Origin of the sequence: Dactylosporangium maewongense, from assembly GCF_039531485.1 — a bacterium.
GTDB lineage: Bacteria > Actinomycetota > Actinomycetes > Mycobacteriales > Micromonosporaceae > Dactylosporangium > Dactylosporangium maewongense.
Genome location: NZ_BAAAQD010000002.1, coordinates 1 through 109,425 on the forward strand (window position 1 = coordinate 1; position 109,425 = coordinate 109,425).

Annotated in this window: 104 protein-coding genes and 2 pseudogenes; 73 read left to right on the forward strand and 33 right to left on the reverse strand. The window is 71.4% G+C overall.

Going from position 1 to position 109,425, the window contains the following annotated elements; genetic code table 11:
- Window positions 1-339, forward strand: a 339-nt coding sequence (locus ABD332_RS06855) for a transposase (RefSeq protein WP_425552137.1), incomplete at its 5' end; no start/stop codon positions are given.
- A gap of 51 nt (window positions 340-390) precedes the next feature.
- Here the strand turns inward: ABD332_RS06855 and ABD332_RS06860 are convergent.
- From ABD332_RS06860 to ABD332_RS06890, 7 genes are read right to left on the reverse strand one after another with little or no spacing between them, the layout of a single operon-like run.
- Window positions 391-1,731 (reverse strand): metallophosphoesterase, encoded by a 1,341-nt coding sequence (locus ABD332_RS06860; protein WP_344500768.1) that lies wholly within the window; start codon window positions 1,729-1,731, stop codon window positions 391-393.
- A gap of 3 nt (window positions 1,732-1,734) precedes the next feature.
- Window positions 1,735-1,980 (reverse strand): MoaD/ThiS family protein, encoded by a 246-nt coding sequence (locus ABD332_RS06865; protein ID WP_344500770.1) that lies wholly within the window; start codon window positions 1,978-1,980, stop codon window positions 1,735-1,737.
- Window positions 1,977-3,008 carry a GTP 3',8-cyclase MoaA gene (moaA, locus tag ABD332_RS06870; protein WP_344500772.1) on the reverse strand — a complete coding sequence of 344 codons (1,032 nt, stop codon included), beginning with the start codon at window positions 3,006-3,008 and terminating at the stop codon, window positions 1,977-1,979. The genes ABD332_RS06865 and moaA overlap by 4 nt, the downstream gene beginning before the upstream one ends.
- A 31-nt stretch (window positions 3,009-3,039) precedes the next feature.
- Window positions 3,040-3,906, reverse strand: coding sequence for a fructosamine kinase family protein (locus tag ABD332_RS06875; RefSeq protein WP_344500774.1), 867 nt, complete (start codon window positions 3,904-3,906; stop codon window positions 3,040-3,042).
- The gene (locus ABD332_RS06880; RefSeq protein WP_344500776.1) at window positions 3,906-4,346 is read right to left on the reverse strand and encodes a hypothetical protein; all 441 of its coding nucleotides are present in this window, start codon (window positions 4,344-4,346) and stop codon (window positions 3,906-3,908) included. The genes ABD332_RS06875 and ABD332_RS06880 overlap by 1 nt, the downstream gene beginning before the upstream one ends.
- Complete coding sequence (locus tag ABD332_RS06885; RefSeq protein WP_344500778.1) at window positions 4,318-5,976, reverse strand: GTPase family protein; 1,659 nt, start codon at window positions 5,974-5,976, stop codon at window positions 4,318-4,320. Before ABD332_RS06885 ends, ABD332_RS06880 begins: the two co-directional genes overlap by 29 nt.
- Window positions 5,973-7,796: a dynamin family protein gene (locus ABD332_RS06890; RefSeq protein ID WP_425552138.1), complete on the reverse strand. Its 1,824-nt coding sequence runs from the start codon at window positions 7,794-7,796 to the stop codon at window positions 5,973-5,975. The genes ABD332_RS06885 and ABD332_RS06890 overlap by 4 nt, the downstream gene beginning before the upstream one ends.
- A 238-nt stretch (window positions 7,797-8,034) precedes the next feature.
- Between ABD332_RS06890 and dnaK the strand changes: the two genes are divergently transcribed.
- The 4 genes from dnaK to ABD332_RS06910 are packed head-to-tail and all read left to right on the forward strand — an operon-like array spanning window position 8,035 to window position 12,348.
- Complete coding sequence (gene dnaK, locus ABD332_RS06895; protein ID WP_344500780.1) at window positions 8,035-9,906, forward strand: molecular chaperone DnaK; 1,872 nt, start codon at window positions 8,035-8,037, stop codon at window positions 9,904-9,906.
- The gene (gene grpE, locus ABD332_RS06900) at window positions 9,903-10,643 is read left to right on the forward strand and encodes a nucleotide exchange factor GrpE (protein ID WP_344500782.1); all 741 of its coding nucleotides are present in this window, start codon (window positions 9,903-9,905) and stop codon (window positions 10,641-10,643) included. The genes dnaK and grpE overlap by 4 nt, the downstream gene beginning before the upstream one ends.
- 24 nt (window positions 10,644-10,667) lie before the next feature.
- On the forward strand, window positions 10,668-11,915 hold the full coding sequence (locus ABD332_RS06905; protein WP_344500784.1) for a DnaJ C-terminal domain-containing protein: 1,248 nt from the start codon (window positions 10,668-10,670) through the stop codon (window positions 11,913-11,915).
- Entirely contained in the window at window positions 11,905-12,348 is a 444-nt protein-coding gene (locus ABD332_RS06910) for a heat shock protein transcriptional repressor HspR (RefSeq protein ID WP_344500786.1), read from the forward strand. The genes ABD332_RS06905 and ABD332_RS06910 overlap by 11 nt, the downstream gene beginning before the upstream one ends.
- Window positions 12,349-12,471: 123 nt before the next feature.
- On the opposite strand, the gene ABD332_RS06915 is transcribed toward ABD332_RS06910, so the two are convergent.
- The gene (locus ABD332_RS06915) at window positions 12,472-12,903 is read right to left on the reverse strand and encodes a hypothetical protein (protein WP_344500788.1); all 432 of its coding nucleotides are present in this window, start codon (window positions 12,901-12,903) and stop codon (window positions 12,472-12,474) included.
- 200 nt (window positions 12,904-13,103) lie between these two features.
- Here ABD332_RS06915 and ABD332_RS06920 point away from each other — a divergent pair, with 200 nt between their 5' ends.
- The 10 genes from ABD332_RS06920 to ABD332_RS06965 all read left to right on the forward strand — a co-directional run bounded on the left by ABD332_RS06920 (window position 13,104) and on the right by ABD332_RS06965 (window position 23,294).
- Window positions 13,104-13,658, forward strand: a complete 555-nt coding sequence (locus tag ABD332_RS06920) for a DUF1707 SHOCT-like domain-containing protein (protein ID WP_344500790.1) — start codon at window positions 13,104-13,106, stop codon at window positions 13,656-13,658.
- Window positions 13,646-14,851 carry a sialidase family protein gene (locus tag ABD332_RS06925; RefSeq protein WP_344500792.1) on the forward strand — a complete coding sequence of 402 codons (1,206 nt, stop codon included), beginning with the start codon at window positions 13,646-13,648 and terminating at the stop codon, window positions 14,849-14,851. Before ABD332_RS06920 ends, ABD332_RS06925 begins: the two co-directional genes overlap by 13 nt.
- A 73-nt stretch (window positions 14,852-14,924) precedes the next feature.
- Window positions 14,925-17,519, forward strand: coding sequence for an ATP-dependent chaperone ClpB (clpB, locus tag ABD332_RS06930; RefSeq protein WP_344500794.1), 2,595 nt, complete (start codon window positions 14,925-14,927; stop codon window positions 17,517-17,519).
- A gap of 11 nt (window positions 17,520-17,530) precedes the next feature.
- Window positions 17,531-17,899 carry a hypothetical protein gene (locus tag ABD332_RS06935; protein ID WP_344500796.1) on the forward strand — a complete coding sequence of 123 codons (369 nt, stop codon included), beginning with the start codon at window positions 17,531-17,533 and terminating at the stop codon, window positions 17,897-17,899.
- Between the two features lie 69 nt (window positions 17,900-17,968).
- Window positions 17,969-18,643, forward strand: a complete 675-nt coding sequence (locus ABD332_RS06940) for a hypothetical protein (protein WP_344500798.1) — start codon at window positions 17,969-17,971, stop codon at window positions 18,641-18,643.
- 107 nt (window positions 18,644-18,750) lie between these two features.
- Window positions 18,751-19,545: an SDR family NAD(P)-dependent oxidoreductase gene (locus ABD332_RS06945; protein ID WP_344500800.1), complete on the forward strand. Its 795-nt coding sequence runs from the start codon at window positions 18,751-18,753 to the stop codon at window positions 19,543-19,545.
- A 340-nt stretch (window positions 19,546-19,885) separates the two neighbouring features.
- On the forward strand, window positions 19,886-20,425 hold the full coding sequence (pyrE, locus tag ABD332_RS06950) for an orotate phosphoribosyltransferase (RefSeq protein WP_344500802.1): 540 nt from the start codon (window positions 19,886-19,888) through the stop codon (window positions 20,423-20,425).
- A gap of 63 nt (window positions 20,426-20,488) precedes the next feature.
- Window positions 20,489-20,869, forward strand: coding sequence for an ArsR/SmtB family transcription factor (locus ABD332_RS06955; protein ID WP_203848243.1), 381 nt, complete (start codon window positions 20,489-20,491; stop codon window positions 20,867-20,869).
- A gap of 1 nt (window position 20,870) precedes the next feature.
- Complete coding sequence (locus ABD332_RS06960; RefSeq protein WP_344500806.1) at window positions 20,871-21,509, forward strand: class II aldolase/adducin family protein; 639 nt, start codon at window positions 20,871-20,873, stop codon at window positions 21,507-21,509.
- 138 nt (window positions 21,510-21,647) lie between these two features.
- On the forward strand, window positions 21,648-23,294 hold the full coding sequence (locus ABD332_RS06965; RefSeq protein WP_344500808.1) for a VWA domain-containing protein: 1,647 nt from the start codon (window positions 21,648-21,650) through the stop codon (window positions 23,292-23,294).
- 2 nt (window positions 23,295-23,296) lie between these two features.
- Here ABD332_RS06965 and ABD332_RS06970 read toward each other — a convergent pair whose 3' ends face one another.
- The 3 genes from ABD332_RS06970 to ABD332_RS06980 are packed head-to-tail and all read right to left on the reverse strand — an operon-like array spanning window position 23,297 to window position 27,925.
- Window positions 23,297-24,034 (reverse strand): DedA family protein, encoded by a 738-nt coding sequence (locus ABD332_RS06970; RefSeq protein WP_344500810.1) that lies wholly within the window; start codon window positions 24,032-24,034, stop codon window positions 23,297-23,299.
- A 25-nt stretch (window positions 24,035-24,059) separates the two neighbouring features.
- On the reverse strand, window positions 24,060-26,558 hold the full coding sequence (locus ABD332_RS06975; RefSeq protein ID WP_344500812.1) for a polynucleotide kinase-phosphatase: 2,499 nt from the start codon (window positions 26,556-26,558) through the stop codon (window positions 24,060-24,062).
- A complete protein-coding gene (locus ABD332_RS06980; RefSeq protein WP_344500814.1) occupies window positions 26,555-27,925 on the reverse strand; it encodes a 3' terminal RNA ribose 2'-O-methyltransferase Hen1 in 1,371 nt (456 codons plus the stop codon). The genes ABD332_RS06975 and ABD332_RS06980 overlap by 4 nt, the downstream gene beginning before the upstream one ends.
- 65 nt (window positions 27,926-27,990) lie before the next feature.
- On the opposite strand from ABD332_RS06980, the gene amrS reads away from it, so the two are divergent.
- The 5 genes from amrS (at window position 27,991) to ABD332_RS07005 (ending at window position 32,540) form a co-directional block, all read left to right on the forward strand.
- Window positions 27,991-29,055, forward strand: coding sequence for an AmmeMemoRadiSam system radical SAM enzyme (gene amrS, locus ABD332_RS06985; RefSeq protein WP_344500816.1), 1,065 nt, complete (start codon window positions 27,991-27,993; stop codon window positions 29,053-29,055).
- The gene (gene amrB, locus ABD332_RS06990) at window positions 29,052-29,861 is read left to right on the forward strand and encodes an AmmeMemoRadiSam system protein B (RefSeq protein WP_344500818.1); all 810 of its coding nucleotides are present in this window, start codon (window positions 29,052-29,054) and stop codon (window positions 29,859-29,861) included. Before amrS ends, amrB begins: the two co-directional genes overlap by 4 nt.
- 140 nt (window positions 29,862-30,001) lie before the next feature.
- Window positions 30,002-30,919, forward strand: coding sequence for a phytanoyl-CoA dioxygenase family protein (locus ABD332_RS06995; protein ID WP_344500820.1), 918 nt, complete (start codon window positions 30,002-30,004; stop codon window positions 30,917-30,919).
- Between the two features lie 56 nt (window positions 30,920-30,975).
- Window positions 30,976-31,488 carry a SigE family RNA polymerase sigma factor gene (locus ABD332_RS07000; protein WP_344500822.1) on the forward strand — a complete coding sequence of 171 codons (513 nt, stop codon included), beginning with the start codon at window positions 30,976-30,978 and terminating at the stop codon, window positions 31,486-31,488.
- Complete coding sequence (locus ABD332_RS07005; protein WP_344500824.1) at window positions 31,485-32,540, forward strand: LCP family protein; 1,056 nt, start codon at window positions 31,485-31,487, stop codon at window positions 32,538-32,540. The genes ABD332_RS07000 and ABD332_RS07005 overlap by 4 nt, the downstream gene beginning before the upstream one ends.
- Here the strand turns inward: ABD332_RS07005 and ABD332_RS07010 are convergent.
- Complete coding sequence (locus tag ABD332_RS07010) at window positions 32,537-32,755, reverse strand: hypothetical protein (RefSeq protein ID WP_344500826.1); 219 nt, start codon at window positions 32,753-32,755, stop codon at window positions 32,537-32,539. The genes ABD332_RS07005 and ABD332_RS07010 overlap by 4 nt on opposite strands.
- Before the next feature lie 203 nt (window positions 32,756-32,958).
- Between ABD332_RS07010 and fbaA the strand changes: the two genes are divergently transcribed.
- On the forward strand, window positions 32,959-33,984 hold the full coding sequence (gene fbaA, locus ABD332_RS07015) for a class II fructose-bisphosphate aldolase (protein ID WP_344500828.1): 1,026 nt from the start codon (window positions 32,959-32,961) through the stop codon (window positions 33,982-33,984).
- Window positions 33,985-34,574: 590 nt separating this feature from the next.
- Here fbaA and ABD332_RS07020 read toward each other — a convergent pair.
- Window positions 34,575-35,801 (reverse strand): LOG family protein, encoded by a 1,227-nt coding sequence (locus tag ABD332_RS07020; protein ID WP_344500830.1) that lies wholly within the window; start codon window positions 35,799-35,801, stop codon window positions 34,575-34,577.
- Window positions 35,802-35,979: 178 nt separating this feature from the next.
- On the opposite strand from ABD332_RS07020, the gene ABD332_RS07025 reads away from it, so the two are divergent.
- Entirely contained in the window at window positions 35,980-36,396 is a 417-nt protein-coding gene (locus ABD332_RS07025) for a DUF3151 domain-containing protein (protein WP_344500832.1), read from the forward strand.
- A gap of 4 nt (window positions 36,397-36,400) precedes the next feature.
- On the opposite strand, the gene ABD332_RS07030 is transcribed toward ABD332_RS07025, so the two are convergent.
- Together ABD332_RS07030 and ABD332_RS07035 are read right to left on the reverse strand one after the other, a co-directional pair.
- On the reverse strand, window positions 36,401-38,056 hold the full coding sequence (locus ABD332_RS07030; RefSeq protein WP_344500834.1) for a MinD/ParA family ATP-binding protein: 1,656 nt from the start codon (window positions 38,054-38,056) through the stop codon (window positions 36,401-36,403).
- Window positions 38,057-38,118: 62 nt separating this feature from the next.
- Window positions 38,119-39,003: a diacylglycerol/lipid kinase family protein gene (locus ABD332_RS07035; protein WP_344500836.1), complete on the reverse strand. Its 885-nt coding sequence runs from the start codon at window positions 39,001-39,003 to the stop codon at window positions 38,119-38,121.
- Window positions 39,004-39,092: 89 nt separating this feature from the next.
- Here ABD332_RS07035 and ABD332_RS07040 point away from each other — a divergent pair, with 89 nt between their 5' ends.
- The 5 genes from ABD332_RS07040 to ABD332_RS07060 all read left to right on the forward strand — a co-directional run bounded on the left by ABD332_RS07040 (window position 39,093) and on the right by ABD332_RS07060 (window position 44,364).
- Window positions 39,093-40,379 carry an adenylosuccinate synthase gene (locus tag ABD332_RS07040; RefSeq protein ID WP_344500838.1) on the forward strand — a complete coding sequence of 429 codons (1,287 nt, stop codon included), beginning with the start codon at window positions 39,093-39,095 and terminating at the stop codon, window positions 40,377-40,379.
- A gap of 8 nt (window positions 40,380-40,387) precedes the next feature.
- The gene (gene purD, locus ABD332_RS07045; protein WP_344500840.1) at window positions 40,388-41,635 is read left to right on the forward strand and encodes a phosphoribosylamine--glycine ligase; all 1,248 of its coding nucleotides are present in this window, start codon (window positions 40,388-40,390) and stop codon (window positions 41,633-41,635) included.
- A gap of 175 nt (window positions 41,636-41,810) precedes the next feature.
- The gene (locus ABD332_RS07050; protein WP_425552139.1) at window positions 41,811-42,188 is read left to right on the forward strand and encodes a sigma-70 family RNA polymerase sigma factor; all 378 of its coding nucleotides are present in this window, start codon (window positions 41,811-41,813) and stop codon (window positions 42,186-42,188) included.
- The gene (locus ABD332_RS07055) at window positions 42,179-42,982 is read left to right on the forward strand and encodes a hypothetical protein (protein WP_344500842.1); all 804 of its coding nucleotides are present in this window, start codon (window positions 42,179-42,181) and stop codon (window positions 42,980-42,982) included. The genes ABD332_RS07050 and ABD332_RS07055 overlap by 10 nt, the downstream gene beginning before the upstream one ends.
- A 158-nt stretch (window positions 42,983-43,140) precedes the next feature.
- Window positions 43,141-44,364 carry a hypothetical protein gene (locus ABD332_RS07060; RefSeq protein WP_344500844.1) on the forward strand — a complete coding sequence of 408 codons (1,224 nt, stop codon included), beginning with the start codon at window positions 43,141-43,143 and terminating at the stop codon, window positions 44,362-44,364.
- A 50-nt stretch (window positions 44,365-44,414) separates the two neighbouring features.
- On the opposite strand, the gene ABD332_RS07065 is transcribed toward ABD332_RS07060, so the two are convergent.
- From ABD332_RS07065 to ABD332_RS07075, 3 genes are read right to left on the reverse strand one after another with little or no spacing between them, the layout of a single operon-like run.
- A complete protein-coding gene (locus tag ABD332_RS07065; RefSeq protein WP_344500846.1) occupies window positions 44,415-45,962 on the reverse strand; it encodes an AMP-binding protein in 1,548 nt (515 codons plus the stop codon).
- A 27-nt stretch (window positions 45,963-45,989) separates the two neighbouring features.
- Window positions 45,990-47,204 carry an acyl-CoA dehydrogenase family protein gene (locus tag ABD332_RS07070; RefSeq protein WP_344500848.1) on the reverse strand — a complete coding sequence of 405 codons (1,215 nt, stop codon included), beginning with the start codon at window positions 47,202-47,204 and terminating at the stop codon, window positions 45,990-45,992.
- 11 nt (window positions 47,205-47,215) lie between these two features.
- Window positions 47,216-47,671, reverse strand: a complete 456-nt coding sequence (locus tag ABD332_RS07075; protein WP_344500850.1) for an SCP2 sterol-binding domain-containing protein — start codon at window positions 47,669-47,671, stop codon at window positions 47,216-47,218.
- A gap of 73 nt (window positions 47,672-47,744) precedes the next feature.
- Between ABD332_RS07075 and ABD332_RS07080 the strand changes: the two genes are divergently transcribed.
- Window positions 47,745-48,359, forward strand: coding sequence for a TetR/AcrR family transcriptional regulator (locus tag ABD332_RS07080; protein WP_344500852.1), 615 nt, complete (start codon window positions 47,745-47,747; stop codon window positions 48,357-48,359).
- Here the strand turns inward: ABD332_RS07080 and ABD332_RS07085 are convergent.
- Both ABD332_RS07085 and ABD332_RS07090 read right to left on the reverse strand, forming a co-directional pair.
- Window positions 48,356-49,321 (reverse strand): rhomboid family intramembrane serine protease, encoded by a 966-nt coding sequence (locus tag ABD332_RS07085; RefSeq protein WP_344500854.1) that lies wholly within the window; start codon window positions 49,319-49,321, stop codon window positions 48,356-48,358. The genes ABD332_RS07080 and ABD332_RS07085 overlap by 4 nt on opposite strands.
- Window positions 49,322-49,344: 23 nt before the next feature.
- On the reverse strand, window positions 49,345-49,884 hold the full coding sequence (locus ABD332_RS07090) for a peptidylprolyl isomerase (protein WP_344500856.1): 540 nt from the start codon (window positions 49,882-49,884) through the stop codon (window positions 49,345-49,347).
- Between the two features lie 215 nt (window positions 49,885-50,099).
- On the opposite strand from ABD332_RS07090, the gene ABD332_RS07095 reads away from it, so the two are divergent.
- A complete protein-coding gene (locus ABD332_RS07095; protein ID WP_344500858.1) occupies window positions 50,100-50,684 on the forward strand; it encodes a hypothetical protein in 585 nt (194 codons plus the stop codon).
- Window positions 50,685-50,756: 72 nt separating this feature from the next.
- Here ABD332_RS07095 and ABD332_RS07100 read toward each other — a convergent pair whose 3' ends face one another.
- Window positions 50,757-51,896: a magnesium and cobalt transport protein CorA gene (locus tag ABD332_RS07100; RefSeq protein ID WP_425552140.1), complete on the reverse strand. Its 1,140-nt coding sequence runs from the start codon at window positions 51,894-51,896 to the stop codon at window positions 50,757-50,759.
- A 226-nt stretch (window positions 51,897-52,122) separates the two neighbouring features.
- Window positions 52,123-53,214: an aminotransferase-like domain-containing protein gene (locus ABD332_RS07105; RefSeq protein WP_344500860.1), complete on the reverse strand. Its 1,092-nt coding sequence runs from the start codon at window positions 53,212-53,214 to the stop codon at window positions 52,123-52,125.
- A gap of 99 nt (window positions 53,215-53,313) precedes the next feature.
- On the opposite strand from ABD332_RS07105, the gene ABD332_RS07110 reads away from it, so the two are divergent.
- Window positions 53,314-53,817: a Uma2 family endonuclease gene (locus ABD332_RS07110; protein ID WP_344500862.1), complete on the forward strand. Its 504-nt coding sequence runs from the start codon at window positions 53,314-53,316 to the stop codon at window positions 53,815-53,817.
- Between the two features lie 1,134 nt (window positions 53,818-54,951).
- Here the strand turns inward: ABD332_RS07110 and ABD332_RS07115 are convergent.
- Entirely contained in the window at window positions 54,952-55,344 is a 393-nt protein-coding gene (locus ABD332_RS07115; RefSeq protein ID WP_344500864.1) for a CBS domain-containing protein, read from the reverse strand.
- Between the two features lie 166 nt (window positions 55,345-55,510).
- Between ABD332_RS07115 and ABD332_RS07120 the strand changes: the two genes are divergently transcribed.
- The 4 genes from ABD332_RS07120 to ABD332_RS07135 all read left to right on the forward strand — a co-directional run bounded on the left by ABD332_RS07120 (window position 55,511) and on the right by ABD332_RS07135 (window position 59,799).
- The gene (locus ABD332_RS07120) at window positions 55,511-56,947 is read left to right on the forward strand and encodes a GuaB1 family IMP dehydrogenase-related protein (RefSeq protein WP_344500866.1); all 1,437 of its coding nucleotides are present in this window, start codon (window positions 55,511-55,513) and stop codon (window positions 56,945-56,947) included.
- Between the two features lie 164 nt (window positions 56,948-57,111).
- The gene (locus ABD332_RS07125) at window positions 57,112-58,422 is read left to right on the forward strand and encodes an MATE family efflux transporter (RefSeq protein ID WP_344500868.1); all 1,311 of its coding nucleotides are present in this window, start codon (window positions 57,112-57,114) and stop codon (window positions 58,420-58,422) included.
- Window positions 58,423-58,486: 64 nt separating this feature from the next.
- Window positions 58,487-58,984: a SigE family RNA polymerase sigma factor gene (locus ABD332_RS07130; protein WP_344500870.1), complete on the forward strand. Its 498-nt coding sequence runs from the start codon at window positions 58,487-58,489 to the stop codon at window positions 58,982-58,984.
- Between the two features lie 5 nt (window positions 58,985-58,989).
- Window positions 58,990-59,799, forward strand: coding sequence for a hypothetical protein (locus ABD332_RS07135; RefSeq protein ID WP_344500872.1), 810 nt, complete (start codon window positions 58,990-58,992; stop codon window positions 59,797-59,799).
- Here the strand turns inward: ABD332_RS07135 and ABD332_RS07140 are convergent.
- Together ABD332_RS07140 and ABD332_RS07145 are read right to left on the reverse strand one after the other, a co-directional pair.
- The gene (locus ABD332_RS07140; protein ID WP_344500874.1) at window positions 59,765-61,117 is read right to left on the reverse strand and encodes a hypothetical protein; all 1,353 of its coding nucleotides are present in this window, start codon (window positions 61,115-61,117) and stop codon (window positions 59,765-59,767) included. The genes ABD332_RS07135 and ABD332_RS07140 overlap by 35 nt on opposite strands.
- Window positions 61,114-62,265, reverse strand: coding sequence for a glycosyltransferase family 4 protein (locus tag ABD332_RS07145; protein ID WP_344500876.1), 1,152 nt, complete (start codon window positions 62,263-62,265; stop codon window positions 61,114-61,116). Before ABD332_RS07145 ends, ABD332_RS07140 begins: the two co-directional genes overlap by 4 nt.
- 34 nt (window positions 62,266-62,299) lie before the next feature.
- Between ABD332_RS07145 and ABD332_RS07150 the strand changes: the two genes are divergently transcribed.
- The 24 genes and pseudogenes from ABD332_RS07150 to ABD332_RS07260 all read left to right on the forward strand — a co-directional run bounded on the left by ABD332_RS07150 (window position 62,300) and on the right by ABD332_RS07260 (window position 89,231).
- Window positions 62,300-63,160: an Fpg/Nei family DNA glycosylase gene (locus tag ABD332_RS07150; protein ID WP_344500878.1), complete on the forward strand. Its 861-nt coding sequence runs from the start codon at window positions 62,300-62,302 to the stop codon at window positions 63,158-63,160.
- A 13-nt stretch (window positions 63,161-63,173) separates the two neighbouring features.
- Window positions 63,174-64,592 (forward strand): DUF2142 domain-containing protein, encoded by a 1,419-nt coding sequence (locus ABD332_RS07155; RefSeq protein ID WP_344500880.1) that lies wholly within the window; start codon window positions 63,174-63,176, stop codon window positions 64,590-64,592.
- 198 nt (window positions 64,593-64,790) lie between these two features.
- Window positions 64,791-66,302 (forward strand): sugar transferase, encoded by a 1,512-nt coding sequence (locus ABD332_RS07160; protein ID WP_344500882.1) that lies wholly within the window; start codon window positions 64,791-64,793, stop codon window positions 66,300-66,302.
- Window positions 66,303-66,502: 200 nt separating this feature from the next.
- A complete protein-coding gene (locus ABD332_RS07165; RefSeq protein WP_344500884.1) occupies window positions 66,503-67,690 on the forward strand; it encodes a sensor histidine kinase in 1,188 nt (395 codons plus the stop codon).
- A 20-nt stretch (window positions 67,691-67,710) separates the two neighbouring features.
- Complete coding sequence (locus tag ABD332_RS07170; protein ID WP_344500886.1) at window positions 67,711-68,523, forward strand: LytR/AlgR family response regulator transcription factor; 813 nt, start codon at window positions 67,711-67,713, stop codon at window positions 68,521-68,523.
- A gap of 73 nt (window positions 68,524-68,596) precedes the next feature.
- Window positions 68,597-69,301, forward strand: a complete 705-nt coding sequence (locus ABD332_RS07175; protein ID WP_344500888.1) for a response regulator — start codon at window positions 68,597-68,599, stop codon at window positions 69,299-69,301.
- Window positions 69,298-70,317, forward strand: coding sequence for a HAMP domain-containing sensor histidine kinase (locus ABD332_RS07180; protein ID WP_344500890.1), 1,020 nt, complete (start codon window positions 69,298-69,300; stop codon window positions 70,315-70,317). Before ABD332_RS07175 ends, ABD332_RS07180 begins: the two co-directional genes overlap by 4 nt.
- Before the next feature lie 69 nt (window positions 70,318-70,386).
- Window positions 70,387-72,315, forward strand: a complete 1,929-nt coding sequence (locus ABD332_RS07185; protein ID WP_344500892.1) for a DUF4153 domain-containing protein — start codon at window positions 70,387-70,389, stop codon at window positions 72,313-72,315.
- A gap of 80 nt (window positions 72,316-72,395) precedes the next feature.
- Window positions 72,396-72,782 (forward strand): hypothetical protein, encoded by a 387-nt coding sequence (locus tag ABD332_RS07190; RefSeq protein WP_344500894.1) that lies wholly within the window; start codon window positions 72,396-72,398, stop codon window positions 72,780-72,782.
- A gap of 82 nt (window positions 72,783-72,864) precedes the next feature.
- Window positions 72,865-73,564 (forward strand): annotated as a pseudogene (locus ABD332_RS60010) (sodium:solute symporter family transporter); the annotation flags it as partial.
- Between the two features lie 122 nt (window positions 73,565-73,686).
- Window positions 73,687-74,571 (forward strand): annotated as a pseudogene (locus ABD332_RS60015) (sodium:solute symporter family transporter); the annotation flags it as partial.
- Window positions 74,572-74,612: 41 nt separating this feature from the next.
- On the forward strand, window positions 74,613-75,377 hold the full coding sequence (locus ABD332_RS07200; protein WP_344500898.1) for an ABC transporter ATP-binding protein: 765 nt from the start codon (window positions 74,613-74,615) through the stop codon (window positions 75,375-75,377).
- Complete coding sequence (locus ABD332_RS07205) at window positions 75,368-77,110, forward strand: ABC transporter permease (RefSeq protein ID WP_344500900.1); 1,743 nt, start codon at window positions 75,368-75,370, stop codon at window positions 77,108-77,110. Before ABD332_RS07200 ends, ABD332_RS07205 begins: the two co-directional genes overlap by 10 nt.
- Before the next feature lie 76 nt (window positions 77,111-77,186).
- Window positions 77,187-77,768: a flavin reductase family protein gene (locus ABD332_RS07210; RefSeq protein ID WP_344500902.1), complete on the forward strand. Its 582-nt coding sequence runs from the start codon at window positions 77,187-77,189 to the stop codon at window positions 77,766-77,768.
- 210 nt (window positions 77,769-77,978) lie between these two features.
- The gene (locus tag ABD332_RS07215; RefSeq protein ID WP_344500904.1) at window positions 77,979-78,323 is read left to right on the forward strand and encodes a DUF485 domain-containing protein; all 345 of its coding nucleotides are present in this window, start codon (window positions 77,979-77,981) and stop codon (window positions 78,321-78,323) included.
- Complete coding sequence (locus ABD332_RS07220) at window positions 78,320-80,083, forward strand: solute symporter family protein (protein WP_344500906.1); 1,764 nt, start codon at window positions 78,320-78,322, stop codon at window positions 80,081-80,083. Before ABD332_RS07215 ends, ABD332_RS07220 begins: the two co-directional genes overlap by 4 nt.
- 107 nt (window positions 80,084-80,190) lie before the next feature.
- Complete coding sequence (locus tag ABD332_RS07225) at window positions 80,191-81,162, forward strand: UDP-glucuronic acid decarboxylase family protein (RefSeq protein WP_344500908.1); 972 nt, start codon at window positions 80,191-80,193, stop codon at window positions 81,160-81,162.
- Between the two features lie 71 nt (window positions 81,163-81,233).
- Window positions 81,234-82,514, forward strand: a complete 1,281-nt coding sequence (locus tag ABD332_RS07230) for an LCP family protein (protein ID WP_344500910.1) — start codon at window positions 81,234-81,236, stop codon at window positions 82,512-82,514.
- Between the two features lie 381 nt (window positions 82,515-82,895).
- Window positions 82,896-84,290, forward strand: coding sequence for an LCP family protein (locus ABD332_RS07235; RefSeq protein WP_344500912.1), 1,395 nt, complete (start codon window positions 82,896-82,898; stop codon window positions 84,288-84,290).
- A 20-nt stretch (window positions 84,291-84,310) separates the two neighbouring features.
- Window positions 84,311-84,649 carry a rhodanese-like domain-containing protein gene (locus ABD332_RS07240; protein WP_425552141.1) on the forward strand — a complete coding sequence of 113 codons (339 nt, stop codon included), beginning with the start codon at window positions 84,311-84,313 and terminating at the stop codon, window positions 84,647-84,649.
- 10 nt (window positions 84,650-84,659) lie between these two features.
- On the forward strand, window positions 84,660-85,469 hold the full coding sequence (locus tag ABD332_RS07245) for a glycerophosphodiester phosphodiesterase (protein WP_344500916.1): 810 nt from the start codon (window positions 84,660-84,662) through the stop codon (window positions 85,467-85,469).
- Between the two features lie 117 nt (window positions 85,470-85,586).
- Window positions 85,587-87,098 (forward strand): sensor histidine kinase, encoded by a 1,512-nt coding sequence (locus ABD332_RS07250; RefSeq protein ID WP_344500918.1) that lies wholly within the window; start codon window positions 85,587-85,589, stop codon window positions 87,096-87,098.
- Window positions 87,099-87,102: 4 nt separating this feature from the next.
- Window positions 87,103-87,501 (forward strand): ATP-binding protein, encoded by a 399-nt coding sequence (locus tag ABD332_RS07255; RefSeq protein WP_344500920.1) that lies wholly within the window; start codon window positions 87,103-87,105, stop codon window positions 87,499-87,501.
- 842 nt (window positions 87,502-88,343) lie between these two features.
- Window positions 88,344-89,231 (forward strand): DUF5926 family protein, encoded by an 888-nt coding sequence (locus ABD332_RS07260; RefSeq protein WP_344500922.1) that lies wholly within the window; start codon window positions 88,344-88,346, stop codon window positions 89,229-89,231.
- Window positions 89,232-89,377: 146 nt separating this feature from the next.
- Here ABD332_RS07260 and ABD332_RS07265 read toward each other — a convergent pair whose 3' ends face one another.
- Window positions 89,378-90,580: an arginine deiminase gene (locus tag ABD332_RS07265; protein WP_344500924.1), complete on the reverse strand. Its 1,203-nt coding sequence runs from the start codon at window positions 90,578-90,580 to the stop codon at window positions 89,378-89,380.
- Window positions 90,581-90,870: 290 nt separating this feature from the next.
- Between ABD332_RS07265 and ABD332_RS07270 the strand changes: the two genes are divergently transcribed.
- The 5 genes from ABD332_RS07270 to pheA all read left to right on the forward strand — a co-directional run bounded on the left by ABD332_RS07270 (window position 90,871) and on the right by pheA (window position 94,194).
- Window positions 90,871-91,476 carry a hypothetical protein gene (locus ABD332_RS07270; protein WP_344500926.1) on the forward strand — a complete coding sequence of 202 codons (606 nt, stop codon included), beginning with the start codon at window positions 90,871-90,873 and terminating at the stop codon, window positions 91,474-91,476.
- Window positions 91,477-91,609: 133 nt separating this feature from the next.
- Window positions 91,610-92,104: a transcriptional regulator gene (locus ABD332_RS07275; protein ID WP_344500928.1), complete on the forward strand. Its 495-nt coding sequence runs from the start codon at window positions 91,610-91,612 to the stop codon at window positions 92,102-92,104.
- A 121-nt stretch (window positions 92,105-92,225) separates the two neighbouring features.
- Complete coding sequence (locus ABD332_RS07280; RefSeq protein ID WP_344500930.1) at window positions 92,226-92,630, forward strand: ACT domain-containing protein; 405 nt, start codon at window positions 92,226-92,228, stop codon at window positions 92,628-92,630.
- A gap of 89 nt (window positions 92,631-92,719) precedes the next feature.
- The gene (locus tag ABD332_RS07285; protein WP_344500932.1) at window positions 92,720-93,238 is read left to right on the forward strand and encodes a hypothetical protein; all 519 of its coding nucleotides are present in this window, start codon (window positions 92,720-92,722) and stop codon (window positions 93,236-93,238) included.
- Between the two features lie 17 nt (window positions 93,239-93,255).
- Window positions 93,256-94,194: a prephenate dehydratase gene (gene pheA / locus ABD332_RS07290; protein ID WP_344500934.1), complete on the forward strand. Its 939-nt coding sequence runs from the start codon at window positions 93,256-93,258 to the stop codon at window positions 94,192-94,194.
- An 897-nt stretch (window positions 94,195-95,091) separates the two neighbouring features.
- Here pheA and ABD332_RS07295 read toward each other — a convergent pair.
- From ABD332_RS07295 to ABD332_RS07310, 4 genes are all read right to left on the reverse strand, one after another.
- Entirely contained in the window at window positions 95,092-95,799 is a 708-nt protein-coding gene (locus ABD332_RS07295; RefSeq protein ID WP_344500936.1) for an AIM24 family protein, read from the reverse strand.
- Window positions 95,800-95,868: 69 nt separating this feature from the next.
- Entirely contained in the window at window positions 95,869-96,600 is a 732-nt protein-coding gene (locus tag ABD332_RS07300) for an AIM24 family protein (RefSeq protein ID WP_344500938.1), read from the reverse strand.
- An 11-nt stretch (window positions 96,601-96,611) separates the two neighbouring features.
- Window positions 96,612-96,959 carry a metallopeptidase family protein gene (locus ABD332_RS07305; protein WP_344501451.1) on the reverse strand — a complete coding sequence of 116 codons (348 nt, stop codon included), beginning with the start codon at window positions 96,957-96,959 and terminating at the stop codon, window positions 96,612-96,614.
- Between the two features lie 68 nt (window positions 96,960-97,027).
- A complete protein-coding gene (locus ABD332_RS07310) occupies window positions 97,028-97,453 on the reverse strand; it encodes an OsmC family protein (protein ID WP_344500940.1) in 426 nt (141 codons plus the stop codon).
- 69 nt (window positions 97,454-97,522) lie between these two features.
- Here ABD332_RS07310 and ABD332_RS07315 point away from each other — a divergent pair, with 69 nt between their 5' ends.
- From ABD332_RS07315 to ABD332_RS07335, 5 genes are all read left to right on the forward strand, one after another.
- Window positions 97,523-98,011: a hypothetical protein gene (locus tag ABD332_RS07315; RefSeq protein WP_344500942.1), complete on the forward strand. Its 489-nt coding sequence runs from the start codon at window positions 97,523-97,525 to the stop codon at window positions 98,009-98,011.
- A complete protein-coding gene (locus ABD332_RS07320) occupies window positions 98,004-98,621 on the forward strand; it encodes an NADPH-dependent F420 reductase (RefSeq protein ID WP_344501452.1) in 618 nt (205 codons plus the stop codon). The genes ABD332_RS07315 and ABD332_RS07320 overlap by 8 nt, the downstream gene beginning before the upstream one ends.
- Before the next feature lie 15 nt (window positions 98,622-98,636).
- Window positions 98,637-99,245, forward strand: a complete 609-nt coding sequence (locus ABD332_RS07325) for a hypothetical protein (protein ID WP_344500944.1) — start codon at window positions 98,637-98,639, stop codon at window positions 99,243-99,245.
- 108 nt (window positions 99,246-99,353) lie between these two features.
- Window positions 99,354-100,169 (forward strand): HAD family hydrolase, encoded by an 816-nt coding sequence (locus ABD332_RS07330; RefSeq protein ID WP_344500946.1) that lies wholly within the window; start codon window positions 99,354-99,356, stop codon window positions 100,167-100,169.
- On the forward strand, window positions 100,166-100,978 hold the full coding sequence (locus ABD332_RS07335) for an HAD family hydrolase (RefSeq protein ID WP_344500948.1): 813 nt from the start codon (window positions 100,166-100,168) through the stop codon (window positions 100,976-100,978). Before ABD332_RS07330 ends, ABD332_RS07335 begins: the two co-directional genes overlap by 4 nt.
- 75 nt (window positions 100,979-101,053) lie before the next feature.
- Here ABD332_RS07335 and ABD332_RS07340 read toward each other — a convergent pair whose 3' ends face one another.
- Window positions 101,054-101,590, reverse strand: a complete 537-nt coding sequence (locus ABD332_RS07340; protein WP_344500950.1) for a bacterial proteasome activator family protein — start codon at window positions 101,588-101,590, stop codon at window positions 101,054-101,056.
- Window positions 101,591-101,673: 83 nt separating this feature from the next.
- Between ABD332_RS07340 and ABD332_RS07345 the strand changes: the two genes are divergently transcribed.
- From ABD332_RS07345 to ABD332_RS07355, 3 genes are all read left to right on the forward strand, one after another.
- On the forward strand, window positions 101,674-102,492 hold the full coding sequence (locus ABD332_RS07345; protein ID WP_344500952.1) for an alpha/beta hydrolase family protein: 819 nt from the start codon (window positions 101,674-101,676) through the stop codon (window positions 102,490-102,492).
- Between the two features lie 12 nt (window positions 102,493-102,504).
- Window positions 102,505-103,779 (forward strand): ABC transporter substrate-binding protein, encoded by a 1,275-nt coding sequence (locus tag ABD332_RS07350; protein ID WP_344500954.1) that lies wholly within the window; start codon window positions 102,505-102,507, stop codon window positions 103,777-103,779.
- 225 nt (window positions 103,780-104,004) lie between these two features.
- Window positions 104,005-105,882, forward strand: coding sequence for a peptidase MA family metallohydrolase (locus ABD332_RS07355; protein WP_344500956.1), 1,878 nt, complete (start codon window positions 104,005-104,007; stop codon window positions 105,880-105,882).
- A 51-nt stretch (window positions 105,883-105,933) separates the two neighbouring features.
- On the opposite strand, the gene ABD332_RS07360 is transcribed toward ABD332_RS07355, so the two are convergent.
- Together ABD332_RS07360 and ABD332_RS07365 are read right to left on the reverse strand one after the other, a co-directional pair.
- Complete coding sequence (locus ABD332_RS07360) at window positions 105,934-106,182, reverse strand: hypothetical protein (protein WP_344500958.1); 249 nt, start codon at window positions 106,180-106,182, stop codon at window positions 105,934-105,936.
- Window positions 106,183-106,236: 54 nt separating this feature from the next.
- Complete coding sequence (locus ABD332_RS07365) at window positions 106,237-107,601, reverse strand: ABC transporter substrate-binding protein (RefSeq protein WP_344500960.1); 1,365 nt, start codon at window positions 107,599-107,601, stop codon at window positions 106,237-106,239.
- A gap of 109 nt (window positions 107,602-107,710) precedes the next feature.
- Here ABD332_RS07365 and ABD332_RS07370 point away from each other — a divergent pair, with 109 nt between their 5' ends.
- Together ABD332_RS07370 and ABD332_RS07375 are read left to right on the forward strand one after the other, a co-directional pair.
- Complete coding sequence (locus ABD332_RS07370) at window positions 107,711-108,136, forward strand: hotdog fold thioesterase (RefSeq protein WP_344500962.1); 426 nt, start codon at window positions 107,711-107,713, stop codon at window positions 108,134-108,136.
- 48 nt (window positions 108,137-108,184) lie between these two features.
- Window positions 108,185-108,577, forward strand: a complete 393-nt coding sequence (locus ABD332_RS07375; protein WP_344500964.1) for a hypothetical protein — start codon at window positions 108,185-108,187, stop codon at window positions 108,575-108,577.
- The last annotated feature ends 848 nt before the right edge of the window (window positions 108,578-109,425 follow it).

Below are 109,425 nucleotides of genomic sequence, written 5' to 3' on the forward strand. Positions count from 1 at the left end.
CGACCCAACCGGATCCTGGGCGACAAGGCGTACTCCATCAAGGCGATCCGCACCGACCTGCGTCGCCGCCGGATCGCCGCCACCACCCCTGAACGCGTCGACCAGCAGGCCAACCGCCGCAAACGCGGCGCCGCGGGCGGCCGGCCACCCGCGTTCGACACCGAACGGTACAAGGAACGCAACACCGTCGAACGCGCGGTCAGCAAACTCAAACAGTTCCGCGCCGCCGCCACCCGCTACGACAAACGTGCCTTCATGTACCTGGCCGCCATCGACGTCGCCATCATCAAAATCTGGCTCCGCGACCTCACCACCAGAGATCCAAGAGACACGACCTAGCCTGGCGCTCGCCTAGCCGTCTCGTCTCGGCCCGCCGTTCCGGGCGCAGAGCTAGGCGCGGTGCAGCTCGATGACCGAGATGTCCGGTGGGGCGCCGAAGCGGACCGGGGGGCCCCAGAAGCCGGCGCCGCGGGTGACGTAGACCTGGGTGCCGTCGACGGTGCCGAGGCCGGACACCACGGGGGCCTCCAGGCCCACCAGCAGGTTGAAGGGCACCATCTGGCCGCCGTGGGTGTGGCCCGACAGCTGCAGGTCGACGCCGTGCTTGGCGGCGTCGTGGGCCTGGACCGGCTGGTGGGCGAGCAGCACGACCGGGCGCGAGGCGTCGCGGCCGTCGAGGGCCTTCGCGAAGTCCGGCCCGTCGCCCACGTCGGAGCCCGTCACGTCGTTGACGCCGGCGAGGTCGAGGCCCTGGATGTCGAGGCGCTCGTTGCGCAGCACGCGCACGCCGAGCGAGTTCACCTCGTCGATCCACTCCTGGTAGCCGGAGAAATACTCGTGGTTGCCGGTGACGAAGAAGCTGCCCTGCCGCGACCGCAGGTCCTGCAGCGGCTCCGCCGCGGGGCCCAGCTCGGCCACCGAACCGTCGACCAGGTCCCCCACGATCGCGACGACGTCCGCGTCGACCGAGTTGATGATGCGGACGATCCGCTCGGTGTGCGAGCGGCCCAGCAGCGGGCCGAGGTGGATGTCGGATACCAGGGCGATCTTGAAGCCGGACATGCTCGCCGGCAGCTTCGCCAGCTGGATCGGGACGCGCTTCAGCTGCGGCGCGCTCTTCGCCTGCCACGTGCCGATGCCCACCGCGCCCACGGACAGCACCCCGGCCGTCGCGGCCAGGGACCGCCCGAGCAGCAGCCGCCGTGAGGGGTCGTGCCTGCTGTCCACAGCCTCCGGCAGCGGCTCCGCCGCCGACCGCTCGTCCACGACCTCGGCGAGCTCGCCGTTGTCCACAGCCTGTGCCGGCCCGGCGGCGGCGCCGATATCCACAGCCCGCCCGCCCGCGTCCACAGTCTCCTGCACAGGTCGGGGACTTCTGTCCACAGGCCCGGCAGTGGTTTCCACAGAGTTATCCACAGGGCGGCGGCGGGTCCACGGGCGCAGGGCGAGCCGGGGCAGCTCCAGCAGCGCGAGCGTCACCAGCAGGTAGAACATCAGGGCCAGCCACAGGAATCCGGGCCACGCCAGGATCGGTTGCTGCTTCAGCGGCAGCACCCGCGAGCCGACCAGCGTCACCGGGATCAGGATCCCGAGCAGCACCACCACCAGCGTGCCGATCCTGCGGCCGCGGCGGGTGGTGAAGACGTCCTTGACCAGGCGCTTCCACAGATACCAGTGGATGCCGAAGACGATGAGCAGCACGACCACCAGGAACAGTGCGATGAACAACACGTGTCAGCCGCCCGCGAACGGTGGAAGGACGTCGACCGTCGCCGTCGACGGCAGGGCCGCTTCGCGGTCCCGCCAGGACGTGCCGTCGACGAGGAACGAACAGGCCGTGAGCACCGACGCCAGCCTGGGCCGGTCGTGGGTGAGCACGGCCATGAGCTCGCCGAGCGTCGCCGCCTCGACCTTCTCCTCGGGCACGCCGGCGGCCGCGCGGGCCCCGGCGAAGTAACGCACGAGCAGCACCGCGGTCATCCCCCGATCGCTGACATGGGACGGGCGGGCTGCAGGAACGTCGGGTCGTCGATGCCGTGCCCGGCCGGCTTCGCCCACATCGCCTTGCGCCACAGGTCGGCGAGCTCGCCGTCGGTGGCGCCGCCACGCATCGCGCCGCGCAGGTCGGTCTCCTCCTGGCTGAACAGGCACGAGCGCACCGAGCCGTCGGCGGTCAGGCGGGTGCGGTCGCAGGCGCCGCAGAACGGGCGCGACACGCTCGCGATCACACCGACCCGCGCGGGTCCGCCGCCGACGGCGGTGTGCCCCTCGACCAGCCAGGTCTCGGCGGGAGCGCCGCCGCGCAGGACGGGGTCGGGCCGCAGGTCGAACGACTCCCGCAGCCGGGCGAGGATCTCCTCGCCGGTCACCATCTCCTCGCGCCGCCAGGTGTGCCCGGCGTCCAGCGGCATCTGCTCGATGAACCGCAGCTCATAGCCGCGGTCGAGGGCGAACCGCAGCAGCGGCACCGCCTCGTCGTCGTTGACCCCGCGCAGCAGCACCGCATTCATCTTCACCGGCACCAGGCCGGCCTCCGCCGAGGCGGCGAGCCCGGCGAGCACGTCGGCGTGCCGGTCACGGCGGGTCAGGGTCTGGAACCTGGCGGGGTCGATGGTGTCGAGCGAGACGTTGACCCGGTCGAGGCCCGCCTCGGCGAGCGTGCCGGCGAGGCGGGCCAGGCCGACGCCATTGGTCGTCAGCATGGTGCTCGGGCGCGGCTCCAGCGCGGCGACGGCCCGCACGATCCCCGGCAGCCCGCGGCGCAGCAGCGGCTCGCCGCCGGTGAACCGGACCTCGGTCACGCCGAGCTGGATGACCGCGACCCCGATCAGCCTGATGACCTCGTCGTCGGTGAGCAGGGTCGGGCTCGGCAGCCAGTCGAGGCCCTCGGCGGGCATGCAATAGGTGCAGCGCAGGTTGCACCGGTCGGTCAGCGAGACCCGAAGGTCGGTAGCCACACGGCCATGGCGGTCGGTGAGACCGGCACCAGGTGGCTCCGAAGGCTTCATGCCGGAAACGGTACCCCAGGGGTCTGACAGTTCAGAGTGCCCGCAATGTCGACCGCACCGACTCCCGGTACGCCGCCCCGAACAGCGCCGTGTGCACCAGCAGCAGGTACAGCCGATGCAACGCCACCCGGTCCTGCCAGCCGTCGGCGAGCGGCCACGCCTCGCGGTACGCGGCCATGATCCGGTCATGGTGCGGCGCCCCGCCCCACAGCCCCAGCAGCGCCAGGTCGGTCTCCCGGTGCCCGCCGTGCGCCGCCGGGTCCACCAGCCACCCGGCGCCGGACCGGTCCCACAGCACGTTGCCCGGCCACAGGTCGCCATGGATTCGAGAGGGCGGTTCGTCGCCACCGTACGACGAGATGCCGGCGATCACGCGCTCCACATCGGCCACGTCGGAGCCGGTCAGCGCGCCGTTGTCGATCGACGTCCGCAGGAAGGGCAGCAGCCGCCGCTCCGCGAACCACGGTCCCCACGGCCCGTCGGAGGGGTCGTTGGGCAGCGGCGCCGTGCCGATGAACCCGGGCCAGGCGGCCCCGAACGACGGCGCGCCCGCCCGGTGCATCGCCGCCAGCTGCCGCCCCAGCGAGGAAGCCCCGTCGGGGGTCGCCTCACCGTGCTCGATCCACTCGAGGGCGAGCATGGCCGGGAGCTCGGCGATCACCGACGGCACCTGCACCGTGCCGGCCTCCTGAAGCCACCGCAGACCGGCGGCCTCGGTGGCGAAGAACCCCGCGGGCGGGTCATCGAGGGACTTGCAGAAGATCGAGCTGCCGTCGTCGAGCGTGAGCCGCTGCGCGGTGCAGATCGACCCGCCCGGCACCGGCGTCTCGCGGATCCGCTGGTGCTTGATGAACACGGGCAGCTGCCCGGGGTGTGCGCGCAAGAAGTCCAGATCCATCAGCGCTGCCTTCGCAGAGAAACCAAGTGGGTCGCGGCCAGTGCCGGCGGCACCAGCGCCCCGGCCACCAGGCTCAACAGGCTCAGCACCCGATCCGTCGCGCCCATGTGCCCGGCGTGCAGCGCGTGGAAGCCGAAGTGCAGGGTGCCGAAGACGGCCGTGGCCACCCCGGCGAGCCAGCTGGTGGCGGGCCGGTCGAGCACGGCCGCGCCGCCGCAGAGCACCGCGATCATGAGCATCGTGGCGCCCAGGTCGACGATCAGGTGCTGGTTGTAGGGCGGGTACGCGGCCGTCCAGTGCAGCCCGAAGCCGGGAAACGTGGCGAAGAACCGCTCCGGGAAGACCACGGCCCACGCCCCCCAGGCGACGTTGACCAGGGCGATCACGGAGAAACCGGCGCGGCGGACGAAGTCAGCGGGCGGCGGCGCGTAAAGCGTCACGCGCGTCATCGTACGAGCGCAGCACCCCACGCATCGGCGCGACGATGTGCACGTCCGCGACCTGCGCGATCGCGGCCCGCAGCCGGCGGTCGGCGCGCGCCCTGGCCCGGCGGGCGGCCATCCCCACGACCGGACGGACGACGACCGACAGCAGCACCCCGAACAGGAGCCCGCCGACGAGCAGCGCGGTCGGCACCGGCAGCCGCCCGGCGTGCGGCGCCGCCACGTCCGGCAGCCCGAGGAACGCGAAGACCGCCCGCACCGTCAGCCACAGCAGCCCCACCAGCGCGGTCGCGGCGCCGAGCCACTGCAGCGCCCCCACCAGCCGCCACCAGAACGGTTTGCGGTCCATGCCGAGGTCCGCCGAGGCGACCGCCACGTCCAGCGCGTCGGGCACGTCGTCGAGGCGTGCGCGGGAAGCGGCGGTGACCGCGGCCGGCCACGGCTCCGGCAGCTCCGCGCCCGCCTGCTCGGCGACCTCTCGGGACGCGAGCGCGACCGCGGCCTTCTGCGCGGCGCTCGATTCAGGCAGTGACGATGCGGCAGGTGTACTGCCGGCAGGCTGGTCCAGGTGCAGGCGCCGCAACGGATCCGGTCGCAGCCGGCGGACCCAGCGGGCGACCGGCCAGCCGAGGACGCCGGCGGCCCGGTGCCGGTAGGTGCGCTCGGTCGCCGCGACGACGATCGGCACCCCGGCCGCTGTGGCGAGGGACTCCGCGAGGCGGTCGATCGCGGCGGGTTGGATGCGCTCGCCCCGTACATCGGCGGCCACCAGCGGATCGAGCTCACCGACGGCACCGCTCACGTCGCCGGCGAGCCGCTGCAGGAAGGCCTGGCGCTGCGCGACGGTGCGCTCCAGCGTGGCGCGGAGCGTGTCGAGGCCGGGCTGGCCCTTCGCGGACGTCGGGAACGCCGGCACGCCGCCGAGCCCGTCGGCTTCCAGCAGGCGGCGCAGGTCGGCGACGAGCCGCTCGCTGTCGGTGCGGTTGAGCCGGTCGGCCTGGTTGAGCACCACGACCGTCACGTCCCGGTGCCGCTGGAACTGGGAGAGGTACTGCTGGTGGACCACGCGGTCGGCGTACTTCTGGGGGTCGAGCACCCACACGACGAGGTCGACGAGGCGCAGCAGCCGGTCGACCTCCAGCCGGTGCCGTGCCTCGATGGAGTCGAAGTCGGGCAGGTCGAGCAGCACCAGCCCGCGAAGGCCGGCCTCGTCCTCGCCGTCGAGCGCGCTCTCGCGGGTGAAGCGCCGGTTGGGCGGCACACCGAGCCAGTCGAGCAGCGGCCCGGCGCCCTGCGCGCCCCACACGCAGGCGTGCGCGACGCCGGTCGTCGGGCGGCGCACCCCGACCCGCGACAGCTGAAACCGGCACAGCGCATTGAACAGGCTGGACTTGCCGCTGCCGGTGGCGCCCGCGAGCGCGACGACGGTGTGCGCCCTGGACAGCGCGAGCCGCTCGCCGGCCCGGTCGATGACCGTGCGGGCCGTGACCAGCCTGGCGTCGGGCACGTGGTCCTCGGCCGCCTGCACGAACCGCCGCAGCGCCTCCACCCGGTCGGCGAGCTGGTCGGCGTCCACCGCGCCGCCCTGCCGCGGGATCACCTGCTTGATCTTGTCCACCAAGCTCATTTCTGCGGCTCCAGCCGGACGTCGGCGCGGGCGAGCTGCACCGCGGTGCTGGCGGCGCGCAGGCGGCCGGCGTAGTCGTCGTCGATCCCCGCACCGGCCAGCGCGCTGCGGTAGCGGCCGGCCTCCTCGTCGAAGAGGGCGGTGACCCGCTCCAGCAGGTCCTGTCTGGCCCGGGTGGCGAGTGACCGCACCGCCTGGTCGCCGAAGATCGCCTCGAGCACCTTCTGCGCGGTGACGGTGGTGCCGCCGGCGACCACGATCTCCAGCCCGGTCGGGATGAACGCGGTCGCCGCGAAGACGGAGACCATCACCAGCAGCCCGGTCGCGTTGACCGCATAGGCGCTGGCCCGGGCGAGCACCCGCTTGTCGCCGGCCTCGGAGCGCACCAGGTCGAGGACCGAGCGCTGCCAGTCGCGGATGAGCCGGGCGATCCGCTCGTCGAGGTCGTCGGAGGGGCGGGTCAGGTTGGGCGCGGCGGTCAGCAGCGCGGCGCCCGCGGGGTGGGCCTTCCAGGCGGCGCCGGCCCGCTCGGCGGCGTCGGTCGCGGCGCCCTTGAGCAGGATCGCGAGTCCCGAGCCGATTGCCTCCTGGAAGCGCTCGCCGGGCGCCGGCCGGCCGGTGACGGCGGCGACGACCCGGTCGCGGGCGCGCCCGACCCGGGCCTGCAGCGCGCGCATGATGTCGCCCGTGCCGACGAGCTCCTGCCATCGGGCCAGCACCTCGCCCCGCAGCAGCGCCCCGTCGTGGATGCCCTGCTCGACCGAGGAGGCGGCCGCCCGGTAGGACCCGCGGACCGCGTCGTCGAGCGACTTCGCCGCCGTGACCTGGTCCTCCGCGGCCGAGGCGAGCACGCCGACGTCCATCGTGAGCGCGTCGACGGCGCCGCCGACGGTCTGGCGGACCACGGCAGCGCGCGCCTCCGCGGAGCGGGCCAGCTTGCCGAACCAGTCGCGCAGCGGCGCCACCTGCGCCTCGCTGAGCAGCCCCTGACTGTCGAGCCGGGCCTCGGGCAGGATGAACAGCGGCACCCCGCCGAGGTCCTGCTCCTGCAGCATCCCGGTCAGGTGCGGGCCGATCTCGTCGGCCGCGCCGCCGCCGGGCACCCGGTCGAGCACCAGGGCGATGGCGGTGCCCCGGTTACGGGCGGTGCGCAGCATGCCCCACGGCACCGCGTCGGCATACCGCGCGGCGGTGGTGACGAAGAGCCAGAGGTCGGCGGCGGCGAGCAGTTGCGAGGCGAGCTGCCGGTTGGCGTCGACGACGGAGTCGATGTCGGGCGCGTCGAGCAGGGCCAGCCCGGGGCTGAGCGCCTGGGCGGACACGACCTGCAGCGTCCTGGCATCGCTGCTCGCGCCGCTGGTGCGGGTCAGCGAAGGCAGCACGTTGGCCTTGGCGAACCACGACATGTCGGTGGGGTGGCAGACGAGGACCGGCGCCCGGGTGGTGGGGCGCAGCACGCCCGACGGGCTGACCGGGGTGCGGACCAGGCTGTTGACCAGCGTCGACTTGCCGGCGCCGGTCGAGCCGCCGACGACCACCAGCAGCGGCGCGTCGAGCCGGTCGAGCCTGGGCAGCAGATAGTCGTCGAGCTGGCCGACCATGGCGGCGGCGACCGCGGTGGCGCGCTCGGCGCTGGGCAGCGGCAGCGCGAACCGGGTCTCCTTGCCGAGGTCGCGGAGATCGACGAGCGCCGAGACGAGGTCGGCCAGTCCGGATCGCTCCGGCTCCCGGGCGCGTGGGGGCCGACCGGCGGACGGGCCATCAGCTGAAGGGCTGGCAGCCGCCGACCGGGCGGACACCGACTCGCCCTGTGTGGTCACTGCTAAAGCGTGCACGATGTCGCTGTCGAGCGCCATGCAATGGCCGTAAGCATCGATGTCACCCAGCGCAATCTCACCCATGACGTACCACAGCGGCGGCCCCGGGTGTGACAAGTTGCGTCGATCTCACTCAAGGTTGGACTTGACGATCGTGACTTGCATGGCACTATTGAGTGACAGTCACTCAACTTCGCAGTCGGGGCTCTCGCACCGACTGTCTCTTGGAGGTCAAGCAGCTATGGCACGTGCGGTCGGCATCGACCTCGGAACCACCAACTCGGTGGTCAGTGTCCTGGAGGGCGGCGAGCCCAGCGTCATCGCCAACGCCGAAGGTGCGCGCACGACGCCGTCCATCGTCGCGTTCGCCCGTAACGGTGAGGTGCTGGTGGGCGAGGTCGCCAAGCGCCAGGCGGTCACCAACCCGGACCGGACCATCCGCTCCGTGAAGCGTGAGATGGGCACCAACTGGGCCATCGACATCGACAGCAAGAAGTACACCCCGCAGGAGATCTCCGCGCGGGTGCTCATGAAGCTCAAGCGCGACGCCGAGGCCTACCTCGGCGAGCAGATCACCGACGCGGTCATCACCGTGCCGGCATATTTCAACGACTCGCAGCGCACCGCCACGAAGGAGGCCGGCGAGATCGCCGGTTTCAACGTGCTGCGCATCGTCAACGAGCCGACCGCCGCCGCCCTGGCCTATGGCCTGGACAAGGGCCCGAAGGAGCAGACCGTCCTGGTCTTCGACCTCGGCGGTGGCACGTTCGACGTGTCGGTCCTGGAGCTCGCCGAGGGTGTCGTCGAGGTCAAGTCGACCTCCGGTGACAACCACCTCGGTGGCGACGACTGGGACGAGCGGGTCATCGACCACCTGGTGAAGATGTTCCGCGGCCAGCACGGCATCGACCTGTCCGCCGACAAGATGGCGATGCAGCGTCTGCGCGAGGCCTCCGAGAAGGCCAAGATCGAGCTGTCCGCCGCCACCACCACCTCGATCAACCTGCCCTACATCACCGCCGGCCCCGACGGCCCGCTGCACCTGGACACCCAGCTGTCGCGCGCCGAGTTCCAGCGGATGACGCAGGACCTGCTCGACCGCACCAAGGTCCCGTTCGAGAACGCGATCCGCGACGCGGGCATCAAGGTCGGCCAGCTCGACCACGTCATCCTCGTCGGCGGCTCGACCCGTATGCCCGCGGTGACCGAGCTGGTCAAGCAGCTCACCGGCAAGGACCCCAACAAGGGCGTCAACCCGGACGAGGTCGTCGCCGTCGGCGCCGCCCTCCAGGCCGGTGTCCTCAAGGGTGAGGTCAAGGACGTCCTGCTGCTCGATGTCACCCCGCTGTCGCTGGGCATCGAGACCAAGGGCGGCATCATGCACAAGCTGGTCGAGCGCAACACGACCATCCCGACCAAGCGCTCCGAGGTCTACACCACCGCCGACGACAACCAGCCGTCGGTGCTCATCCAGGTCTTCCAGGGTGAGCGGGAGATGGCGGCCTACAACAAGCGCCTCGGCACCTTCGAGCTGACCGGCCTGCCGCCGGCGCCGCGTGGCGTGCCGCAGATCGAGGTCACCTTCGACATCGACGCCAACGGCATCGTGCACGTGTCCGCCAAGGACCTCGGCACGGGCAAGGAGCAGTCGATGACGATCACCGGCGGCTCGGCGCTGCCGAAGGACGACATCGAGCGGATGATGCGCGACGCGCAGGAGCACGCCGACGACGACAAGCGTCGCCGCGAGGAGGCCGAGACCCGCAACCTGGCCGAGGCCCTGCAGTGGCAGACCGAGAAGTTCCTCGCCGAGTCCGGTGACAAGATCCCGGCCGACGCCCGCGACCAGATGAACGAGGCGCTGGGCGACCTGCGCAGCGCGCTGGGCGGCAACGACACCGAGCGGATCAAGGCGGCGCACGAGAAGCTGGCGCAGGTCTCGCAGCAGGCCGGCAGCGCGCTCTACGAGCAGCAGCGGCAGCAGAGCGCCGGCGGCGAGGCTCCCGGCGCCGGGTTCGGCGGCGGCGACACGGCCGGCACGGCCGGCACCGCCGGAAACGGCCCGGATGACGTTGTCGACGCCGAGATCATCGACGAGGGCGACAAGAAGTGACCGACGAAGCCCGCGCCGCCGGCCCGGAGGGGCCGGCGGAGCGCGTTGTGATCAAGGACAAGCGGAAGGTGTCGGCCGACAGCAAGCCGGTCGAAACACCCGACGCCGGACACACCGCGGAGGAGGTCGAAGTGGCGGTCGAGGAGACCGAAGAGGCAGAGGTGCAAGCGGAAGCGGCCGACGAGACACCGGTCGAGGGCGAGATCGTGGACGAGGCGTTCACGGTGCACGCGCCGCCGGTCAGCGAGCCGGGCGAGGCCGCCGCGCAGGGCACCACGGACGACGCGCACCAGCACGGCCTCGGTGCCGAGCTGGCCGCGCTGCGCACCGACCTCGACGAGCGCACCCGTGACCTGCAGCGGGTCACCGCCGAATACGCCAACTACCGCAAGCGGGTCGACCGCGACCGGGCGCTGGTGGTCGAGCAGTCCACCGGCAACGTGCTCGGCGCGCTGCTGCCCGTGCTCGACGACCTGGACCGGGCCCGCGAGCACGGCGACCTGGTCGGGCCGTTCGGCGCGGTGGCGGAGCAGCTGACGGCGGCGCTGACGAAGTTCGGGCTGACCGTCTTCGGGTCGAAGGGCGATCCGTTCGACCCGACCCGTCACGAGGCGGTGGCCCACCTGACCTCGGCCGAGGTGAGCGAGCCGACCTGCATCGACGTGATGCGGCGCGGCTACCTCCTCGGCGAGCGGCTGCTGCGACCGGCCCTGGTCGCCGTTGCCGACCCGGAGTAAGAGACGCCTGGAGGAGGTGGCGCGATGAGTTCGAAGGACTGGTTGGAAAAGGATTTCTACGCGGTTCTGGGCGTCACCAAATCCGCTACCACCGACGAGGTCAAGAAGGCGTACCGCAAGCTCGCGCGCGAGCTGCACCCCGACCGCAACCCCAACAACGCGGCGGCCGAGGAGCGGTTCAAGGCGGTGTCGGAGGCGTATGACGTGCTCTCCGACCCGGGCCGGCGCAAGGAGTACGACGAGATGCGGTCGCTCTTCGGCGCGGGCGCGTTCCGGCGCAACGCCCGGGCCGGCAACCACGGCCCGGGCGGGCCCGGCTTCGACTTCTCCGACCTGTTCGCCAATGGCGCGCAGGGCAGCGGGGCCGGCCCCGGCGCCGGCGCCGGGGCGGGTGTCGGTGGCGACCGCCGCTTCGGCGGTGCGGGTTTCTCCGACCTGTTCAGCTCGATCTTCTCCGGTGGCGGCGGACCCGGCGCGCCCGGTGGGACGCCCGGCCGCCGCGGACGCGGACGCGACGTCGAGACCGAGGTGGTCCTCAACTTCGCCGACGCGGTCCAGGGCGCGACGCTGCCGATCACGCTGCGCACGCCCGGCACCTGCGAGACCTGCCACGGCAACGGCGCGGCCCCCGGCTCCACGCCGCGGACCTGCCCCAACTGCCGCGGCCAGGGTGTCGTCAGCAGCAACCAGGGCTCGTTCAGCTTCACCGAGCCGTGCCGCGAGTGCCAGGGCGTGGGCACGATCGTCGACGAGAAGTGCCCGGAGTGCGTGGGCAGCGGCGGCGTGACCAAGACCCGCACGATCAACGTGCGCATCCCTCCGGGGGTCGCCGAGGGTCAGCGGATCCGCCTGAGCGGTCGGGGCGAGCCGGGCACGCGTGGTGGCGCGGCCGGCGATCTGTTCGTGTTGATCAGGGTGCGTCCCGACTCGGTCTTCGGCCGGACCGGCGACGATCTGACCCTGACGGTGCCGGTGACCTTCGCGGAGGCGGCGCTCGGCGCCGACCTGCGGGTGCCGACCCTCGACGCGGCCGTGACGCTGCGGGTGCCCCCGGGCACCCCGAGCGGGCGGACGCTGCGGGTGCGCGGCAAGGGGGTCGCCCGGCGCGACGGGAAGGTCGGTGACCTGCTCGTCACGATCGACGTCCACGTGCCGGCGGACCTGAGCGAGGCCGCCCGGCAGGCACTGTCCGACTACGCGGCCGCGGCGCCGCCGGCTCCGAGGGAGCGGCTCGACGCGATCGCACGGGAGCGCAGCAGCTATGAACGATGACGATGACGAGCGTGCGATCTTCATCGGCTTCGAGGCGGTCTCCGACGCCAAGGTGCTGATCATCTCGATCGCTGCCCGGCTGGCCGGGATGCACCCGCAGACCCTGCGGCAGTACGACCGCATGGGGCTGGTGCAGCCCGGCCGCACGTCCGGCGGCGGCCGCCGCTACAGCGAGCGCGACGTGGCGCTGCTGCGCGAGGTGCAGCGGCTCAGCCAGGAGGAAGGCGTCAACCTCGCCGGCATCAAGCGGATCATCGAGCTGGAAGGGTTCGTCGGTGACCTGCGCCAGCGGGTGGCCGACCTGGAGGACGAGCTGATCCGCACCCGGACCAGGCTGGCGCAGCTGGAGGCGGCCGGCTTCCCGCGCCGCGACCTGGTGCCGACCAACCAGCACCCGACGGCGCTGGTGGTGTGGCGGCCTTCGCAGAAATAGCGTGTTTGCCGTTCCCCGCCGCAGGGCATCAGGTGCGCAGGGAATGGTGTGGTCATCCGGAGGGCTGACCGGATGCTCGCAGGGTGTGGTCAATGAGGGGGCGCCGTCGCTGACGGCGCCCTTTCAGCTGATCCTGCGGGGTGCGCGGGTCAGGCCGCCCTCGCACCAGTCGTGATACTCGAACAGCTCCGGCCGGGCCAGCAGCATCCGGGCGTTGTGCGCCCAGGTGGTCAGCAGCTCGTCGCCCTGCTCCTCGGCCTGCTCGACGAACTTGCGCAGCCGCCGCTTCGGGTGGGCCCGGAAGTGCGTGCGGATTCCGTCGGCGGCGTAGATGTACAGGCAGTGCAGTGCGAACCGGCGGGCCGGGCAGGCCGGGTCCATCGCCAGGTCGAACAGCGTGCCGATCAGCCGGTCGCCGGCGACCAGGAGGTCCCAGTCGGGCGGCATCGTCTGCAGCACCGCCGCGTCGGGGTGGTAGGCCCAGGCACGCAGCTCGGCTGGAGTAGGGTCGACCGGATTGGCAAAGCCCCGGAATCCCGCTTGTTGCACGCTCACTGTCAGCTCCCGTGGCCAGCGGGTATGTGATCGCCAGAGGTCCTGGAGTCGGCGACAACTTAGCCCGCCACCTGGCGACTGCGGAAGAGCCGAAGGGACCGGTTACTCTCCGGATACAGCCATACGGGTGGCTTTATGGTGAAAAGTCGCCCCGGTTCAGGGCTATATCAATGGATCTCGCCTGGGTCTACAGTGTCGTCGTGAGCACGGACCATCGCGACATGCGCATCTCAGACGCGGAGCGCGAGCGGGTTGTGGCCCAGCTGAACACGGCGGTGTCCGAGGGTCGGCTCACCCTCGCGGAGTTCGAGGAGCGCGTCGACGGCGTCCTGCGCTCCCGCACGTTCGGCGAGGTCGAGCCGTATGTGATCGACCTTCCCGTGCAGCAGGTGACCGCGCCCAAGCTGGTCGAGATCCGCAACCGGGCGTCGGCGCTGAAGCGGCAGGGCCGCTGGACCGTCCCCCGCCTGCTGTCGATCTCGACCCGGTCCGGGTCGGTGAAGATCGACTTCACCGAGGCGATCTTCAGTGCCACCGCCGTGGACATCGCGCTCGACGCGCAGTCCAGCTCGGTCGAGCTCATCCTGCCCGCCGGCGCCGCCGCCGACCTCGACAGCATCGACGCCGACGCGAGCAACGTGCGGTCGAAGGTCGAGCCGTCCGGGCCGGGCGTCGCGTTCCGCATCAGCGGCCAGGTCAAGCGCAGCAGCGTCAAGGTGCGCTACCAGCGGAGGTTCCTGCGGTGGCGGTGGTGAAACAGGCGGCGGTGGCGAAGCAGGTGGCGGTGGTGAAGCAGGTGGCGTCGGGGAAGCGTCGCGCGCTGGCCGCCGCCCTGGCCGTCACGCTGTTCATGACGCTGACCGCCGGTTCCTGCGGCCCCGGCGAGGAGCAGGCCGACGACCCGGCGCCGGACGTGTCCTACCAGGAGGAGGCGCCGGCCCCGGCCGGCTCGGAAGACCCGCACAACCGGCAGTCGGTGGTCCAGGTGCCGAAGGGCACCTCGCCGCGCGCGGTCGAGTTCGCCGACGCCGACACCGGGTATGCCCTGTTCAGCACGTGCGTCAACGGGCAGGCCTGCCAGGTCGGCCTGGTCATCACGCTCGACGGCGGGCAGTCGTGGGTGCCCCGCAAGGTGCCCTTCGACGACGCCACCGAGGTCGAGATGCGTCTCGGCCGGGGCAACGTGCTGCTGCTGCGCACGGCGCCCGGCGGCTGGTACGTCTCCAAGGACACCGGCCACACGTTCAAGCAGTACCCGCTCAATCCGCCGCCGCCGGAGCTCAACCTCACCGAGCCGCGCTTCAGCGTCGGCTGCCTCGACGGCACGGTCGACTGCGCGGCGCGCCAGCCGATGGAGCTCACCGACGACGGCAAGCGCGTGGCGCTGCCCAGCCACCCGTCGGGCAACCAGCGTTTCACGAGCCTGGTCGCGCAGGCGGACGGCAAGCTGTGGCTGACCGCGCAGTCGGTCGAGACCTCCGGCAGCGTCCCGCCGATGATCACGGTCAGCGTCTGGAGCAGCGCCGACGGCGGCCGCACCTGGCACGCCGAGGGCACCGCCAGGCTGCCGCAGCAGAGCGGCGTGGAGCCGCACGTGGTGGTGGCCCCCGACGGCTCCGACGTATGGCTCGCCGCCAACCAGTTCGCGGCCCGCCGCACCGAGGGCGGGACCTGGGTCGAGGCGAGCGCGATGCGTGAGGTCGCCGAGGTGTACAGCGCGGAGGTCCTGCCCGGCGGCCTGCTGCTGGTCGCCAGCGGTCAGGGCGTCTGGACGGTGGACAGCGAGCGGCGCACCCGCGACCAGGGCGGCCGGCTGGTCTTCCGGCTGCGCCGGCTGTCGGAGACGACGATCCTCGGCTACCCCGCGCAGCAGTCGGGTGAGGTGTGGCTGTGCGAGGTGAGAGACAAGAATTGTGAGTGGTCGAGGGTCGCTGTCGCTGCACGATAAGACTTGAGTGGAATAGACTCAACCTCGCGAGCGTCGTACCTGGTGCACAGGTATGGACCGGAACGAGGAGCCGATGAACGCCGAACGCCTGACCACCAAGAGTCGCGAGGTCATCAAGGCCGCCGTTGACGCGGCGAGCCGGCGCGGACACGCGACAGTCGAACCATGGCACCTGTTGCTGGCGCTGCTGGACACGGGCGGCTCGACCACCGCGGGCCTGCTGCGCGCCGTGGGCGCCAACCCCGCCGACATCCGCCGCGCAGCGCTGCACGCCGTGGACCGGCTACCCAGCGCCAAGGGTTCCAGCGTGGTCGAGCCCAATGTCGCCCGCGAGTTCGCCAACGCGATCGCGGCCGCGGAGCAGATCGCCCGCCCGCTCGGCGACGAATACACCTCGACCGAGCACCTGCTGGCCGGCCTGGCCCGGGTCGGCGGCGCGGTCGCCGCCCGCCTCAAGGAGTCCGGGGCCACCGAGGAGACCCTGGTCGCCGCGTTCCCGCAGGTCCGCGGCGGTGACCGGCGCGTCACCACCGCCGACCCGGAGCAGACCTTCCAGGCCCTGGAGAAGTACGGCGTCGACCTGACCCAGGCCGCCCGCGACGGCAAGATCGATCCGGTCATCGGCCGGGACTCCGAGATCCGCCGGGTGATCCAGGTGCTGTCCCGCCGCACCAAGAACAACCCCGTGCTGATCGGCGAGCCGGGCGTCGGCAAGACCGCGATCGTCGAGGGCCTGGCCCAGCGGATCGTGGCCGGCGACGTGCCCGAGTCCCTGCGCGACAAGCGCCTGGTCAGCCTCGACCTGGCGGCCATGGTCGCCGGCGCGCAATACCGTGGCCAGTTCGAGGAGCGCCTCAAGTCCGTCCTGGAGGAGATCAAGGGCTCCGACGGGCAGGTCATCACGTTCCTCGACGAGCTGCACACAATCGTCGGCGCCGGCAAGGGCGAGGGCTCGATGGACGCCGGCAACATGCTGAAGCCGATGCTGGCCCGCGGCGAGCTGCGGATGGTCGGCGCGACCACCCTGGACGAATACCGCGAGCACATCGAGAAGGACCCCGCGCTGGAGCGCCGGTTCCAGCCGGTCGTGGTCGGCGAGCCGTCGATCGAGGACACCATCGGCATCCTGCGCGGGCTCAAGGAGCGCTACGAGGTGCACCACGGCGTGCGGATCACCGATGCGGCCCTGGTCGCGGCGGCCACGCTCTCCGACCGGTACATCAGCGACCGCTTCCTTCCGGACAAGGCGATCGACCTGGTCGACGAGTCCGCGTCGCGGCTGCGCATGGAGATCGACTCCCGGCCCGTCGAGGTGGACGAGGTCGAGCGGACCGTGCGGCGGCTTGAGATCGAGGAGATGGCGCTGGCCAAGGAGCCCGACGCCGCCTCCGCGGAGCGGCTGGAGCGGCTGCGCGCCGAGCTGGCCGACCGCCGCGAACACCTGACCGCGCTGACCGAGCGCTGGCAGAACGAGAAGCAGCACATCTCCGCCGTCTCCTCGATCAAGGAGCAGCTGGAGCAGCTGCGCGGCGAGGCCGACCGGGCCGAGCGCGACCTCGACCTCGCGAAGGCCTCGGAGCTGCGGTATGGGCGGATCCGCGACCTCGAGCAGGAGCTGCGCACCGCGGAGGTCGAGCTCGAGGAGCTGCAGTCCGCCGGCTCGATGCTGAAGGAGGAGGTCTCCGCCGACGACATCGCGGCGGTGGTCGCCTCGTGGACCGGCATTCCCGCCGGCCGGCTGCTGGAGGGCGAGACCGCCAAGCTGCTGCGGATGGAGGAGGCGCTGCGCAGCCGGGTCATCGGCCAGGAGGCCGCGGTGCAGGCCGTCTCCGACGCGGTGCGCCGCGCCCGCGCCGGGATCGCCGACCCCGACCGCCCCACGGGCAGCTTCCTGTTCCTGGGCCCGACCGGCGTCGGCAAGACCGAGCTGGCGAAGGCGCTCGCGGAGTTCCTCTTCGACGAAGAGCGCGCCATCGTCCGCATCGACATGAGCGAGTACGGCGAGAAGCACACGGTCGCTCGGCTCGTCGGCGCGCCGCCCGGATACGTCGGCTATGAGGAGGGCGGCCAGCTCACCGAGGCGGTCCGCCGCCGGCCCTACTCGGTGGTGCTGCTCGACGAGGTCGAGAAGGCGCACCCCGACGTGTTCGACGTGCTGCTGGCGGTGCTCGACGACGGCCGGCTCACCGACGGGCAGGGCCGCACGGTCGACTTCCGCAACGCGATCCTCATCCTGACCTCCAACCTCGGCTCCGAGGTGCTGGCCGACGACCCGACGCTGACCAGGGAGCAGCGGCGCGACGCCGTGATCGCCGCCGTCCGGCAGCACTTCAAGCCGGAGTTCGTCAACCGGCTCGACGACATGGTCGTGTTCGACGCCCTGTCGCCCGCCGACCTGCGCGAGATCGTCGACATCCAGCTGCGGGCGCTCGGCCGGCGGCTGGCCGACCGGCGGCTGACCCTGGACGTCACCGACGCGGCGCGTGACTGGCTCGCCAGTCTGGGGTATGACTCGGTGTATGGCGCCCGCCCGCTGCGGCGCCTGGTCCAGACGTCCATCGGCGACCAGCTCGCCAAGGCGCTGCTGGCCGGCACGATCCGCGACGGCGACCGCGTCGTGGTGGACCTGGCGGACGACAAGAAGGCGCTCGCAGTCAGCGCCGGATAAGGACGAGGGCGATGCTGTGGAAGAGGAAGGGCGCGTTCGACGATGAGCTGAGCCAGCTCGCCGCCGCCGACACGCTGGCGTTCGGCGGGGTCGGCTTCGCCGGCACGCTCACGCCCGCCACCAAGGCCTATTTCGCGGTCGGGGAGGGTCTCCACCGGCACGGTGCCGAGCTGCGGCCCAAGCTGGAGGCGCTCCTCGACCACGCCACGCCCGCCGGCCGGGTGTACGCGGCGGAGCTGCTGACCCGCATCGACCCGGCGGCCGGCAGGGCCGCGTGGCAGCGCCTGGCGGGGCAGGACGCCGCGGTCAGCACGTTCACCGGCTGCATGATGGGCAGCACCACGCTGGCCCAGTATGCGCAAGATCGCCTCAACAGCTGAGCCTATAACCTGCGCCTGCAGCCCGACATCGATACGGTTGATCCTCAAGGTTTCCTGGGAGGAGATCCGATGGCATTCGCCGACCCAGCGTCTGGGCCGCGAGCCCGACCGTCCACCGTCAACCTGGCCGTCTACCTGCTCTACGCGGCGGCCGGGATCGAACTTATCAATATCATCATCTCGCTCGTCTATGCCGGTGCGCTCGCCGACGGCGCCAAGAAGGCCGTCGCCGGCACGTCGCAGGAGGGCGCCGGGTTCGGCGCCGGTGCCAACGGTGCCGTCACGCTGATCTTCGGCATTCTGATCATCGTCCTGCTGGTCCTGCTCGCCGTCTTCGTCGGCAAGGGCAAGCAGGTCGCCCGCATCCTCACGTGGGTGCTCGGCGGCCTCGCGGCGTGCTGCTCGCTCGGTGGGTTCGCCTTCTCGCTCGCCGGGGAGAGCCTCTGGGAGCAGGCGCGCAAGAACGACCCGAAGCTGCCGACCTGGGACAAGTACAACGAGCTGCTCTACTCCGAGGTGCCGGGCTGGTTCCAGCCGGTGACCACGGTGCTCGGCGTGCTGCTGATCCTGGCGATCCTGGCGGTCATCGTGCTGCTGGCGCTGCCGGCGTCGCACCCGTACTTCCGCAAGGTCGAGGCGCAGTGGGAGCCGCCGGCGCCCGGCACGCCCGGCGACTCCGGCTATCCGGGTGGCTACCCGCCGCCCGCCGACGGCCCGCCGCACCAGCCGCCACCGGCTCCGTAAGGCCGCACCGCCCTCTGTAAGGGCGACACCGCCGAAGCGGCTCAGCAAACACTCGAAGGCCCCGGGATACCGGGGCCTTCGGCGTGCCCGGGACTAGATTGGCGCGCATGACCCAACGGCCAGTCGCCCTCATCACCGGCGCCACCGCGGGCATCGGTGCCGCGTTCGCTCGCGAGCTCGCCAAGACCCACGACCTCGTGCTGGTGGCCCGGGACAAGGCCCGCCTCGAGGCCGTGGCGGCCGAGACGGTGGCGGCCGGGGCGGGCGGCGCCGAGGTGCTGCCGGCGGACCTGTCGACGCCCGAGGGCTGCGACCTGGTCGCGGCCCGGATCACCGCCGCGGACCGGCCCGTGGACCTGCTGGTCAACAACGCCGGGATGAGCCTCAACACGCCGTTCCCGCGCTCCAGCGTGGAGCGGGAGGAGCTGCTGCTGCGGCTCAACGTCCACGCGGTCATGCGGCTGACGCTCGCCGCATTGCCCGGGATGACCGCCCGCGGCCGGGGCGACATCATCAACGTCTCCTCGGTGTCCGGGTTCGCCGCGATGATGCCCGGCTCCACGTACCCGGCGACCAAGGCCTGGGTCACCAACTTCAGCGAGTCGACCGGCCAGCTGGTGCGGGCCGGAGGGGTCCGCGTGATGGCGCTGTGCCCCGGGTTCACCCGCACCGAGTTTCACCAGCGGGCCGGCATCGACGCGGGCAAGACGCCGCCGTGGCTGTGGCTGGACGCCGGCAGCGTGGTCCGCGACGCCCTGCGCGACCTGGGGAAGGGCAAGCTCGTCAGCGTGCCCAGCTGGAAGTACAAGATGGTCGTCTTCGGGGTGCGGCACGCCCCGCAGGCGTTGATGCGGCGTGTCGCCCGCGGCACGAGGAGCCGCATCGGCCGCGATGATCATTGAGTGGGGCCAGCATCGAGCATGATTGACGTCACGATGCCGCCGAACGGTCGGACTTGTGCGGCGAAGGGCTGAGTCCCTGGGACAAGGCCACTCCAGAAGTGGTGTTCGCGCAGGTCAGGGCCGATGTGACGGGGTCCGGCGAGGGGTACGAACCGGTGAAACCAACGCGAATCTCCCTCACGTGCGGTTCGTTGACCCCTGTCACCGTCACCCCTCGCGTCACTCGTGGTGATCGCTGCGATCACCTTCGTATTCCTCCTTGTCCACTTGACGGCCCTATATTTCTGCGAGAGTGCGGGTCATCGATTCGCCGAGCAGATTTAGCGCGTACGCTTCGGTCATGACCGACCGTGACGACCTGCTGAAACTCGTGCTCGACCTGGCTGTGGTCCGAGGCAAGGTGACGCTGTCGTCGGGACAAGTAGCTGACTGGTACGTGGACCTTCGTCGCTTGACGCTGCACCATGCTGGTGCGCCGCTCGTCGGCCGGGTGCTGCTCGATCTGGTCGCCGACTGGGATTTCGACGCTGTGGGAGGGCTGACCCTCGGCGCTGATCCGGTGGCCACCGCGATGCTGCATGCGGCTGCCGCGCGGGGGACGGGACGCGAGCTCGATGCGTTCGTCGTCCGGAAGAGTGACAAGGCTCACGGTCTGCAGCGCCGGGTCGAGGGACCCGACGTGGCGGGCCGGCGGGTGCTGGCGGTCGAGGACACCTCCACGACTGGGGGAAGCGTCCTCACTGCAGTAGAGGCGTTGCGCGAGGCCGGCGCGGAAGTTGTCGGTGTCGCGGTTATCGTCGACCGTGGGGCGGAAAAGGCGGTCCGCGCCGCGGGGCTGAGCTATCGCTCAGCATTTTCGTTGGCCGACCTCGGCCAATAGGGCTGAAAAATTGTCGATTCGGACCTGCGTATATGCAGGCGGGTCGATGGTGTTGGTGGAAGGATGGAATACGTGGGAACTGCGCTGGCTGAGATGACCCTGCCCCAGATCTCGCCACTTGCTGGCGAGCCGATTGACCGCGCCGATGCCGAGCGTCTTGCCGGCGTCCTGAAGGCACTTGCCGACCCTGCCCGACTCCGGCTCCTGAGCCTGATCCAGTCGGCACCGGACGGCGAGGCGTGTGTGTGTGACCTGACGGCCCCGCTCGGGCTCTCGCAGCCTACGGTGAGCCACCACCTGCGAATCCTGACCGAGGCCGGTCTCCTGGAGCGCGAGAAGCGGGGTGTCTGGGCGTTCTACCGCCTGGTGCCCGCCGCTATCGGCACCATCGCCGACCTTCTGACGCCGCCGCGCAAGCGCGCGACCAAGAAGGCACCTCGGTAGGTTGCTCCAGCGGCCCGGCGACCTGCGCGACCAGCTTGCCCTCCTGGGGCGGGCGGTCGTGCGGTCAGGGCTTGTCGTGGGCTCGGGCGGCAACCTGTCCGCCCGGGCGCCCGGCTCCGACGAATGCTGGGTGACGGCTGCCGGCACCTGGCTCGACGGACTGTCGCCAGACTCGTTTGTTCGGGTCCGAATCAGCGATGGCGCGGCGCTTGACAAAGATGCCGCGCCATCATCTGAGCTTGGGCTCCACCTGGCGACCTACCGCGTCCGACCCGACGCGAACGTGATCGTGCACCTCCACCCGCAGACGGTGCTGCTGCTCGACGCGATCGGCGAGCCGATCCGGCTCGTCACCACCGACCATGCCTTCTACCTGCGGCAGGTCGTGACCACCCCGTTCAGCCCGCCCGGCGATCCCCGGGTCGGTGAGCTGGCCGCGGCCGCGTGCGCGGGTGGCGTCAACTGCGTGATCCTCTCCCATCACGGCTGCTCCGTGATCGCCGACTCGGTCGAGCTGGCCCACAAGCGCGCCCTCTATCTGGAGGAAGCCGCGCTGCTGACTTACCGAGCGTTAACCCTGGGTCGCACCCCGCAGCCGGTGCCGACCGACTGGCTGAACCTTCCCTCAGCAACCGCCTGACCTGCGCCTACACTGCTCCGATCGCGTCGACGCGAGCGGAGCACGCGGCAACGCGCGAAGACACGCGGAGACGCGAGCAGAGGCACGCGAAGACCCGTCCAGGGACGCGAGCAGGCGGCGAAGGGCACGGTGAGGCACGTGGCGCGAGGGAAAGCACCGTTGGCGATCGCCGGGATCGTGGCGCTGATCGGCGTCACCGTGGTCGCCGTCCGAGCGGTGGCCGGCGGCTCCGGCGAATGCGACGGCGGGATCAGGCTCGTCGTCGCCGCGGCGCCCGACATCGCGCCCGCGGTCCGCGACGCGGCGGCCCGCTGGAGCGCCACGAAACCCGAGGTCGGCGGCGACTGCGTCCAGGTGCAGGTGCGCGCCGCCGAGCCGGCCGACGTCGCCGGCCAGCTCGCCGCCCGGGCCGGCGGCGCGATCAACGTCGCCGCCACCGCGGTCCCTTCCCCTGCCGACGCCGACGTGCCGACCGTGTGGATCCCCGACTCGACCGCGTGGCTGGTGCGGATGCAGGCGGTCAGCCGCGAGGCGTTCGAGCCCGACGCCCAGTCCGTCGCCACCAGCCCGGTCGCCCTCGCCGTGCCCGATCCGCTCGCCGCCACGCTCGATGCCACCGGCGGCACCGCGGGCGCCCCCCAGGTCGCGGCGCTGCTCGCGAAGGTCGCCAACAAGCAGGTCCAGCTCGCCGCCGTCGACCCGCGCCGCAGCACCGCCGGCCTCGCCGGGGCCGGCCTGCTCTACGACTCGATCCTCACCGACCCCAAGCGACTGGTCGACGTGGTCAAGGCGTACCGGTCGATCGCCGTCGCCGCCGACCAGACCGCTCTGGACAAGAGCACGGGCCCGGCCCAGGTGGCGCCGATGAGCGAGCAGGCCGTCATCGCCCACAACGCGGGCGGACCGGTCATGCCGCTCACCGCCCTGACCGTGGATCCGGCGGTGACGCTCGACTACCCGTACGCCATGATCAACGGCAAACCGAGAGCCAACCTCGAGGCGGCGGGCCGCTTCCGGGCCGCGCTGACGGCGGAGGGCAACCGCGACCTCTTCGCCAGGCTCGGCTTCCGCGCCGCCGACGGCTCGACCAGCGCCGGCTTCCCCGCCGGCCGCGGCGCCGCCACCGCTCCGGTCACGGTGAAGGCGCTCACCGAGGAACGGAAGATCACCGACGTCCTCGGGTACTGGAACGCCACGACCGCCCCGTCGCGCGTCCTCACGCTGGTCGACACGACGTCGTCGATGAACCGGCCGATGGCCGGCGCCGGCTCCCCGTCGCGCCTGCAGGTGCTGCGCAAGACGGCCACCGACGGGCTCGCCCTCTTCACCGACGACAGCGAGCTGGGCCTGTGGGCCTATGCCTCCGGCCATCAGGAGGTCGTGCCGCTCAACCCGCTCAGCCAGGGGCAGCGGGCCAGGCTGAGCACCGCCGTCGCCGGCGCCAAGGCCACCACCGCCGACGTCTGCGGGCTCTACGAGACGGTCCTGGCGGCGTACAAGGCGCTGAAGGAGGGCTACAAGGAGGGCCGCTCCAACACCGTCGTCGTCTTCACCGACGGCACCAACTCCAAGCCGGGGATGAGCCTGGAGACGCTGAAACTGGAGCTGGAACGGGCGACGGACCCGACCCGTCCAGTACGCGTGGTGCTACTGGGGGTCGGGCCCGACGTCAAGCAGCAGGAGCTGGCGGAGATCGCCGCGGCCACCGGCGGCCGGTCGTTCGTCGTCACCGACCCCGAGCAGATCGGCAACATCTTCCTGCAGGCGCTGATCAGGACCAGCTAGTGCTACTCCGCGGCGCGGTGGGCGCCGGCGCGGCCTTCTTCGACGGGGACCGCGGGGGTGCGGCGGCGCTCCCGCCAGCCGCGGAAGATCTCGATGAAGATCGGCAGGGCCGAGATCAGCACGATCAGCAGCACCGCCGGCAGCAGGTACTTGTCGATCTGGCCGTCCGGAATCGCGTCGTTGATCTGCTTCGCGAGGCCCCAGCCGACGAGCAGGATGCCGTCGGTCCACAGGATGCCGCCGATCACGTTCCACAGGAAGAACTGCCGGGCCGGCATGCCGATCGTGCCGGCGACCGGGTTGAGGAACGTCCGGACGATCGGGATGAACCGGGCGAGCACCACGGCCTTCGCCGGGCCGAACTTCACGAAGTAGTGCTCGGCCTTCTCGACGTACTCCTTCTTGAACAGCCGCGAGTTGGGTCGGTCGAACATCCTGCGGCCATACTTGGCACCGAGGAAGTGGCCCAGCTGGGCGCCGGCGATCGCGCACAGCGGCGCGCCGATGAGCAGCTGGGTCAGGCTCAGCCTGGTGCCCAGCAGCTCCTCGGCGACCGATGACGCGCCGACGCCGGCCAAAAACAGCAGTGAGTCTCCGGGGAAGAAGAAGCCCACGAGGAGGCCCGTCTCCACGAACATGATGATCCAGACGCCGATCACGCCGAAGGTGTTGAGCAGGCCCTTCGCGTCGAGCGGGTTGAAGGCGAGCAGCTCGCTGAAAGCGCGAGTCTTTTCTTCCATGGCGCACCAGCGTACGTGAGCCCGGCTACAAACGGGGATCGACCGGCTCGCTTTCACAGGCCAGCAGGGCAAACACCAGCTGGTGCACAGCTCGCGCGGAGCCTCCGGCCGCCAGCAGGTCCAGCGCCGCGAGCCCCAGGCCCTGCTCCCGCAGCGCCAGGTTGCGCTTGCGCTGCAGCCCCCGGGCCCGCAACTGGTCGAGCCGCGTCAGGTAGTCGGGGCCGTAGATGATCCGCAGGTACTCCCGGCCGCGGCACTTCAGCGCCGGCTGGACCCGCGGTCCCGCGTCGATGGCAGGCTTGAGCACCATGCCCTCGCCGCCCGCCGCGGTCAGCTCCAGCCACCAGTCGGTCGCCGCCGCGACGTCCGCGGGCGACGCCGGGTCGACCACCAGCCGCCGGGTCGGGGCGAACAGGTCGTCCGCCGCCACGAGCCGGTCCACCATCGCCAGGTGCCACTCGTGGTCCTGGCGCAGGTACGACGCGCCCTCCCCGGCCAGCACGTGGAACGGCGCCAGCCGGAGCCCGTCGAGGCCGTCCGTCGGCCAGCAGTACTGGCGGTACACCTCCGTGAACGCCGCCATCGACGCCACCCGGCCGGTGAAACGGGCCTGCAACGACGCCACGTCGATGCCCCGCCCGGCGGCCGCGGTCAGGGCCGCGACGGCGGCGGGCAGCGCGGCACCGGCCGCCGCGGCGACGCTCGCGTACTGCTCGCGGATCAGCGGCTCGGCCTTCGCCGACCACGGCAGCACCTCGGCGTCCAGCAGCAGCCAGTCGGTGCCGAGCTCGTCGAAGAGCCCCATGGCAGCGGTCCTGACCCGGTCCAAGATCGCTGATTCCAGCGCCGGGTCCCCGAAGAACGGCCGCCCCGTCCGTGTGTAGATCACCCCGCCGCCGGCGATGCCGAAGCGCCGAAGGCCCGCGGATGGGGTGCGGCACACGACGAGGACCGCCCGCGAGCCCATGTGCTTCTCCTCGCACACGACCCGCGGCACGCCCGCCTTGGCGTAGTCGGCCAGGGCCTCCACCGGGTGCTCCAGGTAGCCCTCGACCGCCGACGTCGACGCGGGCGCCATCGTCGGCGGCAGCCGCACCAGCCAGCGCGGGTCGACCGCGAAGCGGCTCATGACCTCCAGGGCCGCCGCGGCGTTCTCGGCCGCCACCGTCACCCGCCCCCCGGGCGTCTCCAGGGTGCGCCGTCCGGTCACGTCGGCGATGTCCAGTCCGCGCTCCTCCGGCACCGGCGCGACCAGCGGCCGCACCGGCTCGTAGTGCGTGCGGACGGCCGGCACCGAGACCAGCTCCCGGGACGGGTACCGCAGCGCGGTCAGCGCGCCACCGAAGACGCAGCCGGTGTCGACACAGATCGTGTTGTTGACCCACTCGGCGGCCGGGACGGGCGTGTGGCCGTAGACGACGGTCGCCGCGCCCTGGTACTCCTGCGCCCACGGGTAGCGGACCGGCAGCCCGTACTCGTCGGTCTCGCCGGTCGTGTCGCCGTACAGCGCGAACGCCCGCACCCGCCCCGACGCCCGCCCGTGGTAGGCCTCCTTGAGCCCGGCGTGCGCGACCACCAGCCGCCCGCCGTCGAGCACGTAGTGGCTGATGAGCCCGTCGAGGAAGGCGGGCAGCACGGCGTCGAGCTCGGCGTCGGTCTCGAGCTGGTCGAGGGTCTCCTGCAGCCCGTGCGTCCGCTTGACGTTGGCGCCCCGCAGAGCCCGCAGCAGCTTCGCCTCGTGGTTGCCCGACACGCACAGCGCGTGCCCGGCCGCGACCATGCCCATGACCAGCCGTAGGACACCGGGGGAGTCGGGACCGCGGTCGACGAGGTCGCCGACGAACACCGCCGTGCGCCCGTCCGGGTGCCGCGCGTCCGCGGGCCGCCCGGCGGCGTCACGGACCAGGACGTAGCCGAGCCGGTCGAGCAGCAGCTCCAGCTCCTCCCGGCAGCCGTGCACGTCGCCGATGATGTCGAACGGGCCGGTCAGCTCCTTCTTGTCGTTGAAGAGCTTCTCGTACGCCACGACCGCCGACTCCACCTCGGCCACGTCACGCAGGACGTGCACCTGGCGGAAGCCCTCCCGCCCGAGGTGCTTCAGCGAGCGGCGCAGGTCGCGGTGCTGCCGCGACAGCACGGGCCGGCCGAAGTCCCGGTCGGGGCGCAGCTCGGTGCGCGCCCAGCACTCGCTCTCCGGCACGTCCAGGACGATCGCGACGGGCAGCACGTCGTGCGCCCGGGCCAGGTCGACCAGTGCCTTCCGCGCGTGCGCCTGCACGTTGGTCGCGTCGACGACGGTGAGCCGGCCGGCCCGCAGCCGCTTGCCGGCGATGTAGTGCAGCGCGTCGAACGCCTCCGCGGACGCGGACTGGTCGTTCTCGTCGTCGGCGACCAGCGCCCGGAACGCGTCGGACGACAGCACCTGCGTCGGCGCGAACTGCCGCCGCGCGAACGTCGACTTGCCGGAGCCGGAGATGCCGACCAGTGCCACCAGGCACAGCTCGGGGATCGTCACCGTGGTCACTTCTTGAACACCGCCATCTGGGTGGACGTGCCGACTTCAAGGTCTTCCTCGCCGATGCCGTGGCGCGTCACGGTGTACCCGTAGCGGGCCGCGACGTCGTCGCACCACGCGCCGAACTGCGCCCTGTCCCACTCGAACCGGTGGTCGTGGTGGCGCATCCGGCCGTGCTCCAGGCCGGGGTACCGGACGTTGTACTCGACGTTGGGGGTGGTGACGACGACCGTGCGCGGGGCCGCGTGCCCGAAGACGCCGGCCGCGAGCGCCGGCAGCCGCGGCGGGTCGACGTGCTCGACGACCTCCATGAGGACCGCCGCGTCGTAGCCGCGCAGCCGGTCGTCGCGGTAGGTCAGGGCCGTCTGCAGCAGCCGGATCCGCGCCCGCTGCCGGTCGGGGAGGCGGTCCAGGCGCAGCCGGCGGGCGGCCATCTCCAGCGACACGGTCGACACGTCGGCACCGACGATCTCGGTGAACCGCCGGTCCCGGATCAGCTCGCCGAGCAGCGCGCCGGGGCCGCAGCCGAGGTCCAGCACCCGGCTCGCGCCGGCCTCGGCCAGCTGCCGGACGACCGCGGCCCGGCGCAGCGCCGCCAGCGACTCGGGCCGGGGAGCCCGTTCGATCACGGAGTCGGCGTCGGGTTCCACGTCCGACAGCCGGGACAGCGCCTCGTTGGTCAGCGACGTGCGGTGCGCGAGGTACCGGCGGGCGATCACGCCCTTCGCCGGGTGCTCCGCCAGCCACCCGGTCCCCGCCCGGATCAGCTTCTCGACCTCGTCGGAGGAGACCCAGTAGTGCTTGGCGTCGTCGAGCACCGGCAGCAGCACGTACACGTGGTTGAGCGTGTCCGCGAGCCGCATCGTGCCGCGCAGCGTCAGGTCGACGTACCGGCTGGGCCCCCACTCCGGGTGCGCGGCGTCCAGCGGGATCGGCGCCGCCTCGACGGTCCAGCCGAGCGGCTCGAAGAACGTCGCCGCGTCACCCTTGCAGCGCAGCGCCGGGATCCGCAGCTCGAGGGGGATCGGGGTGGCGGCGAGCTCGGGCCGGTCCCGTGAGTCGCCGCGCAGCGCGGTGCGCAGCACCCGGCCGAGCGCCACCGCCAGCAGGCTCGACGCGGCGTAGGGCCGGTCGTTGACGTGCTGGCGCAGCGTGAACGTGTCGGGCCCCTTCCCGGGCCCTTTCGCACCGCGCGCCGCCGCCGGATCCGCGTCCAGCAGCAGGGCGGCCGTGCACCGGTCCTCACCCGCCTCCGGATAGAAGACGTGCGCCGTGCCGCCGCTGACCTCGAACGACTGCAACCTGCCGGGATGCTTCACGAGCAGGTAGCCGAGGTCGGTCGCGGGCCGGTGGGTGGTGGTGATGGTCAGCAGCACCACGCCATGGTCCCGCCGTGATTATCGGTGGGTCAGGCGGTTTTCCCGGGCGTACAGTCGGGCTTATGGCGACGGTGCCGACCGTGCACTGGCACCGGTTGGCTGACGGCCGGGTGCAGTGCGACGTCTGCCCGAGAGCGTGCCGGCTCCATGAGGGCCAGCGCGGATTCTGCTTTGTCCGGCAGTGCTCAGGTGACGAGATCGTCCTCACCACCTATGGCCGTTCGTCCGGTTTCTGCGTCGACCCGATCGAGAAGAAGCCGCTCAACCACTTCCTGCCGGGCTCGCCGGTGCTGTCCTTCGGCACCGCGGGCTGCAACCTCGGCTGCCGCTTCTGCCAGAACTGGGACATCTCCAAGAGCCGCGAGATCGACACCCTCGCCGCCTCCGCCGACCCTTCGGAGCTCGCCGCGGCCGCTGTACGGCTGGGCTGCCGGTCGATCGCGTTCACCTACAACGATCCGGTGATCTTCATGGAGTACGCGATGGACGTCGCCGACGCCTGTCGCGAGGCCGGGATCAAGGCGGTCGCGGTGTCCGCCGGCTACATGAACCCGGCGCCGCGGGAGGAGTTCTACCGGCACATCGACGCGGCCAACATCGACCTGAAGGGGTTCACCGAGCGGTTCTACGAGAAGGTGACCTTCGCCCGCCTCGACGCGGTGCTGTCCACATTGGAGTACCTGCGCGGCACCGACGTGTGGTTCGAGATCACGACGCTGCTCATCCCGGGGCAGAACGACGGCGACGACGAGCTGCGCCGCGAGTGCGACTGGCTGCTGGAGCACCTCGGCACCGACGTGCCGCTGCACTTCACCGCGTTCCACCCCGACTTCAAGATGCGCGACATCCCGCACACGCCACCGGAGACGCTGCGCCGGGCCCGCCGCATCGCGCTCGACGCCGGCCTGCGGTTCGTCTACACCGGCAACGTCCACGACCCCGACGGCCAGACCACGCACTGCCCGGGCTGCGACCGGCCGGTCGTCGTCCGCGACTGGTACGACCTGCGCGCCTACCACCTGACCGACGACGGCCTCTGCGTCCACTGCGGACATCGGCTGCCCGGCGTCTACGACGGCCCGGCCGGGACCTGGGGCCAGCGCCGCCTGCCAGTAGTTTTGTCATGACGCGCCCGGCGGCAGTCGCTGGCACGTTCTACCCGGCCGATCCGGTGGAGCTCGCGACCCTGATCGACGCGATGCTCGACGCCGCGGCCCCGGCACAGACGGTGGTCACTACCACGGCCGTCGATGGGCTGGTGGCCTACATCGTGCCGCACGCGGGCTACCAGTTCTCCGGCCCGACCGCCGCCCACGTCTACCGCGAGCTGCGCGACCGCCCGGCGCCCTTCGAGCGGGCCGTCGTCCTCGGGCCCGCCCATCACGTGCCGCTGCGGGGTGCCGCCGTGTCCACCGCCACCGCGTGGGCGACCCCCCTCGGCGAGATCGCGATCGACACGGACGGCGCCCGGCTGCTGGTCGACCGCAGGCTCGCCGTCGCCGACGACCGCCCGCACGCCCCTGAGCACTCGATCGAGGTGCAGGTGCCGCTGCTGCTTCGCGTACACCTGCCGAAACTGCTGCCAGTGCTCATCGGGCCCGACGATCCGGACGCGGTCGCCGCGCTGCTCGACGCCGTCGCCGGACCGGGCACGGTGGTGCTGTGCAGCACCGACCTGTCGCACTACCTGACCGAGGAGGAGGCCCGGCGGCGCGACGCGGCCACCGCGGCGGCCATCGACGACCTGGCGCCGGAGCGGATCGGCGCGGGCGACGCCTGCGGCCGGCACGCGCTGCGCGGCCTGCTCACCTGGGGCCGGCGGCACGCGCTGCGCGTGGACCGGCTCGCGCTCGCCACGTCCGCGGACACCGGCGGGCCGAAGGACCGGGTCGTCGGCTACCCGGCGGTGCGCCTGTCCCACGCGCCTTACTAGGTAGACGTCGCGGACGGGTTCATCCGTTGCACGCGAAATGTCCAGAAATTGCCGCACGAACGGGCGACCACGGTCGTGGAGCCCGTGCCCGTCTGGTGCGGTGAGGGCGCCTGCGGACGGCGCCGGAACTGGAGACGGGGATGTCAGCGATAGCGGCAGCGCCGGACAACGGCACCGCGACCTGGACGCCGATGACCCGCGAGCAGCGCGAGCAGTTCGACGCGGACGGTTACCTCGTGATCAAGGGCGTGCTGAGCCCGGACGAGGTGCGCCATTACGCGTCGGTGCTGGAGACCGCGCACCAGCAGCACCCCCGCGCCGCGGACGGCTCGTTGCACCTGCTCAGCCCGGTCACCCACCACCCCGACCTGGTCGACCTGATCGACCACCCGGCGACGTTCCCGCTGGTCTGGTCGATCCTCGGGTGGAACGTGCACATCTACCACTCGCATCTTGACGTACACCCGCCGCTGGCGGCGCCGAAGCCCGACTGGTGGCACTGGCACCAGGACGGCGGCCGGCAGAACCGCGAGCTGGAGACCGACCCGCGCCCCCGGCTGTCGGTGAAGCTCGCCTACTGGCTGTCCGACGTGTCGGAGACCGGCCGCGGCAATCTGACCCTGATCCCGGGCAGCCACCGGACCAACTGGCTGCCCGGCCCGCCGACCCGCGACGTGCCGTGGCCGACGCCGGACGGTGCGCGGCAGGTCGCGGTCGACGCCGGTGACGTCGTGTTCTTCGACCGGCGGATCTGGCACGCGCGGTCGGACAACCTCTCCGACATCACGCGCAAGTGCGTGTTCCTCGGTTACACGTACCGGTGGATCGCCATCCGCGACGACGTCACCGGCCTGCCGCAGCGCCCCTGGTGGTCGGGCCTGAACCCGGTCCAGCAGCAGCTGCTCGGCGGCGTCGGGAACACCGGCGGCGGGCACGGCCACGACAACGGCACCGACGGCGACCACCACTGGGGCCACTACCCGCAGACCACGCCGCTCTACGAGGCGCTGCGCGACCGCGGGCTGTTGGACCCCGGTTACCCTCCGCTGATTCCCTGACATTCGCAACAGATCCTCCCCTTGACCCGTCATAGGGTCAGGGGGAGGGGGTCGGGTTGACGTTCGAGGAGTTCGTGGAGGCGCGGCTGCAGGCGCTGCTGCGCTACGCGGTCATGCTCACCGGCGATCCGCACACCGCGCAGGACCTCGTGCAGGAGACGATGATCCGGGCGCAGCTGAAGTGGCGCCGGATCGCCGCCGCCAGCGTGCCTGAGCACTACGTCAAGCGCATGCTCACGAATGCCTATATCGACCTGCACCGCGGCTCGTGGCTGCGCCGGGTGGTGCTGCGGGCGGAGCTGCCCTCCGAGGCGGCCAACCGTGATCTCGTGGTGGCCGATCACGCCGGGGCGTCCGCCGACCGCGACCAGATGTGGATCTGGCTCGCCCGGCTGCCCCGGCGGCAGCGGGCCGCGCTCGTGCTGCGGTACTACGAGAGCCTCAGCGACGTGGAGATCGCCGAGGTCCTCGGCTGCGCGATCGGCACCGTCCGCTCGCTGATCTCCAGGGCGCTCGCGACGCTGCGCACCGAGGTCGTGCCGGAGCTGATCGGCGGCGACGTCCGATGAACGACGCCGTGACCTCGTCCCTCACCGACGCCCTCACCGACGCCTTCGCCCGGCACGAGGACGACGTGCCGGACGCCATGGCGCTGCGCCCGGCGATCGCCGCCGGTGCCAGCAAGCGCCGCGCGCGTCGCCGCCGCCGCTGGGCGGTCTCCTCCGGCGCGCTGGTGCTGGCGCTCGCCGCGTCCCTGGTCTTCACCCTGCGCGACCCGTCGCCGCCCGCGCCCCAGGTCGAGTCGCTGGTGGACGCGGGCACTCCCGACATCAGCAACTTCCTGCTGCTGGGCACCGACCGGCGGCCGCAGTCGGCGGGCGACACAGTGCGCGCCGACGCGATCCTCCTGTTACACGTCGACCCGGACACCCGCACCGTCTACCAGCTGTCCATCCCGCGCGACCTGGTCGTGGACGTGCCCAACTTCGGCCGCCAGCAGGCCAACAACGCGTACGTCTTCGGCGGTTACGAGCTGACCGCCCGCATCCTCGGCGACCTGCTCGGGGTCGGGATCGCCGGTGGCGCGGTCGTCGACTTCGACGGCATGCAGCGGGTCACGGACGCCGTCGGCGGTGTCGACCTCTGCGTCGACCAGCGGACCGTCTCCATCCACCTCGGCGTCGACGACGCCACGGGCCGCGCCGCGCCGCTCCATCCTGGCATGCGCCCCGTCGTGTACGAGCCGGGCTGCCGCCACTTCGCCGGATGGGAGGCGCTGGACTTCGTCCGGCAGCGCCAGTCGCTCACGAACGGTGGCGACGACCGCGACACGCACCTGCGGCAGCTCCTCTCCGCGCTCGCCCGGAAGCTCGGCGACCCGGTGAAGCTGGCCAAGGCGATGCCGGTCGCGGGCGGCGCCCTCGACCTGCACCTCGGCGACATGTCACTGCCGACGCTGGCCGGCATGCTGGCCCGCTACGACGCCGCGCACGTGCCGGGCCTGAAGCTGCCGCTCAGGGCGGACCGCACGATCGTGCCGGGCGGCGACGGCCTGTTCGCCGCGCTGCGCAACGGCACCGTGCCGGAGTGGGCCGCCGCGCATCCGCAGTTCGTGTCCTAGCGGTATTCGTCGTCCTGGCCGGCGTCGCGGTCCTGTTCGACGGCGTCGTACTCGTTCGCGTCCCAGGGGTGCGCGCTCTTGAACACCGTCCCGCGCTCCGTCGGGTCGGCGGGGAGTGCCTGCTCGGCGGCGTCGGCGGGCGATGCCTCCGGGTCGCGCACATCGGGGTCGAGCCGGTCGTCGACGGTCAACAGATCTTCATCGGGCTGAGCCATGTGTCCTCCCTCAGGTTTCTCCAACCGTACGACCGAATCGGCGGTAACGCGGCCTAGCCGGGCAATTCACCTTGTCCCCACCCTCCCGCCGTACATGAGCCAATGCCACTGCGAGATACTCCGTTGCAGGACAGCGCGGTCCTCGACGAGCCGCGCACGCCCGGCTCCAACACCGCACGATCCAACAGCCAAGGAGCGCCGTCATGCCCATCGCCTCTCCCGATGTCTACGCCGAGATGCTCGACCGCGCCAAGGCAGGCGCGTTCGCCTACCCGGCGATCAACGTGTCGTCGTCGCAGACGCTGAACGCGGCGCTGCGCGGCTTCGCCGATGCGGAGAGTGACGGCATCATCCAGGTCTCCACCGGCGGTGCCGAGTACCTCTCCGGCCCGACGGTCAAGGACATGGTCACCGGCTCGGTCGCCTTCGCCGCGTTCGCCCGCGAGGTCGCGAAGAAGTACTCGATCAACGTGGCGCTGCACACCGACCACTGCCCGAAGAACAACCTCGACAAGTTCGTCCGGCCGCTGCTCGCCATCTCGGCCGAGCGCGTCGCCAAGGGCGAGGAGCCGCTGTTCCAGTCCCACATGTGGGACGGCTCGGCGGTGCCCCTGACCGAGAACCTGCAGATCGCCGAGGAGCTGCTGGCGCTGACCGCCGCGGCCAAGGTCGTCCTGGAGATCGAGGTCGGCGTCGTCGGCGGCGAGGAGGACGGTGTCGTCGGCGCGATCGACGAGAAGCTCTACACCACCGTCGAGGACGGCTTGGCCATGGTCGACGCCCTCGGCCTCGGCGAGAAGGGCCGCTACATGGCCGCCCTGACCTTCGGCAACGTCCACGGCGTCTACAAGCCGGGCAACGTGAAGCTCAAGCCCGAGATCCTCAAGACCATCCAGGACGCGGTCGGCGCCAAGTTCGGCAAGGACAAGCCGCTCTCCCTGGTCTTCCACGGCGGCTCGGGCTCGCTGCTCGAGGAGATCCGCGAGGCCCTCGACTACGGCGTCGTGAAGATGAACATCGACACCGACACGCAGTACGCCTTCACCCGCCCGGTCGCCGCCCACATGTTCACCAACTACGACGGCGTCCTGAAGGTCGACGGCGAGGTCGGCAACAAGAAGGCCTACGACCCGCGCGCCTGGGGCAAGGTCGCCGAGGCCGGCCTGGCCGCCCGCGTCGTCGAGGCCTGCGAGCACCTCCGCTCGACCGGCACCACGCTGTCCAAGTAGTTCTTCCGCGGTTCCCGAGGCCCGGCGCCCTCCATCGTGAGGACGCCGGGCCTTCGCGTGCGCCCCACCCGCACAGACGTTGGTCAATGCCAGCCTTTGCACCCTTTGCGCCATAGACGCTGCGCGATCCACCCCCAATTCAGAGATCATCTTGTACGTGGATCGCGCAACCTCGATGCCGAAAAGCCACATTCCTGGGCATTGACCAATGTCTGTGCCTGTCGGAGTCGCGGAAGCGAGGTGGGGCTGGACAGTGTTTCAAGGGACTACAGGCGGTCATGATCTGACCCGTGGTCCGTCGCTTTCGGCGAGGATGTGGTCCGGGCGCAGGCGGGCCCGGCCGGGTCCGTGCCGGGCGACCCTGATCGTGCCCATCACGTTGGTGAACCGGGTGCAGTCGTTGACATTGCCACCGGTTTTTCAGACGTTGGTCAATGCCCCGAGATGCCCCTTTCGACCTGCTGGCGATGCCTGTGCCGGGCCGGGTTGAGCCGGGGTGGCCGTCCGTACGCGGCAGGCGGCAGTGGCTCCGGATCGCCTGCTCGCGATCCGTCAGGTCGAGACGCTGCTGGGTGGCGAAAGCTGCCGGATTATGAGGTGGCGGTCAGGATCTCGGCGGCCTCGGCGACGTCGTCGGTGATGTGGAGCAGGTGGCGCAGGTCGCCGACGGGGGACGCGGCCAGCAGGGGCTCCAGCAGGCTGCGGACCGGCAGACGCTCGGTCCAGTGCTTGCCGTCGAGGAAGACGAACGGGCCGCTCACGCCGTCAGTGGCGTAGAACGTCTTCGTCGCGGCCTGGAAGATCTCCTGCACCGTGCCGGCCATGCCGGGGGCGAAGACGATGCCGCCGCGGGACAGGCGCAGGATGGTGTCCTCGCGGATCGCGTTGGAGAAGTACTTCGCGATCTTGGCGGCGAAGAGGTTGGCGGGCTCGTGGCCGTAGAGCCACGTCGGGATCGCCAGGCCGCCGCGGCGGGCCCAGGTCACCGGGTCGACGGCCACCTGGTCGGCGGGCTCGACCGAGTCGGGCGTCGGCGGGACCGGTCGCGCATACGCCGCTCGTACGTCCAGCGCCGCCCTCGTGAAGGGGTCGTGGTCGTGGAAGTCGGGCGCCGCGGACAGGCGGTCGATCGCGTCGGCGAGCGCGCTCAGCGGCTGGTCGGCGAGGAACGCGCCCAGGTTGGCGGCCTCCATCACGCCCGGGCCGCCGCCGGTGACCACCAGCCGGTCCGCGCCGGCGAGACGCCAGGCCAGCTCGGCGGCGTTGCGGTAGTCGGAAGCGCCGCGCGGGACGGCGTGGCCGCCCATGATGCCGATCGCGGCGGCGGGGCCGCGCGCGCCGATCCAGCCGGCGGTGACGTTGGCCAGCGCGTTGTCGATCCCGGAGTCGTGCATCCGCTGCGCGATCGCCTCGCGGATCTCCGGCGTCGCGCCGCCGGTCGCCCGGAAGTGCTCGTAGACCAGCGTGTCGAACATGCCGTCGAACCCGTCGGAGGCGAACCCGGCGGCGAGGTCGTCCGGCACGTACAGCTGCGAGGGGTGCGTCGGGTAGGGCAGCCCGGCGAACTCGGGCACCACCACCGCCCGCCGCCGCAGCAGGTCGACGACGGCCTCGGTGGCCGCGAAGCGGCAGCCGACGAAGAGCGTGTCCTGCACGTCGACGCCGGAGAGGTCCACGGCGGCGAGGTCGAGACCCTGGACGACCTTCGTGGCGAGCGAGCCGTTGTCCAGATGGAACAGCAGCTCCTCCGGCGACTCGATCTCGTCGGGCGAGTGGTCGTGCAGCGCGACCACGTCTGGCGGGGGCGGAGTGGGCACGACGCCATCTTGCCAGGTGGTGCAAAGGGCGATGGCCCGACCGTCGAGATCGGGCCACCGCGTAACCGGGTCCTGGGGAGGCTCCGGACCTCCCTTTCTAGTACTCGCCCGAACCGGGCACACCCCCCGCTCGCGGGACGCAGCCTCCACCGTTCAGCCAACCTGGTTGAATGGCTGGATGCAGAACCTGCTGCCCCAGCCTTCACCGACGCTGCTTCCCGACGAGCCTGAGGCCGCCGCGCAGCTCGCCGCCGCCGCCGGTTCCGAGAAGGACGTCAAGGACGTCGCAGCGGCCCACCCGGCGTTCAGCGCCGCCTGGGCCGAGCTCGCCGAGCTCGCCCTCGCCGACGGCGAGCCGGTCACCGCCTATGCCTACGCCCGCACCGGCTACCACCGCGGCCTCGACCAGCTGCGCCGCAGCGGCTGGCGCGGCGCCGGCCCCGTGCCGTGGTCGCACGAGCCCAACCGGGGCTTCCTGCGCGCGCTGAACGCGCTCGGCCTCGCCGCCGGGTCGATCGGCGAGGCCGACGAGGCGGAGCGCTGCGCGAAGTTCCTCGATGACAGCGACCCGGCGGCCACGGCCGCCCTGCGGTAACCCGTCACAGCCCTTCGGAGATGGCCGCGGCGACCTTCAACCAGGCGTCGCGGCTCGCCGAGGTCAGCCCCCCGTAGCGGATCGGCTCTCCCGAGTCGATGAAGCGTTCGTACGGCGCGAGCAGCACCGTCCTGGTCCGCGCCGCGAAGTGGCGGGTGATCGCCGGGATGTCGAGGTGCCGGCGGCTCGGCGGCATCGACACGACGGTCACCGCCTGCCGGACCAGCCGCTGCCGGCCGTGCTGCTCCAGGTGGTCGAGCATCCTCGACGCCGTCTCGGCCGAGTCGTTGCGGGCCGACATCGTGACCACCAGCTGGTCGGTGGCGTCGATCGCGGCCTGCCAGTTCTCCGCGCGGACGTTGTTGCCGGTGTCCACCACGATCAGTTTGTAGAACCGGCTGACCACGTCGCGGATCTCGCCGAACGACTGCGCCGTGAGCATCTCGCCGGCGGTCGCGGACTCGTCGCTGGCGAGCACGTCGAACATGCCCTCGCCCTGCGCCCTGACGTACTGCGACAGGTCGCCGACCCGGCCCTGCGCGCCCTGGAAGTGGTCCAGGTCGCGGAGCAGGTCACGGACGGTCCTGTTGTGGAAGTCCTGCTGCGCCCGCATGCCGAGCGTGCCCTGGGTCTCGTTGTTGTCCCAGGCCAGCACGTACCCGCCGCGCTTCTGCCCGAACGTCATCGCCAGCAGCAGCACCGCGACCGTCTTGCCGGCGCCACCTTTCGGGTTGACCACGGTCACCTGCCGCAGCCCGCCGAAGTTGCGCCGGACGAGGTCGACGTCGCGCCGGAACTCCAGCTCCCGCCGTCCGGGGCTGAGCGACAGCACGCCGAGCGTGCCCTTGGACACCGCCCCGCGCACCCCGCGGGCCGCGACCGGGTCGGCGGGCCGCGCCTGCCTGCGCCGCGCGAACTCGTCCGCCGTCGGCGTGCTCCCGTCCGACCAGCTCGCGGGCGGCGGCGCCTCACTCGGCGGCCGGTGCGCCACCGACGGCGCCGGGTGACCGGGCGGCACCTGATGGGCCGCAGGCCCTTGGTGTGGCGGCGGCGGCTGATGTACGGGCGGCGCCGGCGGCTGATCCGTCGGGGGAGCTTGATACGCGGGCGGCGCCGGCGGCTGATCGGTGGGGGGCGCCTGGTAGGTGGGCGGCGGCTGATACGTGGCGGGCGCCCGGTAGGTGGGCGGTGCGGGCGGTGGCGGCGCCGCCCGCGGGTGGGACAGGACCGGGGGCCGCGGCACCGGCACGCCGTTGACCGGCACCGCGCCGTTGCCAGGTGGCGCGCCGCCGCCCGGCATGGAGACCGCTCCCGCGCCCGAGACCGGGATCCCACCGGCCCCGGAGACCGGGATCGCGCCCGCGCCCGAGACCGGCACATGCGGGACCGGCTGCCCGTGCTGAATCTCACTGCCGCGGTCGTCGGCGTCCGGTGCGGGCTCGAGCCACGGCCCCGGATCGCCGGCGTCGACGTCACCCCGCTCGCTCGCCTGCGTCAACCGCGTCCGGGTCGGCGGCTGTGACCAGGGCGACCCGACGTGCTCCGGCTCCTCCTGCGGAGCGTCGTCCTCCTGCGGAGCGCCGCCGGCTTCCCGGCCGGCGTGAGCTTCGGTGCGCCGGCCCGAGACGAACTCGTCGGGCGGCCAGAGTGCGTCGTTCACAGCTGTTCCCCTCCCGCGCTCCCCCACCGTATGCGAGTCGGCACCGTATGCGAAGGAGACGCTTAGGGGACGTACACGGCCCAGGCCGCGCGCTCCATCCACCACGAGCGCTTCCGCGTGAGGGTGCCCTCGGCGCCGTCGTCGACGAAGGGGATCTCGGTGCGGGGGGTGATGGCGACCGCCCGGCCGTGCGCGCGGCGGACCTCGATCTCGACGCGGGGCCGGCGGAAGAGCGACCGGGACGCCCGCGGCACCGCCACCGCCACGTCCAGGACGCCGTCGTCCACGGAGGGCGAGAGGACCAGCGGGAGGCCGTCGACCGTCGCATACCGCGAAGCGTTGGCCACCACCGACATGAGCACGGGCTCGGTGCCGTCGGCGAGGACGGCGTCGTCGACCTCGACCCGGGCGAGGAACGTGCTGGCCGAGCCGCTCGCGTCGACCCCGCCGACCAGGACGCCGTCGAGGGTGACCCCGCCGCCGTCGTTGCGCAGCAGGTCCAGGCGGCGGGTGTTGCCCCCGAGGACGGCGGCGGCCACGTCGGCGGGGTTGCGGGGCAGGCCGAGGCGGGTCACGAGGTCCGTGGAGTCGGGGCCGAGCGGCAGGATGCCGACCGGCGGCAGGTCCGGCAGCGTCCGGTCGTCGGGGATGGCCTCCTCCGACAGTGCCCGCTTGCTGGGTGCCGGGGCGTACATCCGGACCAGCCGCCGCATGACCGCGCGGAGCTGGCCGTCGGCGGCGGTCGCCACGACGAGCCGCACGTCCGGCAGGGCCTTCAGCGCCGCGTCGATCTCCGCGTCGGTGTGTGCGACGACCGTCTCGACCTGGGCGCTTGCTGTGCGCAGCGCGTCGCGGCAGGCAAGAATAGGAGTACGCGTGCCGCACGCGCCGCCATCGCAGCCGCAGGAGCTGCCTTCGCCCAGCGCGAGCACCACCACGTCGACCACCGTTGTCAACCTGCCTTTCACGCGGTTGTTAGCCTGGCACCCCGGGCGACCCGCTGGGGCGCCCGACCCTTTGGAGAGGGCAACAGACGATGCCAGCGATCGTGCTCATCGGCGCTCAGTGGGGCGACGAGGGCAAGGGCAAGGTTACCGACATGATTGGCGGCGACGTCGACTACGTCGTGCGCTACTCCGGCGGCAACAACGCGGGTCACACCGTGGTGACGCCGGACGGGCAGAAATTCGCCCTGCACCTCATGCCGTCAGGGGCACTGTGGCCCAACGCGGCGATCGTCATCGGCAACGGGGTGGTCATCGACCCGAAGGTGCTGCTGGTCGAGATCGACGGTCTCGCCGAGCGCGGCGTCGATGTGTCCCGCCTGATGATATCGGGTGACGCACACCTCATCATGCCGCATCACCGGGCCCTGGACCGGGTCGTGGAGCGCTACCTCGGCTCGTCCCGGATCGGCACGACCGGCCGCGGCATCGGCCCGGCGTATGGCGACAAGGTCGCCCGCATGGGCATCCGCGTCCAGGACCTGCTCGACCCGGGCATCCTGCGCAAGAAGCTCGAGATCGTGCTGCGCGAGCGCAACCAGGTCCTCTTCAAGGTGTACAACCGCAAGGAGATCGACGTCGACGCGACGGTCGAGGAGTACCTGACCTACGCGGAGCGCCTGCGGCCCTACATCACCGACACCCGTCAGGTGCTCTGGAAGGGCCTGGAGGAGGGCCGGACCGTCCTGCTCGAGGGCGCCCAGGCGACGATGCTCGACATGGACCACGGCACGTATCCGTTCGTGACGTCGTCCAACCCGACCGCGGGCGGCGCCTGCGTCGGCGCGGGTGTGCCGCCGACCGCGATCACGCAGGTCATCGGCGTGACCAAGGCCTACACGACGCGGGTCGGCTCCGGCCCGTTCCCGACCGAGCTGTTCGACGACTTCGGCGTGCACCTGCGCAAGATCGGCCGGGAGTACGGCACGACGACCGGCCGGGAGCGCCGCACCGGCTGGTACGACGCGGTCGTCGCCAAGTACGCCACCAGGCTCAACGGCATCACCGACCTGGTCGTCACCAAGCTCGACGTGCTCTCCGGCCTGGAGAAGGTCCCGCTCTGCGTGGCCTACGAGGTGGACGGCAAGCGCACCGACGAGATGCCGATGACGCAGACCGAGTTCCACCACGCCACCCCGGTCTACGAGGAGCTCCCCGGCTGGTGGGAGGACATCTCGAAGGCGCGCGAGTTCGCCGACCTGCCGGTCAACGCGCAGCGCTACATCGAGCGGATCGAGGAGCTCGCCGGCACCCGGGTGTCGATCGTCGGGGTGGGTCCCGGGCGTGACGAGAACGTGGTGCGTCACAGCCTGCTTTAATCTGTCGCGTGCGCGTACTCCTGCTCGGCTCCGGTGGTCGTGAACACGCCATCGCCGCTGCCCTGGTTGCCGACCCGGCCGTGACCGACCTGATCGTCGCCCCGGGCAACCCCGGCACCGCCGCGATCGCGACGAACGTGGGGGTCGACGCGCTCGACCCGGACGCGGTCGCGGCCCTCGCCGTCGAGCGCGGCGTCGACCTGGTCGTCGTCGGCCCGGAGGCGCCGCTCGTGGCGGGGGTCGCCGACGCGGTCCGGGCGAAGGGCGTCGCCTGCTTCGGCCCGTCGCAGGCGGCCGCGCAGCTGGAGGGCTCGAAGGCGTTCGCGAAGGACGTGATGCGGGCGGCGGGCGTGCCCACCGCCCGCTCGTTCGTCTGCACCTCGCCCGAGGAGCTGGCGGAGGCGCTCGACGCGTTCGGCGCGCCCTACGTGGTGAAGGACGACGGTCTCGCCGCCGGCAAGGGTGTCGTCGTCACCGAGAGCCGCGACGAGGCCCTCGCGCACGGCGCCGCCTGCGGGCGGGTCGTCGTCGAGGAGTACCTGGCCGGCCCCGAGGTCTCCCTCTTCGTCGTCACCGACGGCACCGCTGCCGTGCCGTTGCAGCCGGCCCAGGACTTCAAGCGCATCGGCGACGGCGACACCGGGCCCAACACCGGCGGGATGGGCGCGTATTCGCCGCTGCCCTGGGCCCCCGCGGGCCTGGTCGACGAGGTCATGGCGGCGGTGGTGCAGCCCACGCTGGCCGAGATGCGCAAGCGCGGCACGCCCTTCACGGGGGTGCTCTACGTGGGGCTGGCGCTGACCGCCCAGGGCCCGAAGGTCATCGAGTACAACTGCCGCTTCGGCGACCCGGAGACCCAGGTGGTCCTGGCCCGCCTCGAAACCCCGCTCGCCGGCGTCCTGCACGCCGCCGCCGTCGGCCGGCTCGCCGAGGACCCGCCGCTGGCGTGGCGCCCCGGCTCGGCCGTCTGCGTGGTCATGGCCAGCGCCGGCTACCCGGAGTCGGCCCGCAAGGGCGACGTCATCACCGGCGCCGACGGCGTCCCCGGCGTCATCCACGCCGGCACCGCCCGTTCGGAGGACGGCGCGCTGGTCACCGCCGGCGGGCGGGTCCTCACCTGCACCGCGACCGGCGACACCCTGGCCGACGCCCGCGCGGCCGCCTACCGGCTCGTCGACGCGATCAGCTTCGACGGCGCCCAGCACCGCACCGACATCGCCCTCGCCGCCCTCGAGGACAGGATCTCGATCCCCTAGGCAACCCCGCACGCGCCGGCCTCCGTTCTCCCGGTGAACCCGAACGGAGAGGGAGCACGGATGCCGACCGAGCAGGCCTACCGCGACTACGTCGCGGGCAACCTGGACCGCCTGCGCCGCACCGCATACCTGCTGTGCGCCGACTGGCACCTGGCCGACGACCCTGACGTCGACCGTGCTGGTCAAGCTGCTGCGGCACTGGAAACGCGCGTCGAGGATGGAGCATCCCGACGCGTACGTGCGGCGCATGCTCATGTCCGCCTGGCTCGACGAGCGCCGCCGACCCTGGCGGCGCGAGTCGTCCACCGACCGCCTGCCGGACCGCCCGGCCTCCGGTCCGGACGCCGACCAGCGGCTGGACGTGCTCTCCCTCCTCGCCGGGCTGCCCCCGCGCCGCCGGGCCGTGCTCGTCCTGCGGTACTTCTGCGACCTGTCCGTCGAGGAGACCGCGCAGGCACTCGGCTGCAGCGAGGGCACCGTCAAGAGCCAGGCCGCCCGCGCGCTGGAGTCGCTCCGGGCGCGCCTCACGGAGGGAGACCCGCAGTGGATCTGACCGATGCCATGCACGCCGCCACCCAGGACCCGCCACCGACCGCCATCGACGTCGACCAGCTCATCACCGGCGAGCACCGCCGGGTCCGCCGCATGCGGGCCGTCACCGGTCTCGGGATCGCCGCCGTCCTCGCCGCCGGCGTGGTCGTGCTGCCGCAGTATCTGGCCCAGCCGACCGGCCAGAGCCCCGGCGCCCCGCCCTCGACGGTGACGGGCGCGCCGGCGCCGTGCGCCCTGCCGTCTTCCACGGTGGACGTACCGACGGCGGAGGTCACCAAGCAGCAGAACCAGGCGAAGCCGCTGGTGCCGCTCACCGAGTCCTGCGGCGACGCGCAGGCCCGCCTCAGCGTTGAGTTCACCGCGCTGCTGCGCCGCCTCCTGCCCGGCGCCACGATCGTCAACGCCGAAGATCAGCCGACCCCGCTGCCCGCCAGGTTCCTCAGGGTGGCGGACGACGAGTTCGGCGGCTACTCCAGCACCGTCCTGGTGCCGGGCGGCATCGTGTGGGTGCGGCTCGACGCGTCCGAACTGACCCCCGCGCAGTACCACGCGCACATGCAGGAGGAGTGCGCTTCGCCGAAGGCCAGGTGCCGGACCCTGACGATCGGCAGCACCGAGCTGATGATCCGCAGCGACGTGCCCGACGGCTTCGGCATCGACGTCTGGGCGGTCCGCCCGGACGGGACGAGGTTGCTGGCCCGTGCCCGCCCCACGAAGACCGGCGAGCCGACCCCGCTCACCGAGCAGCAGCTCATCGGCATCGTCATGACGCCGGCGCTGACGCTGTACCCCTAACTCCCCGAAAGGGCCGGCTCCGGCTGGCAATGGCCGAGAGTCCGCAGCAGCGGAGATCGTTGGGTCGGAAAGATTCTCTCCCGGAGGTGCAACCTCCCGCCGCGGCCGGCGTGTCAGTGGTGCGCGCCGATGCGGGCGTGCCTGACGGGGAGGAACCCATGACGAAACACCCGCTGCTGCGGGCGGCCGTGCTCGGCGCCGGACTGGTGCTGGCACAGGCCCTGCTCACCCCCGCCGCCGGGGCCGCGACGGTCCCGCCGGCCGCGCCCACCGTGACGGCGGTCAGCAGCTCGTTCACCGTCGGCGTGAAGGGGAAGTTCAGCTTCGCCGAGCCGGCCGGCAGCCCGGTCCCGACGGCGTTCGTGTATCAGCTCAACTCCGGTGCGCCCACGCGGGTCGCCGCCGGCAGGCGCACGGTCACCGTCCAGGTCGTGCCGACCCGCTTCACCAACACGCTCGCGGTCACGGCCGTCGAGCCGGACGGCACGTTCACCGACACGACCACGATCACCTTCAACGCCGTGTACCCGCCGCCGTTCGCCGACCAGGACCTGACCGGCGACGGGCAGCCGGACCTGCTGACCGCCGGGCCGGCGACCGGGCTGCCGCAGGGCGTGTGGCTCGCCGCCGGCCGGGCGCAGCGCGGTGGCCTGCGCACCCCGGCGGCGGGCATCGCGGGCCTGTCCTCCTGGCCCGCGCCGGACTTCGACGGCGCGCAGGTCATCGCCGGCCGGTTCACCGGCACGAGCTTCAACGACGTGCTCGTGTTCTACCCGACCGGTCTCAACGCGGGGCTGGCCATGATCGTGCCGAGCCTCGACAACGGCGGCCCGCTCGACGTCACCGGGGCCACGGTGCTGCCCGCCGGCACCATGTCGGACCTCGACGGCAACAACCCGATCGCGGTCGCCAACGCCTACGACAGCGCCGGCGCGGGCCTCGCCTACCCCGACCTGTTCGGCATCGTCGGCGCCCCCGGCTCGGGCTACACCCTCGACTACTACCCCAACTTCAACGGCACCGGCGCGTACTACATGCCCAGCCCGACGCCGCTGGCCACGCCGGCGGGCGGCACCGACTGGGAGTCGTGGCGGATCGCGTCGAAGCTGCTGCCCAGCGGCACCGCGCTGCTGCTGTGGAACGGGTCCACGGGCGCGGTGCACCTGTGGACGTCGGTCACCTACGACGGCACGACCCTGCACTACACGGACCACCGGCTGGCCACGGACTGGCACCCGGGGGCCGCGTCGGTGCAGCTGACCCAGGACGCGGACGGCAACCCGGTCATCTGGACGGTGTCCACGGCCGGGGTCGCGACCGCGTACCTGGTCAAGAACCTGTCGGCGCTGAAGGCCCAGCCGGCCCAGCCGCTCCTGCCGTGAACCCGCGCCCGGGTGCGGTCGACAAACGGGGGACCGCACCCGGGCGCGGTTCAGTCGCCGAAGAGGCGGCGGCGGACGACCTTGCCGGTGGCGTTGCGGGGCAGGGCGGCGACGAAGTACACGTCGCGCGGGACCGAGAAGCGGGCGAGGCGGTGCCGGACGTACTCGCGCACCGCCTCCGGGTCGACGTACTCGCCGTCGTGCAGGGCGATCCACGCGGCGAGCCGCTGGCCGAACTCCTCGTCCGGTACGCCGGCGACGGCGACCTCGCGGACCTGCGGCAACTCGGCGATGACGTCCTCGACGGAGCCCGGGTAGACGTTCTCGCCGCCGGAGATGACCATGTCGTCCTCGCGGCCGTCGACGAAGAGCAGGCCGTCGGCGTTGAGGTGGCCGAGGTCGCCGGTGGCCAGCAGGTCGCCGTGGGACTCGCGGCCGGTGCCGTTGGTGTAGCCCTCGAAGAGCATGTCGTTGCCGACGAAGATCCGCCCGATGACGCCGGTCGGCAGCTCGGTGCCGCTGTCGGAGAGGATCGCGACCCGGGTGCCGCGCGGTGGGCGGCCCGCGGTGCCGGGGGCGTCCCGCAGCTCGTCCGGGGTGGCGATCGACGCCCAGGAGGCCTCGGTGGAGCCGTACAGGTTGTACAGCACCGGCCCGTACACCTCCATGAAACGCGACGCGAGGGGGCCGGTCAGCGCCGAGCCCGAGGTGGCCACGACCCGCAGCGTCGGCATGGGTGCGGGCGCCTCCAGCAGGCGTTGCAGCATCACCGGCACGGCGAAGAGCGAGGTGCACCCGGTGGCGCCGACCGCGGCCACCGTCGACTGCGGGGTGAAGCGGCGCGCGATCACGATCGTGCCGCGCAGCGCCAGGCACAGCTGCAGCGCGGCCAGCCCCCAGGTGTGGAACAGCGGCGCGGCGACGAAGATGCGCTCGCCGGCGTAGAGCGGGATCCGTGACACCACCGACGCGAGCGGCCCGAGGCCCGACGGGTTGCGGCGCCGCGCGCCCTTCGGCGCGCCGGTCGTGCCGGACGTCAGCACCACCACGGAGCCGGCGGCCGCGGGCGGCTCCAGCTCGGCGGAGGGTGCCCGGTGGATGAGCCCGGCGGTCTTGGACATCGCCAGTCGCGGCAGGTTCGGCGGCACCGCGGCGAGCATCCCCAGCAGGTCGTCGTCGTGGATCAGCAGGGCCAGCGACTGGTCGTGCGCGACGGCCTCCAGCTGGCCGTCGCCGAGGCCGGTGTTGACCAGGACGGCCTGCGCGCCGAGCGCGATCAGGGCGAGCATCGCCTCGACCATGCCGGCGGAGTTGTTGCACAGCAGGCCGATCCGGTCGCCGGCGCGCACCCCGTGCTCGGCGCGCAGGGCGTTGGCGAGGCGGCGGACCCGCAGGTCGAGCTCGGTGTACGTGAGCTGCCGGTCCTCGTCGACGACCGCGACCCGGTCGGGGTCGCGGGCCGCGGTCGAACGCATCTCGCCGTACAGCCCGAAGCCCCAGCGGCGCAGGGCGTTGAGCTGCCGGACGATCCGCGTGGGCCGGCCGGGGTTGAGCAGTTTCCGGCCGGCCATCGTGCGGAGGATGAAGGGGGTGTCCATGGCTCCTCCGGCCTGTCGAGGGGGGAGTTACCGGATGTAGGTGCCCGAGATCGCGCGGGCGACGACCAGGCGCTGGATCTCGCTGGTCCCCTCGAAGATCGTGTAGATCTTCGCGTCGCGGAACCAGCGCTCGACCGGGTGCTCCCGCAGGAAGCCGGCCCCGCCGAGGATCTGCACGGCCTTCTCGGTCGTCGCGACGGCGACCTCGCCGGCCTTGAGCTTGCTCATCGAGCCCTCGCCGGCCTCGAACGGGCGGTTGTTGCGCCCCATCCAGGCGGCCCGCCACACCAGCAGGCGGGCGGCGTCGATCTCCATGCGCATGTCGGCGAGGGTGAACGCGATCGCCTGGTTCTCGATGATCGGCCGGCCGAACTGCACCCGCCCCTTGGCATACTCCAGCGCGTACTCGTACGCGGCGCGGGCCACACCGAGCGCCTGCGCCCCGACCGCCGGCCGGGACAGCTCGAACGTGCGCATCGCGGCCTGCCCCTGCGCCTTGCGGCCCTCGCGGGCGCGGGCGAGCCGGGCGTCAAGAGCGTCCTTGCCGCCGAGCAGGCACCGGCCGGGCACCCGCACGTCGTCGAGGAACACGTCGGCGGTGTGTGAGGCGCGCAGGCCGAGCTTCTTGAGCTTCTTGCTGCCGTTCAATCCCACTGTACCGGGGGGCACGACGAACGCCGCCTGCCCGCGGGACCCCAGCTCGGGCTCCACGCTGGCCGTCACGACGTGGACATTGGCGATGCCGCCGTTGGTCGCGTAGGCCTTCTGCCCGCTGATGACCCACTCGTCCGTCGCTTCGTCGTACCGCGCGCGGCTCTTCATCGAGCCGACGTCGGATCCGGCCTCCGGCTCGGTGGTGCAGAACGCCGCGACCTTCGGGTCGGCGGCATCGCCGAAGCACTGCGGCACCCACTCGAGCATCTGGTCGGGCGTGCCGGAGGCGTAGATCGCGGCGACCGCCAGGCTGGTGCCGAAGATCGCCATGCCGATGCCGGCGTCGCCCCAGAAGAGCTCCTCGGACGCCAGGCACAACGACAGGCCGGTCGGGTCGCCCCAGGTGTTGGCGAGGAACTCGAAGCCATACAGGCCGATCTTCGCCGCCTCCTGGATCACCGGCCAGGGGGTCTCCTCGCGGGCATCCCACTCCGCGGCGGCCGGGCGCACGACGTCGGCTGCGAAGCCGTGCACCCAGTCGCGGAGATCCCGCTGCTCCTCGTTCAGGTCGAGCGAGAACTCGGGCATGGGGCGCTGCCTCAGGCCTTCGGGATGTCGAACAGGTTCGCGATGTTGGCGGCCAGGCCCAGGTCGCCCTTGGCCTTGAGCTTGCCGGTCATGAACATCATCATGGGGTTGCCGGCACCGGAGACGACCTTGAGAAAGTCGACCGGGCCGACGGTGATCGCGAGCTTCGGCTCCTGGTCGGCGCTCGGCGAGAGCACGCAGGTGCCGTCGGCGATGACCAGCTCGTAGGTCTCGGCGCCGTCGTCGGGCGCGCCGGTGATCGTCCAGTGGATGATCGCGTTGGTCGCGCCGGCCCGGTCGGCGCGGAAGAGCTCGGGGAAGCGGGAGAAGATGGTGTCGAGGATCGCCTTGCGCTGCGGGCCCGCCATGAGCTCGCCGAGCTGGGCGTCGGAGGCGCCCTTCACCAGCTGCGCGAACTGCTTGGGGTCGACGGAGTTGAAGTCGCCCAGGGCGTCGAGGTCGGCCATGTCGGTGTGCCCTTCGTCCTTTGAAATAAGCTACTGATGCGTAACCTTACGCACGAGTAGGTAAGGTGACAAGATGCTGAAACGACTTCCGCGCGTGGTGCGTGAGCAGCAGATGCTCGACGCCGCGGTGCAGGTCTTCTCCAAGCATGGCTTCCACGCCGCGTCGATGGACGAGATCGCGGAGGTCGCCGGCATCTCCAAGCCGATGGTCTACGCATACCTCGGCACGAAGGACGAGCTGTTCGTCGCGTGCCTGCACCGGGAGGCGACCAGGCTCATGGAGGCGGTGGCGGCAGGTGTACTGCCCGCGGCCCGCCCCGACGAGCAGCTGTGGCACGGGTTGCGGGCGTTCTTCACCTTCGTCGGGGCGCACCGGGACGGCTGGCGGGTGCTCTACCGGCAGGCCCGCAGCGAGCCGCACTTCGCGGGCGAGCTCGCCGGGATGCGGGCGAGGATCGTCGAGGTCGTCGCCGGGCTGCTGGAGAGCGCCGCCACGGCCGCGGAGGTGCCGGGCCGCCCAGGCGACTTCACCGCGATGGCCTACGCCTACGTCGGCGCCGCCGAGTCCCTCGCCGACTGGCTCGCCGACCACGAGGAGGAGGACCCCGACCACACCGCGACGCGCATGATGAACTTCGTCTGGGTCGGGGCCGACTCGCTCCTGCAGGGCCGCGTCTGGCGCGCCTAGTTGCCGCCGTTCAGCTGGGTGACGTAGTCGCCCGTGGGCATCAGCCCGGCGGTGTGCACCACGGTCAGGACCGCCAGCACGGCCACGACGGCGACCAGCGCCCCCGACTGGATCAGGGTGCGGTGCTGCCGCGGCGCATACGCCAGCCCGGCGGCCGCGGCCGCGCCGGCCACCATGCCACCGAGGTGCCCGGCGATCGAGATGCCGTCGATGCTGAACGTCAGGACCAGGTTGAGCACCAGCACCGGCACGATCCCGGCGACGCTGCGCCGCATCTTGCGCAGCACGATGATCAGCGCGGCGAACAGTCCGAAGATCGCGCCCGACGCACCCGCGGTCTGCGCCAGCGGGTCGGAGAACAGGTAGACCGCGACGCTGCCGCCGAACCCCGCCACCAGGTAGAGCGCGGCGAACCGGGCCCGGCCGAGCATCGCCTCCAGGGGCCGGCCGAGCACCCACAGCGCCCACATGTTCATCAGCAGGTGGAAGACGCCGTAGTGCAGGAACATCGAGGTGAAGAGGCGGTAGTAGTCGCCGTCGATCATGCCGCCGGGGATGATCTGCGCCTCGGTGGCGCTGATCTGCCGCGAGTTGTAGGTGACCAGCGAGCCCCACTCGTGCAGCGGCGTGCCGCCACCGAGCAGCCCGCCCATGCCGCCGCCCGCGATCGACTGGGCGCTGCCGGAGCTGATCACACCGGCGAGGAACACCAGCACGTTGATCACGATCAGCGTGATCGTGACCGCGCCGACGGCACCTTCCGTGCCGCCGCCGAACGCGGTCCGGGCGGGACGCTGCGTCCTGGCACCCTCGCGGACGCACTCCGGGCACTGGAAACCGACCGACGCCTCATTCATGCAATTCGGGCAGATCGGCCGGTCGCAGCGGGTGCACCGGACGTACGTCTCGCGGTCAGGGTGCCGGTAGCAGTGAGGGACCACGTTCGCCGGCGGCTGAGTCATGCAGACAAGATTAGCCAGGCCTCCTATGAGACCCGTTCGATGTCCACCCGCTCGATCACGATGTCCTGGCGGGGCCGGTCCATCTGGCCGGTCTGCGTGCTGCCGATCTGCTGCACGACCTTCTTCGAGTCGTCGTCGACGACCTCACCGAAGATCGTGTGCTTGCCGTTGAGGTGCGGCGTCGGGCCGAGGGTGATGAAGAACTGCGAGCCGTTGGTGCCCTGGCCGAAGCGGATGCCCGCGTTGGCCATGGCCAGCAGGAACGGCCGGTTGAAGTGCAGCTCGGGGTGGATCTCGTCGTTGAAGTTGTAGCCCGGACCGCCGGTGCCGGTGCCCGTCGGGTCACCACCCTGGATCATGAAGCCGTCGATCACGCGGTGGAAGATGACGCCGTTGTAGTACGGGCCCTTGCCGGGCTCGCCCGTGCGCGGGTCGGTGTATTCCTTGCTGCCCTCGGCGAGCTCCACGAAGTTGCGAACCGTCTTCGGGGCGTGGTTGGGGAACAGCTCCAGCCGGATGGCGCCGACGTTGGTGTGCAGCGTCGCGAACAGTTGCTCGGCCACCAGTTCTCCCTTTCTTTGGTGACATTCCGTCATCACGGTATCGGATGCGGATTCTGGCGGATCCGGGTGTGCGGGCCGCTCGCACGCGGCAGGATGGCCAACAGCGGACCGGTTCGGAATGTTCTGCCTGGGTAACCCGGGGAGGACGAGGTTTCGCGGCCATGGAGGTGGAGCAAGTGTTTGGACGTCGTGAGGTCAAGACGCACCGTCGTCTCATGCAGGATGAGCTCGGCGAGAGCCTGGGCCACCTGCGGATGGCCGCAGCGCACGCAGCCGATGGCGCTTCGGGTGCCTTGGCGCCGCGCGTCGAATACGCCCGCAAGGCGGTCAAGCCGGGCCTCGCGAAGGCCAGCGGCGCGGCGGGGACCGTCCTCGTCATCGCCCGCGAACGTTCGCTCCAGGCGAGCAAGCAGGCCGAGAAGATGGGGCGCAAGGGGAAAAAGAAGATGATGAAGAAGGAGAGCCGCACCGGCCGCCGCTGGCCGATGACCATCGGTGGCCTGCTGATGGCGGGCGCGGCGGTCGGCGCCGCCACCGCCCTGATGCGGCGTCGCCGGGCCAACCAGGCCTGGGACGAATACGGCTCGACCCGGACCGCCAGCGACACCGGCTCGATGCTCGACTCGGCGAAGTCCACGATGGATGCGGGGATCGACAAGGCCAAGACGATGGGCGAGGCGGCCAAGGACCGCGCCTCGGACCTGATCGGCAGCAAGGGCACCAACACGGGCCCCGCGGGCAGTGGCGAGTACGAGAAGCACCCGATGCCGCAGGCGGCGTCGAAGAACAGCCGGTCCTGACGTGAGCGCGCGGACGGGCCCTCCCCAGCCACGGGGGACGGCCCGTCCGCGTTTTCGCTGCTCCCTACGTTTCTACAACCAGCCCGACTTGCGGAACGCGCGGTAGAGCAGAGCCGAGGCGACGACCATCAGCGTCATGACGCCCGGATAGCCGAAGACCCATTTCGTCTCCGGCATGAAGTCGAAGTTCATGCCGTACACGCCGGCGACCGACGTCCACACGGCGGCGATACCGGCCCAGGCGGCGATCTTGCGCATGTCGTTGTTCTGGTCGACGCTCACCTGCGCCAGCCGCGCCTGCAGCACCGAGTTGATCACGTCGTCGAGGTAGAGCACCTGCTCGACCGTGCGCACCAGGTGGTCGTTGACGTCGCGGAAGTAGCGGCGGATCTCCTCGGGCACCTCGGCGAGCTGGCCGCTGACCACCCCGGCCAGCGGGCGCTGCAGCGGCAGGACCGCCCGCTTGAACTCCATCAGCTCGCGCTTCAGCTGGTACACCCGCTGAATCCGATCGGTGCCGGTCTTGCCCTTGCTCCGCTTCGCCGGGCTGAACACCTGGTCCTCGATGATCGCGACGTCCTCCTCGATGGCCGCGACGACCTCGACCATCACGTCGACGATGGTGTCCGCGACGGCGTACGCGACCGCCCACGGCCCGCGCGCCAGCACCTCCCGGCGCCGCTCCAGGTCCGCGCGCACCGGCGTCAGCCGGCACGCGTCGCCGTGCCGGACGGTGATGATGAAGTGCTCACCGATGAACATCAGCACGTCGCCGGTCTCCACGACCTCGCTGCTCTCGGTCAGCTCGTCGTGCTCGACGTACCGGGCGGTGCGCATCGTCATGAACGTCATGTCGCCGTACCGCTCGACCTTCGGCCGCTGCGACGAGGTCACGGCGTCCTCGACGGCCAGCTCGTGCAGCTGGAACGTCTCCGCGATGGCGGCCATCTCCTGCGCGCCCGGCTCCTTCAGCCCGACCCAGACGAACCCGTGCCGTTGCCGCCGGGCGGCCGTGAGCGCCTCCGCGTAGTGCCAGCTGCCGGGTTGCCGTACACCATCCACATACAGCGCACAGTCGACGATCGAGCTCGCCGTGGTCGGTGGCTCGGCCGTCGCCGGGACCGGTGTCGCGGGGCTCAGGATGCGTGACATCGCCCGCACCGGCCTGGCCAGTGCCCTGGACAGGGAGCCGGCCAGCTGCTCGTCGGTCATCGCGACCTCCGCCCTGTTGTTCTCGCACCAAAGTAGGCACCGGGTGAGTCGACCGCAGGTGGGGGGTGGGGGCGCGGTCGACCCACCCGGTGCCGTTGGGGGGCGGGGGGTGATGTCTGCAGCGCGATTCAGCAAAGCGCGCCGGGCTGGATTTTGGGCCATCCGGAGCCGCCTGCGGAACCCACCCCGCCATCACGGTTTGGTGTCGCTTTGGTTCAGCTGCGTTTCAGCCCTTGCGGACGGCCTCGATCGCCGCCGCCAGGCGGCTGACACCCTCGTCGACCTGGTCCGTCAGTACCGCCGAGAACGCCAGCCGCACCGAGTGCTTCCCGCCCTCCAGGAGGAAGTCGCTGCCCTTGACCACGGCCACCCCGAAGTCCCGGGCCGCCACGGTCTCCAGCTCCGTCGTGTCGACGTCCTCGGGCAGCTCCACCCACAGGAAGTAGCCGCCGTCGGGCTCCACGAACGTCGCGTCCGGCACGTGCTTGCGCAGCCCCTCGGCCAGCAGGCGGGCCCGCTCGCCCAGCGTCGCCGACACCTTGGCGATCGACCGCTCGATGTCCCCGCTGACGCAGAACTGGTGCGTGATCGCCTCGGCGACCATGCTCGGGGAGATGTACAGGTTGGTGGCCCGCTTCGCGATCGCCGCGATCGTCGCCTTCGGCCCGACCAGGTAACCCACCCGCAGCCCGGGCGCGATCGTCTTGGTGAACGAGCTCGCGTGCACGACCACGCCGGTCGTGTCCTGCGACAGCATCGTGGGCAGCTTCTCGCCGCGCCAGCGGATGTCCGCGTACGGGTCGTCCTCGAAGATCGTGAACCCGAACTCCTGCGCGAGCGCGACGAGCGTCGCCCTTCTCTCCGCGCTCAGGGTGACCCCGGCGGGGTTCTGGAAGTTCGGGATGATGTGCGCCAGCGTCGGGCGCACCCCTGTTTCGAGCAACGCGCGCAGCTCGTCGGTGTCGATGCCGTCGGCGTCGACCGTCACCGGGTGCACCGTGGCGCCCAGGTTGCGCAGGTTGAGCAGCGTCCGGTCATACGTGGGCTTCTCCACGATCACCGCGTCGCCCGGCTTCACCAGGTGCTCGAAGAGCAGCGCGTCGGCCTGCAGCGAGCCGTTGGTCACGATGACCTGCTCCGCGTCGACGCCGTGCTTGGCCGCGATCCACGACCGCAGCGGAAGGTAGCCGACCGACGTGCCATACGCGGTGATGCCGGCCGGGTCGGCCTCAAAGGCCCGCACCGCAGCGGCCTTCAGCCCGTCGATGTCGATGATGTCGAGACTGGGTGCGCCACGGGCAAAAGAGATGAGCTGCATGCCGCCAGCCTACGAGAGCGTGCCGGTGCCCCTCAGCCGAGTTCCGCGCGCTCCACCTGGTGGAAAAAATATGTCGTACCCCAGTGGCAGCATGGGGGCATGACGATGGTTGGTGTTCTGGCTGACTCGGCTCAGTCCCTGCTCACGCTGCCGCCGGCGGTCTCCCACCGCCGCGCGAGCCACCGCCTCGAGACGCTGCTGCGCAAGGCCTGCCCGCCCGACTTCGCCGTCCTGGCCGTCGGCCTCGGCGTCGACTGTGGCGAGGGTCGCACCTATGTTCCCGACCTGCTGGTCACCCGCCCCGAGGCCACCGACGACGACGGCGACGTGGTCCCCGCGACCGACGTCCTGATCGCCGTCGAGGTGATGTCCCTCAGCAACCCGCTGCCCGGCCTGGTCCTGCGCCGCCATGACTACGGCGCCGCGGGCATCCCGCAGTACTGGATCCTCGACGCCCGCAACCAGACCCTGACCGTCCACACCAACCCCATGCCCAGCCCCCACCCCGACGGCTACGAGACCACCATCACCGCGACACCCACCACCCCGTTCACCACCACCATCCCCTTCCCCATGACCATCGACACATCCCTGATCCGCTGACGACCCGCCACCGGCCCACACTGAGCACGGCGTCCTCGAGCCGGGCCGGTCCGGCTCCCTGACGCTCGGCGGGCGCGCTTCTCCACGCGGGGGCACGAGGCGGCGCCGCCGGCGCACGAGTCCCCGCGTGGACCCGGCCGTTCCGCTCCTTCCAGTCGCCTCCGGTGCTGCTCGTCGCCGACCGTCGGCCGCCGCGGCCTCGGCCTGCCCGCCGTCCTTGGCTCCTGACGTCCGTCCTGACCTGCCCGGCCGGTTCCGCACGCCCAGCCGGGTCCAGTGGCTGTTCGGGTCCCCTCGTGTCGGCCGAGTCCTGCGCCTGTTCGGCTCCGTCGTGCCGGTCGGCTGCGACGACCGGTCTCGGGTGCCGCATCTGCCCGGCTGTGCGCCTGGCCGTGTGCCTGGCCGTGTGCCTGGCCGTGTGCCTGGCCGTGTGCCTGGCCGTGTGCCTGGCGGGGCGGCCGGCGGGGTGCCGCGTGGGGCTGATTGGTCCTCGCGTGCCCGTCGGGGTCCGCGTGGAGGTCAAGCGCCGCAGGGTGGCCGGTCGCCCCGCCGCGGCCGGGTCGAGCCCGACACGACCTGAGTTGTCGTGTGCCCGGCAAGCCCGATCGAGCGCCGCGGCCTGTCGGGCTCCCCGCGGCGCCTCCCTGCCAGTGCGACCTGACCACGGTCCATCGCCCTCAGCACCGGCGAACCCCGAAAGGCGGTACGACCGTCGTCCTGACAGGCTTCACCCGACAACCTCCACGCCGCTGGACCGCCAGCGATGCACCTGCCCCTGATGGACACACCCCCGCAGCCCCCGACGGATGATCGAAGGACGGTTCTGGTCGCGATGACGGCCGGTTTCGTCCTTTGATCATTGTGCTGCGGAAGGTGGTGGCGACGAGGCCTGCCCTGGTGGGGGCGGCAGGGCGCCGACTGATGATCGAAGGACGGATCCGGTCGCGATGACGGCCGGATCGGTCCTTGGATCTTCGCGTTGGTGGGCATGGTGGCGCCGGCGTCGGTGATTGGCCGGGGGCGGCGGGTGGCGGGGGTGGTTGCCGGGCGTGATCGAAGGACGGTTCCGGTTGTTGGGGCCGGAACCGTTCTTGGATCACGTTGGGGCGGCAGCGGTGGAAGAGGGAAACAGCGTCAGGCGGCTACGGGGGAGTTCTGGTGGACCCAGACGCGGAGGATGTCGCGGACTGAGATGACGCCCAGGACGTCGTCGTTGTCGAGGACGACGAGGTGGCGGAAGCCGCCGCGGACCATGGCGGAGGCGGCCTCTTCGATGGTCCAGGTGGGGCTGGCGTAGACGACTTCCCAGGTGATGTGCTCGGCGGTGCGTTCGACGTCGGGGTCGAGGTCGGCGCCGATGGCTTTGAGGATGTCGCGTTCGGTGATGATGCCGACGCCCGCGCCGTCGGGGTCGAGGACGATGGCGGAGCCGACGCGGTGGCGGGACATCAGCTGGGCGGCCTGGCGGAGCGTGTGGTCGGGGCCGAGCTGGACGACGGCGGTGGACATGGCCTCGTGGACCTGCATCAGGCATCACTCCTCGCAACCGGCACTTCACGCAATTCTCCCTGCTCAGGAGGGCGCGCTCAAGGGTTGACCACCCTCGCGGAGGTGGCAGGAACAGGGGCATGACGCGAGAAGGAGCGCGAGAAGGCCCGATACCGCGCCGGAACGCGCGTTAGAGTTCCGAGACGTGCGCTTCCTCAACGATCAGCAGCCGGGCTACGACCTGACGTATGACGACGTGTTCATGGTGCCGAGCCGCAGCGCCGTCGAGTCACGCATGGCGGTCGACCTGAACTCGCGGGACGGCAGCGGCACGACGATCCCGATCGTGGTGGCGAACATGACCGCGGTCGCGGGGCGGCGGATGGCGGAGACGGTGGCGCGGCGGGGGAGCCTGGCGGTCATCCCGCAGGACATCCCGATCGACGTGGTCGCGGAGGCGGTGTCGTGGGTGAAGCAGCGGCACCTGGTGCACGACACGCCGATCACGCTGGGGCCGACGGAGACGGTGTCGCTGGCGCTGGACCTGCTGCCGAAGCGGGCGCACGGCGCGGTGATCGTCGTGCAGGACGGCCGGCCGGTGGGTGTGGTGACCGAGAGCGACTGCCACGACGTCGACCGGTTCAGCCAGCTGCAGAGCGTGATGTCGCGCAACCTGCAGACGCTGCCGGAGGACATCAGCCCTGAGGACGCGTTCGTGCAGCTGACCGCCGGGCATCACAAGCTCGCCCCGGTCATCAATGCCGAAGGTCGGCTTGTCGGAATTCTGACGCGGAACGCCGCGCTGCGCGCCACGCTGTACCAGCCGGCGGTGGACAAGCACCAGCAGCTGCGCATCGGCGCCGCGATCGGCATCACGGGCGACGCGGCGGGACGGGCCGACAAGCTGCTCGCCGCCGGCGTGGACGTGCTCGTCGTCGACACCGCGCACGGGCACCAGGAGCGGATGATCTCCACGCTGCGGGCCGTCAGGGCGCTGGACCCGGGCGTGCCGGTGGTCGCCGGCAACGTCGTGACCAGGGACGGTGTCGCGGACCTCATCGAGGCGGGCGCCGACATCATCAAGGTCGGCGTCGGGCCGGGCGCGATGTGCACCACGCGGATGATGACCGGGGTGGGCCGGCCGCAGTTCTCCGCGGTGCTCGAGTGCGCGGCGGAGGCGAAGCGGCGCGACAGGCACGTGTGGGCCGACGGCGGCGTGCGTCACCCGCGCGACGTGGCGCTGGCGCTCGCCGCGGGGGCGTCCAACGTGATGATCGGCTCATGGCTGGCCGGCACCCACGAGTCGCCGGGCGACCCGCGGCGCGACCAGAGCGGCCGGCTCTACAAGGAGAACTTCGGCATGGCGTCGGCGCGCGCGGTGAGCCGCCGGACCGCCGACGACAGCGTGTACGAGCGCGCCCGCAAGGCCCTGTTCGAAGAGGGCATCTCATCGTCGCGGATGTACCTGGACCCGCGCCGTCCGGGGGTGGAGGACATCCTCGACGCGATCGTCGCCGGGGTCCGCAGCGCCTGCACGTACGCCGGAGCGGGCAACCTGGAGGAGTTCGCGGAGCGTTCCACAGTGGGCGTGCAGAGCGCCGCCGGGTACGCGGAGGGAAAACCGCTGGATGTCAGTTGGTGAAGGGGCCGACGGGATAGTCTCGTCACCCGCAGGTCACGTATGGTGCGTGTCGTGAAGCTCGTTCGCGACCATGGCTGTCGAGGGTGACCGACCAGCAGCCTCCAGAGGTTACCGGCCAGCAGCCGCCAGAGGTTGCCGGCCAGCAGCCCTCCCGCAGCCGCCGTATGCAGGCGATACGCGTCGCGTCCCGTTTCGTCGGTGCCGGCCTGCTCGACCAGGTCGTCATCGCGACCGCGAACGCGGCCAACACGCTGCTCGGCGGCATCCTGCTGCCCAAGGACCAGTTCGGCGCGCTGGCGCTCGCGCTGAGCGTCGGCTACTTCTCGATGTACCTCAACCGGGCGTTCGTCGGCGACGTGCTGCTCGCCCTCGCGTCGCGGTTCGAGGGTGAGCACCGGGGCCGGCTCATCCGCAACGGGCTGACGACCGCGCTCTGCTCCGGCATAACGACGATGGTCGTCTTCACCGTGCTGTGGCTCGTCTGGCCGCACGACGGCAACATCGACCTCGACGAGCTCATCTGGCTGGTGCCGTTCATGGTGCCGCTGATGCTGCACGACACGGCCCGGTGCGACTACCTCGCCGACCGCAGGCCCGACAAGGCGCTCGGCATCGACCTCGTGTGGGCCGGCACCCAGGGCGTCGTGATCATCCTGATGATCCTGACGGGCAACGAGAGCCCGGGCGGGTTCCTCGCCGCGTGGGGGATCGGCGCGACCGCCGGCGCCACCGTCTACCTGCTGCGCGAGCAGCGCGTGCCGTGGCGCGGCAACCCGAAGGCGTGGCTCGCCGAGACCCGGCACCTGTCCGGCTGGTTCACCGCCACCGCGATCGTCGCCCAGGTACAGGTCCTCGCGATCAGTTTCCTCGTCGCCGGCAAGCTGTCGAAGATCGAGCTCGGCAACCTGCGCTTCGTGCAGACCGTGCAGCTGCAGCCGGTACAGAACCTGGTGGCGGCGATCCAGGGGCTGCTGGTGCCGCGGGCGTCCCGTGCCGCCGCCGACGCCGCGAAGCCCGGCGCCGAGGGGGCCGATGCCGCCGCGACCCTGCGCCGCCAGACCAGACAGCTCGCGCTCGCGTTCGCGGTGCTCGGCACGCTGATGGTCGTCATCGTGTGGCCGTTGGTGTCGTGGGTACTGACGACGACGGACAAGTTCGCCGAGGCCGCGCCGCTCGCCCTGCCGATCGCGCTGCAGGGCGCCGTGTACCTGCTCCAGGTGCCGTTCACCGCCGCGATGCGCGGCATGCACCGCGCCAGGATGCTGTTCGTGCAGTACGTCGTGTTCGCGACCGTGTCGCTGACCGGCCTGTCCGTCGGCGCCAGCCAGGGCCTGCAGGGCGCCGCGTGGGGCCTGCTCACCGGCTCCACCACCGGACTCATCTGCATGGTCGTCCTGTACGGGTACGCGCTGAAGTCCGTCGGCCCGCCGGCACCCACGCCGGCGCCGCGACTGGACGCGACCCAGAAGGCCTGAACACAGAAAGCCTGAGACGCAGAAAGCCGAGCAACCTTTCGGGCCCCCCGGACGTGCAAGGGCCGTGGAAGACACCGACGCCACCTACGTGGCCTTCGTGGAGGCCGCCTGGCAGCGGCACCTGCGGCTGGCCATCCTGCTGACCGGCGACCGGCACCGCGGGGAGGACCTGCTCCAGGACTGCCTGGTCAGGATCTACGAGCGGTGGCGGCGGCTGGCCCGCGCCGACGACCCGCACGCCTACCTGCGGCGCATGCTCGTCAACAACAACGTGTCGCTGTGGCGGCGGCTGCGCCGCGAGCGGCTCGTCGCCGACCCGCCCGACGCCGCCGACCGCTCCGCCGACCGGCACCCAGACACCGAGCTGCTCCGCGAGGCCCTGCGGGCGCTGGCGCCCCGGCAGCGCGCGGTCGTCGTCCTGCGCCACTACGAGGACCTGCCCGAGACGGAGATCGCGGCCATCCTCGGCTGCTCCGTCGGCACGGTCAAGAGCCAGAACGCGCGGGCGCTCGCCAAGCTGCGGGCCGCCCTGCGCACACCGATCTTCGAACAGAACAGGTGACGCTCATGCCCATCGACCAGCACCTTTCGGACCAGTTGCACGACCTGGTGGACCGCGAGCCCGGCTCGCCCGCGCCGACCCGGCTGCTGCTGGAGCGCGGCCGCCGCCGCGCCCGCCGGCGCCGCACCGCGGCCCTGGCCGGGGTCACCGCCGCCGCTGTCCTCGGGGTCACCGCCGGCGCCGTCGCGCTCCAGCAGTCGCCGGCGAACGGCCCGGCCGCGACCGCGCAGAAGAGCGCGCAGGGAAGCGCGCAGGAGGGCACGCAGCAGGGGACGCCGCAGATCAGGCTGGCCGCCGCGGTCGCCGCCAGCGGGTCGACCAGCTACGCGTTCACGATCACGATGGTGGCGGGCCCCGAGACCCGCACCGCCAGGGGTGAGTTCGACCCGGCCGCCACCACCGGCGTGCTGCACTACGGCGACGGCAGCGAGCAGCGCCTCGTCGACGGGCAACGGTTCATCGGCGACGGCAAGGGTCACTGGAAGTTCCAGAACGACGGGCGGCACGACTCGCTCACGTTCAGCGGCCTCGGCGACGACCCGTTCCCGGTATCGGGGGACCCCGCTCAGCTGCTGCAGAACCTCGCGAAGGTCGGCACGGTCACCGAGGCGTCCCCCGGCGTCTACCGGTTCACGATTCCGGCCGGTCCGACCGAGGGCGAGGCGACCGTCGCGGACGGCAAGGTCAAGAAGGTCACCTACAACACGCCGTTCTACGGGCTGGTGGACCAGAAGCTGGTCGCCACGGTCACCGTCGAGTTCGCCGACTACGGCAGGACGGTCAAGGTCGAGAAGCCGGAGCGCTGGGTGGACTGACCGGGCCGAGCAGCAGGGCGGCCTCCCCGGCGAGCAGCAGCAGCCACAGCGTGCCGCCCGTGCCACCGATCAGCCACTCGTTCGTGATCATCGTGAACAGCGCGCCCGGGAGCAGCACCACCAGCCAGGGGTCGGCGTCCCGGCGGCGCCGCCACACGTTCCACAGCAGCAGGCCGAGACCGGCGAGGAAGGCGGCGACGCCGGCCACGCCGGCCTTGCGCAGCGCCGCGATCGGCGCGTTGTCGACGGTCAGCTTGATGTCGGCGCCGCTGCTCGCCCGGTACACGGTGGCCCGGGCGTCGCGGGTGTTGCCGAGCAGCTGCTCGGTGCGGCTGTCGTGCCGCCAGTCGGTTCCGACCTGCCGCCACGTCTCGACCCGGCCGCTGCTGACCCCGGCGTCGTCGCCGTACCGCTCCTTGACCAGGAACGACGGGCCGTTGACGAGCAGCACGAGCCCGAGTGCGGCGGCGGGGACGAGGGTGAGGCGGCGGCCGTACCAGATGAACGCCAGCGTCGCGATCGCCATGAGCAGGAAGCCGGTGCGGGAGTCGCTGGCGCACAGGACCAGGGCGGCGGTCGCGACCGATCCGATGCGCTGCCAGGCGGCGACGCCGGTGTCGGCGCCGATGCGGATCGCGGCGAGCACGGCGATGCACGCCATCGCGTTGGGGTGGTCCAGCAGCCAGGACGCGCCCCAGAACCGGTACTCGAAGCCGCGCCCCCACGGCGTGTCCGGCACGACGTGCGGCGACGTGAACAGGTTGCCCGACCCGGCCGCCAGCAGCACCGCGACCGTGCCGAGGAACGCGACCGCGATCCCGAGCGTAAGCCGCGCGAACGACCCCCGGAACGCGAACACCGCCAGCACGACAAGTCCGAAATATCCGGCGTACAGCGTGCGCTGCACCGCGATCTCCGGCTTGAACACCAGTGCTGCACCGAGCGCGCCGATGATCAGGTACGACACGCCGAGCCACGCCGCGCCGGACCGCACGGCAAGGAACGAGACCGGCCGGAACCAGAAGAGCAGCAGCAGGCCCGACAGCAGCAGCAGGCCCCATACGACGGCGCCGGTGTTGGTGTACGTCCAGCTCAGCACCCCCTGCACGGCGAACACCGCACCGAGGACCAGCCCGCGCAGGTCCGAGCCCGGCACCAGCGACACGGTGAGCGCCCCGACCGCCCCCGCGATCAGGCCGGCGACCAGCGCGAGCGCGGCGTCGCGGTAGCTGTCGTCGACGACCAGCTCGACCGCGCCGGCGATGAGGCCGACGGCCACGATCCCGGCGACGGTCCAACCGGCCCGCCGGGGGGTCACCGCACGACGCTGCGGTAGACGTCGATCAGCCGCTGGGTGAGCACATCAGGGGAGAAGTGCCCCTCGAAGCGCGCCCGCGCCACCGGCGCCAGGGCCGCGGCGCCCGCGTGCGCCACGATCAGCCCGCCGGCGAGCGCGGCGGGCTCGGGCTCGACGACCCACCCGGCGTCGCCGGCGAGGAACGGCAGCCCGCCCCGGTCCGTGACCAGGACCGGCCGCCCCGCGCACAGCGCCTCCAGCACGATCGTGGGCAGCACGTCGTGCCACGTGGACGCCGCGATCACACACGACGCGGCGCCGATCTGCGCCCGCACCTCGGCGTTCGGCAGCACCCCCAGATACGTGATGTCCGAGCGTTCCGCGGCGGCCGCCTCGGCCAGCGGGCGCAGCGGGCCGTCGCCGATGATCCGCAGCGGCCCCAGCGCCCCGTCCGGGTGCCGCCGCCACGCGTCCAGCACCAGCGACAGGCCCTTCTCGGGGGTCAGCCGCGCCGCGTACAGGAACCCCTCGCCGCGACCGGGGGCCGCTCCCGTGTCCGGGATGCCGTTCGGCTTGACCGTGATCCGCTCGTCCGGGATGCCGAAGTCGCGCAGGTGCTCCGCGATCCGGTCGGTGAGCGCGACGAACCGGTCCACCCCGCGCCAGGTGCCGCGGTGCACGGCGAGCGTCGTCGCCATCACCGCGGACTGCGCCTTCGAGTCCCGGTAGCACGAGTGCCGGATCGCCGGCAGCGCGAACGACTTGCCCCGGCACTCGGTGCAGATGTGCCCGTCGCGGAAATAGAGTCCCGGCGCGCAGACCTGGCGGTAGTTGTGGACGGTGTGCACCACCGGTACACCTGCCGAATGCGCCGTCCGGACCACCCAGGGCGACAGGAGCGGATAGGCGTTGTGCAAATGCAACACGTCCGGCTTTTCCGCTTTTATCAGCTTTTCCAGGGCGCGCTGCGAGTCGCCGTTGCGGATCGGTGACAGCGGCAGCAGCACCTTCCGCGCCGTGGAGAACGTGCCGATCTCGTCGGAACTGCGCAGAAACGGCAGCACCGACACCCCGGCCTTGGACAGTTGCGCGATCTCGGCATCGACGATGACATTCTCACCGGACGGTGCGCCGGACGCGTAGCGATTGTGCGCGACAACGACCTTCATGACGGGAAAAGACTAACTGAGGCAGACTGTACGAGTGCCCGAGCTTCCCGAGGTCGAAGCGCTCGCCGCGTTCCTCCGCGAGCGCGCCGTCGGCCACACCATCGACCGCATCGAGGTCCCGTCGCTGAGCGCGTTGAAGACCTTCGACCCGCCGGTGACCGCCGCGGCCGGCCAGGCCCTGACCGGCGCGTCCCGGCACGGCAAGTTCCTCGACATCCACGTCGGCGACGACCTGCACCTTGTCACCCACCTGGCCCGCGCCGGCTGGCTGCACTACCGCGAGACGTTCAACGCCAAGACCCCGCTCAAGCCGGGCTCCGGCCCGATCGCCGTCCGGGTGCGACTCGACGACGACTCCGGCTTCGACCTCACCGAGGCCGGCACGAAGAAGAGCCTCGCCGCCTACTTCGTCACCGACCCGCGGCTCGTGCCCGGCATCGCCCGGCTCGGCCCCGACGTCCTCGCGGTCACCACCGACGAGTTCGCCGCCGCGATCCGCAGCCGCAAGGGCCAGATCAAAGGCGTCCTCACCGACCAGACCGTGATCGCCGGCGTCGGCAACGCCTACTCCGACGAGATCCTGCACGCCGCGAAGATGTCCCCGTTCGCGCTGACCAACCGCATCACCGACGAGACGATGGCCGTGCTGCACGCCGCCACCCGCGCCGTGCTGACCGACGCCGTCTCCCGCTCGGTCGGGCAGAAGGCCGCGACGCTGAAGTCCGAGAAGCGCTCCGGCCTCGCCGTGCACGCCCGCACCGGCCTGCCCTGCCCCGTCTGCGGCGACACCGTCCGCGAGGTCTCCTTCGCCGACACGTCGCTGCAGTACTGCCCCACCTGCCAGACCAACGGCAAACCCTTGGCCGACCGGCGGCTGTCGAAGCTCGTGCGCTGACTACGCTGGCCCGGTGCGCCGTGCCTTCCTGATCGCGTTCATCGGCTTCTTCCTCCTCGGCGCGGCATGGGCGCTCGCGCTGCCGTCCAACGGCACCTACGACGAGAAGCAGCACCTCGTCAGGGCCTGGGCCGTGTGGACCGGCCAGTGGCTGCCGCACGACCGGGCCGTGGACGACAGCGGCATCGAGACCAACGCGTTCACCGGCCCGCGCAGCCTGCTGCCGCTCAACGCCGACTGCACCCGGCTGGGCCGGCCCTCGTACCAGCCGGCGTCTTGCCTCACCTTCACCGACGACCGGTCCGACGTGCTCCAGCCCAGCGCCGCCGCCCGGTACAGCCCGGTCTACTACGCCCTCGTCGGCCTGCCGTTGCGGATCTCCCCGACGAACGCCGGCCTGATCTGGGCGCGGCTGCTGTCCGCCCTGCTGTCGGCCCTGCTGCTCGCCGTGGCGTTCGCCCTCGCCGGCACGGCGCTGCTCCGGGCCTCGGTCGTGCTCGCCGCGACCCCGATGCTGCTGAACCTCGCCGGCGCGCTCAACCCCAACGGCCTGGAGATCAGCGCCGCCGTCCTGCTCTACGTCGCCGCGCTGCGCAAACACTGGCCCGCGGCGGGGGTCGCCGCGGCGCTGCTGCTGACCACCAGGGACCTCGGTCCGTTCTTCGCGGCGTCGGTACTGGCGGTGTCGCTGTTCGTGACGAAGACGTGGGTCCGGTCGCGGGCATTCTGGCTGCCGGCCGCCGGCGGCCTCGCGTTCGCTGTCTTCTGGACACTGGTCGCGTCCCGGGGCGATGCCGTCGACCCCGGCCGGCCGATCGCGGCCACCACCAGCGGGGCGATCCTGCGCGACATCGCCGACAACCGCGCCGAGTTCTGGATCCGCCAGATCGTCGGCCAGTTCGGCTACGGCGAGACCACCGTCTCACTCGGCATGATCGGACTCTGGTACCTGCTGATCCTCGCCGTGGTCGTTCCCGCCCTCTGGTTCGGACCGTGGCGGCTGCGCATCGGGATCCTCGCTGTCAGCCTGGCGTCTCTGGTGTTGTTGGTCGCCCTGGAGCTCTACTTCGCCCCGAAGGTCGGCCACTTCGCCCACGGCCGCTACGTCATGCCGCTCGCCGTCGGCGCGGTCCTCCTCGCCGGGTCCACCGACCGTTACGCAACGTGGCCCCCCTCTCGCTGGCTCGTGCCGGCGATCGTCGCCGTGACGATCCCGCTCCACCTGTACGCGCTGGCCCGCGTCATGACCCGCTTCCAGCACGGAATCAACGAACGGCTGAACCCGTTCGGTGGAACCTGGCAGCCGCCGCTCGGCAGTGTTGTGCCCCTTCTGGCGTGTTTGGTAGGTGGTGCGCTACTCGCGGTGATTGTCACGCGGAGTTCTGTCCGGCCCACGCCAGTGCACTCGACAGCCAACACGTTCAGCAACTAGTCTCGGCCGGTCGTCGTCAGTAGCCCGAACCAACATGGGACACTTCTCGCGTGCGATCGGGTGTTCTTGCGTCGGCGACCACATCCCACCCGGTCGAGCAGTTGAGCGCCCTGATCCCCGGATCGTGGTGCGAGAGGACACACTCAGGTGACCGCTAGTCTCCAACGTCCGGCCACCCCGCCGAGCCGGAGATCTATCTTGGGTGAGCTTGACAGCTTCGAGATCCTTCCCGAACACGCGCTCACTCCGCTCGGCCCCAACGGCGTGCCCCGCTCCGGCTGGCAGCGCGCCCGGCGGGTCTCCCGGTGGCACCGCCCCTACGCGGCGATCCTCCTGCTGCTCGACACCCTCGCCTGTGTCATGGCCAGCGTCACCGCGAGGACCTTCCTCGACACCAAGACCAACGAGATCTTCGAGCAGGCCCCCGGCCTGTGGACCTCGATCACGTTCGGGATCCTGCCCGCCGTCTGGCTGCTCGTCCTCTGGGGCCACGGCGCCTACGACCGCCGCTACCTCGGCACCGGCACCGACGAGTTCAAGCGCGTCGTGCGCGCCTCCTGGACCGTCGTCGCGATCGTCGCCTTCGCCGCGTTCGCGACCAAGACCGCGGTCTCCCGGACCTCGGTCGGCGCCGCGCTCGTCGGCGGCCTGCTCTACGTGCTCGTCCTGCGCTACTTCGCCAGACGCGCCCTGCAGTACGTGCGGACCAAGTTCAACCTCGCGACCCACCGGCTGCTGCTCATCGGCACGCTCCAGGAGGCGCTCGAGGTCCATCAGGCGATCGCCCGCGACCCCGCCGCAGGCCTCGTCCCCGTCGGCATCCACCTGATCGAGGGCTACGCGCCACGGCCGAGCACCGTCACCCCGGTGCCCGTCCACGCCGGCCGCGACATCCTCTCCCTGGTCCGCGAGCTCAACGCCGACACGATCGCCGTCTGCGGCTCCGCCAGCGCCGAGCCCGTCGAGCTGCGGCGCCTCGCCTGGCAGCTGGAAGGCACCGGCATCGACCTCGCCGTCGCCCCGCAGCTCACCGACATCGCCGGCCCGCGCGTCCACATCCGGCCGATCGAGGGCATCCCGCTGCTCTACGTCGAGGAGCCCAAGCTCTCCGGCATCGGCTGGCTCTTCAAGAACGTCATCGACCGGGTCCTGGCGCTCGTCGCCCTGCTCATCGTCCTGCCGTTCTTCCCGATCGTCGCCCTCGCCATCAGGCTCTCCGACCCGGGTCCGATCTTCTTCCGCCAGCCCCGCATCGGCCGCGAAGGCAAGATGTTCAAGGTCTGGAAGCTGCGGACCATGTACGTCGACGCCGAAGAACGCCAGGCCACCCTCGACGAGCACAACGAGAGCGACGGCCTGCTCTTCAAGATGAAGAACGACCCGCGGGTCTTCAAGGTCGGCAAGTGGCTGCGCGCCACCTCGATCGACGAGCTCCCGCAGATCCTCAACGTCCTCGCCGGCGAGATGTCGCTGGTCGGCCCCCGCCCCCTCCCCGCCGACGACGGCGACTTCCTCGGCGACGTGCGCCGCCGCCTCCTCGTCCGCCCCGGCATCACGGGCCTGTGGCAGGTCAGCGGCCGCAGCGACCTCTCCTGGGACGACGCGGTCCGCCTCGACCTCTACTACGTCGACAACTGGTCCCTCGTCCTGGACCTGCACACCCTCTGGCGCACCATCGGCGTCGTCGTCTTCCGCAAGGGCGCCTACTGACCCGGCGGGCACCGATTGGGTAGGGGCTTCGGGATCCGGCCGGCATCGCGTTGGTGCGCACGCGCCTGAGCCGGCCCTCCGCGCCCGCCCTGCCATTCTCCGCTCCTCACCCGCCATCTCGTCACCCTCCCGCTGGGCTGCGGTGTCTCGCCGGGGATTTCGGTCTGTCGTGGGCTGCTCGGGTGGTCCAGGATGGGCGCGTGGGTGGGAACCTGGCCGCTGGGATCGCGGTCGTCGGGCTGGCGGTGGCGCTCGGCGTCGCGGTGTGGGCCGTGGTCCGGCTGCGGTCGCGGCGGGCGATCGCGACGGCGGCGCAGCGGGCGACGTACGACGTGCTGCACATCGCGGCGCTCGCGGCCGAGCCGTTGCGCAACGGGCTGACCGACGTCGCGGCGGGCAAGGCGGTCCGGCATCTGCGGACGCTCACCGGGGCCGCCGGGATCGCGGTCACCGATGCGGCGCGGGTGCTGGCGTTCGACGGGGCGGGGGAGCACCACCGGGAGCAGGTGGCGGCGGCCGGGGCGAAGGCGGTCACCGCCGGGCGGTCCACCGTGCTCGGCAGCGACGAACTGCCGTGCGACCTCGTCGACTGCCCGGTCCGCGGGGCCGTCGTCGTCCCCCTCGCGCAGCGGGAGGGGGCGCTCGTCGCGCTGTCGGACGGGCCGCCGGCGCCGGGGCTCGTGCAGGCCACGGCGGAGACCGCGCGCTGGGTGGGGACGCAGCTGGCGCTCGCCGAGCTCGACACGTCGCGGGCGCGGCTGGCCAGGGCGGAGGTCCGGGCGCTGCGGGCGCAGATCAGCCCGCACTTCATCTACAACGCGTTGACGGCAATTGCGAGTTTTGTCCGGACCGATCCCGAGCTGGCGCGGGAGTTGATTCTCGAGTTCGCGGAGTTCACGCGGTACTCGTTCCGGGCGCACGGGGAGTTCACCACACTCGCCGAGGAGCTGCGGTCCATCGACCGGTACCTGACGATCGAGCGGGCGCGGTTCGGTGAGCGGCTGCAGGTGCGGCTCCAGATCGCGCCGGAGGTCCTGCCCGTGACGCTGCCGTTCCTGTGCCTGCAGCCGCTGGTCGAGAACGCGGTGCGGCACGGGTTGTCGCGGAAGCCCGGGATGGGCACGATCAGCATCGTGGCGCGGGACGCGGGCGCGGAATGTCACATCACCGTCGAGGACGACGGGGTGGGGATGGAGCCTGCCGCGCTGCTCAGCGCCGACGACACCACCGACGCCGGGCAGCACGTCGGGTTGCGCAACGTCGATGAGCGGCTACGGTCGGTCTTTGGTGACGGGTTCGGCGTCGTGGTCGAGACGGCCCCCGACGCGGGCACGAAGGTCAGCATGCGGGTCCCGAAGTTCCACCCCGGAGTGCGGAGCAGCCAATGAACCGGAGTGCGGAGCAGCCGATGAGCTCGAGCGCGGGCAGGAGCCTCACCGGCCAGGTCGTGCACGAGCACCAGCAGCAGCCCGGCTTCCTGCGGGTCCTCGCCGTCGACGACGAGGTGCCCGCGCTCGACGAGCTCGCGTACCTGCTGCGCGCCGACCCCCGCGTCGGCCGGCTCCACACGGCCGGCGACGCGACCGAGGCGCTGCGGGTCCTGCGGGACATCGACGTCGACGCCGTCTTCCTCGACATCCGCATGCCCGGGCTCGACGGCATGGAGCTCGCCCGGGTCCTCGGCCGGTTCGCCAAGCCGCCCGCCGTGGTGTTCGTGACCGCGTACGACGACCGCGCCGCCGAGGCGTTCGACCTGGGCGTCGCCGACTACGTGCGCAAACCGGTCCGCGCCGACCGGATCGCGGAGTCGCTGCGCCGCGTGCTGGCCGCCAGGCTCGTGCCCACGCACCCGTCCGTGGCCGGCCGCCGCGACCGGCAGGACGACCCGACGATCCCCGTCGAACTCGCCGGCACGACGAGGATGCTGCCCCGCTCGTCGGTCCGCTGGGTCGAGGCCCAGGGCGACTACGCCAGGCTCCACACCGCAGACGCGTCCCACCTGGTCAGAGTGTCTCTGGCGACCCTCGCGGAGCGTTGGGCGGACGCGGGTTTCGTACGGGTGCACCGCTCCTTCCTGGTGCAGCTGAAGCTCATCACCGAGCTGCGGATGACCAACACCGGCTACGTGGTGGTCATCGACGACCACGAGCTGCCGGTGAGCCGGCGGCACACCAGAGAGCTGAAGGACAGACTGGTCCGCGCCGCGAAGTCGTGGTCATAACAAAGGACAGGTCTTCACGACTTCCACACATCACGCACCGTTGCCCCTCGCATCTACCCAATACGCTGCTGGCATGACCGCAGGTGGGGCAGGGGAACGGCGCAGGGTGCTCGTCGTCGACGACGAGCGGATGATCGCGGAATCGATCGCCGTCCGGCTCCGCGCCGAAGGGTTCGCCGTCGACCAGGCGCACGACGGGCCGTCCGCGGTCGCCGCGGCCCGCCTGCTGCGCCCCGACCTGGTCGTGCTCGACGTGATGCTGCCCGGGTTCGACGGCCTCGAGGTGTGCCGGCGCATCCAGGCGGAGCGGCCCGTCGCCGTGCTCATGCTCACCGCCCGTGACGACGAGACGGACCTGCTCGTCGGGCTCGCGGTCGGCGCCGACGACTACCTCACCAAACCGTTCTCGATGCGGGAGCTCGCCGCCCGCGTCCACGTGCTGCTGCGGCGCCTGGAGCGGCTGGCGCAGTCCCAGCCGGACCCGGACGCCACCCCGATCGTCCTCGGCGACCTGGAGATCAACCGGGCGCAGCGGCGGGTCAGCCGCGGCGGCGTCGAGGCGCACCTGACGCCGACCGAGTTCGACCTGCTGGTGAACCTCGCGACCCGCCCCCGCACGGTCCTGCCCCGGGAGCGGCTGCTCGCGGAGGTGTGGGGCTGGGCGGACGCGTCAGGCACCCGGACCGTCGACAGCCACATCAAGGCGCTGCGCCGCAAGCTCGGGTCCGACCTGATCCGGACCGTCCACGGAGTCGGGTACGCGCTGGAGACCACATGAAGCACTTCCTGGACCTGCTGCCCCGGCCGCTCGACCCGCTGCGCTCGATCAAGCTGAAGCTCGCGGTGCTGCTCGTCGCGTCCGCCGGCGCGGGCCTCGGCGTGTTCTGGATCGGCATCGGCTGGATCCCGCCGACGACGACGGAGATCGCGCTGACGGTCGGGCTGCTCACCTCGCAGGTCCTGGCCCGCGGGGTGACGTCGCCGCTGCGCGACATGACCGCCGCGGCGCAGGCGATGGCCCGCGGCGACTACTCCGCCCGGGTCAGGGCGACGTCGAAGGACGAGGTCGGCCAGCTCGCCGTCGCGTTCAACCAGATGGCCGCCGAGCTCGCCGCCGCCGACCAGCAGCGCCGCGAGCTGATCGCCAACGTCTCGCACGAGCTGCGGACCCCGATCTCGGCGGTTCAGGCTGTACTGGAGAACGTCGTCGACGGTGTCGTCCAGCCCGACCAGGCGACGCTGCGTACCGCGCTCGCCCAGACCGAACGCCTCGGGCGGCTCGTCACCGAGCTGCTCGACCTGTCCCGCCTCGACGCCGGCGTGGTCCCGCTGGACCGGGAGGACTTCCGGATCGAGGACCTGCTCATCGAGGTGGTGGCCGAGGCCGAGGTGAAGGCCACCGCCGCCGGCTACAAGGTCGAGTACCTGTCCTGCGCCTTCCCGGAGAACGCCCTGGTCAGTGCCGACCGGGCGCGGCTGCACCACGTCCTGACCAACCTGGTCGACAACGCGACCCGGCACAGCTCCGACGGCGGGACCGTCACGATCATCGGCCGGCGCGACGGCGACCGGGTGATGATCGAGGTCGCCGACGAAGGGCCCGGCATCCCGTACACGGAGCGGGAGCGGGTCTTCGAACGCTTCACCCGCGGCGCCCGCGCCTCCGGTGGCGGCACGGGTCTGGGGCTGGCGATCGCCCAGTGGCTCATCGAGCTGCACAACGGCACGATCGCGGTCATCGAGCAACCGGATGGCATGGCGGGTTGCCGCATCCGGGTCACCCTGCCCGTCTGATCCAAGCGTCTTCAGTACGTGTCCGGCGACAGCCGGACGCGCGGATCCTCATACCCTCCGGAGTCCGACATGTCGTCCCCGACGGAACCATCCGACGGTCCGCACCGCCCCACCGTCCCCGCCCAGCCGACGCCGACCGAGCAGCCCGCGCCGGCCGAGCAGCCCGCGCCGGCCGAGCAGCCCGCGACGGACAAGCAGTCAACACCGGTCGAGCCGACCCCGGCGGAAAAGCCGCAGTATCCGGTACCGCGCCCGCTGGAACGGCACGATCCCGCCGCCGCGCAACCACCCCGGCCGCCGTCGCCGCCCGGCGGGGTGGCACCCGGCCTGCGAAAGGCCCCGCCGCAACCACCACGCCCCGGGCCGCACCCCGTACACCAGGAGCAGCGGCAACAGGGGCACGGCGGGCCGCAAGGAGCGGTCGCCACGCTCGCCCCGCCGACCCGTCCGCCACACCCGGCACCGAACCCGCCGCCGAACCCACCGAACCCGGCGTTGATCAGCCCGGTCCGGCTCGGCCCGCCGCACCCGACCCTGTTCCAGCGGCACTGGCCGGTCCGCAGTGTCGCCGCGGGGCCCACCGTGCTCATCGGCGGCCTGGTCACCGCGGTCGTCGCGGCCGCCGCCCTGCCGCTGGACCGGCCCGGCATCGGCTGGCCCGTCGCCGGCCTCGCGCTCGTCGTCGCCCTGCTGGTCGTGCTGCTGCGGATGGACCCGAAGCAGCGCGGCACCAGCGCGGTCGAGGCCACGTGCTGGAGCGCCGCCGCCGTCGCGCTGCTGTCCGTCGGGGTGTTCCGGGCCGCGGGCTGGCTGTTCTTCCTGTGTGTCCTGGCCGCGTTCGGCAGCGTCGCGCTCGCCGTCGGCGCCGGCCGGAGGGTCCCGGCGGTCTTCGCGGCGCTGGTCAACCTGCCGATGGCCGGGTTCCGGTCGCTGCCGTGGGTCCGGTACGGCATGAGCCGGGCCCGGGCGAAGGAAGGCGCGTCCGGCGCGACACGGCTGCTCGGCTCGATCGGGCTCGGCGTGCTGCTGCTCGTCGTCTTCGGGGCGCTGTTCGCCAGCGCCGACGCCGCGTTCGACCAGATCGTGCAGACGATCCTGCCCGACCTGTCGCTCAGCACGCCGTTGCGGTGGCTGTTCGTCGGCGCCGTCGCCGCCTGGCTCACGTTCGGCGGGGCGTTCCTGCTGCACAACCCGTCGACGCTCGGCGACGGCAGGCCACGACGGGGGCGGGTGGTCCGCTGGTACGAGTGGGTCGTCCCGGTCGGCGCCGTCCTCGCCGTCTTCGGGATCTTCGTCGGCGTGCAGGTCGCGGTCCTGTTCGGCGACCGCGACTACGTGATGCGCACCGCCGGTCTCACGTTCGCCGACTACGCGCGGAAGGGCTTCTGGCAGCTGCTCGTCGTCACGCTGCTCACGCTCGTCGTGATCGCGGTGACGGTCCGCAAGGCGTCCCGGGAGACGGCCCGCGAGCGGGCGCTGCTGCGGGTGGTCCTGGGGCTGCTGTCCCTGGGCGCGCTCGTCGTCGTGGTGTCCGCGCTGTGGCGGATGGACGTCTACGAGCAGGCGTACGGCTTCAGCCGCCTCCGCGTCCTGGTCAGCGCGTTCGAGCTGTGGCTCGGCGGCCTTCTCGTCCTGATCATGGTGGCGGGGGTCGTGCCGGCGACGCGCTGGCTGCCGCGGGCCGCGGTCGCCCTGTGGGTCGTCACGCTGCTGGGGCTCGCGGTGCTGAACCCGGACCGGTTCATCGCCGAGCAGAACGTCGCCCGGTACGCCTACAAGAACGCCGACCTCTGGTACCTGTCGACGCTGTCCGCCGACGCCGCGCCGGCGCTGGACAAGCTGCCGCCCGGCGCCCGCGAGTGCACGCTCAGCGGCATCTCCGCCGACGTGCACGACGGCGACGACTGGCGCGGCTGGAACCTGGGCCGAGCCGAGGCCCGCCGGATCGTGCCCGAGGTGGTGTCCGCCGACGACTATCCCTGCTCCCGGCGGTACTAGCGAAGGACGGGGGCCGACGCTCAAACGGGGGGTGTCGGCCCCCTTGCACTTGATTCACGCTCGTTGCGAGACTGCGGGACATGGAGCCACCCACCCCGCGGGTCCGCGTGGTGCTCGGTGACGTCGCCCGCGCCCCCATCGACCCCGCCCGCACCCGCGCGGAGCTGGAGGAGCAGAGCCCGGTCGGGGCCGCCCTCGCCCGCGGGCTCGTGCGCGCCCAGCTGGCCGTCGCGGTGCGGCTCGCGGCGGTCGTCGCGGTCGGGCTCGGCGGGCTGCCGCTGCTGTTCGCGGCCGCGCCCGCGCTCGGCAGGGCGCACCTGTTCGGGATCTCGGTGCCGTGGCTGCTGCTCGGGGTCGCCGCCTACCCGTTCCTGTTCGCCATCGGGTACGCCTACGTCCGCCTCGCCGAACGCAACGAGGCCGAGTTCGTCGCGCTGGTCGAGGACAGGTCCCACCAGCAGCCATGAGCGGGCAGCGGAGCGGCTCGGCCCGCTCATCATGGGATCAGGTCGGCTCAGGCCGACGCTGGAGCGCAGCGGAAGCGGCGGCATGAGTGCTTTTGGGCTGCCTTCGGTCATCGCGGTCATCGCGGTCACCCTCGTCACCGTCGCCATCGGTCTCTACGGGCTGCGGTTCGCCCGCACGACCTCCGACTTCCTCGTGGCGTCCCGCATGGTCAGCCCGACCTGGAACGCGGCCGCGATCAGCGGCGAGTACCTGTCGGCCGCCAGCTTCCTCGGCGTCGCCGGCCTCATCCTCAAGCACGGCGTCGACGTCCTCTGGTACCCGGTCGGGTTCGCCGCCGGCTACCTGGCGCTGCTGCTCTTCGTCGCCGCCCCGCTGCGCCGCTCGGGCGCGTTCACCCTCCCCGACTTCTGCGAGGTCAGGCTCCGCTCGAAGCGGCTGCGCAAGCTCGCGACCGCGTTCGTCATGTTCATCGGCTGGCTCTACCTCGTGCCGCAGCTGCAGGGCGCCGGTCTGACCCTGCAGACGGTGACCGGCGCCCCGTACGCGCTGGGGGCGCTGCTCGTCGGCGTCGTCGTCACCCTGAACGTCGCGCTCGGCGGGATGCGGTCCATCACGTTCGTGCAGGCGTTCCAGTACTGGCTGAAGCTCACCGCCCTCGCCGTGCCGTTCGTGTTCCTGCTCATGCAGTGGCAGTCCGACGGCCGGCCCGCCCTCACCGCGCCGGACGGCCCGACGTTCCCGGCCGTGACGACCGTCACCGTCGACCACCCGACCCGGTTGATCGTCACCGTCCAGACGCCGGTCACCGCGCACGGCCGGATCGACGGGGCCGCCGTCGACGGCGCCGTGCTGCTCACGGTCGGCGAGCACGACGCGGACCCGGACACCGCCATCGAATTCCCGGCGGCCGCGTCGGTACCGAAGGTCGCCGCCGTCTCCGCCGAGTCGCCGACGGACTGGCTGCTGCCCGGCGACCACTCGCAGGGGCTGTTCGCGACGTACTCGCTGATCCTCGCCACGTTCCTCGGCACGATGGGCCTACCGCACGTGCTGGTCCGCTTCTACACCAACGCCGACGGCGCCGCCGCCCGCCGCACCACACTCGTCGTCCTCGGGCTCGTCGGCGTCTTCTACCTGACCCCGACCCTGTACGGGGTGCTCGGCCGCGTATACACGCCGCAGCTGCTGATGACCGGCAACACCGACGCGGTGGTGCTGCTCCTGCCGTCGGCGGCGCTCGGCGGCGGCCTCACCGGCCAGCTGCTCAGCGCGCTCGTCGCTGCGGGCGCGTTCGCGGCGTTCCTGTCGGCGTCGTCGGGGCTGCTCACGAGCGTCGCCGGGGTCCTGTCCACCGACGTGCTCGGCCACGGCTCGGTCCGCGACTTCCGCCGCTCCGCGCTCGTCGCCGGGGTCGTGCCGCTGCTGCTCGCCCTGTTCGTCGCGAGCCTCGACGTGTCGCAGGTCGTCGGCCTCGCGTTCGCCGTCGCCGCGTCCAGCTTCTGCCCGCTGCTCGTCCTCGGCATCTGGTGGCGCGGCCTGACCGGGATCGGCGCGGCCGCCGGGATCGTCGCCGGCGGGGGCGCCGCGGCCGGCGCGGTGCTGCTCACGGTGCTCGGCGGGCCGCTGCCGGGCTGGGCGGGCGTGCTGACCACCCAGCCGGCCGCGTGGAGCGTGCCGCTCGCCTTCCTGGTCATGATCACCGTCTCGCTGCTCACCCGGCAGCGCCTGCCCAAGGACCTCGGCGCGATCATGCTCCGCCTGCATGCGCCGGACGCGCTGCGGATGTGACCACCCTGGCGGGCGGTGCTGGCGTGACATACGGTCATGTTGTGACAGATCGCGAGCCTTCCTCGGCTCTCGCGCTGCGGGGGCTGTCCAAACGATTCGACCAGAAGGTCGCGGTCGCCGGCGTCGACCTCGACGTGCCGACCGGGTCGTTCTTCGGCCTGCTGGGGCCCAACGGCGCCGGCAAGACGACGTCGCTGTCGATGGCGGTCGGGCTGCTGCGCCCCGACGCCGGCCACGCGTATGTCCTCGGCCACGACGTCTGGTCCGACCCCGTCGAGGCGAAACGCCGCCTCGGCGCGCTGACCGACTCGGCCCGCATGTTCGACCGGCTCACCGGCAGCGAGCTGCTCGCCTACACGGGCCTGCTGCGCGGCCTGCCGCAGGACGTCATCGACGGCCGCGCCGCCGAGCTGCTCGACGTCCTCGGCCTCGCCGACGCCGGCCGCACCCTCGTCGTCGACTACTCCGCCGGCATGAAGAAGAAGATCGGCCTGGCCTGCGCGCTGCTGCACGCGCCGCGGCTGCTGGTCCTCGACGAGCCCTTCGAAGCCGTCGACCCGGTCTCCGCCGCTCTCATCCGCGACATCCTCATCCGGTACGTGCGAAACGGCGGCACCGTGATCTTCTCCAGCCACGTGATGGAGGTCGTGGAGCGGCTCTGCACCCACATCGCCATCCTCGCCGACGGCCAGATCAAGGTCGTCGGCACCACCGAGCAGGTGAAGGGCGGCCGGGAGCTCGAGGACGTGTTCGTCGACGTCGTCGGCGGCCGGGTCGCGACGGGCGCGGAGCTGTCGTGGCTGTGACCCCCGAGCCGCACGTCCCCCAGCCACGTGCGGCACCTGACGACGGGGTGCTCGCGGCGCGGCCCGAGCCGATCCGCGGCGGCGCCCCGAAGGTCACCGACTTCGTCCGGCTGAAGCTGCGCATCCTGCGCAACACGATGCGGGGCAAGAAGTCCCGCGTCTGGCTGTTCGTCCTCGGCATCATCTTCGGGCTGTGGGCCGCGTTCGTCGGGGTGAGCATGTTCGCCGCCAGCAGCCTCACCGACGACAACCTGCGCCCGACCCTCGCCGCGTTCGCCGGCACCGGACTCGTCCTCGCCTGGATCCTGGTGCCGCTGCTGTTCTTCGGCGTCGACGAGACCCTCGACCCGGCAAGGTTCGCGTTGCTGCCCGTGCCCCGCCGCACCCTCGCGCTCGGCATGCTCGGCGCCGCGTTCGTCGGCATCCCACCCGTCGTCACCCTGCTCGCCGCGCTCGGCGCCACCGTCGGCGCGGTCTTCGACGGCGGCGTCGCCGCGGGTGCCGTCGCCGTCCTCGGCGCCGCCCTCGGCCTCGCCGTGTGCGTCGCCGCGAGCCGCGCCGTCACCAGCGCGTTCGCGGGCATGCTCCGCTCGCGGAAGGTCCGGGACCTGGCGGCGCTGCTGATCGCCCTCGCCGGCATCTCCTGCAACCCGGTCTTCCAGCTGATCTTCGCCCTGGTCGAGAACGGCGAGTCCAAGCAGGCCACCACGATCGGCGGCGTCCTGTCGTGGACGCCCCTCGCGGCGCCGTTCGTCGCCTACGTCGACGCGATCGAGGGCGACTGGGCGCTCGTCGCGGCCCGCCTCGCGATCGGGGTCGCCGGGGTCGCCGCGCTGCTGTGGTGGTGGCTGCAGACGATCGAGTCCGCGATGCTCGGCACCGCCTCGACCGGCGCGGCGAAGAAGGTCAAGGCCATCGACAAGCTGCCCGTCCGGGCGTTCCTGCCGGGCGTCCTGCGGTCCTGGCCCGCCGGCCGGTTCACCGGCCTCGTCGCCCGGGAGATCCGCTACTGGTTCCGCGACCCGCGCCGCCGCGCCAGCCTGATCTCGCTGCTCGCCGCGTCCATCGTCGTGCCGTTCGCGTTCACGTTCGGCTTCGGCGGCGGCTCCGACGAGCAGGAAGCGGCCCGGCAGAGCGCCGGCATGAGCGGCGGCGCCCTCGTGTTCTCCCTGCTGTTCGCCGGCGCGTTCGTCGGTCTGGTACTGGTGAACCAGTTCGGCAACGACGGCACCGCCTACGCGCTGCACATGCTCACGAACGTCCCCGGCCAGGTCGAGCTCGCGGCCCGCGCCGCCGGCGTCGGCATCCTCGCGTTCCCGCTGCTGGCCGCCGGCACCGTCGTCGTGTCGGTGATCGCCGGCCACACCGACCAGCTGCCCGCGGCGCTCGGCGTCGGCCTGTGCGCGTTCGGCATCTCCGTCGGCGCCGCCGGCATCACGTCGGTGCTCGCGCCCTACCCGATGCCCGACACCACCAACCCGTTCGCGATGAACACCGGCCAGGGCAGCGCGAAGAGCATGCTGTCCTTCGTCTGCATGCTCGCCACCTGGGCGCTGACGGCGCCGCTGATCGTCGCGTTCTTCCTGCTCCCCGACGCGTTCGCGTGGGTGCTGCTGCCGGTCGGGCTGCTGTGGGGGTCCGGGCTCGCCTGGACCGGCACCCGCCTCGCCGGGAGCCTGCTGGAGCGGCGCGCCCCGGAGGTCCTCGTCGCCGTCACCCCGAAGCGGGCGTAGCCCCCCACGTGAGGCCCGTCGCCGATCACCCCTGAGCGGGCGCCTGCGGGGGCGGTCACACCGCGCGGCGCCGGCCATGCCGGGGCGGGCGCCGGCCGTACGGAGGGTTCCTCCGGGTCCGTGTCCGGAGACAGCGGACAATGAGCCGGTGAGCATCCACGCCTCGGATCCGTTCGCCACACCGGACGACCAGCGCTCGCCGCTGCGGCGGCTCCGCGGGCGCCTCCCGGCCGCGGTGACGCTGTGGACCTCGGCCGGCGCCGGCGCGCCCGCCGGGCTGACCGTGTCGTCGATGCTGGTCTCCGACGGCGACCCGGGCCGGGTCGCCGGGCTGGTCGACGACGAGAGCGACCTGTGGACGGCGATCGAGGCGTCCGGCCGGTTCGCGGTCGTGCCGCTCGCCGAGGGCGACAACCAGCTCGCCGAGCGGTTCGCGGGGCTCATGCCCGCGCCCGGCGGGCTCTTCTCGACCGGCGACTGGGAGTCCACGGAGTTCGGGCCGGTCCCGCGCGGCTACCCGTGGGCCGGCTGCGGGCTCGACGGTGCCCGGGCGTTCGGCTGGTCGCTGCTCGTCGAGGCGACCATCCGCCACGTCGACCTGAGCGACACCGCGGCGAAGCCCCTGCTCCACCACCGGGGTCGGTACACCTCGATATAGACGCTCTTGCCAACCGCCCCACCCCACCGACCCCCAGGCGCCGCCGCGACGCATTCAAGCCGTTAAACGGTGTGACCGCTGTCACTCGGCGCACCGAACCCGCCGTTGGGCGCAGCGGGCCGCCGGGCCCGCCCAGGGATCTATCACCGCCGCGCGGCGGGTTCCTACCGTGCGCGTACCCACACCCCAATGGCAGGTGGTGATCCCCCCATGAGCACCGAAACGCCGGTGCCGGCCGGCACGGACGACAACCGGTACGTCGCCGTCGCCAACACCCCGGAGTTCGACGCGTTGCGCCGCGCCCTGCGTCGCTTCGTCTTCCCCGTCTCCGCCGCGTTCCTCGTCTGGTACGCGCTCTACGTGCTGCTCTCCGCGTACGCCCGCGACTTCATGAGCACGAAGGTCGTCGGGCACATCAATATCGCGTTGATCTTCGGGCTGCTGCAGTTCGTGTCGACGTTCCTCATCGCCTGGCTGTACACCCGCTACGCCGACCGTCGCGTCGACCCCCTCGCCGACGAGCTGCGTGCCAAGATCGAAGGGAGCCCCGAATGAACGACGTCACCCTCGCGGTAGGGGCGACCACCACCCGGACGCTGACGCTCACGCTGTTCGTCGTCCTGGTCGCGGCCACCCTCGCGATCACCATCTGGGCCAGCCGGCAGACGAAGAGCGCCGCCGACTTCTACGCCGGCGGCCGGTCCTTCACCGGCTTCCAGAACGGCATGGCGATCGGCGGCGACTACATGTCGGCGGCGAGCTTCCTCGGCATCGCCGGCATCATCGCCCTCAACGGCTACGACGGCTTCCTGTACTCGATCGGCTTCCTCGTCGCCTGGCTCGTCGCGCTGCTGCTGGTCGCCGAGCTCATGCGCAACTCGGGCCGCTACACGATGGCCGACGTCCTCGCGTTCCGGATGCGGCAGGCACCCGTCCGCACCGCCGGCTCGATCTCCACGATCATCGTGTCGATCTTCTACCTGCTGGCGCAGATGGTCGGCGCCGGCGCCCTCGTCGCCCTCCTGCTCGGCATCAAGGCCGGCGACACGTTCATGGGCATGACCGCGGAGACCGCGAAGATCGTCACCATCGCCCTCATCGGCGTGCTGATGATCGTCTACGTGACCGTCGGCGGCATGAAGGGCACCACCTACGTCCAGATCGTCAAGGCGTTCATGCTCATGCTCGGCGCCCTGCTGCTGACGCTGATGGTGTTCGCCGCGTACAAGTTCAACCTGTCGACGCTGCTCGGCGACGCCGCCGCCAAGTCCGGCCGGACCCCGCCGGAGTCGTTCCTGCAGCCCGGCCTGCGCTACGGCCGCGACATCGCCGGCAACGCCGCCGCCACCCTCGCCAGCAAGCTCGACCTGATCTCGCTGGGCCTCGCGCTCGTGCTCGGCACTGCCGGCCTGCCGCACATCCTGATCCGCTTCTACACGGTGCCCAACGCCAAGGCCGCCCGCAAGAGCGTCGTCTGGGCCATCGGCATCATCGGCGTCTTCTACCTGATGACGCTCGCCCTCGGCTTCGGCGCCGCCGCGCTCGTCGGCCGCCAGGCGATCCTCGCCCAGGACCCCGGCGGCAACACCGCCGCACCGCAGCTCGCCGAAGTCCTCGGCAAGCGGTACCTCGGCGGCGACTTCGGCGGCTCGCTGCTGCTCGCCATCATCGCCGCGGTCGCCTTCGCCACCATCCTCGCCGTCGTCGCCGGGCTCACCCTCGCGTCGTCGTCGTCGCTGGCGCACGACCTGTACGCCAACGTGATCAAGCGCGGGCAGACCACCGAACGGCAGGAGGTCGTCGTCGCGCGGTACTCCGCGTTCGTCATCGGCGCCGTCGCGATCGTCCTCGGCATCTTCGCCCGCAACCTCAACGTCGCGTTCCTCGTGGCGCTCGCATTCGCCATCGCGGCGTCGGCGAACCTGCCGGCGATCCTCTTCTCCCTCTTCTGGAAGAAGTTCAACACCCGCGGCGCGACCTGGGGCATCTACGCCGGCCTCATCTCCGCCGTCGGCATCGTGCTCATGAGCCCCATCGCGTGGGGCGGCGTCAGCGACGCCCGCACCCCGGCGACCCTCAACGCCGCGCAGGCCAAGACCTGCGGCGTCGACGTGAAGTCGAAAGAGGTCTCCAACGCGACGGCCCTGTTCAGCTGCACCACCCCGGCGCCCATCCCGCTGGAGAACCCGGGCCTGATCTCGATCCCGATCGGGTTCATCTTCGCCGCGCTCGGCGCCCTCACCAGCAAGGAACGCGACCCGGACAAGTTCGCCGAGCTGGAGGCCCGCTCCCTCACCGGAGCCGGCGCCCACTAGTCGCAGGCGCCGGCTCTCCCGGGAGCCGGCGCCCACCGGATGTAGTGCGCCGGGGTCGGGGTACCGCCGATTCCCTGACCCCGGCGCACTGCCGCTAGGCTGGTCTCATGGTCGTTGTTGCGCAGCGTTACGGCGAGGGACACCGCATCCTCCTCACCGGTGGTGCCGGGTTCGTCGGCTCGCACCTCGCTGACGCCTTGATCGCCCGCGGGGCGCACGTCGTCGTGCTCGACAACTTCGTCACGGGCAGTAAGGACAACGTCGCCCACCTGGTCGACCACCCTCGATTCACGCTCGTCGAGGCCGACGTCAGCGAGCCGCTGCCGGCCGTCGACGCCCTCAGCGCCAGGTTCGACGCGATCATGCACTTCGCGTCGCCGGCCAGCCCCACCGACTTCCAACTGCTGCCCGTCGAGATCCTCCGGGTCGGCTCGATCGCCACCCTCCAGCTGCTCGAGCGTGCCGTCGCCGACGGCGCCCGCTTCGTGATGGCGTCCACGTCCGAGGCGTATGGCGACCCGCTCGTCCACCCGCAGCCGGAGACCTACTGGGGCAACGTCAACCCGATCGGCATCCGCAGCGTGTACGACGAGGCCAAGCGCTTCTCCGAGGCCGCCACCATGGGCTACCAGCGCGGCCGGGGCGCCGACGTCGGCATCGTGCGGATCTTCAACACGTACGGGGAACGCATGCGCCCCGACGACGGCCGCGCCATCCCCACGTTCATCTCGCAGGCGCTGCGCGGCGAGCCGATCACCGTCCACGGCTCCGGCACCCAGACCCGGTCCATCTGCCACGTGTCGGACCTGGTCCGCGGCATCCTCCTCCTGCTCGACTCCGGCGAGACCGGCCCCGTCAACTGCGGCACCGAGCACGAGATGACCATGCTGGAGCTCGCCGACACGATCGTGCGGCTATCCGACAGCACGTCGACCGTGTCCCTGCTGCCCCGCACCGCCGACGACCCCGAGCGCCGCCGCCCCGACCTCACCAAGGCGCGTGAGCTGCTCGGATACGAGCCGTCCGTCAGCCCCGAGGAGGGCCTGCGGCGCACCGTGGAGTACTTCCGCAGCCGCTGACTCTCCCCGCTTCGTGCCGCGCCCGCCCGAGTTGCGTGGCGGAGCGGCCGGAGGTTCGTATCGTGGTTTTCATGTCCACCACGCCTGCCTCGAACGGCTCGTCGGGTCGCGCCTCAGTGCCCAACTCGCTCCCGCCCAGCGCGGGAGCGCGTGCGCGCGTCACCGGCGCCTCCACACCGACCAGCCCGGCGTCGTCGTCAGGCGTCTACGGCCGGCCCGCCTCAGGGTCCACCTCCCGCTCCGGCGGCGGTGGCGGCGGTGGCGGGGCCGTCCCGCCCCGGCGGCCCGGCGGCAACGAATACCCCGGCCGCAAGAAGATCCGTCCCCGCTGGGGGCGCATCGCGCTCGTCTCCGGCGCCGCGATCATGGTCCTCGCGCTGCTCGCCGGCGTCGGCGCCTACGCCTACTACCGCTACGTCGACGCGGGGCTGCAGCGCGACGACCCGTTCTCGGAGATCACCAACGGCCGGCCCGCCAAGGTCGCCGACGGCGCGCTCAACATCCTGTTGCTCGGCAGCGACTCCCGCGACCCCGACAACAAGGGCAAGGCCGGCGAGTGGCGGACCGACACCATGATCGTGATGCACATCCCGGCGAGCCACGACAAGGCGTACCTGGTCTCCATGCCCCGCGACCTGTACGTGTACGTCCCCAAGAGCAAGTCGACGCCGTACGGCGACACCAACGCCAAGCTCAACGCGTCGTTCTCCTGGGGTGGCACGCCGCTGACCGTCGAGACGATCGAGAAGTACACCAACGTCCGCCTGGACCACGTGCTGCTCATCGACTTCGGCGGCTTCAAGCAGGTCATCGACGCCCTCGGTGGCATCGACATGAACATCGAGTCCGACATCACCTCCGTCCACCCGCCGAAGCGCAAGTTCAAGAAGGGCATGAACCACCTCAACGGCGACGAGGCCCTCGACTACGCCCGGCAGCGCTACCAGTTCCCCGACGGCGACTTCGCCCGCATGCGCCACCAGCAGCAGATGATGAAGGCGATCCTCGACAAGGCGGTCAGCTCCGGCACCGTCAGCAACCCGTCGAAGCTCAACTCCTTCCTCAAGGCGATCACCAAGGCGATGACCGTCGACAAGGACTTCTCGCTCGCCGACATGGCCCTGCAGTTCCGCAACCTGCGCAGCGACGACCTGACGTTCCTGGTCAGCCCGCACGACGGCAGCAAGAAGATCAACGGTGAGGACGTGGTCGTGCCCAACAAGGCGAAGGCCGAGGCGCTCTACACCGCGATCCGCACCGACAAGATGGCGGACTGGGCCGCCACCAACGCCCCGAAGCCCGCCGCGAGCGGCTCGGCGCCCCCGTCAACGAAGGCGACCACCAAGAAGTGATTATTCCGGCATCCCGGGCATGTCTCCCCACCTGTGGGGTTGCATGCCCGGGCTGTCGTAAAGATCTCATTGCAGGAGTCGCCCTTGACCGAGTAGAAAACGCCTGATTGGTGGGATCTCTTCGGATCTTGTGCAGTGACGCTGGTCGGCACGATCCCCGCCGCGAACGTAGACTCGGATAAATCCCCGCCGCCGTGCGGGCACGCAGTCGGGGGCGACATGCAGCAGGACCAGGATCCGCCGGTGAAGCCTGAGGAAGGGCCGGCGGCGTCGGTTGACGCGACTTCGAGTGACACGTCCTCGCGCGCGGCCGACGAAGTTCCCCCCGCCGTTACCTCCGCGGGTCCGGATATGTCGGATTCTTCCGGCGAACCTGCCTCCGTGTCCGGCGATTCAGGCGAGGCCGCCGCCTCTGCATCCGCGCCCGCTTCAGAGAAGGCCGCCGCCTCTGGTGATGCCGAGGAAGGCGCCGCTGAGGAGACCGCCGCCTCCGGCGCTTCCGAGACCGCTGCTTCCGAGACCGCTGCTTCCGAGACCGCCGCCTCCGGCTCCTCCGAGGAGACCGCCTCCGGTGAAGCGGACGGTGACGCCGGCGATGCCGGTACACCTGCCGAAAACGCCGACAGTGCGGCACCGGACGTCGCCGCCGCCGCGAAGCCCCTCACCCGCAGGCAGAAGCGCAAGGCCCGCAAGGCCGCCCTGCCCGGACGCGACCCCATCTGGGCCAAGCTCCTCGTCGTCGTCGGCGCGATCCTCGTCCTCGTCTCCGCCACCGCCGTCACCGGCTCGCAGGTCCTCGCCAGCCGGTACAGCAACAGCGTCCACCAGGAGAAGCTCCTCGGCGCCAACTCCCGCGCCGGCAACGACGACAAGAAGGAAGAGCGCCGCAGCGCCATCACCGGCCCGCTCAACTTCCTGCTCCTCGGCTCCGACCTGCGGGCCAAGGACCCCGAGGACGGGCAGCGCTCCGACTCGATCATCATCGTGCACATCCCGGCCAGCCTCGACCGGGCGTACCTGCTGTCGATCCCCCGCGACCTGCGCGTGAAGATCCCCGCGTTCGAGCCCACCGGGTTCCGCGGCGCCAGCCACGAGAAGATCAACGGCGCGTTCCAGTACGGCGGCGGCGGCACGGGCGGCGTCCAGCTCCTCGCCGAAACCCTCACCGAACTGCTCGGCATCCACTTCGACGGCGCCGCCATCGTCAACTTCGACGGCTTCAAGGCCGCCGTCGACATCCTCGGCGGCGTCGACATGTGCATCGACCAGAAGGTCACCTCGATCCACCTCGGCTACGACGACAAGGGCAACTACCTGTCACCCGAGCACGGCGGCCGCCCGGCGGTGTACAACGTCGGCTGCCACCACCTCGAGTCGTGGCAGGCCCTCGACCTGGTCCGGCAGCGCAAGAGCCTCGCCAACGGCGACTACGACCGGCAGAAGAACCAGCAGAAGTTCATTCGCGCCATCCTCGCCAAGGCCCAGCAGCAGAACCTGACCACCAACCCGATCGCCCTCGACAAGTTCATCCGGGCCATCGGCAGCGCCCTCACTGTCGACACCAACGGCGTCGCCCTCGAGGAGCTCATGTTCGGGCTGCGCAACGTCCGCCCCAGCAGCCTGGTCGGCCTCACCGTGCCGTCCGAGCCGCAGGACATCGGCGGCATCTCCTACGTCGTCGCACTGGAAGAGGCGCAGACGCTGTACAGCGCGATGACGAACGACTCGCTCGACTCGTGGGCGGTGGAGAACCCCACCTGGGTCAACCCGATCTGAGCCTCTTATAGGCTGGGACCGTGTTCAGGGGATCCGCTGTGCCGACCATCACGGTCGACGAAGTCGCTGCCGACGCCTACCTCCTCGACGTCCGTGAGGACGACGAGTGGACCGCCGGCCACGCACCCGACGCCCACCACCTGCCGATGATGCAGATCCCGACGCGGATCGAGGAGATCCCCGCCGACCGCGACGTCATCGTCGTCTGCCGGGTCGGCGGCCGCTCCGCGCAGGTCGTCGCCTACCTGCAGCAGCAGGGGCTCACCCGCGCCACCAACCTCGACGGCGGCATGTCCGACTGGGCGGCCGCCGGCCGGCCCATGGTGAGCGAGGACGGCGGTGCTCCCCGGGTCGCCTGAGCGGCCGTGGGTGTTCGCGCACCGGGGCTCGTCATACCGGCACGCGGAACACACCCTCGACGCCTACCTCCTCGCCATCGAGGAAGGCGCCGACGGCCTCGAATGCGACGTCCGGCTGACCCGCGACGGCCACCTCGTCTGCCTCCACGACTCCCGCATCGACCGCACCAGCGACGGCCGCGGACGCGTCAGCGTGCAGACCCTCGCCGACCTCGACCGCTTCGACTTCGGCTCGTGGCGCACCGACCTGCCCGAGTCACCCGACGAGCTCATCACCGAACGCAAACTCGCCGACGACCAGTGGCGCGGCCGGGTCCTCACCCTCGACCGGCTCCTCGGCCTCGCCGTCGACGCCAGCCGGCCCATGCGGCTGCTCATCGAGACGAAACACCCCACCCGCCACGGCGCCGCCGTCGAAACCGCGCTGCTGAAGCTCCTCCGCCGGTACGGACTGGACCGCCCCAGGGAGGAACAGCCCGTCCACGTCACGATGATGTCGTTCTCCGCCAACGCCGTGCGCCGGGTCCGGCAGCTCGCACCCGCCCTACCCACCGTCATGCTCATCGACGTCTGGTCCGTGCCGAGCCGCATCGGCTGGCTCCCGCCCGGCAGCAGCATCGGCGGCCCCGGGGTCTCGCTCCTGCGCGCCTCCCCCGAGCTCGTCGAACGCCTCCACCGGCGGGGGTTCCCCGTGTACGTGTGGACCGTCAACGAACCCGACGACGTCGACCTGGTGGTAAAACTCAAGGTCAACGGCATCATCTCCGACCGGCCCGCATTCGTGATCGAACGGCTCAAGGAAATGGGTCTGCGCGACTGACCCGCGACTGACCACTGCGGAATCCGTCGTCACGCCTATCAAGGTCGCCGGAATCGCACGTCGAGAAGTTTGGGCGTTGGGCTTTCAAAGCGAAGCGTGGGGAGGCAGACTCGCATCATGGTCGATGCTCGCGGTCCGGTCGACGCCACCGCCGTGTTCGGCGGCCTGGCCGAGATCGCCGAGCAGCTCTCGACCGGTGACGGCGGGCTCCCCGCACTCCAGCGCACCGTCGACGTCACCGTCGACGCGACCGGCGCGGCAGGGGCGGCCTTCGTCGAATACGGCCACGACAGCGGCCGCGTCGTCGCCGCCGCGGGAGCGCTCGACTGGTCCCTCGGCCGCCCGGTCGACCTCATCCACCCGACGCTGCGCGGTCTGCTGCAGTACGGGTCCAGGGTCCGCGAGTTCCCCGTCGACCTGCTCGGCACCGTCGGCGGCGAACACCTCCGCGGGCGCGGCCTGCACCGCTTCGTCGCCGCCGAGGTCACCGCCGGCAAGACCGCCGTCGGGGTGCTCGTCGGCGGCTACCGCGACACCGAAGGCACCGCCGGCGCCGGCGAGCGCGCCGCCCTCGCCTTTCTCGCGGGGCTCGTCGGACTCCAGTACTCCCTGGGGCGGGGCCTGCCGATCCACGAGGGCGGACCGGTGCTCGACCCCGTGGGGGAGCCGTTCGCCCTGCTCGACGCCGACCATCTCGTGCGCACCTGGAACCCCGCCGCCGCCCTGCTCACCGCGCGCTCACCCGAGGCCGCGATCGGTGAGCCGTGGCCCTTCCCGTTGCCTTTGACCAGCGGCGGTTCGGTCGCCGGCGCCGAGATCGTCGAGCATCAGATGGCCTGCGGCACGTGGATTCAGATCCGCGCCGCCACCGTGCCGGGCTCCGCCGACATCGCGGTGTCGTTCCGCGCCCGGGCCGACCAGCCCTCCGACGGCAGGGACCTGTTCATCGCCCTCACCGGGCACGAGCTGCGGACCCCGATCACCGTCATCCGCGGGTACGCCGACACGCTCGTCGAGCACTGGGAGTCCCTCGACGAGGGCTCCCGCCGCGAGGCGGTGTACGTCGTCGGCCAGCGCGCCCGCGAGCTCAGCAGGCTCGTCGACCGCCTCCTGAACGCCGTCGGCGACGAGGCCACCCCGGGCGACGCCTCGGCGCTGCTGCCGTTCGACCTGATCGACACCCTCACCACCGCGGTCGACGATCTGAGCCCGGAGCAGCGCCGCACGCTGGCCGTTTCACTGCCGCAGTCCTTGCCGAAGGCCCTGGGTGAGCGCGCCACCCTCGCTACGATCCTTACGGAATTCGTCACGAATGCGGGTAAATACTCACTGAATTGGGTACAAGCGGATCTGACCGCGGGTGCAGACGAGCAGTCAGTCTGGTTCAGGATCGCCGACCGAGGCATCGGCATTCGCCCGGAGCACGTCGAGCGGGCGTTCGAGCGTTTCTGGCAACTGGAGACCGGCGACCAACGCACCCGCGGCGGCGTCGGACTGGGGCTGTATCTGGTGCGTAGGATCGTTGAGCGTCAACATGGATGGGTATCGTTGCGTCCACGCCAAGGCGGCGGGACCGTCGCCGAGGTGCGACTGCCTCGCGCCGACGCAGATGCCCTCGGGGAGGCTTGAGATCGTGTCCACAACCATCGCGGAGCGCGCCTGGTGCGTCGTGGTGCCCCACCACGCCCGGGGCGCCCACCTTGCCCGCCACCGCCTGGCCCACGAGCTCGACACCCTCGTCACCGCTGACCGCCTCGACGACGCCGTCGCCATCGCCGCCGAACTCGTCGGCAACGCCGTCCGCCACGCCGCCCCCCTCCCCGGCGACGTCATCCGCGTAGCGTGGCGCCTGCTCCCCGACGACACGCTAGAGATCCGCGTGACTGACGGCGGTTCCCCCGCAGGCCCCGAGCTCCGCGTAGCCGCCCCCGACGCCGTCGACGGCCGCGGCCTGACCATCGTCGCCGCCCTGGCCACCCACTGGGGCGTCGAACGCGACGGCCTAGGCCAATGCGTCTGGGCCACCCTGTAACTCCCCCCACCGCTTCGCGGCGGGGCCCCGGCGGGGGTTCCCACCCGCACCCCCATGCTCGCTGCGCTCGCACTGCCAGCGCTGTCGCGCGGCAGCCTCACGCGCGTGCGCGCGGCATGACGGCGCCAGCCTGACCCCGGTCCCCGGACTGGGCGACTCCGTGGGCTCGAAACCCGCGATGCCTCCCGGACTGGTCGACTCCTAGGGTTTCGACGCCCGCGATGCCTCCCGGACTGGCCGGCCCCTGGGCCCCGACGTTCGCGATCCGGCCGCGGGACCGTCCAGCCGCCGGACCGCCGCGGGACCGTCCAGCCGCCGGACCGCCAGCGCGGGCGCGCCTGGACGGTGACCCGCTGCACGTGCCCCGGCCCGGCCGACCAGTGGGTTGTCGGTGCTGGGTCGAGATTCCCGCACGCGTCGCGTTTCCACCTTCGCGCGTTCCCGCACAAGCGCGGAAGCCGCCGTGCGCGCGGAAGGTCGTCGAAGTTCGCGCGGGTGTGAGAGGTCGTCGAACTGGGCGCCGCTGGCAGGGGTGGTGGCCGAATGGCGGCCGAGTGAAGCGGATGCGGGCCGGTTGGTCGCTGCCTGGCCGATCTACAGCAACCTTACACCCGCCGAACTAATTGACCTTTCGCATGTGACCGTCTGCGACTGGTCGGTGCGTCTGCGTGGGGGTGTGGCGCTGTACAGAGTCCAACCGAGATTACCGTCGTCGAGTGGCAGGTGCGACTGGGCGACATTTCCGACTTGTCGGTCAGGTGGTGGCGCTGGTGGGTGAGTGACGCGCCCGGGGTGGTGGGTCTTTGCCCGTGGGGGTTTCGGACCGCCTAGGCTGGGTCGCCGTGAGCAAGCGAGCGAAAACCCCCCGTGGCCGGTCCGCCGAGGGCGAGAAGCGCCAGAAGATCCGTGACGTGTACGTCGGACGGCCGTTCGAGGGGCTGGCCGACGAGCCGGAGTGGATCGCGCTGCGTGAGCTGGTGCCGGCCGCCTCGGCGCCGCTGAAGCTGGCGCCTGAGCTGGCCGAGAAGTACGGCGACCGGCCCGTCATTCTCGCCACCGTGCTGCCGATGGCGTGGCCGGCGATGACGAAGCCCGACGGGCGGGTGTTCATCGGGCTGCAGCGGCACGTGCAGTCCGGGGACGTGTCCCGCGATCTGGCCGTGGCGCTGCAGTGCGCGCTGGACACGCCGACCGGGCAGACGGTCAACATCCCGGCGCTGCCGGGGGTCGGGCCGCGGCTGCAGGACGTGATCGTCAACGCGCCGCTGGACATCACCGTGCACACGGGCTTCGAGTTCTGGCTCGAGGACAACGCCACCGACGACCCGAACGTGCGGGCGTCGCTGGAGCGGGCCAACGCGAGCATCTTCCCGACGGTGCGCCTGTCGGCGGCGCCGGCGACGTACTGGTGCCGCGTCACCGACCGGTCCCACGTCCGGCTCGTCCTCGGCGACGACGAGGACCGGGCGCTCGACGCGCTGTCGCGGCTGTCGGCGGGTGGCGGGCTGCTGCTCGGCGACAACACCAAGTTCGCCGGCATGTTCCGCGCGCACGGGCTCCTCGCGCCCGTGTGGGACCTGCCGCTCGAGGTGGATGCCGAGGAGTGGGAGGCGCCGGTCGCCGAGTTCACGAAGCGGTACGCCGAGGCCCTCGCCGTCAGCGAGCCGCTGACCGCCGCCGAGCGGCGCAGCAAGCAGGGGCTGCTCGGCCGCCTCCAGCCGCTGCGCTGATCAAGCGTCAAGCGTCAAGCGGGCGAAGCGGACGACGCCCGCACGCGGGCGAAGCGGACGACGCCCGCACGCGGGCGAAGCGGACGACGCCCGCACGCGGGCGAAGCTCGCACCACCGGCGTTGATCAAGCGTCAAGCGTCGAGCATCAAGCGGACGAAGCCCGCACGATCGGTGCGGACATGCAACGCGGACCTCCCCGGCCCGAGCCCAACTCGGAGCCGGGGATCCGGATCACCTCGATCCCGTGCCGCTCCAGCTGGGCGTTCGTCTCGGTGTTTCGCTCGTACGCGACGCAGAGCCGCGGACCGATCGCCAAGGTGTTGTTGCCGTCGTCCCACTGCTCACGCTCGGCGGTGACCGGGTCGAGGCCGGTGTCGATGATCCGCAGGGTGTCGATCCGCATGGCCTTCGCGGCGGCGACGATGAACGGCTCCGGCCCGCTGACGACGAGCTCGTCGAGCTGCAGGTCGGTGCTGGTGACGGTCCACGCCCGCAGGGTGCTGGCGACGTTCGGGTACATGACGACCGCGTCGACGTCGACCATGGTGCACACCGTGTCGAGGTGCATGGTGGCCCGCTCCTGCGCGATCGGCACGACCAGGACCGTGTGGGCGAGGCCGCGCTCGAAGCAGCGCCTGGCGAGCCGCTCGGCACCGGCCGGCCGGGTGCGCTCGCCGACGCCGACCGCGAGCACGCCCGGCGCCAGCAGCAGCACGTCGCCGCCCTCCAGGTGCTCCAGCCCAGGCTCGTACACCAGCGGCGTCCCGGAGAAGCGAGGATGGTGCCGATAGATCGCGTGGGTGAGGGTGGTCTCCCGGCGGCGGGCGTGCATCGCCAGGCTCGTCACCGCGACCTGACCCCCGATCCAGACCGATGAATCGCGCGTGAACAGCAGATTCGGCAGCGGGTCGATGACGAAATCGGTCCGGTCCATCAGCGTGTGTACGAGACCACCGCCCGCCCGCAGCTCCGCCCGCGACAGCCCGGCGATGAGCGTGGTCGCGAGGCCGGCCGGGTCGAGCGCGGCCAGGTGCGCGGCGACGTGGCCGCGCAGGGTGTCGCCGAGCCGGACGTCGTCGAGGACGGCCCGTGTGACCTCCTGGCGGGCGGCCGGCAGGGTCAGGGTCTCGGCGAGCAGCTCCGAGACGTACAGCACCTCGACGCCATGAGTGCGCAGCGCTTGTGCGAACGTGTCATGCTCTTCCTGGGCTCTTCCGACCCACGGGATTCCGTCGAAGAGCAGCGAGTCGTTGTTTCGCGGGGTCAGCCGGGCGAGCTCGGCGCCCGGGCGGTGCAGCAGCACCGTGCCGAGCCGGCCGACCTCGCTGTCGACGTGATGAAAGCTCACCGATTCAGACTAACGGCTGACCCGATATCCGCCGGTTGGGCGCCATCTGCAAATTCATGAGACGTCGTGAATGTGGCATTCATCCCAGTCATTCCGAGTCTTTCACCCATCCAAGTATGCTGGTTCGGCCCACAAACACGTACGGTGTTTGAACACACACGCAACCGAGCGGCGACTTGGAGGTGTGCGAGATGACCGAGCTGCTGCACCGTAGTGGCAAGGATTCGCAGCCCGAAGGGTTTGACGATCGCATCATTGTTGATGCCGGCCGGACTTCCCCCATCGACTGGATGCGCGAGCGACGCGCCGAGCGCGGCGCCCGCCGGGAAGAGGCAGGGCACAACCGTCTGTACCGCAGAATGGGCAGCCTCATCGGCCGCCTCGGCGAGGACTGGCACGTCCTGGACCTGCGCGAGCTGACCGGCGCCGAGCGCCGCTCGTTCCTCGCCATGGGGCCCGGCGGCGTGTTCGCGGTGACGGTCAAGGACCACGGCCGCAGCCGCGTCTCGTTCGCGGGTGACATCGTGCAGATCGACGGCAAGCGCCCCAAGTACGTCGAGGAGACCCGCGCGGAGGCCAAGGCCGCCGCGGAGGCGCTCTCCCGCAGTGCCGGGGTGTCGATCCCGGTCATGCCGATCCTGGCGTTCGCCGGCACCGGCAAGATCAGCTTCTACGGGGTGCCGAAGGGTTGTCTCGTCACCGCGTACCACGAGCTGCCGCGCGTCCTGAACGCCCGGGGAATGCGGCTCGCCGGCGACACCGTCGACAAGGTGTTCTCGCTCGCGCTGCACCCGGCGACGTGGTCCTCGCAGTCCTACGCCGCCTTCGCCGACAGTTACCGCTGGTACAAGGACGGTGAACGCGTGGGCACTGACAAGCGGGGTGACGCGGAGTAGCCTCTGCGGCGTGGAGCCGCTCGACATGAAGCGCCGTATTGAGCAATCGCTGGGGACCGATCAGCCGCTGAATGATGCGATGATGTCTTCGCTGCGCGGACGCGTCCGCCGCACCGGTGCCTGAGGAGGCGCTGTGGCGCATGTCGAGCTGTCCATCTCCGACCCACACCTGACCCGCTCGCCCGACGGGCGCGCGTCCGACTTCGGTGAGGTCGAGTCCGACGCTGTCGATGCGGGTCTGGCCGAGCCGTCCATCGAGTCGTCCCTCGACCGCTGGGCGGCGACCGTCGCCGAAGCGGCCGAGCCGAGCCTCGTGATCGACGACAAGGCGGTCATCGTCGCTGTGTCCGCGTCGTTCGAGGACCTGCTGGGGCTCACCGAGTCCGCCATCGACCGCCCACTGGTCGACGGCGTCCTGCAGCTGCTCGACTTCGGCGACGGCGGCGCGCTCGACGCGTCCGAGATCAACAAGACGCCGCCGCTGCTCGCCCTGTCCTCCGGCCGGCTCGCCCGCGGGCTGCTCCGGGTGCGCTGCGCGACCGGGCCGCGCACGTTCGACGCGATCGCGACCCCGCTGCTGCAGGACGGCCAGGTCGTCGGCTCGCTGACGTTCTTCAGCGCCGTCTAGAGCGCCGTCCAGGCGGCTCCGGTCGAGCGTCGTTCACGAATACGACCTCGTCCGGGGGGAAGCACGTGGCCTGGCTCACGGCTACCGCCACGCAACGCGTTCGCACCGTACGCTCCTTGTCATGTTGGACCTCGAGGTGCTGCCAGGTGACTACGCGATCGCGCGGTTGCCGGCCGGGTCGCCCCTGCCGGCTGGCTTCACCGAGGCCGCCGCGGCGGGCCAGGACGTCATCTCCGTGACATGGACACCCGACGAGGTCTCCATCCTGTGCCCCGCCGACCAGGTCCCCGAGGGCGCCTCAGTGGAGACGCCGTGGCGCTGCCTGCGCGTCGCCGGGCCGGTCCAACTCGCCCTCACGGGCATCCTCGCCTCGATCGTCACGCCGCTCGCCGACGCCCGGGTCAACATCTTCGCGTTCTCCACCTTCGACACCGACTACGTGCTGGTGCCGTCGGTCCGGCTCGGCGAGGCACTCGCCGCCCTCGATGCCGCCGGCCACCGGGTGTCCACCGCCGGCACCGTCTGACGCGCTTCGAGGAGGGCGGGCGGGCCGGGACGTTCGACGGCTCCGGCGCCGCATGAACGGCGGGAAACCGGCACCCTACGATGTCCTGCATGCGCACTGCGGCCGCTGTGCTTACGATCGTCAGCCTTGGATGCCTGCTGTCCGGCTGCACGCGGTCGGACGATGACGCCGGGCCGCTGCTGCCGCCCGTGTCGCACCAGCCGGCACGCACCGCCAGCCCCACGCCGGTCAGCACGCCCAACGTGCCGCCTGGGCGCACCGCCACGGCCGGCACCCCGTCCGCCCGGCCCAGCTCGAGCGTGACGCCGTTTTCCGAGGCGTACGTGTCGCAGTGCAACGGCCGTCCGAGCGGCGAGCAGGTCATCGCGGCGGTCCGCCGGGCGCGGCCCGGGCTTCCCGCCGGGAGCGGGCTGACCGTGAAGAGCGGGCCGCTGTGTGCGGGGGTCTGGCAGTACACCATCCTCACCGTCGCAAACGCCGAGCCGCTGCAGATCATGTCCAAGGGCGCACCGGCCGCGCTCACCATCGTCACCGCCGGCACCGACCCGTGCAGCGTCGAGGTGAAAGCGACCGCGCCACCGGCGCTGCTGAGCGCCGCGAGTTGCTGAGCGACTAGGCTTGACACATGCCTGGTGTGCCGCCGACGCGGTTCGTGTACCTGGGGCCTGAAGGCACGTTCTCGGAGCAGGCGCTCAAGACCGTCCCGGCCGCCGACCGCGGGGTGCTCACCCCGGCCCGCAGCGTCCCGGAAGCCCTCGACGCGCTGCGCGCCGGTGAGGCCGACGCCGCGCTCGTCCCGTTGGAGAACTCGATCGGCGGCCAGGTCGGCGTCACGCTCGACGAGCTGGCCAACGGCGAGCCGCTGATCATCACGCGCGAGGTCGTGCTCCCGGTGCAGTTCGTCCTCGCCGCCGCGGAGGACCGGCCGCTGGACACCGTCAGGTCGGTCGCGGCCCACCCGCAGGCGAGCGCCCAGTGCCGCAAGTGGCTGCGCGACCACGTCCCGCAGGCGGCGGTCGTCGATGTACTGTCCAACGCCACCGCCGCGATCGGCGCCGGCAGCGGCGAGTTCGACGCCGCGATCTGCGCCGCCATCGGCGCGAGCCGGTACAAGCTGCACGTCCTGGCGAAGGACATCGCCGACAACGCCGGCGCGATGACCCGCTTCGCGCTCGTGTCGCGACCCGGTCCGCCACCCCCGCCGACCGGCGACGATCTGACGACGCTCGCCGTCTACATCGCCCACGACCGGGTCGGCGCGCTGCTCGCCGTGCTGACCGAGCTGTCGGTCCGCGGGATCAACATGACCAGGATCGAGTCACGCCCGACGGGCGAGCGCCTCGGCCGCTACGTGTTCTTCCTCGACTGCGGCGGCCACGTCGCCGAGGCCCCGATGGGCGAGGCGCTGCAGGGGCTGCGCCGCGTCTGCGCCGACGTGCGGTTCCTCGGCTCGTACCCGCGCGCCTCCCACGGCGACCCGCCACCCCGCCGTGCCCCAGGCCTGTCCGGCGACGACTTCACCGCCGCCGCCCGCTGGCTCTCCGAGATCCGCAACGGCGCCTGACCCGCCGCCGGACTGATTGTGGCCGTCGCGATCGCGGAGGGTGACAACGGGGGGTTCGGTTTTTTCGATGGGTGTACGGTTTGAAAGCGGTCACCGTTCACCGGGGTGCGTCCGCCGTAGCAGCCGCTCGCCCCACCACGACCCGTCGTCCGGCCCAGCCGTGATCGCAGTCCGCCTACGTCCCGCCCGCGCGACGTAGCAGCAGCTCACTGTTCTGCCACGAGCCGGTCAGGTCAGTGCGGCTGTGAGGACGAGGCGCCGCGCCCGCTCGGCAGCGGGTCGGGCTGCTACAGCAGAGGTCGGGCCGGCAGCGCATCCGGTCGGCAGCGGCCCGGGTCGACGACCGGTCCGGCTGGCAGCGCATCGGGCGTGTGCCTGGCTGTCCTCGCGGAGGCGGACGCGGGCATCGGGGTTGATCGTGCACGAGATGGCGGGCAACGCGTCAACCTGGCAGCGGGTCCGGCAGGCAGCGAGTCGGCCGGTAGTGGGGCCGGCCCGTGGGCAGCAGTCGGCTGTGCGGCGGCGGTCGAACAGCGGCGCGCGCCCCTGCAACCCGCGCGTGGCGGTCCGGGCCAGCAGCGGCTGGCGGCGGGTCAGGCCAACGGCGAGTTAGGCCCAACGGCGGATCAAGCCCAACGGCGGATCAAGCCCAACGGCGGATCAAGCCCAACGGCGGATCAAGGCCAACGGCGGATCAAGCCCAACGGCGGATCAGGGCCAACGGCGGATCAAGCCCAACGGCGGGTCAGGGCCAATGGCGGATCAGGCTGGCAGTGGGTGGGGCTGGCGGCATGGTCGTGCGCCGGCGGAGAACGCCGGAGGGGTGGGCAGAAGCGGGGTCGAAGGATGGGCGGGGTGGCCCACCCTTCGACCGTGGCTGGTTGGGCTGGTTGGCGGTCAGCCGCCGAGGCTGCCGAGGAGGCCGCCGCTGCTCGCCTGCTGGGCGGACGGCTTGCCCTCGCTGGGCTGGACGATGACGAAGCCCTGGCCCTGCAGCATCAGCTGGAAGAGCTCACCCGAGCCGCCGCGCAGCATCGACTTGAGGCTCTGGTTCTTCTGGATGCTGGTCTGCAGGCTGCTCGACCAGCCGACAACCGCGTCGGTGTCGACCAGGACGGGGGCCTGCGGGCTCACCGGGATGATGATCGGGGCGCCCTGGGTGAGGATCGCGAGCCTGCCCTGGCCGGTGAAGACGCTGTTGAAGAGGCCGCCGCCGAACATGCCGGCGCCCTTCACCATCTGGATGTCGTACCGCAACGAGGGGTCGAAGCAGAGGACGTTCTTGCCGTTGATGGACAACGCGTCATTGGGCTCGATGTCGAGGATGTGGCAGTCGGAGGCGGCGTCGGCGAACCACACCTCGCCCTGTCCACGCACGGCCATGAGGGACAGGCCCTCACCGGTGACCGCGCGCTTGAGGAAGTTTCCGACGCCCTGGCTCTTCACCTCGAACTGGAGGTTGCCGCGGAAGGCGACCATGGCACCCTGACGGGCCAGGACCTCGCCGTTCACGGCGTACTTGACGCACTTGGAGTGCTGCAGGCTCATGCCTGCCTGGGTTGGGGGCTGGGCCATGTTCTCGGCCTTGAAGATGTCACCGCGCACGCTGCGCAGCGTAACCGGTCCCCCAAGGGCTCGCGGAGCTGCCGTTACAAAAGCGCGACCCAACTGCACTCAACTGCCGAGCAGGTTGCCCAGGACCCCGCCCTGCCCCTGTTGTCCCTGGCCACCGGCGAGACCTTGGGGCGGCTCCTCCGACGGCTGGACGACGACGAAGCCCTGGCCGGCGAAGCTCATCGTGAAAGCCTCACCGGTGCTGCGGCCCAGCAATGTGCCGATGCCGAGCTGGTCGGCGCGGTGGTAGCCGGTCTGCAGGCCTGCGGACCAGCAGATCGCGGCCTGCGGGTCGACGTACGTGGGCGCGTCGACGGTCAGCACCACCGGGGTGCCCTTCGTCGTGATCGCGAGCCGGCCCTGACCGGTGAACACGCAGTTGAACAGGCCCGCCGTCGACAGCATGCCGACTCCTTGGACCATTCTCACGTCGTACTGCAGCGACGAATCGAACGCGAGGACGTTGGCGCCGTTGATGGAGATGGCGTCGCCCTGCTCCAGGTCGATGAGGTGGACGTCGGCGGAGCGGTCGGCGAAGAACACGTCGCCGCGGCCGGTGACCTTCATGAGCGGGACGCCCTCGCCGGTCAGCTTCGACTTCAGCCACTTGCCGACCCCGCCGGAGCCGAGCGCCTGAAACGTCACCTGACCCTGGTAGGCGATCATCGTGCCGGTCCGGGCCATGATCTCGCCGTTGAGCTCGGCCTTGAGCATCTTGGAGTTCTGCAGCCGGAGACCGGGTTGCTGCGACTCCTTCTCCAGGTTCTCCGTGGCGAACAGCGCACTACGCATCAGGAAACCCCCTAGCCCCAGCCGAGCGCGTGGAGGCGCCGGTCGTCGATGCCGAAGTGGTGGGCGATCTCGTGGACCACGGTGATCGCGACCTCGTCGACGACGTCGTCCTCATCGTCACAGATGGCGAGGATCGGGTTGCGGTAAATGGAGATCCGGTCGGGCAGCACGCCGGAGTAGTCCCAGCCGCGCTCCGTCAGCGAGAACCCCTCGTACAGGCCGAGCAGGTCCGGCTCGCCGGGCGGCGGGTCGTCGACGACCAGGATCACGACGTTGTCCATGAGGTCGAGCAGCTCCTCGGGGACCTCGTCCAGGGCCTCGCCCACGAGCTCCTCGAAGCGCTCCTTGCTCATCTGCACTGGCATGTTAAAGAGGGTCCCCCATGGCGGGGGACCCTCTCAAGGGAGATCCCTGACGAGCGCGGTGCTCAGACGAGCTGCGCGTCCAGGGTGATCTCGACGGCGGCGAGCGCCTTGGAGATCGGGCAGCCGGCCTTGGCGTCGGTGGCCTGCTTCTCGAACTCGGCCGCGTCGATGCCGGGAACGTCACCGCGGGTGGTCAGGTCGATTCGGGTGATGGCGAAGCCGCCCTCGACCGGGCCGAACTGCACCGCCGCGGACGTCTCCACGGAGGTGGGCGTGAAGCCGGCCTTGGCCAGGCCGTTGGACAGCGCCATCGAGTAGCAGGCGGCGTGCGCGGCCGCGATCAGCTCCTCCGGGTTGGTGCCCTGGCCGCTCTCGAAGCGCGACGGGAAGGAGTAGGAACCCTGGAAGGTGCCCGAGCCGGTCGAGACGGTGCCGGCGCCGGACTTGAGGTCGCCCTCCCAGCGGGCGGATGAAGTGCGAGTAGGCATGAACCAGACGCTAGCCCATTCCGTGTGTTCCTTGGGACGAGCTCGGCAGTCTTGGGAGGGATCAAGTTGATGCAGCGCAAACTGGTGCAGATCGGCGGCCTGCTGGCCGTGGTCGGCCTGCTCACCGGCATTGCCTCGATCTTCGTGCCGTGGGTGCAGCAGCTGGTGGTGACGGGGTCCGGGCGCCGGGCCCAGCAACGCCTCGACAGCCTCACCGTGCTCAACATCCGCATGGGGCTCTGGTACGTGATTCTGCTGCTCACCCTGATCGCGGTACTCGGCGCGGCGGTACTCGGCGCGAACCAGGGCCGCAAGTTCGCCGGGCTCGCCGGGCCGGTCCTGTCGCTGGTGACCGCATCGGTCGTAGTGAGCCTCATCACCACGTTCGACGGTCAGCTCGCCGGGCCGGGCCGGATCGCGGATGTGGGCACGTCAGCGGGCAGCTGGCTGGCGCTCGCGGCGATGCCGCTGCTCGGGTTCGCCTGCGGGCTGATCGCGATCGGCCGCGCGCGCCGGCATGTTTCCGCACCGGCGGGTGTTGCCGGTGAGCATGACTGATCTCAATGTGGGGGTCCTCGGCACCGGCATGGTCGGCGACGCGATCGCGACCAGGCTGGTCGAGGTTGGGTATGACGTCGTCATGGGTTCCCGCGAGGCCACCAACCCGAAGGCCGTCGCCTGGGCCGAGCGGACCGGCGGCCGGGCCGGCACGTTCGCCGACGCGGCCGCGCACGGCCAGCTGATCTTCAACGCCACCCCGGGCAACCTGTCGCTCGACGTGCTGCGCGCCGCCGGCGACCTGACCGGCAAGGTCCTCGCCGACATCTCCAACGACCTCACGGCCGCGGCGGTGAAGCCCGTCGCCGCCGGCCTGCAGGAGGCGTTCCCCGAGCTGAAGGTCGTCAAGACGCTCAACACCGTCAACGCCGACATCATGGTGCGCCCCGACCTGCTGTCCGAGCCGCACAACATCTTCGTCGCCGGCGCCGACGCCGGGGCGAAGACCCTGGTCAAGGGGGTGCTGGCGAAGTTCGGCTGGCCCGAGGGCGACGTGCTGGACCTCGGCGGGATCGACAAGGCGTTCGCGATGGAGCAGTACCTGCCGATGTGGCTGGCCGTCTGGGGCGTCAAGCAGGATCTTCGGTTCAACCTGAGGTTCGTTTCCTGAGCTACCCTGCGCGGTATGTCTGAGCCGGCTGCTTTGGATTCCGTCGACGATCGCGGGCGCGACGGTGGCGAGCGTGGCCCCGGCCCGGTCGGCATGGCCCTGCTCGTCTCGGGGTTCGTGCTGGCCGCGGCCGCCCAGTACCTGCCGTGGGCGTCGGTCGACCTGCGGTCGGCGGCCGGCGGGGAGGACGAGGTCTCCGGGCCCGTGCCGGCCAGCATCGAGCTCGACCTGGCCAGCTTCAACAACGGCCACGTCATCGCCTACCTCGTCACCGTCGCGCTCGCCCTCGTCGGCGTCGGCGTGCTGGCGGCGACCCGCGGCCCGGTCCGCCGTGCCGCGGCGGCCGCCGCGCTGGGCCTGCTCGCCGGCAACGCGCTCGTGCTCGTCGGGCTCAAGAAGGCCATCGAGCACGTCGGGGGCAGCGCGCTGGTGTCGTACCGGCTGCCGGAGGAGACCATCCACATCGGCGCCGGGTATCCGCTGGCGATCGCCGCGACCGTCCTGCTGGCCGCGGGGGTGCTGATCGCCGCCCGGATGCTGCCGGACATCGGCCGCCGGCGCCCCGTGGACGAGCCGCACGACGGCGCCGAGCCCCTCGAGCTGACCGTCACCCCGCTGCAGTGATGTCCTCATCAGGACGTCGTACGTTCGGTTGAGATTTACTCGCATGGTGTGACCTTGGCTGACTGCGGAGGTACGGTTGCTGCCCCGCTGACGCGGAAGGAGCACCGAATGCGCAGTTTGCCCAAGCTCATCGCGACCGACCTCGACGGCACGCTCGTGCGGAGTGACGACACGGTGAGCGCCTACACCCGGGACGTCCTGGAGCGGGTCAAGGCCGCCGGTATCCACATCGTGGGCGCCACCGGCCGCGGTCCCCGCCTGACCCAGCTCGTCCGGTCCGACATCCCGTCCGCCGACTTCCTCGTCATGGGTGGCGGCAGCCGGGTCCTCGACATCCGCGATCCCGCCCACCCGGTCGTCCTGCGCGACGAGCGGCTCCAGGGCGACGCCCTCGCCGAGGTCCTCACCCTGCTCGAGCAGGAGCTCGGCGTCCTGTCCGTGCTCATCGAGGCCGGCGACCACCACGAGGCGCCGCTGTGGGGCGACACCGACCCGCACTGGCGCTACCCCGACGTCGTCGAGGCCCGGGTCCGCGCGGAGTGCCTCACCGGCCCCGTCCTCAAGGGCTTCGCCCGGCACCCCACCTGCGACGTCGACGAGGTGCTCGCCGTCGCGGAGCGCGTCGTCCCCGCGAGCATGGCCACGATCACCCAGGCCGGCCTCGGGTACATCGAGATCTGCCCGCCCGGCGTCGACAAGGCCACCGGCCTGCAGTTCGTCGCCACCGCCCTCGGTATCGACCCCGGCGACATCCTCGTCTTCGGCGACATGCCCAACGACGTGCCCATGTTCCGCTGGGCCGGCTTCGGCCGCGTCGCCGTCGCCAACGCCCACCCAGCCCTGAAGGCCCTCGCCGACGAGACGACGCTCACCAACGACGAGGACGGGGTCGCGACCTACCTCGAAGCTATGTTGAAGCTGTGACGCAGACCCCGCGACTGGTGGCCACCGATCTCGACGGCACCCTCGTCGGCCGGGACCGCACGGTCAGCCCCCGCACCGTCGAGGTGCTCCACCGCCTCGACGCCGCGGGGATCGTGATCGTGCTGGTCACCGGCCGTCCGATCCGGTGGCTGCATCCGGTGTACGACCAGCTGACCGTCCGGCCGATCGCCATCTGCGCCAACGGGGCGGCGACCTACGACCCCAGCACCGACAGCATCGTGCACAGCACCCCGATCGAGCCGGTCACACTCGCCGAGATCTGCTCCCGCCTGCGCGCCACCGTGCCAGGCGTCGTCTTCGCCGTCGAACGCGACGGCGGCCGCGAGATGCGCCACGAGGAGGAGTTCCCGGTCGGCCCGTGGGAGGTCAACCACGAGTCGGTGGGCCCCGTCACGCACGAGGAGCTCCTGACCCGCCCCGCCGCGAAGCTTCTGGTCCGCGCCGGCGTCCAGCAGCCCGACGAGTTCACCGCCCTGGTCGGCGCGTGCCTCGACGGCCTGGGCGAGGCCACGAACTCCTCCTCCAGCGGCATGGTCGAGGTCTCCGCCGTCGGCGTCACGAAGGCGACGGCGCTCGCCCGGGTCGCCCGCGAGCACGCCGTGCCGTCCGCCGAGGTGGTCGCCTTCGGCGACATGCCCAACGACCTGGCCATGCTCGCCTGGGCCGGCCGGGGCGTCGCCATGGCCAACGGACACCCCGCCGTCCTGGCCGCCGCCCACGACGTCACCACAGCGACCAACGAGGACGACGGCGTCGCCGTCTACCTGGAGTCCCTCTACCGCTACTGACGCCGCCGGATCATGGGAACGCCACGATCGGCAGGCGCCTTCGCGGTCCTGCCGATCGTGGCGGTCTGCAAGGTGTTACAGGTACTGGCCGGTGCCGGAGGGCATCGGCTGACCCGGCGGGGTCTGCACGCCGCCCGGGCCGCCGGTGAGGGCGGGCCGGCCGCGCATCTGCTCGAGCTGGACCCGGGCCGCCATCTGCTGGGCGACCAGCGCCGCCTGGATGCCGTGGAACAAGCCCTCCAGCCAGCCGACCAGCTGCGCCTGGGCGATGCGCAGCTCGGCCTCGCTCGGCGTGGAGTCGTCGTCGAACGGCAGGGACAGCCGCTCCAGCTCGTCGCGCAGCTCGGGGGCGAGACCGTCCTCCAGCTCGGTGATCGACCGGCGGTGGATCTCCTTGAGCCGGCTGCGTCCCGCCTCGTCGAGTGGGGCGGCACGGACCTCCTCGAGCAGCTGCTTGATCATGCTGCCGATGCGCATGACCTTGGCCGGCTGCTCGATGAGCTTGCTCGGGTCCTCCGCACCTTCCTCGTCGCTGGACATGGTGCCGAGCGGACGTCCGTCGGGCCCGACCACCAGCACGGTGCGCGACTCGTCCTGCGCCTCATCTGCCATGGTTCCTAGTCTTGCCTACCCACCGCTCGGGCTACCACAAAGGGGCCCTGTTGCCACGCTTCGTGACGCGTTAATGTCGCCCCGTGACGAGTGACCCCCGCGAGGTGCTCAGCCGGCCCGCCCGACCCGCGGACTTCACGCTGCGATACGGAGAGCACCCCGACCAGCTGGCCGACGTCCGGCTCCCGGCTGTGGCCGGCGCGCCGCTGGTGCTCTTCATCCACGGCGGGTTCTGGCGCAGCGAGTGGGACCGCGCGCACGCCGGGCCGCTCGCCGCGGACCTCGCCAACCGGGGCTACGCCGTCGCGACCGTCGAGTTCCGCCGCACGGGACAGCCCGGCGGCGGCTGGCCCGGCACGTTCTCCGACGTGGCGTCCGCCGCGGTCGCCGTGCCCGACCTGCTCGGCAAGGAGATCGCGCACCGCGGCCTGCGGCCCGTCGCGGTCGACCGGCCGATCCTCGCCGGGCACTCCGCCGGCGGGCACCTCGCCCTCTGGTACGCCGCGGTCGCCCCCGACGCCGTCGGCGGGGTCGTCGCGCTCGCACCCGTGGCCGACCTGGCCCGCGCGCACGAGCTCGACCTGGACGGCGGCGCGGTGGCGGCGCTGCTGGGCGGGGCGCCCGACCGGGTCCCGGAGGCGTACACGGCGGCCGACCCGATGCGCAACCTTCCGTCGAAGGTCCGGACGGTGGTCGTGCACGGCAGCGACGACACGATCGTGCCGGTGGAGCTGTCCAGGGACTACTGCCGCGCCGCCCGCCGGGCCGGCGACGACACCACGCTGGTCGAGCTGGCAGGTGTGGAACACTTCGCTGTGATCGATCCGCTGTCGGCCGCCTGGCCCGCCGTCCTCGCCGCGTTCGGGACGGTAACCCGAGGTGAGGCCGACCTCGCCGATTGACTGTCCGGCGCGATGGCGGTAGAACGCAGCGTGGGTGTCGAGGTCTTCTCGCCGCCGCAGGGTGCTGGGGAGGAAAAGTACGTGTCCCACCTGAACCGCCGCCAGGCGCTCCGACTCTTCGCGGCCGCGGGCGTGGCAGGAGCGGCCGCACCGTTACTCTCCGCATGCAGCGACAACTCCAGCAGCACGTCCAACACCGCGCCGCCGCCCGGCCCCCCGGTCAAGCTCGGCATGATCGTGCCGCTGACGGGGTCGCGCAAGGACCTCGGCAACGAGATGGACAACGGCTTCCAGCTGTACCTCAAGCTGCACGACAACAAGCTCGGCAACCGCGAGGTCCAGCTGCTCAAGGTCGACGAGGGCGAGACGCCCGACATCGGCAAGGCCGCCGCCGAGAAGCTGACCAAAGAGGACCGCGTCCTCGCCCTGACCGGCGTCGCGTCCGCCGCGACGATGATGGCGATCCGGGACACCGTCGAGGCCGCCGCCGTGCCGCTCGTCGGGTCCAACGCGTCGCCGACCGCGCTGCAGGGCGCCAACTACATCTGGCGCACCTCGTTCGTCGCCAACGAGCCCGGCCAGGCCCTCGGCAAGTGGGCCGCCGACAACGCGGGCGGCCCGCTCGCGATCGTCGCCTCCGACTATCCCGGCGACGACGACGAGGTCGCCGGGTTCCGCGACGCCTTCGTGTCGGCCAGCGGCACCATCGCCGGCAACGCGATCAAGTGGACGCCGTTCCAGCAGAAGGACTTCAGCCAGGTCTTCCAGCAGGTCAAGAATTCCGGCGCCGCGTCGATGTTCGCCTTCTACGCCGGCGCCTCCGCGATCGACTTCGTCAAGCAGTTCAAGGCCGCGAAGTTCCCCAACAGCTTCAAGCTGATCGCGCCCGGCAGCCTCACCGAAGGCTATGTCCTCAAGCAGCAGGGCGCCGACGCGAAGGACATCTACACCGCGATGAACTACTCGCCCGACCTGGACAACGCGGCCAACCGCCGGTTCATCGCCGACTACCAGAAGGCCTACGGCACGATCCCGTCGACCTACGCGATGGCCTCCTACGACGCCGCCGCCGTGCTCGACAAGGCGATCGGCGACGCGAGCCGGTCGCTGGACTCGTTCTCCCTCAACGCCGCGATCGGCAAGCTCGGGCAGATCGACAGCCCGCGGGGCGGCTGGCAGTTCAGCCAGAACCGGACGCCGCTGCAGCGCTGGTACCTGCGGCAGGTCCGCATGGACGGTGCGCTGCTGTCCAACGTGCTCACGGCCGAGCTGACCACGCTGGGCTAGCGCTTGGACCAGCTCAGACCAGTGCCGAGCCGGCGCCGCCCGGCTCGGCCGCCGCCGTGGCCGGGCCGGGGTCGACAAGGACCGCCGGCCTGGCGGAGGATGTGGTTCCGCTCCTCGACGTCGGCAGGCGATGTGACCAACCCCGAACCGGCCGCTGCGACACCCTCCGCAGCCCCTTCGACCGATGCTGCGCACGCCGGGGAAGGTCCAGCGCCGGACGCCCCCGTGACGGCCGGTCCGGCGACCGTCATCCCGGCCCAGCCCGGGCCCCCGCCGGCCGAGTCGCTGCCGTCCGCCGCTCCGGTCGCCGCGGCAGCTGGTGTACCGGTGGCCGCGCCGCCTCCCGCGCCGCCCGCGACCTGGCCCGGCGCCGTTCAGCCGGCGCAGCAACAGGGGCCGCCGTCCGGTGTGCCGCAGCAGTACGCGCCACCCCAGCAGTTCGCGCCACCGCAGCAGTACGCGCCGGCCCAGCAGTTCGCGCCGCCTCAGCAGTACATGCCGCCGCAGCAGCCGTACACGCCGCAGCAGCCGTACACGCCGCAGCAGCCGTACACGCCGCCGCAGCAGTACGGGCCACCACCGCAGCCATACGGGCCGCCGCAGCAGTACGGGCCACCACCGCAGCCATACGGGCCGCCGCAGCAGTTCGCGCCGCCCGGTCAGTACGGACCGCCGCCCGGACCCCCGCAGGTCGGAGCACCGGGTCAGCCGGCACAGTTCGTACATCAGCCGCTGACGCAGACACATCCCGCTCCCGGCTACGGCTGGCCGCCGCCGCACCTGCCGCCGCCGCCACGCCGGAGCCTGCTCTGGCCCGTCCTCACCACCCTGCTGGTGGTGAGCATGGTCCTCGCCCTCGGCGGAGCGGCCGCCGCCGCGTTGGCGCTGCGCGGCGGTGGCGGCGGCGAGACCGACCTGGTCTCCTCCACCTGGGTCGACATGCGGTCCGGGGTCGGCGGCAAGGCGATCGAGGAGCTGCTCGCCCGGCACACCGAGGCGGTCAAGAAGAAGGATCTCAACGCCTGGATGGCGGACGTCGACCAGAGCGACGCGGCGTTCGTGAAGCGGCAGAAGCAGCTGTTCGAAAACCTGGCCAAGATGCCGTTCGCCGACATCAGCTTCGACCGCACCCGGCTGCCCGCGCGGCAACTGGCGAAGTTCCTGCCGACGCAGCTGTTCGACCGGTACCACGCCGCCGTCCACGTCGAGGCCGTCACCATCCGGCACCGGGTCGAGGGCGTGGACAGCAAGACCGTCGCCACGCCGTGGATGCCGGTCGTGGCCTGGACCAACGGCAAGTGGCTCGTCGTCGGCGACGCCGCCGGCAAGGACATGCCGCTCGGCGCCAACGGCCAGCCGTGGGACTCGACCGGGCCGGTCGCCGTGCTGCGCAACGACCGCATCATCGCTGTGGTCTCCGCCGACGACGCCCAGCGCGGCCGCAACCTGCTGCAGATGGCCGAGACCAGCCTCAAGGAGGTCATCGAGGTCCGCCCGTCCGGCTGGGACGGCAAGGTCCTGTTCACCGCCGTGCAGGACAAGCGGATCTTCGACACGTACTTCGCCGAGTCGCAGGAGCGGGTCGCGCAGGTGGCGGCGATCGCCGTGCCGTTCTACAACCAGGTCGGCGACTGGGCGGGCTCGCCGGCGTACAGCTCCACCCGGGTCGTGTTCAACCCGACGCAGCTGACCGCCCAGACCGAGGAGCTCGCGCACGACCTCACGCACGAGTTCGCGCACGCCGCCATGGGGCCCGTGACGACCGCGCGAACGCCGCGGTGGGTCGTGGAGGGGTTCGCGGAGTACGTCGCCTACAGGAAGGACAAGGTGCCCGCGGCGGGCATCAGGCAGGCGCTCGGCAACCTCGTCATCTCGACCCTGCCGACCGACGACCAGTTCTACGCCGAGCCGCGCAACTACATCGCCAGCTGGCTCGCGAACCGCATGATCGCGGAGAAGTACGGCCAGGCGAAGCTGATCGCGTTCTACGAGGCGTTCCAGAACGTCTCGGAGGTCGAGTCGGCGGCCCGCGAGGTCCTGGGCATCGGCGTCAGCACGCTCGAGCAGCAGTGGCGGGACTACGTAGCACAACAGCGCGGCTGAGAGGCCTTCCTCCCTGCCGCGCTGCCGTGTTCACGTCGTGATGCGGTCCGGTCAGACCGTGGCGGGCGGGAGACCGCCGTCGCCGTCGACGACCTGCTCCGGCGTGCCATCCTCGTCGATGTCGCTCATCGTGATGTCGACCTTGCCGTCGCCGTTGGTGTCGAACTGGAACACGTCGGCCTTGCCGTCCCCGTCCGTGTCGATGGCCCAGAGGTCGGGCTTGCCGTCGTTGTTCGTGTCGCCGACGAGGAGCTCGATGCGCTGGTCGCCGCGCGTTTCGACGGTCTCGTTCTCGCTCATGCTGGGTCCTCTCACGTCAATCGAGGGGGTAGGGCTCGACGCCCCTGTGGTTCGCTAGGCCGATGGTTCCTTTATGCCCGCGGCGACCAGAGCTTTAATCACCAGCGCCGACTCGTCGAAGCCCACCAGCAGGATCGCGGTCGCCTCGAAACTCTTGATCTGCCCCGCGATCGGCGCGAACAGCTTCGTCGCGTCGGCCTTCGGGTCGTAGTTGTCCTTCGCCTCGTACTTGAGGATCAGCAGGTTGCTGGCCTTGATGCCGGCGGCCGTCAGGTCGTTGCGGACGCCTTCGGCGAGCCCGCTGCCGTACGTGTCGTCACGCGCGACGATCGCGACCTTGGTGTGCCCGTCCCGCATGATGATGTTGGCGATCGCCTTGGCCTGCAGCATGTCGGGCGGTGACGTGCGGAAGAACAGGCCCTTGTCGTCGAACTTCGTCAGCTCGTCCGACGTCGCCGACGGCGAGATCATCACCTTGCCGGCCTGCACGACCCGCGGGATGACGGCCTTGCTCACTCCCGACGCGCCCGCGCCGATGATCACGTGGACGCCACTGTTGATGAACTTCTCGACCGCCGTCTTGGCGACGTCCGGGTTGGTGCCGTCGTCGCCCTCCTCGACCACGACGGGCTGGCCGAGCACGCCACCGGCCTCGTTGATCTCCTTGATCGCCAGCTTGGCCGCGGCGAACATCGGCGGCCCCTGGAACGCCAGCGCGCCGGTCTTCGGCAGCAGCAGGCCGAACTTCAGCGCCGGGCCTTTCCCGCCGCCCTTGTTGCCACCGCTCGCGGGCGGCGGCGCCGCCTTGTTCTCGTTCTTCTCGTCACCGGCGCCGACGAATTCGGTCTTCGCCTCGTCGATGGTGTTGTTACGGCCGAAGTTCAGCACGCCATACATGGCCGACGACGGCTCGCCCGCGTCGGTGAAACCACTGCGGCGCAGCGAGATTCCGCGGTACTTGAAATCCTTGCCGGACCTGGCGGCCGTCAGGCACGCGGCGATCGTGTCGCACACGTTGTCGCCGGTCGTGACCCCGATCAGCTGCTTGGCGATCGACGACGACTCGACCGACTTGCCGGCCTCCGCGGCCAGCGCCGCCACCACGACGGCGTCATAAGACTCGCCCGCGTAGTTGAAGTCAGCGAGACTGGAGTCAATGGATTTCACCCGCCGTTTGAAGTCCTCGCTCAGCGGGGTCAGCGGGGTCGTGCCCTTCATCCCGGCGAGAACGGCCGGCGAATCCTTCAGCGCCTCGCCGAACGAGTTCGCCATGTTGCCGTCGGATCCGTAGAAGCGGATATCGCTTTTCGGCTGGGCACCGCCGTCACTCTGCGCTGTGGAACCGCAGCCGGACGCGGTGAGCAACAGACCAATCGCGGTGATTGCTCCCACGATGGCTTTGGCCGACCGTGCGCGCATGAGTGTTTCTCCTCCCCAAAGGTGCCGTGCGCACCATAGCGTGGTCTGGCCGCGGACTTAAGTGGGGAGGTGCCGGCCGGCCGTGTACCACCCGGTAACCTCTAGCGGCATGGAGGACACTGGCGTCACCCAGAGTGATGCGCTGACCGACGGCATGTCCATGCGGGGCACCCTCGCCGAGCGGATGGGCATCACCCTGCTGGAGGCCACCCCGGAGCGGGTCGTCGCCACCATGCCCGTCGCCGGCAACACGCAGCCTTACGGTCTGTTGCACGGCGGCGCCTCGGTGGTCCTCGCCGAGACGCTCGGCTCGATCGGCGCCGCCCTGCACGCGGCCCGCCTCTTCAACGGCATCGCCGTCGGCATCGACGTCAACGCCACCCACCACAAGGCCGCCCGCGACGGCATCGTCACCGGCGTCGCGACCCCCCTCCGCCTCGGCGGGATGATCGCCTCGTACGAGATCGCCATCACCGACGAAAAAGGCGACCGCGTCTGCACCGCCCGGCTGACCTGCGCACTCCGCCGGTCATAGTCTGCCGTTCGGCGCCCGCGGCTTGACTGAGCCGCATACGGTGTCGGCGTGGATGAGGCCGGAGACGAGACCTACCAGGACGCTGCCATGGTCCTGGAGTCCGCCTTGGCGGGCGATGGCGCAGGTGTGGTCCACACCTTCGACACGGTCGTCGACCGGCGCGGGATGAGCGCCGCGTACGACGTCGCATGGCGCCTCGCCGGCGAGATGGTCGGCGAGAACTTCGCCCGCGGTCCCTGGCGCCTGGAGTTCCCCGACATCGACGACGCCAACTACGACAAGCGCTGGGTCGCCCGCTTCGTCAGCGCTTACGTCAACGAGGACATCCCCAGCGGCACCGCCCTTTTCACCGTCGCCCTGGTCGACGGCAAGCTCCCCGACTGCCTCATGACCCTCGCCGGCTCCGCCGTCGCTACCCTCCGCCGCCGCGGCGCCGCGTAGAGCAATTTCGCACTTGCATATTTGCAGTGGATGCATGATAGTTGTGCATACGTCGTTACCGAGCGTCGCAGCGCCCGAACCCCTGACTGTGCGTCGACTGAGGGGTCCGCGCGGTCGGGTGAACGGGCGGGCGCTCGCCTAGCCAACTGGCCTTGGCGACCCCGGGCGCCCGCCCCCTTTTCTCGATTCCTCTCGAGGGGGCCGCGCCCATGCCACACGACTCCGTCCCACCCCCAGACACCACCCGTGCCGGGACCTCCAACGTGCCCGCGACCGCCCCGCATGCCGATGCCGGCCGTCTCGGGACCTTGCGCCTTCCCGCAGACGCCATCCGTCTTGGAACTTCTGGCGCGCCCACCGAGGCCGACCGTCCAGAGAATTCCGGCCATCCAGCCCACACCTCAGTTCCAGCCCACACCTCAGTTCCTGCCCACACCTCAGTTCCTGCCCATATCTCAGTTCCTGCCCACACCTCCGAACGGACCGCTCTCGGCAGCGTCGCTCCACACCCAGCTCTCGACACGAGCCCGGGCGTGAGCCTCGCCCTGGGCACGGAGCCACCTCCCGCCCACGGCCACTCCGCCGAGCCCGGCCCGGAAGCCCAGCCAACGTCTCGGCCTGGATCACGACCGCGGGCCGAGCTCGGCGTGCCGCTGGTCGCCCTCGCCTCCGGCGACGACCTGGCCAACGCCGAACGGCTGCTCCTCCTTCACATGCCCCGCGAGGTGACCCGAGCCTTCTGCCTCGCCTGCCGAGCCTCCTGGCCGTGCCCAGAAGTGCGGTACGCCAGAGCCCTCACCGCCGGCCAAGCGGTCTGGGGAGACCTCCTCACATGACCACCCCCGACC

Excerpts from the sequence above, each read along its gene's own strand:
- ABD332_RS06865 (WP_344500770.1), bottom strand. The coding sequence starts at position 1,980 with ATGACCGCGGTGCTGCTCGTGCGTTACTTCGCCGGGGCCCGCGCGGCC.
- moaA (WP_344500772.1), bottom strand. The coding sequence starts at position 3,008 with ATGAAGCCTTCGGAGCCACCTGGTGCCGGTCTCACCGACCGCCATGGC.
- ABD332_RS06875 (WP_344500774.1), bottom strand. The coding sequence starts at position 3,906 with ATGGATCTGGACTTCTTGCGCGCACACCCCGGGCAGCTGCCCGTGTTC.
- ABD332_RS06885 (WP_344500778.1), bottom strand. The coding sequence starts at position 5,976 with ATGAGCTTGGTGGACAAGATCAAGCAGGTGATCCCGCGGCAGGGCGGC.
- dnaK (WP_344500780.1), top strand. The coding sequence starts at position 8,035 with ATGGCACGTGCGGTCGGCATCGACCTCGGAACCACCAACTCGGTGGTC.
- ABD332_RS06905 (WP_344500784.1), top strand. The coding sequence starts at position 10,668 with ATGAGTTCGAAGGACTGGTTGGAAAAGGATTTCTACGCGGTTCTGGGC.
- ABD332_RS06910 (WP_344500786.1), top strand. The coding sequence starts at position 11,905 with ATGAACGATGACGATGACGAGCGTGCGATCTTCATCGGCTTCGAGGCG.
- clpB (WP_344500794.1), top strand. The coding sequence starts at position 14,925 with ATGAACGCCGAACGCCTGACCACCAAGAGTCGCGAGGTCATCAAGGCC.
- ABD332_RS06935 (WP_344500796.1), top strand. The coding sequence starts at position 17,531 with ATGCTGTGGAAGAGGAAGGGCGCGTTCGACGATGAGCTGAGCCAGCTC.
- ABD332_RS06940 (WP_344500798.1), top strand. The coding sequence starts at position 17,969 with ATGGCATTCGCCGACCCAGCGTCTGGGCCGCGAGCCCGACCGTCCACC.
- ABD332_RS06945 (WP_344500800.1), top strand. The coding sequence starts at position 18,751 with ATGACCCAACGGCCAGTCGCCCTCATCACCGGCGCCACCGCGGGCATC.
- pyrE (WP_344500802.1), top strand. The coding sequence starts at position 19,886 with ATGACCGACCGTGACGACCTGCTGAAACTCGTGCTCGACCTGGCTGTG.
- ABD332_RS06955 (WP_203848243.1), top strand. The coding sequence starts at position 20,489 with ATGGAATACGTGGGAACTGCGCTGGCTGAGATGACCCTGCCCCAGATC.
- ABD332_RS06970 (WP_344500810.1), bottom strand. The coding sequence starts at position 24,034 with ATGGAAGAAAAGACTCGCGCTTTCAGCGAGCTGCTCGCCTTCAACCCG.
- amrS (WP_344500816.1), top strand. The coding sequence starts at position 27,991 with ATGGCGACGGTGCCGACCGTGCACTGGCACCGGTTGGCTGACGGCCGG.
- amrB (WP_344500818.1), top strand. The coding sequence starts at position 29,052 with ATGACGCGCCCGGCGGCAGTCGCTGGCACGTTCTACCCGGCCGATCCG.
- ABD332_RS06995 (WP_344500820.1), top strand. The coding sequence starts at position 30,002 with ATGTCAGCGATAGCGGCAGCGCCGGACAACGGCACCGCGACCTGGACG.
- ABD332_RS07005 (WP_344500824.1), top strand. The coding sequence starts at position 31,485 with ATGAACGACGCCGTGACCTCGTCCCTCACCGACGCCCTCACCGACGCC.
- ABD332_RS07010 (WP_344500826.1), bottom strand. The coding sequence starts at position 32,755 with ATGGCTCAGCCCGATGAAGATCTGTTGACCGTCGACGACCGGCTCGAC.
- fbaA (WP_344500828.1), top strand. The coding sequence starts at position 32,959 with ATGCCCATCGCCTCTCCCGATGTCTACGCCGAGATGCTCGACCGCGCC.
- ABD332_RS07025 (WP_344500832.1), top strand. The coding sequence starts at position 35,980 with ATGCAGAACCTGCTGCCCCAGCCTTCACCGACGCTGCTTCCCGACGAG.
- ABD332_RS07040 (WP_344500838.1), top strand. The coding sequence starts at position 39,093 with ATGCCAGCGATCGTGCTCATCGGCGCTCAGTGGGGCGACGAGGGCAAG.
- ABD332_RS07060 (WP_344500844.1), top strand. The coding sequence starts at position 43,141 with ATGACGAAACACCCGCTGCTGCGGGCGGCCGTGCTCGGCGCCGGACTG.
- ABD332_RS07065 (WP_344500846.1), bottom strand. The coding sequence starts at position 45,962 with ATGGACACCCCCTTCATCCTCCGCACGATGGCCGGCCGGAAACTGCTC.
- ABD332_RS07070 (WP_344500848.1), bottom strand. The coding sequence starts at position 47,204 with ATGCCCGAGTTCTCGCTCGACCTGAACGAGGAGCAGCGGGATCTCCGC.
- ABD332_RS07075 (WP_344500850.1), bottom strand. The coding sequence starts at position 47,671 with ATGGCCGACCTCGACGCCCTGGGCGACTTCAACTCCGTCGACCCCAAG.
- ABD332_RS07080 (WP_344500852.1), top strand. The coding sequence starts at position 47,745 with ATGCTGAAACGACTTCCGCGCGTGGTGCGTGAGCAGCAGATGCTCGAC.
- ABD332_RS07085 (WP_344500854.1), bottom strand. The coding sequence starts at position 49,321 with ATGACTCAGCCGCCGGCGAACGTGGTCCCTCACTGCTACCGGCACCCT.
- ABD332_RS07095 (WP_344500858.1), top strand. The coding sequence starts at position 50,100 with ATGCAGGATGAGCTCGGCGAGAGCCTGGGCCACCTGCGGATGGCCGCA.
- ABD332_RS07100 (WP_425552140.1), bottom strand. The coding sequence starts at position 51,896 with ATGACCGACGAGCAGCTGGCCGGCTCCCTGTCCAGGGCACTGGCCAGG.
- ABD332_RS07105 (WP_344500860.1), bottom strand. The coding sequence starts at position 53,214 with ATGCAGCTCATCTCTTTTGCCCGTGGCGCACCCAGTCTCGACATCATC.
- ABD332_RS07110 (WP_344500862.1), top strand. The coding sequence starts at position 53,314 with ATGACGATGGTTGGTGTTCTGGCTGACTCGGCTCAGTCCCTGCTCACG.
- ABD332_RS07115 (WP_344500864.1), bottom strand. The coding sequence starts at position 55,344 with ATGCAGGTCCACGAGGCCATGTCCACCGCCGTCGTCCAGCTCGGCCCC.
- ABD332_RS07125 (WP_344500868.1), top strand. The coding sequence starts at position 57,112 with ATGCAGGCGATACGCGTCGCGTCCCGTTTCGTCGGTGCCGGCCTGCTC.
- ABD332_RS07135 (WP_344500872.1), top strand. The coding sequence starts at position 58,990 with ATGCCCATCGACCAGCACCTTTCGGACCAGTTGCACGACCTGGTGGAC.
- ABD332_RS07145 (WP_344500876.1), bottom strand. The coding sequence starts at position 62,265 with ATGAAGGTCGTTGTCGCGCACAATCGCTACGCGTCCGGCGCACCGTCC.
- ABD332_RS07170 (WP_344500886.1), top strand. The coding sequence starts at position 67,711 with ATGAGCTCGAGCGCGGGCAGGAGCCTCACCGGCCAGGTCGTGCACGAG.
- ABD332_RS07175 (WP_344500888.1), top strand. The coding sequence starts at position 68,597 with ATGACCGCAGGTGGGGCAGGGGAACGGCGCAGGGTGCTCGTCGTCGAC.
- ABD332_RS07180 (WP_344500890.1), top strand. The coding sequence starts at position 69,298 with ATGAAGCACTTCCTGGACCTGCTGCCCCGGCCGCTCGACCCGCTGCGC.
- ABD332_RS07185 (WP_344500892.1), top strand. The coding sequence starts at position 70,387 with ATGTCGTCCCCGACGGAACCATCCGACGGTCCGCACCGCCCCACCGTC.
- ABD332_RS07190 (WP_344500894.1), top strand. The coding sequence starts at position 72,396 with ATGGAGCCACCCACCCCGCGGGTCCGCGTGGTGCTCGGTGACGTCGCC.
- ABD332_RS07210 (WP_344500902.1), top strand. The coding sequence starts at position 77,187 with ATGCCGGGGCGGGCGCCGGCCGTACGGAGGGTTCCTCCGGGTCCGTGT.
- ABD332_RS07215 (WP_344500904.1), top strand. The coding sequence starts at position 77,979 with ATGAGCACCGAAACGCCGGTGCCGGCCGGCACGGACGACAACCGGTAC.
- ABD332_RS07220 (WP_344500906.1), top strand. The coding sequence starts at position 78,320 with ATGAACGACGTCACCCTCGCGGTAGGGGCGACCACCACCCGGACGCTG.
- ABD332_RS07225 (WP_344500908.1), top strand. The coding sequence starts at position 80,191 with ATGGTCGTTGTTGCGCAGCGTTACGGCGAGGGACACCGCATCCTCCTC.
- ABD332_RS07230 (WP_344500910.1), top strand. The coding sequence starts at position 81,234 with ATGTCCACCACGCCTGCCTCGAACGGCTCGTCGGGTCGCGCCTCAGTG.
- ABD332_RS07250 (WP_344500918.1), top strand. The coding sequence starts at position 85,587 with ATGGTCGATGCTCGCGGTCCGGTCGACGCCACCGCCGTGTTCGGCGGC.
- ABD332_RS07270 (WP_344500926.1), top strand. The coding sequence starts at position 90,871 with ATGCGCGAGCGACGCGCCGAGCGCGGCGCCCGCCGGGAAGAGGCAGGG.
- ABD332_RS07280 (WP_344500930.1), top strand. The coding sequence starts at position 92,226 with ATGTTGGACCTCGAGGTGCTGCCAGGTGACTACGCGATCGCGCGGTTG.
- ABD332_RS07285 (WP_344500932.1), top strand. The coding sequence starts at position 92,720 with ATGCGCACTGCGGCCGCTGTGCTTACGATCGTCAGCCTTGGATGCCTG.
- pheA (WP_344500934.1), top strand. The coding sequence starts at position 93,256 with ATGCCTGGTGTGCCGCCGACGCGGTTCGTGTACCTGGGGCCTGAAGGC.
- ABD332_RS07300 (WP_344500938.1), bottom strand. The coding sequence starts at position 96,600 with ATGCGTAGTGCGCTGTTCGCCACGGAGAACCTGGAGAAGGAGTCGCAG.
- ABD332_RS07310 (WP_344500940.1), bottom strand. The coding sequence starts at position 97,453 with ATGCCTACTCGCACTTCATCCGCCCGCTGGGAGGGCGACCTCAAGTCC.
- ABD332_RS07315 (WP_344500942.1), top strand. The coding sequence starts at position 97,523 with ATGCAGCGCAAACTGGTGCAGATCGGCGGCCTGCTGGCCGTGGTCGGC.
- ABD332_RS07320 (WP_344501452.1), top strand. The coding sequence starts at position 98,004 with ATGACTGATCTCAATGTGGGGGTCCTCGGCACCGGCATGGTCGGCGAC.
- ABD332_RS07325 (WP_344500944.1), top strand. The coding sequence starts at position 98,637 with ATGTCTGAGCCGGCTGCTTTGGATTCCGTCGACGATCGCGGGCGCGAC.
- ABD332_RS07330 (WP_344500946.1), top strand. The coding sequence starts at position 99,354 with ATGCGCAGTTTGCCCAAGCTCATCGCGACCGACCTCGACGGCACGCTC.
- ABD332_RS07340 (WP_344500950.1), bottom strand. The coding sequence starts at position 101,590 with ATGGCAGATGAGGCGCAGGACGAGTCGCGCACCGTGCTGGTGGTCGGG.
- ABD332_RS07350 (WP_344500954.1), top strand. The coding sequence starts at position 102,505 with ATGGCGGTAGAACGCAGCGTGGGTGTCGAGGTCTTCTCGCCGCCGCAG.
- ABD332_RS07360 (WP_344500958.1), bottom strand. The coding sequence starts at position 106,182 with ATGAGCGAGAACGAGACCGTCGAAACGCGCGGCGACCAGCGCATCGAG.
- ABD332_RS07365 (WP_344500960.1), bottom strand. The coding sequence starts at position 107,601 with ATGCGCGCACGGTCGGCCAAAGCCATCGTGGGAGCAATCACCGCGATT.
- ABD332_RS07370 (WP_344500962.1), top strand. The coding sequence starts at position 107,711 with ATGGAGGACACTGGCGTCACCCAGAGTGATGCGCTGACCGACGGCATG.